The 115,343-nt window shown below is 39.7% G+C and carries 101 protein-coding genes, 1 tRNA gene, 1 pseudogene and 2 other annotated features (1 of these 105 running past the window's edge); of the genes and pseudogenes, 82 read left to right on the forward strand and 21 right to left on the reverse strand.

What is annotated here, in order from left to right:
* From BUB77_RS30655 to BUB77_RS03495, 8 genes are all read left to right on the forward strand, one after another.
* On the forward strand, positions 1-963 hold a 963-nt coding region (locus BUB77_RS30655; RefSeq protein WP_207650826.1), incomplete at its 5' end, for an RHS repeat domain-containing protein.
* Positions 964-979: 16 nt separating this feature from the next.
* Positions 980-1,288 carry a hypothetical protein gene (locus BUB77_RS03460; protein ID WP_073273014.1) on the forward strand — a complete coding sequence of 103 codons (309 nt, stop codon included), beginning with the start codon at positions 980-982 and terminating at the stop codon, positions 1,286-1,288.
* 527 nt (positions 1,289-1,815) lie between these two features.
* Positions 1,816-2,412 (forward strand): hypothetical protein, encoded by a 597-nt coding sequence (locus tag BUB77_RS03470; RefSeq protein WP_073273017.1) that lies wholly within the window; start codon positions 1,816-1,818, stop codon positions 2,410-2,412.
* A gap of 127 nt (positions 2,413-2,539) precedes the next feature.
* The gene (locus BUB77_RS03475; RefSeq protein ID WP_073273019.1) at positions 2,540-4,918 is read left to right on the forward strand and encodes an RHS repeat-associated core domain-containing protein; all 2,379 of its coding nucleotides are present in this window, start codon (positions 2,540-2,542) and stop codon (positions 4,916-4,918) included.
* A gap of 1 nt (position 4,919) precedes the next feature.
* Positions 4,920-5,402 carry an Imm26 family immunity protein gene (locus BUB77_RS03480; RefSeq protein WP_073273021.1) on the forward strand — a complete coding sequence of 161 codons (483 nt, stop codon included), beginning with the start codon at positions 4,920-4,922 and terminating at the stop codon, positions 5,400-5,402.
* A 569-nt stretch (positions 5,403-5,971) separates the two neighbouring features.
* Positions 5,972-6,319 (forward strand): hypothetical protein, encoded by a 348-nt coding sequence (locus BUB77_RS03485; protein WP_073273029.1) that lies wholly within the window; start codon positions 5,972-5,974, stop codon positions 6,317-6,319.
* 506 nt (positions 6,320-6,825) lie between these two features.
* Complete coding sequence (locus BUB77_RS03490) at positions 6,826-7,173, forward strand: hypothetical protein (protein ID WP_073273031.1); 348 nt, start codon at positions 6,826-6,828, stop codon at positions 7,171-7,173.
* A 616-nt stretch (positions 7,174-7,789) separates the two neighbouring features.
* Positions 7,790-10,024 (forward strand): HelD family protein, encoded by a 2,235-nt coding sequence (locus BUB77_RS03495; RefSeq protein ID WP_073273033.1) that lies wholly within the window; start codon positions 7,790-7,792, stop codon positions 10,022-10,024.
* 179 nt (positions 10,025-10,203) lie between these two features.
* Here BUB77_RS03495 and BUB77_RS03500 read toward each other — a convergent pair whose 3' ends face one another.
* Both BUB77_RS03500 and BUB77_RS03505 read right to left on the reverse strand, forming a co-directional pair.
* On the reverse strand, positions 10,204-11,472 hold the full coding sequence (locus BUB77_RS03500; RefSeq protein ID WP_073273035.1) for a peptidoglycan-binding domain-containing protein: 1,269 nt from the start codon (positions 11,470-11,472) through the stop codon (positions 10,204-10,206).
* A gap of 81 nt (positions 11,473-11,553) precedes the next feature.
* Positions 11,554-11,808, reverse strand: coding sequence for a YkgJ family cysteine cluster protein (locus BUB77_RS03505; RefSeq protein WP_073273037.1), 255 nt, complete (start codon positions 11,806-11,808; stop codon positions 11,554-11,556).
* A 275-nt stretch (positions 11,809-12,083) separates the two neighbouring features.
* Here BUB77_RS03505 and BUB77_RS03510 point away from each other — a divergent pair, with 275 nt between their 5' ends.
* The 12 genes from BUB77_RS03510 (at position 12,084) to BUB77_RS03570 (ending at position 25,395) form a co-directional block, all read left to right on the forward strand.
* Positions 12,084-13,499 carry a phospholipase D family protein gene (locus BUB77_RS03510; RefSeq protein ID WP_073273039.1) on the forward strand — a complete coding sequence of 472 codons (1,416 nt, stop codon included), beginning with the start codon at positions 12,084-12,086 and terminating at the stop codon, positions 13,497-13,499.
* A gap of 524 nt (positions 13,500-14,023) precedes the next feature.
* Positions 14,024-14,866 carry a DUF5685 family protein gene (locus tag BUB77_RS03520; RefSeq protein ID WP_073273043.1) on the forward strand — a complete coding sequence of 281 codons (843 nt, stop codon included), beginning with the start codon at positions 14,024-14,026 and terminating at the stop codon, positions 14,864-14,866.
* Entirely contained in the window at positions 14,847-15,575 is a 729-nt protein-coding gene (locus tag BUB77_RS03525; RefSeq protein WP_073273045.1) for a J domain-containing protein, read from the forward strand. The genes BUB77_RS03520 and BUB77_RS03525 overlap by 20 nt, the downstream gene beginning before the upstream one ends.
* A gap of 152 nt (positions 15,576-15,727) precedes the next feature.
* A complete protein-coding gene (locus BUB77_RS03530) occupies positions 15,728-16,198 on the forward strand; it encodes a MarR family winged helix-turn-helix transcriptional regulator (protein WP_073273046.1) in 471 nt (156 codons plus the stop codon).
* Positions 16,198-17,925 (forward strand): ABC transporter ATP-binding protein, encoded by a 1,728-nt coding sequence (locus BUB77_RS03535; RefSeq protein WP_073273047.1) that lies wholly within the window; start codon positions 16,198-16,200, stop codon positions 17,923-17,925. Before BUB77_RS03530 ends, BUB77_RS03535 begins: the two co-directional genes overlap by 1 nt.
* Positions 17,926-17,927: 2 nt before the next feature.
* Positions 17,928-19,817, forward strand: a complete 1,890-nt coding sequence (locus tag BUB77_RS03540; RefSeq protein WP_073273049.1) for an ABC transporter ATP-binding protein — start codon at positions 17,928-17,930, stop codon at positions 19,815-19,817.
* Between the two features lie 57 nt (positions 19,818-19,874).
* Positions 19,875-19,926 (forward strand) — a sequence feature (sodium ion sensor (DUF1646 type); this cis-regulatory element may regulate processes involved in with the transportation of sodium ions).
* 60 nt (positions 19,927-19,986) lie between these two features.
* Positions 19,987-20,130: an OadG family protein gene (locus tag BUB77_RS30955; RefSeq protein ID WP_084123898.1), complete on the forward strand. Its 144-nt coding sequence runs from the start codon at positions 19,987-19,989 to the stop codon at positions 20,128-20,130.
* 113 nt (positions 20,131-20,243) lie between these two features.
* Entirely contained in the window at positions 20,244-21,383 is a 1,140-nt protein-coding gene (locus BUB77_RS03550) for a sodium ion-translocating decarboxylase subunit beta (RefSeq protein WP_084123899.1), read from the forward strand.
* Positions 21,384-21,906: 523 nt separating this feature from the next.
* On the forward strand, positions 21,907-23,304 hold the full coding sequence (locus BUB77_RS03555; protein WP_073273050.1) for a GNAT family N-acetyltransferase: 1,398 nt from the start codon (positions 21,907-21,909) through the stop codon (positions 23,302-23,304).
* Between the two features lie 82 nt (positions 23,305-23,386).
* The gene (locus BUB77_RS03560; RefSeq protein WP_073273051.1) at positions 23,387-23,770 is read left to right on the forward strand and encodes a helix-turn-helix domain-containing protein; all 384 of its coding nucleotides are present in this window, start codon (positions 23,387-23,389) and stop codon (positions 23,768-23,770) included.
* Positions 23,771-23,920: 150 nt separating this feature from the next.
* Positions 23,921-24,796, forward strand: a complete 876-nt coding sequence (locus BUB77_RS03565) for a methionyl aminopeptidase (protein WP_073273053.1) — start codon at positions 23,921-23,923, stop codon at positions 24,794-24,796.
* Positions 24,797-24,834: 38 nt separating this feature from the next.
* Positions 24,835-25,395 carry an NUDIX hydrolase gene (locus tag BUB77_RS03570; protein WP_073273054.1) on the forward strand — a complete coding sequence of 187 codons (561 nt, stop codon included), beginning with the start codon at positions 24,835-24,837 and terminating at the stop codon, positions 25,393-25,395.
* 197 nt (positions 25,396-25,592) lie between these two features.
* On the opposite strand, the gene BUB77_RS03575 is transcribed toward BUB77_RS03570, so the two are convergent.
* The 5 genes from BUB77_RS03575 to BUB77_RS03595 form a co-directional block, all read right to left on the reverse strand.
* Positions 25,593-26,831, reverse strand: coding sequence for an NAD(P)-dependent oxidoreductase (locus tag BUB77_RS03575; protein ID WP_073273055.1), 1,239 nt, complete (start codon positions 26,829-26,831; stop codon positions 25,593-25,595).
* Positions 26,832-27,233: 402 nt separating this feature from the next.
* Positions 27,234-27,482, reverse strand: coding sequence for a zinc ribbon domain-containing protein (locus BUB77_RS03580; protein ID WP_073273056.1), 249 nt, complete (start codon positions 27,480-27,482; stop codon positions 27,234-27,236).
* Positions 27,483-27,497: 15 nt separating this feature from the next.
* Complete coding sequence (locus tag BUB77_RS03585) at positions 27,498-27,812, reverse strand: carboxymuconolactone decarboxylase family protein (RefSeq protein ID WP_073273058.1); 315 nt, start codon at positions 27,810-27,812, stop codon at positions 27,498-27,500.
* A 2-nt stretch (positions 27,813-27,814) separates the two neighbouring features.
* Complete coding sequence (locus tag BUB77_RS03590) at positions 27,815-28,018, reverse strand: hypothetical protein (RefSeq protein WP_073273059.1); 204 nt, start codon at positions 28,016-28,018, stop codon at positions 27,815-27,817.
* A 33-nt stretch (positions 28,019-28,051) separates the two neighbouring features.
* Complete coding sequence (locus tag BUB77_RS03595) at positions 28,052-28,654, reverse strand: TetR/AcrR family transcriptional regulator (RefSeq protein ID WP_073273060.1); 603 nt, start codon at positions 28,652-28,654, stop codon at positions 28,052-28,054.
* Between the two features lie 284 nt (positions 28,655-28,938).
* Between BUB77_RS03595 and BUB77_RS03600 the strand changes: the two genes are divergently transcribed.
* Positions 28,939-29,715 (forward strand): polysaccharide deacetylase family protein, encoded by a 777-nt coding sequence (locus BUB77_RS03600; protein ID WP_073273062.1) that lies wholly within the window; start codon positions 28,939-28,941, stop codon positions 29,713-29,715.
* 224 nt (positions 29,716-29,939) lie between these two features.
* Here BUB77_RS03600 and BUB77_RS03605 read toward each other — a convergent pair whose 3' ends face one another.
* Positions 29,940-31,733, reverse strand: coding sequence for an alanine--tRNA ligase (locus BUB77_RS03605; RefSeq protein ID WP_073273064.1), 1,794 nt, complete (start codon positions 31,731-31,733; stop codon positions 29,940-29,942).
* Positions 31,734-31,835: 102 nt separating this feature from the next.
* Positions 31,836-32,079 (reverse strand) — a binding site (T-box leader).
* A gap of 448 nt (positions 32,080-32,527) precedes the next feature.
* Between BUB77_RS03605 and BUB77_RS03610 the strand changes: the two genes are divergently transcribed.
* Entirely contained in the window at positions 32,528-33,631 is a 1,104-nt protein-coding gene (locus BUB77_RS03610) for an SGNH/GDSL hydrolase family protein (RefSeq protein WP_073273066.1), read from the forward strand.
* 45 nt (positions 33,632-33,676) lie between these two features.
* Entirely contained in the window at positions 33,677-34,150 is a 474-nt protein-coding gene (locus BUB77_RS03615) for an NUDIX hydrolase (protein WP_073273068.1), read from the forward strand.
* A gap of 106 nt (positions 34,151-34,256) precedes the next feature.
* Here the strand turns inward: BUB77_RS03615 and BUB77_RS03620 are convergent, their stop codons facing one another.
* Positions 34,257-34,436: a hypothetical protein gene (locus BUB77_RS03620; RefSeq protein WP_073273070.1), complete on the reverse strand. Its 180-nt coding sequence runs from the start codon at positions 34,434-34,436 to the stop codon at positions 34,257-34,259.
* 160 nt (positions 34,437-34,596) lie between these two features.
* On the opposite strand from BUB77_RS03620, the gene BUB77_RS03625 reads away from it, so the two are divergent.
* The 5 genes from BUB77_RS03625 to BUB77_RS03645 all read left to right on the forward strand — a co-directional run bounded on the left by BUB77_RS03625 (position 34,597) and on the right by BUB77_RS03645 (position 39,523).
* The gene (locus tag BUB77_RS03625) at positions 34,597-35,793 is read left to right on the forward strand and encodes a PucR family transcriptional regulator (protein ID WP_073273072.1); all 1,197 of its coding nucleotides are present in this window, start codon (positions 34,597-34,599) and stop codon (positions 35,791-35,793) included.
* A gap of 43 nt (positions 35,794-35,836) precedes the next feature.
* The gene (locus tag BUB77_RS03630) at positions 35,837-36,514 is read left to right on the forward strand and encodes a cysteine hydrolase family protein (RefSeq protein ID WP_073273075.1); all 678 of its coding nucleotides are present in this window, start codon (positions 35,837-35,839) and stop codon (positions 36,512-36,514) included.
* Between the two features lie 156 nt (positions 36,515-36,670).
* A complete protein-coding gene (locus BUB77_RS03635) occupies positions 36,671-37,204 on the forward strand; it encodes a GNAT family N-acetyltransferase (protein ID WP_084123900.1) in 534 nt (177 codons plus the stop codon).
* A gap of 190 nt (positions 37,205-37,394) precedes the next feature.
* The gene (locus BUB77_RS03640; protein WP_073273077.1) at positions 37,395-38,225 is read left to right on the forward strand and encodes a zinc dependent phospholipase C family protein; all 831 of its coding nucleotides are present in this window, start codon (positions 37,395-37,397) and stop codon (positions 38,223-38,225) included.
* On the forward strand, positions 38,222-39,523 hold the full coding sequence (locus BUB77_RS03645) for an MFS transporter (protein WP_073273079.1): 1,302 nt from the start codon (positions 38,222-38,224) through the stop codon (positions 39,521-39,523). Before BUB77_RS03640 ends, BUB77_RS03645 begins: the two co-directional genes overlap by 4 nt.
* 413 nt (positions 39,524-39,936) lie before the next feature.
* On the opposite strand, the gene BUB77_RS03650 is transcribed toward BUB77_RS03645, so the two are convergent.
* The gene (locus tag BUB77_RS03650) at positions 39,937-40,803 is read right to left on the reverse strand and encodes an anti-sigma-V factor RsiV (protein WP_207650827.1); all 867 of its coding nucleotides are present in this window, start codon (positions 40,801-40,803) and stop codon (positions 39,937-39,939) included.
* Positions 40,804-41,000: 197 nt separating this feature from the next.
* Complete coding sequence (locus BUB77_RS03655) at positions 41,001-41,540, reverse strand: RNA polymerase sigma factor (protein WP_330392486.1); 540 nt, start codon at positions 41,538-41,540, stop codon at positions 41,001-41,003.
* 415 nt (positions 41,541-41,955) lie between these two features.
* On the opposite strand from BUB77_RS03655, the gene BUB77_RS03660 reads away from it, so the two are divergent.
* From BUB77_RS03660 to BUB77_RS03670, 3 genes are all read left to right on the forward strand, one after another.
* Positions 41,956-45,768, forward strand: a complete 3,813-nt coding sequence (locus BUB77_RS03660; protein ID WP_073273083.1) for a phosphoribosylformylglycinamidine synthase — start codon at positions 41,956-41,958, stop codon at positions 45,766-45,768.
* Between the two features lie 530 nt (positions 45,769-46,298).
* Positions 46,299-48,686: a diguanylate cyclase gene (locus BUB77_RS03665; protein WP_073273085.1), complete on the forward strand. Its 2,388-nt coding sequence runs from the start codon at positions 46,299-46,301 to the stop codon at positions 48,684-48,686.
* Complete coding sequence (locus BUB77_RS03670) at positions 48,676-49,623, forward strand: L-lactate dehydrogenase (RefSeq protein WP_073273087.1); 948 nt, start codon at positions 48,676-48,678, stop codon at positions 49,621-49,623. Before BUB77_RS03665 ends, BUB77_RS03670 begins: the two co-directional genes overlap by 11 nt.
* Before the next feature lie 144 nt (positions 49,624-49,767).
* On the opposite strand, the gene rsgA is transcribed toward BUB77_RS03670, so the two are convergent.
* A complete protein-coding gene (gene rsgA, locus BUB77_RS03675) occupies positions 49,768-50,832 on the reverse strand; it encodes a ribosome small subunit-dependent GTPase A (RefSeq protein ID WP_073273089.1) in 1,065 nt (354 codons plus the stop codon).
* 434 nt (positions 50,833-51,266) lie between these two features.
* On the opposite strand from rsgA, the gene BUB77_RS03680 reads away from it, so the two are divergent.
* The 3 genes from BUB77_RS03680 (at position 51,267) to BUB77_RS03690 (ending at position 53,275) form a co-directional block, all read left to right on the forward strand.
* Positions 51,267-51,578 carry a DUF2089 family protein gene (locus BUB77_RS03680; protein ID WP_073273091.1) on the forward strand — a complete coding sequence of 104 codons (312 nt, stop codon included), beginning with the start codon at positions 51,267-51,269 and terminating at the stop codon, positions 51,576-51,578.
* A complete protein-coding gene (locus BUB77_RS03685) occupies positions 51,569-51,964 on the forward strand; it encodes a hypothetical protein (RefSeq protein WP_073273093.1) in 396 nt (131 codons plus the stop codon). Before BUB77_RS03680 ends, BUB77_RS03685 begins: the two co-directional genes overlap by 10 nt.
* 135 nt (positions 51,965-52,099) lie before the next feature.
* Positions 52,100-53,275 (forward strand): hypothetical protein, encoded by a 1,176-nt coding sequence (locus BUB77_RS03690; protein ID WP_073273095.1) that lies wholly within the window; start codon positions 52,100-52,102, stop codon positions 53,273-53,275.
* Positions 53,276-53,418: 143 nt separating this feature from the next.
* On the opposite strand, the gene BUB77_RS03695 is transcribed toward BUB77_RS03690, so the two are convergent.
* The gene (locus BUB77_RS03695) at positions 53,419-55,245 is read right to left on the reverse strand and encodes an ABC transporter ATP-binding protein (RefSeq protein WP_073273097.1); all 1,827 of its coding nucleotides are present in this window, start codon (positions 55,243-55,245) and stop codon (positions 53,419-53,421) included.
* Entirely contained in the window at positions 55,245-57,002 is a 1,758-nt protein-coding gene (locus BUB77_RS03700; RefSeq protein ID WP_073273099.1) for an ABC transporter ATP-binding protein, read from the reverse strand. Before BUB77_RS03700 ends, BUB77_RS03695 begins: the two co-directional genes overlap by 1 nt.
* A gap of 355 nt (positions 57,003-57,357) precedes the next feature.
* Between BUB77_RS03700 and BUB77_RS03705 the strand changes: the two genes are divergently transcribed.
* The 3 genes from BUB77_RS03705 to BUB77_RS03715 all read left to right on the forward strand — a co-directional run bounded on the left by BUB77_RS03705 (position 57,358) and on the right by BUB77_RS03715 (position 59,241).
* Positions 57,358-58,248 carry an AraC family transcriptional regulator gene (locus BUB77_RS03705; protein WP_073273101.1) on the forward strand — a complete coding sequence of 297 codons (891 nt, stop codon included), beginning with the start codon at positions 57,358-57,360 and terminating at the stop codon, positions 58,246-58,248.
* Positions 58,249-58,269: 21 nt separating this feature from the next.
* On the forward strand, positions 58,270-59,037 hold the full coding sequence (locus tag BUB77_RS03710; RefSeq protein ID WP_073273103.1) for a nitroreductase family protein: 768 nt from the start codon (positions 58,270-58,272) through the stop codon (positions 59,035-59,037).
* A 132-nt stretch (positions 59,038-59,169) separates the two neighbouring features.
* Positions 59,170-59,241, forward strand: a tRNA-Gly gene (locus BUB77_RS03715).
* A gap of 50 nt (positions 59,242-59,291) precedes the next feature.
* On the opposite strand, the pseudogene BUB77_RS03720 reads toward BUB77_RS03715, so the two are convergent.
* Positions 59,292-59,708 (reverse strand): annotated as a pseudogene (locus tag BUB77_RS03720) (tyrosine-type recombinase/integrase); the annotation flags it as partial.
* 191 nt (positions 59,709-59,899) lie between these two features.
* A complete protein-coding gene (locus tag BUB77_RS03725; protein ID WP_073273107.1) occupies positions 59,900-60,211 on the reverse strand; it encodes a plasmid recombination protein in 312 nt (103 codons plus the stop codon).
* Positions 60,212-60,417: 206 nt separating this feature from the next.
* On the opposite strand from BUB77_RS03725, the gene BUB77_RS03730 reads away from it, so the two are divergent.
* The 3 genes from BUB77_RS03730 (at position 60,418) to BUB77_RS03740 (ending at position 63,886) form a co-directional block, all read left to right on the forward strand.
* A complete protein-coding gene (locus BUB77_RS03730) occupies positions 60,418-61,062 on the forward strand; it encodes a TetR/AcrR family transcriptional regulator (RefSeq protein ID WP_073273109.1) in 645 nt (214 codons plus the stop codon).
* An 87-nt stretch (positions 61,063-61,149) separates the two neighbouring features.
* Positions 61,150-61,917: a type II CAAX endopeptidase family protein gene (locus tag BUB77_RS03735; RefSeq protein ID WP_073273110.1), complete on the forward strand. Its 768-nt coding sequence runs from the start codon at positions 61,150-61,152 to the stop codon at positions 61,915-61,917.
* Between the two features lie 607 nt (positions 61,918-62,524).
* Entirely contained in the window at positions 62,525-63,886 is a 1,362-nt protein-coding gene (locus BUB77_RS03740) for an aspartate kinase (protein ID WP_073273112.1), read from the forward strand.
* A gap of 279 nt (positions 63,887-64,165) precedes the next feature.
* Here the strand turns inward: BUB77_RS03740 and BUB77_RS30660 are convergent, their stop codons facing one another.
* From BUB77_RS30660 to BUB77_RS03755, 3 genes are all read right to left on the reverse strand, one after another.
* Positions 64,166-66,943, reverse strand: a complete 2,778-nt coding sequence (locus BUB77_RS30660; RefSeq protein ID WP_073273114.1) for a flagellin N-terminal helical domain-containing protein — start codon at positions 66,941-66,943, stop codon at positions 64,166-64,168.
* Positions 66,944-67,112: 169 nt separating this feature from the next.
* Positions 67,113-67,379 (reverse strand): carbon storage regulator, encoded by a 267-nt coding sequence (locus BUB77_RS03750; RefSeq protein ID WP_073273116.1) that lies wholly within the window; start codon positions 67,377-67,379, stop codon positions 67,113-67,115.
* 106 nt (positions 67,380-67,485) lie between these two features.
* Complete coding sequence (locus BUB77_RS03755; protein ID WP_073273118.1) at positions 67,486-68,070, reverse strand: tyrosine-type recombinase/integrase; 585 nt, start codon at positions 68,068-68,070, stop codon at positions 67,486-67,488.
* A 781-nt stretch (positions 68,071-68,851) separates the two neighbouring features.
* On the opposite strand from BUB77_RS03755, the gene BUB77_RS03760 reads away from it, so the two are divergent.
* The 34 genes from BUB77_RS03760 (at position 68,852) to BUB77_RS03925 (ending at position 101,817) form a co-directional block, all read left to right on the forward strand.
* The gene (locus tag BUB77_RS03760; RefSeq protein WP_073273120.1) at positions 68,852-69,835 is read left to right on the forward strand and encodes a MerR family transcriptional regulator; all 984 of its coding nucleotides are present in this window, start codon (positions 68,852-68,854) and stop codon (positions 69,833-69,835) included.
* Positions 69,836-69,852: 17 nt separating this feature from the next.
* Entirely contained in the window at positions 69,853-70,455 is a 603-nt protein-coding gene (locus BUB77_RS03765; RefSeq protein ID WP_073273122.1) for a DUF6273 domain-containing protein, read from the forward strand.
* 93 nt (positions 70,456-70,548) lie between these two features.
* Complete coding sequence (locus BUB77_RS03770) at positions 70,549-70,992, forward strand: hypothetical protein (protein ID WP_139241100.1); 444 nt, start codon at positions 70,549-70,551, stop codon at positions 70,990-70,992.
* Positions 70,993-71,463: 471 nt separating this feature from the next.
* Entirely contained in the window at positions 71,464-72,306 is an 843-nt protein-coding gene (locus tag BUB77_RS03775; RefSeq protein ID WP_073273126.1) for a 5'-3' exonuclease, read from the forward strand.
* A gap of 170 nt (positions 72,307-72,476) precedes the next feature.
* Complete coding sequence (locus tag BUB77_RS03780; protein ID WP_073273128.1) at positions 72,477-73,325, forward strand: GNAT family N-acetyltransferase; 849 nt, start codon at positions 72,477-72,479, stop codon at positions 73,323-73,325.
* A gap of 68 nt (positions 73,326-73,393) precedes the next feature.
* Positions 73,394-73,963 carry a GNAT family N-acetyltransferase gene (locus BUB77_RS03785; protein ID WP_073273129.1) on the forward strand — a complete coding sequence of 190 codons (570 nt, stop codon included), beginning with the start codon at positions 73,394-73,396 and terminating at the stop codon, positions 73,961-73,963.
* A 121-nt stretch (positions 73,964-74,084) separates the two neighbouring features.
* The gene (locus tag BUB77_RS03790) at positions 74,085-74,507 is read left to right on the forward strand and encodes a hypothetical protein (protein WP_139241101.1); all 423 of its coding nucleotides are present in this window, start codon (positions 74,085-74,087) and stop codon (positions 74,505-74,507) included.
* A 200-nt stretch (positions 74,508-74,707) separates the two neighbouring features.
* On the forward strand, positions 74,708-75,166 hold the full coding sequence (locus tag BUB77_RS03795) for a GNAT family N-acetyltransferase (RefSeq protein WP_073273133.1): 459 nt from the start codon (positions 74,708-74,710) through the stop codon (positions 75,164-75,166).
* Positions 75,167-75,527: 361 nt separating this feature from the next.
* Positions 75,528-76,229, forward strand: coding sequence for a lantibiotic protection ABC transporter ATP-binding protein (locus tag BUB77_RS03800; protein WP_073273884.1), 702 nt, complete (start codon positions 75,528-75,530; stop codon positions 76,227-76,229).
* Entirely contained in the window at positions 76,229-76,990 is a 762-nt protein-coding gene (locus BUB77_RS03805) for a lantibiotic immunity ABC transporter MutE/EpiE family permease subunit (RefSeq protein ID WP_073273135.1), read from the forward strand. The genes BUB77_RS03800 and BUB77_RS03805 overlap by 1 nt, the downstream gene beginning before the upstream one ends.
* Positions 76,987-77,718: a lantibiotic immunity ABC transporter MutG family permease subunit gene (locus BUB77_RS03810; protein ID WP_073273137.1), complete on the forward strand. Its 732-nt coding sequence runs from the start codon at positions 76,987-76,989 to the stop codon at positions 77,716-77,718. Before BUB77_RS03805 ends, BUB77_RS03810 begins: the two co-directional genes overlap by 4 nt.
* Before the next feature lie 73 nt (positions 77,719-77,791).
* Positions 77,792-78,466 carry a response regulator transcription factor gene (locus tag BUB77_RS03815; protein ID WP_073273139.1) on the forward strand — a complete coding sequence of 225 codons (675 nt, stop codon included), beginning with the start codon at positions 77,792-77,794 and terminating at the stop codon, positions 78,464-78,466.
* Positions 78,442-79,773 (forward strand): sensor histidine kinase, encoded by a 1,332-nt coding sequence (locus BUB77_RS03820; RefSeq protein WP_073273141.1) that lies wholly within the window; start codon positions 78,442-78,444, stop codon positions 79,771-79,773. The genes BUB77_RS03815 and BUB77_RS03820 overlap by 25 nt, the downstream gene beginning before the upstream one ends.
* Before the next feature lie 129 nt (positions 79,774-79,902).
* Positions 79,903-80,454, forward strand: a complete 552-nt coding sequence (locus BUB77_RS03825; RefSeq protein WP_073273142.1) for a helix-turn-helix transcriptional regulator — start codon at positions 79,903-79,905, stop codon at positions 80,452-80,454.
* Positions 80,427-80,765 (forward strand): effector binding domain-containing protein, encoded by a 339-nt coding sequence (locus tag BUB77_RS03830; protein WP_073273143.1) that lies wholly within the window; start codon positions 80,427-80,429, stop codon positions 80,763-80,765. Before BUB77_RS03825 ends, BUB77_RS03830 begins: the two co-directional genes overlap by 28 nt.
* A gap of 209 nt (positions 80,766-80,974) precedes the next feature.
* A complete protein-coding gene (locus BUB77_RS30250; RefSeq protein ID WP_139241102.1) occupies positions 80,975-81,604 on the forward strand; it encodes a CPBP family intramembrane glutamic endopeptidase in 630 nt (209 codons plus the stop codon).
* A gap of 434 nt (positions 81,605-82,038) precedes the next feature.
* The gene (locus tag BUB77_RS03840) at positions 82,039-87,468 is read left to right on the forward strand and encodes an FMN-binding protein (protein WP_073273145.1); all 5,430 of its coding nucleotides are present in this window, start codon (positions 82,039-82,041) and stop codon (positions 87,466-87,468) included.
* A gap of 249 nt (positions 87,469-87,717) precedes the next feature.
* Positions 87,718-88,239, forward strand: coding sequence for an adenylate kinase (locus BUB77_RS03845; RefSeq protein ID WP_073273147.1), 522 nt, complete (start codon positions 87,718-87,720; stop codon positions 88,237-88,239).
* A gap of 126 nt (positions 88,240-88,365) precedes the next feature.
* Complete coding sequence (locus tag BUB77_RS03850; protein WP_073273149.1) at positions 88,366-88,662, forward strand: LysE family transporter; 297 nt, start codon at positions 88,366-88,368, stop codon at positions 88,660-88,662.
* 108 nt (positions 88,663-88,770) lie between these two features.
* Complete coding sequence (locus BUB77_RS03855; RefSeq protein WP_073273151.1) at positions 88,771-89,763, forward strand: GNAT family N-acetyltransferase; 993 nt, start codon at positions 88,771-88,773, stop codon at positions 89,761-89,763.
* Between the two features lie 569 nt (positions 89,764-90,332).
* On the forward strand, positions 90,333-90,884 hold the full coding sequence (locus tag BUB77_RS03865; RefSeq protein WP_073273155.1) for a DUF3267 domain-containing protein: 552 nt from the start codon (positions 90,333-90,335) through the stop codon (positions 90,882-90,884).
* A 56-nt stretch (positions 90,885-90,940) separates the two neighbouring features.
* Positions 90,941-91,084 (forward strand): hypothetical protein, encoded by a 144-nt coding sequence (locus tag BUB77_RS29755; protein WP_170866572.1) that lies wholly within the window; start codon positions 90,941-90,943, stop codon positions 91,082-91,084.
* A 170-nt stretch (positions 91,085-91,254) separates the two neighbouring features.
* Entirely contained in the window at positions 91,255-91,896 is a 642-nt protein-coding gene (locus BUB77_RS03870) for a hypothetical protein (protein WP_073273156.1), read from the forward strand.
* A 38-nt stretch (positions 91,897-91,934) separates the two neighbouring features.
* Positions 91,935-92,240: a hypothetical protein gene (locus tag BUB77_RS03875; RefSeq protein WP_073273158.1), complete on the forward strand. Its 306-nt coding sequence runs from the start codon at positions 91,935-91,937 to the stop codon at positions 92,238-92,240.
* Between the two features lie 455 nt (positions 92,241-92,695).
* Positions 92,696-93,688: a quinone oxidoreductase family protein gene (locus BUB77_RS03880; RefSeq protein ID WP_073273161.1), complete on the forward strand. Its 993-nt coding sequence runs from the start codon at positions 92,696-92,698 to the stop codon at positions 93,686-93,688.
* Positions 93,685-94,254, forward strand: a complete 570-nt coding sequence (locus tag BUB77_RS03885) for a TetR/AcrR family transcriptional regulator (protein ID WP_073273163.1) — start codon at positions 93,685-93,687, stop codon at positions 94,252-94,254. Before BUB77_RS03880 ends, BUB77_RS03885 begins: the two co-directional genes overlap by 4 nt.
* 58 nt (positions 94,255-94,312) lie before the next feature.
* Entirely contained in the window at positions 94,313-94,906 is a 594-nt protein-coding gene (locus tag BUB77_RS03890; protein ID WP_073273165.1) for an NAD-dependent epimerase/dehydratase family protein, read from the forward strand.
* A 145-nt stretch (positions 94,907-95,051) separates the two neighbouring features.
* The gene (locus BUB77_RS03895) at positions 95,052-95,864 is read left to right on the forward strand and encodes an N-acyl homoserine lactonase family protein (protein WP_073273167.1); all 813 of its coding nucleotides are present in this window, start codon (positions 95,052-95,054) and stop codon (positions 95,862-95,864) included.
* A gap of 73 nt (positions 95,865-95,937) precedes the next feature.
* Positions 95,938-96,834 carry an SDR family NAD(P)-dependent oxidoreductase gene (locus BUB77_RS03900; RefSeq protein WP_084123903.1) on the forward strand — a complete coding sequence of 299 codons (897 nt, stop codon included), beginning with the start codon at positions 95,938-95,940 and terminating at the stop codon, positions 96,832-96,834.
* Between the two features lie 445 nt (positions 96,835-97,279).
* On the forward strand, positions 97,280-98,317 hold the full coding sequence (locus tag BUB77_RS03905) for a PocR ligand-binding domain-containing protein (RefSeq protein WP_073273169.1): 1,038 nt from the start codon (positions 97,280-97,282) through the stop codon (positions 98,315-98,317).
* Positions 98,318-98,684: 367 nt separating this feature from the next.
* Positions 98,685-99,020 (forward strand): GNAT family N-acetyltransferase, encoded by a 336-nt coding sequence (locus BUB77_RS03910; protein WP_084123905.1) that lies wholly within the window; start codon positions 98,685-98,687, stop codon positions 99,018-99,020.
* Between the two features lie 166 nt (positions 99,021-99,186).
* On the forward strand, positions 99,187-99,996 hold the full coding sequence (locus BUB77_RS03915; protein WP_073273172.1) for a GNAT family N-acetyltransferase: 810 nt from the start codon (positions 99,187-99,189) through the stop codon (positions 99,994-99,996).
* A gap of 218 nt (positions 99,997-100,214) precedes the next feature.
* The gene (locus BUB77_RS03920) at positions 100,215-100,892 is read left to right on the forward strand and encodes a response regulator transcription factor (RefSeq protein WP_139241103.1); all 678 of its coding nucleotides are present in this window, start codon (positions 100,215-100,217) and stop codon (positions 100,890-100,892) included.
* A 1-nt stretch (position 100,893) separates the two neighbouring features.
* Positions 100,894-101,817 (forward strand): sensor histidine kinase, encoded by a 924-nt coding sequence (locus BUB77_RS03925; RefSeq protein ID WP_073273174.1) that lies wholly within the window; start codon positions 100,894-100,896, stop codon positions 101,815-101,817.
* A 21-nt stretch (positions 101,818-101,838) separates the two neighbouring features.
* On the opposite strand, the gene BUB77_RS03930 is transcribed toward BUB77_RS03925, so the two are convergent.
* A complete protein-coding gene (locus BUB77_RS03930) occupies positions 101,839-103,725 on the reverse strand; it encodes a carboxylesterase/lipase family protein (RefSeq protein ID WP_073273176.1) in 1,887 nt (628 codons plus the stop codon).
* A 195-nt stretch (positions 103,726-103,920) separates the two neighbouring features.
* Between BUB77_RS03930 and BUB77_RS03935 the strand changes: the two genes are divergently transcribed.
* From BUB77_RS03935 to BUB77_RS03950, 4 genes are all read left to right on the forward strand, one after another.
* Positions 103,921-104,520, forward strand: a complete 600-nt coding sequence (locus BUB77_RS03935) for a TetR/AcrR family transcriptional regulator (protein ID WP_073273178.1) — start codon at positions 103,921-103,923, stop codon at positions 104,518-104,520.
* A gap of 129 nt (positions 104,521-104,649) precedes the next feature.
* A complete protein-coding gene (locus BUB77_RS03940) occupies positions 104,650-106,011 on the forward strand; it encodes an AraC family transcriptional regulator (protein ID WP_073273179.1) in 1,362 nt (453 codons plus the stop codon).
* Positions 106,012-106,436: 425 nt separating this feature from the next.
* Positions 106,437-107,381, forward strand: coding sequence for a helix-turn-helix transcriptional regulator (locus BUB77_RS03945; RefSeq protein WP_073273180.1), 945 nt, complete (start codon positions 106,437-106,439; stop codon positions 107,379-107,381).
* Positions 107,382-107,508: 127 nt separating this feature from the next.
* Complete coding sequence (locus tag BUB77_RS03950; RefSeq protein WP_073273182.1) at positions 107,509-108,210, forward strand: hypothetical protein; 702 nt, start codon at positions 107,509-107,511, stop codon at positions 108,208-108,210.
* A 280-nt stretch (positions 108,211-108,490) separates the two neighbouring features.
* Here the strand turns inward: BUB77_RS03950 and BUB77_RS03955 are convergent, their stop codons facing one another.
* Positions 108,491-109,615, reverse strand: coding sequence for a helix-turn-helix domain-containing protein (locus tag BUB77_RS03955; protein WP_073273184.1), 1,125 nt, complete (start codon positions 109,613-109,615; stop codon positions 108,491-108,493).
* 413 nt (positions 109,616-110,028) lie between these two features.
* Between BUB77_RS03955 and BUB77_RS03960 the strand changes: the two genes are divergently transcribed.
* The 4 genes from BUB77_RS03960 to BUB77_RS03975 form a co-directional block, all read left to right on the forward strand.
* On the forward strand, positions 110,029-110,610 hold the full coding sequence (locus BUB77_RS03960) for a GrpB family protein (RefSeq protein WP_073273186.1): 582 nt from the start codon (positions 110,029-110,031) through the stop codon (positions 110,608-110,610).
* 56 nt (positions 110,611-110,666) lie between these two features.
* The gene (gene rfbC / locus BUB77_RS03965) at positions 110,667-111,266 is read left to right on the forward strand and encodes a dTDP-4-dehydrorhamnose 3,5-epimerase (protein WP_073273890.1); all 600 of its coding nucleotides are present in this window, start codon (positions 110,667-110,669) and stop codon (positions 111,264-111,266) included.
* 255 nt (positions 111,267-111,521) lie between these two features.
* Positions 111,522-112,820 (forward strand): alkaline ceramidase, encoded by a 1,299-nt coding sequence (locus BUB77_RS03970; RefSeq protein WP_073273188.1) that lies wholly within the window; start codon positions 111,522-111,524, stop codon positions 112,818-112,820.
* Between the two features lie 1,086 nt (positions 112,821-113,906).
* On the forward strand, positions 113,907-115,343 hold the 5' portion of the coding sequence (locus tag BUB77_RS03975) for a X2-like carbohydrate binding domain-containing protein (protein WP_170866573.1). It continues 468 nt past the right edge of the window; only the first 1,437 of its 1,905 coding nucleotides appear in the window; its start codon is at positions 113,907-113,909; its stop codon lies beyond the right edge, outside the window.

Consider the following 115,343-nt stretch of genomic DNA (forward strand, 5'->3'; position numbering starts at 1 on the left):
TTCTTATGGTCAGGCAATACCCTTCTGCATGAATGGGAGGTTGGAGAAGAAGGGAAGAGAAAACTCCGGGAGAGAGCAGGAGAGAAAGCGGATTACCTTCTAAAGATAGAGGAAAAGGCAGATCAAAAGGCCAGAGCGGATGCAGTAAAAGGAAGCGTACCTCCAAATGGTCTTATTACCTGGGTATTCCAGGATGATTTCATCCCAAGGGCAAAACTCACAGAAGAGGATGCTTACAGTATCATCAGTGATTATCTTGGAACCCCAGTGGAAGCCTATGATGAAGAAGGAAAAAAAGTCTGGGAAAGAGGGCTGGATATCTATGGAAGAGTAAAAACCAGTCTGAAAGATAAGTTTGGAAGGACAACAGATCTGGTGGGCGAAGATGGCTTTATTCCATTCCGTTATCAGGGGCAGTATGAAGATGTGGAGACGGGTTTGTATTATAACCGGTTCCGATATTATGATCCGGAGATTGGGCAATATACGCAGCAAGATCCGATAGGATTGGCAGGTGGAAATCCAACGATTTATGGGTATGTGAGGGATCCAAACATTTGGATTGATCCATGGGGATTGATAGAGGTTTTTAGGAATTTACGTCCAGATGAGATAATATCGGAAGGATTGTCTGCTAGAGTACCTGGAAGAGGAATGAGTGTTGCTGGACATATTATGAACGGAACTAAACATAATGGATCACAATTTATTTCCACAACAACTGATATTAATGTTGCTATGAAATGGAACAATTCTGGACAAACTATGGTGAGGTTTGATACTGAAGATGTTATTCCTGATATTTTAGGTAATAAAAGCATTGTAGATGTATCAAATCCAACAAATGCAAGAAATGTGGGATTAGGGGGGCGTTCATATTCCAATGCGGTTTCTTCCAAAGAAGTGTTAATCGAAGGAAAAGTACCGGCAGATAAGATTGAAAAAGTATCATGTATTAGATAGAAGGGAGTGATAATTTGTGCGTATTGAACAAGCAATAGATATAATTTATAATGGATTAGTTAGTGAAAATTCAGTGCCGGTAAAATTGAGAGCATACAGGGAATTGGATTTGGAGCAGTTAGATCGAGTAAAAAAGGCATTGGCTTTTGCATTGGAGTATTATAGAGATAAAAAGTTTGTTCCAAAAAAAATAGCGATAGCGATGGTTGATATTTATGGGGCATTTTCATTTAAGAAAGGGGACTTTGAAGATAAAACATTGCAGGAATTAGAGGATATTGGGATAGAATTGCAAGAAAAGGCTCTGGAACTCTTCTCTGAATAGTTTCGGTTCCCAAATGCCCAACTGGTTCCCAAAATGCCTGTGAACTCTGGGCGGCACAATTTCTTATGACATGTTTTGTAATACATGGCCAGATGGTTATACACAAGAAAGCTACAGAATCTTTATTGCCGAGAGAGTTAGACGATTGGAAAAGCTACAAAAGGATTTTATTGCGTCACTTTAGAGCAACATATATAACCCGTAGGGAAAATACAACCTTGCGGGTTATATATGTTGCCTTTGTCATACCATTGACCGAGCGGAGAAAACAAAATTCCTATATGGATAAGGTGGATAACCAGTCACTTTATGCGGAGGAATCCCGTGAACAGAAAAACTGTCAATACACAAATGTTACCCGGTATTTCCAAGATTGGTGGCAAAGATATTAGGTCTTTTTAATTTAAGTACGAATAACGCTATGCCGGGAGAAACTTTAGAAAAAATAAAGGAATTGCAGGCGAAAAGAAAAATTCCAAAAGGAGAGTTTTCTTGTTAGTTGTAGATCATAGAAAGGATGCTTTAAGATGGATAAAATTTTAGATGTTACAGATTATGGTATTTGTTTGTTTTCACTACCTGTTATTGATGAATTTTTAAAAAAAGAAAAAGTCAGGTCAAAAAAACTTTTGGCTAATTTTCAAAAAAATCATAATAGATACTTAAGAATGTTAGAATCAGGAATATGGCTTCCATTTTTGCCAATAGATAGTATAGATTACTTAATAAAAATGGAGGGACAAGAACCGATTTTTGGTGATGAGTGGAAACAGAAAATGGAACATGGCCAATTTAATCTTACTGTTAAAGATAGTGTATGGATTACAAGTATATCTTATTTTAATATATTTGATAGAAGTGACTATGTTGGAGATAAGGTTTCCTACAGGACATTAGATGGTATTCTTTGCCATGCAGGATTCCGTTATGATGTTCCGTCCGGTAAATACCTTGTATCTATTAAAGGCTATGCACGTAAGCAAAAATTAGATTATCCTAATCCAAACTATGGATTCTTATTCTCTCTTGTTAAAGTTAATGAATTTAACGGTTTTAATGACCCACGAGAGGATGAAATCTATAATTTTAATGTGCCCAGTATCGATAGAAAAGGCTTAAAGTAAGCATAAGCGTAACTTAGAACATGGGAAAGCCTCCTAGAGTTAATACGATAATAATATCGTAAGATAAATATCATATTAACACAGGAGGCTTTTTTCAGATTACAAATCGTCTGAATAAAGAAATCGTATGGAAGTAAGCTTTACCTATACCATTTTAGGCAGTATCACCTCCCGTACCCAAGGGGAGAGGACCATCCGATATGATTATAATAGGGAAGAACAGCTTGTTTCCGTCACCAATGAAAAAGGGGAGATCTGGCAGTTTGACCGGGATGAGAAGGGAAATATTACGAAGGAAATTCAATATGGCGGTCAAACATATGTCTATGAGCGGGATTATTCCGGCCTAATTACAAAAATCTGCCGCCCAGGAGGACGGTATACCAGGTATCAGTATGACAAGATTGGTCAGGTGGTTCGTACAGATTACCATGACCAAAGCTTTGATGCTTTTACTTATAATAAAAACGGTGATCTGGCAGAAGCAGAAAACCAGCATGTGAAACTGAGACTGGAGAGGGACAAGACCGGGCAGATTATCAGGGAATGGCAGGATTATGACTGGGCAGCCAAGGAATACGATGAGTCAGGAAGCTGTACCCGAATAACCAGCCGCTTTGGTGCCGATATCCGTATGGAACGAAATGTGATGGGACGGGTCATTGAGCTTGCCGCTTTCCGGAATAAAAAGAGGCAGTGGACGGCACAAATGGACTACAACTTATTGGGACAGGAAACAAGACGTCTGGTATCCGGAAATGTATGCAGCCAATTTGAATATGACCAGATTGGCAGGCCCATTTATCACACAGTGGGACTGCAGGAACATCCTGCAGGAGGTGAGAGGGGATTTCGCAGACGCCGATATGAATGGGGAATCAATGGGCAGCTAAAGCGGGTCACCAATGAACTGACCGGAGGCAGCGTGCTCTATTCCTATGATTTATTCGGTCATTTAGCGGGATCAAAAACAAATCAGTTTGAGGAGCTGTTCCGGACTACGGATGAGGTAGGAAACCTGTATGAAAGAAAGGACCGAAGCGACCGTATCTATGGAGCCGGAAGCCGCTTAGAGCAGTCCGGAATCAGCCATATGGGTCAAAGAAATCACAATCAGCCTGGCAGGCAGGAAGAGAAAAAGGCTCCGGCCGGCACGAGGTTCTTCTATGATGAAGAAGGGAATCTGACGAAAAAGACAGAAGCAAATGGAGAGCAATGGTTCTATGCTTATTATGGAAATGGAATGCTGAAAAAGGTTGTGAAACCAGACCGAAGTGGAGTATACTTCCAATATGACCCCTTTGGCAGACGAATTGAAAAAGCAGTCAGCATAGAGGGAAGTGAGCAATCCTTTTCAAAAGCAGAAGCCGGAGTGCCTCCCGAAGAGGACTCATGGGAAAAGGCTGGTGATGGCTGGCTCAAAAGGGCGGGCAGGGATAAACAGGATTCCTATACGGACAAGATGGAGAACCAGTCACTGTATGCGGAGGAATCCCGTGAACAGAAAAACTGTCAATACACAAATGTTATCCGGTTCTTATGGTCAGGCAATACCCTTCTGCATGAATGGGAGGTTGGTGAAGAAGGGAAAAGAAAACTCCGGGAGAGAGCAGGAGAGAAAGCGGATTATCTTCTAAAGATAGAGGAAAAGGCAGACCAAAAAGCCAGAGCGGAAGCGGTGAAAGGAAGCGAACCGCCAAATGGCCTGATTACCTGGGTATTCCAGGATGATTTCATACCAAGGGCCAAACTCACAAAAAATGATGCTTACAGTATCATCAGTGATTATCTGGGAACTCCTGTGGAAGCCTATGATGAAGAAGGAAAGAAGGTCTGGGAAAGAGAACTGGATATCTATGGAAGAGTAAAAGTCAGGCTGGAAGACAGGTATGGGAGAACGACAGATCTGGTGGGCGAAGATGGCTTTATTCCATTCCGTTATCAGGGGCAGTATGAAGATATGGAGACAGGATTATATTATAACAGGTTCCGGTATTATTCGCCGTCTGACGGGTGTTATACTCAACTTGATCCGATTGGGCTTGAGGGGAATAATCCAACTTTGTATGGGTATGTAAGTAATCCAAATATTTATATTGATCCATTTGGATTAGATCAATTTGGTCCTAATCAAGATGTTTATGCTTTATTCAATAAAAGTGATGTTATAAATGGTTTGCCTAAACCGGGAGCAAGGCCTTTTTATGTAGGAATAAGTCAAAATTCAAATGTACGTTTAGGACAGCATACGAATTCAGGTAGGTATAACCCTGCAACTGATGTAAAGGTTGATTTGCATAAAAATGTTGATTATGCTATGGGAAGAGCGTATGAACAGACTTATATTGAAAAATATAAAACAATTAAAACTACAAACCCTAAAGCCAATCAACAAAATTCCTTTAGGCATAATAGAACTGATACGAGAGGTAAAGCGTTTGAGGCTGAATATCAAAAAATTAATAATAAACAATCAAATAGCAGTAATATGAAAGGAAGTTGTTAATATGAAAATAGAAGAGGGCAGCATTTTTGGTATCCCATTATTTATGGAAAAAGATGATTGGAAACTCAAATCAAAGTTGTCTGAAAAAGATTTAGATAAAGATTTTGCATTTGGCAGAGTTATAGAGACAAGTTCATCTGTACTAGTTGAAATATTTAAAAAAATAGGTTCTGCTCATACAGACATAAATGAAATTGTGAATTCTGGTATTATGTTTTCCCCTGTTCAAATATTTTGGGATGCTATTTCCAAAAAAAGATGGCGAATAGTTGGTCGGACTGAAAATTATGATAAGTTTAAAGACTCCAATTACAATAATATTGAAATGGCTTTTGGATTAGATGATGATTTTAGACTGAGACATTTAAGTACAGGAAAAGAGAGGCCTATTTCACGAGATGAGCTAAAAAAGTATGAATTTTCAGTGGTGTGGTATCCAATTGATTTGGAAAAGAGGATATTAAATGAACAATTATCCATTTAATAATCATATTCAATGGATAATTTCTGCCATAAAGGATATGCGTACTATTGTATTGAAATCATCAAACTAATAATAGGCACAATTTCTCATAACATGTTTTGTAATACATGGCCAGATGGTTATACACAAGAAAGCTACAGAATCTTAATTGCCGGGAGAATTAGACGATTGGAAAAGCTACAAAAGGATTTTATTGCGTCACTTTAGAGCGACATATATAACCCGTAAGGAAAATACAACCTTGCGGGTTATATATGTTACCTTTGTCATACCATTAACTAAGCGGAGAAAACAAAATTCTTATACGGACAAGGTGAAGAACCAGTAACTTTATGCGGAGGAATCCCGTGAGCAGAGAACACATCAATACAAAAACGTTATTCGTTTTTTATGGTCAGGCAATACACTTCTGCATGAATGGGAGGTTGGAGAAGAAGGGAAGAGAAAACTCTGGGAGCACCTCTAGAAAGTGATATCCATAGAGCAAACAAGATGGCAAAAGGGGCGAAAGAAGTACTGGTAGAGGGTGAAATACTTAATAAAAAAACAAATTTGGGAGGGTGTTAAATATGATGAAAGCTAGCTTAAAAAAATTTTATGAATATCTAGGATCCGATGAAGAATTAATGTATTTCGTTCGTATAAATGTGGATTGGAATGAGGAGTCATTTATAAAAATGGAGCAATTAATCAGAGAAGTGATAAGGGATTATGCGAATGACGATTCCTACCCCAAAAGATTCATTATCTATATCATGAGAGATATACCATCGATAATAGGGATGCTCTCTCATTTTAAGGTATGTACAGAAGATTATATACAAAAGGGATATACACAAGAAAGTTATAGAAACTTAATTGCGGAAAGAGTTGAACGACTACAAAAAGTTATAGAAGATTTTATTATGTCGTTATAGCAAATCAAGCTGATTCGATTGGGCTTGAGGGTGGAATGAATGCATATTCTTACGTCAACGACTCAAATTCACGAGTAGATATGTTCGGATGGGAAGATATTTGTATATCGAGCTTTGAGTCAGATGGATATTAAAAATATAAAGGCGGGATTAGGTCTTATTCCCAAGAATCCTTTTGCAAATGCTTTGCCGATAGAACATGTACTGCATGAATAGACTCCTGGATACGGAGAACAATTTATTTCCTTTACAAGGGATAAGGGATTTGCGGAACGATGGGCTGCTAATTCTGGTACAAGTGTTGTTAGTGTTGATTTAGATGCGATTCATAATGCGAAAATTGATTTGTCAACCCCGGAAGGCAGGATAGCTCATTTGGGTGATGCAGGTAGCGCAGCTCCATGAAGTGATATCCATAGAGCAAACAAGATGGCAAAAGGGGCGAAAGAAGTACTGGTAGAGGGTGAAATACCTAATAAAAAAACAAATTTGGGAGGGTGTTAAATATGATGAAAGCTAGCTTAAAAAAATTTTATGAATATCTAGGATCCGATGAAGAATTAATGTATTTCGTTCGTATGAATGCGGATTGGAATGAGGAGTCATTTATAAAAATGGAGCAATTAATCAGAGAAGTGATAAGGGATTATGCGAATGACGATTCCTACCCCAAAAGATTCATTATCTATTTCATGATAGAAATACCATCAATAATAGGGATGCTCTCTCATTTTAAGGTATGTCCAGAAGGTTATATACAAGAGGGATATACACAAGAAAGTTATAGAAACTTAATTGCGGAAAGAGTTGAACGACTACAAAAAATTAGAAAAGATTTTATTATGTCGTTATAGCAAAATTTGTTTCAGAGTATTAAGTGATATATTAGAACCGCTTAAAGACTATGAACCGCCTAAATGTACAATAGATATAGGTATGGAAATAGGCGTATCGTTCTTTGGAAAGGAACATCAGTAGAACAAGGGATATGGATGTTAGGACAAGGAGGAAGATTAATAGAAGGACATCTAGGAGATAATAAAGTAATTATTCTTAAAATTGCTTTAACGGATAGGAAAAATATCCGGAGGTTATAAAGGGAGTAATACCGAAGTGCTGTTGGATGAAAAAGCAGGCAGCATCTGGGATATCAAGGTGCTGACGCAAGATATCCTGAAATAGATATAAAAAATTTCATAAATATGAAAAAGGTTCTACCATAAATGTGCGGGAGTGTGAAAAACACATTCCTGCCATTTATGGAGGACCTTTTTTATGGAATAGGCATAAAAAAAGCTGTCAGAATTGTCTGACAACTCGATTTCGTATTTTTAGGTAAACTACATTATGAATGATACCATAAGTGAAAAGAAAAGTCTAGTATTTTTTTGAAATTTCCATTAATATTTACAAGTAGCCTGTTAACCGGACTTAAACCATTAGTTCGCAGTAGACCTATAGGAGGGTATCATGGAGAATGGAAAAATGGAAGAAGACCATTTGATGGAAAGACATGAAGAGCTAAGAAGTGAGTGGGAAAGGGAAGAAAATTATTTAAAAGAATGTGTGGAAATCATCCGATATAATGTGGAAACACAGACTGCAGAGCTTGTCCAGGTACGTGCGGAGACAAAGGAAATGTATGATAATTACCGGTCAGACAATCCGGAGCTTCATAATGACCTTGTTATCGGACTTAGCAGACAGACGGATTTAGAGCGGTCCCTGAGCAAGAACCTGGCAGCTTTGAAGAAGCCTTTCTTTGGGCGTATTGATTACAGAGAGTTGGGAATGGAAGTAAGAGAAGGGGAGGAGGAAGAGGAAAAAAAGCAGTTCTCCTTATACATTGGAAAGAATGGGGTCAGCAAAAGCAGTACGGAGATTATCATTGTGGATTGGAGAGCTCCGGTTTCCAGTGTATATTATGACAGTGATGTAGGGGAAAGCTCCTATTTGTCACCCTATGGGGACAGGATTTTTATTTCACTGAATTTGAAGAGGACCTTTGAAATTCAGGATAGCAATCTGGTGGATTACTATGATACGGATGTGATTGCAAATGATGAATTTCTGACAAAGTATCTGGGAAAAAATAAAGAGGTGGTATTAGGGGAAATCATTGCAACCATTCAGAAGGAGCAGAATGACATTATAAGGGATACGCCCTGGCATAGTGTTATTGTACAGGGAGTGGCAGGAAGCGGTAAAACCACTGTTGCCATGCACCGTATTTCCTATATCCTGTATAACTATAAGGAAAGATGCCGCTCAGACGAGTTCTATATCATCGGCAGCAATAAGATGCTTCTTAATTATATTACGGGTGTGCTTCCGAATCTGGACGTCTATAATATCAACCAGATGACCTTGGAGGAATTTTTAATCGTTCTTTTGGATAAGGATTTTGATTTCAAAAAGAAAAAATATACCCTGGTTAGCCCCTTTGCAAAAAGCCGTATGAAGCATAAGGAAAATGACAGCACAAGAACTTTATTAAAGCGGTATAAAGGCTCCCTGGATTTTATAAAAGCCCTGGAATGTTATCTTGACTGGTATGAAACTACCGTCTTACGCCCGGAAGATATTATCTATCATGGGAAAAATATTTATTCGGAAAATGAAATACGGGAATTTCTCAGCATTTTTAAGGAGAAGCCTCTCTCGGAGAAGCAGGAACTCTTAAATAAGCGCCTGGTCAGTAAAATCAGGCTGGTAAATGAAAGAGAGCAGCAGGAGAAAGAAATCATAAGCATTGAAGCAAAGAAATACAAGGAGTATTTCGGGAAAAAGGCTTTAAAGTACAATCTGGAAGATATCTACCTGAATTTTCTAAAGAGCCTTTTGGATAACGGACGCTATGCCGGGTTTCCTTTTCATTTGCCGGAGAAGGAGGCGGTAAATCTTCTTATCAGCGATTTTACCGGCAAAAAAATTGACATTTATGACCTTGCCATGCTTACCTATCTGAAAAGAAGGTTAAAGCTGACCAGAGATTTTGAATATGTCAGCCATATTATAGTCGATGAGGCCCAGGATTTTGGCGTTTCGGTATTCTACTGCATGAAGCAGCTGTTTGCAAATTGCACCTATACAATCATGGGAGATATTACGCAGAACATTCACTATGATACCGGAATGAATGACTGGGAGGCCTTACGGAGAGAAGTGTTCTCTGAGGAGAAGGATAAGTTCTATGTTTTAGCAAAAAGCTACCGGAATACCGTTGAGATATCAAATTATGCCAGCAGGGTATTAAAGCACTGTACCTTTAAGACCTATGATATTGAACCCATTATCAGGCACGGCAGTGAGGTCGAGGTTTATAAGGCAGAACGGGAAGAGGAAATGCTGCAAAGAACTGCAGAAATCATAAATTGCAGCAAGGAAGCGGGATACACCACACAAGCCGTTATCTGCAGGACGGAGGAGGAAACCAAAGAGGTACACAAAAAGCTGAAAGAACTCATGGACCTGGAGCCTTTAAAGGATGACCTGGAAGAAATGAACTTTACAAACGGAATTATGGTGCTTCCCATTCATATGACAAAGGGGCTGGAATTCGACAGTGTACTTTTATGGAATCCGGACAGGGACAATTATGAAAAGAGTGATGCGGATGCCAAGCTTTTGTATGTGGCAATTACCAGGGCTCTGCATGAACTTCATATTGTATATATGGGAGAACTGGCGGAGCTGTTGGAGTAAAGTTTTGGAATGGAATAACTGAATGACGGGGATGTGATTTTGTAATAATAATTTTAAAAGGGCGGTCTTTCACAATGGGACGGCAATTTGCACAAAGCAGAAAGACTCATGTACTGGTTCCAAGGCGCATGAGTCTTTCTGCTTTGTGCAAATTGCCTGTGAATATATTGAAACTGGGCTTATCTGCAATGCTGTTCTGCTTGCAGAAGACTATTGTACAGGCTTCGAATGGAATACCAGGTTGCTGCGTCTACAATACCGGTTTCCGGAAGATGGTAGATTTCCTGAAAGGCTAATACAGCCTTTTCTGTTTTTGGGCCAAAGATTCCGTCTTCTTCTAATAGAGGGATGGCAGGATAAGCCCGTGCTATCAGGGACAGTATTTTTTGGAGGGCGTTGACATTTCCGCCCTTGCTTCCCGGCTTTAATTCTTCTCCCTGCCAGGGGAAGACCAAACCGGTTATTTCATTGGTATAACTGATAAACAAATCAGCACCGTAATAAAAATGAAGGATATACATGGTATCATAGCCTGTATCTCCCAGGGCCTTGGCACCCCACAGGGACATCATCTTGGGACAGTCCACTATGGTACCCCGGCACCTTTGGGTCAGTATGGGCTGCAATATGTCCGGCCTGGCTAAAAATAAATTGAACATATAGTCTACGGCTATGCTGATGTTGTCATAAATATTACGGCCGTAAATCCACAGCTGGTCATAGGCAGTGGATGTGGTTATGTGAAAGGAGTAGCCCTGTCTCTGGTACCAGTTTGTAAAATAACGGTTGAGAGAAAAGGATAAGGTGGAAAGGATGACAGCATAAATTGTGGCAGTGGTCCAATTGGCATAGATAATACTGGAGACTACATTTTTAATATAATCCCTGTATTCAACATTATAGTCGGTGGCAGCATTATCACTTGGTATACCATTATGTACGATGAGATATTCGGGAATGGCAATAATGGTAGGGGCATCCGATTCCGGCATTTCCTTTACTTCGGGTTCATATACATTTACCGGGTAATTTCCATAGAGGTAGTGGGGTTCAATTACAATTACCTTTGAGTTTTCATCGGAACTGTTAAGGCGGGGCATGGAGATTGTCTGCAGGGAAGAAGTCTCCGGTAATATCTGTGCTCCATCAATGATAACGGTTTGAAGGCCGGGGGCACTTGCTACAAGAAGGTACTCGGAGTAAGGCATAGGACCGGGGGGCTGCATACTGTATTCCAGAGCCGGAGCTTTCAGATCGATTGTCTTCGTTGTACCGGATATATTTGTAACAAGGCTGTCAATTAAAACATCAGGATCATTCCTGTCATAGATATTTATGGTTGCAGTGTCGACCGGCCTGTGGCCGGCCTCGCATATTACATGTACCTGAAGTTTACCGTAATATTGATCTCTGACGATGGGCTGCAGTGTTTTAGTGGTATTGTCCATAATATTTCCCCGCTCATTGATGGATTTTATTAAACTGGAATTACTGTTATATATGCATAAGCAAAGGAAAAAATGCCACTATTAGTTTGTTGTTAATGATTCCAGGGTCTTCCAGTAATCAAAAGCATAGCTTTCATCAGTACCGCACATTTCCAGGGAGGGAGTAAGGCTTTTACATACCCTTGGACGCCTGTCGTCACCAAATAATTTACACTTATTGTCCTCTGTAAGCTGAAGGCAGCGTACCCCCGCAGGCTTACCCTGGGGCATTCCGGGAATGGGAGAGGAAATGGAAGGAGCGATACAGCATGCGCCGCAGCCGATTCTACAATTCATTGTACGTCTCTTTTCTGTAATTTTTTTAATTCAATCCAGAGAATGTCACTTCGCTGCATTTTTTACACCCCATATATTCATAAATGAAGACTGGGATTAACTTATGATATCCAAATCAAGTATAACATAAGCAAATTCATGAAAAAAGTCTGATATATATAAAAAGTAAATTAAGAATGTCCCAGGTCCATTGACAAACACACAGTTCCTGAGTTATGGTGGTTACTGGACTTACTAATAAAATCTTAAGATAGAGCAGAAGAGAGCAGGTTCCTATGAAAAAAACAAAAGTCATATCAATTACTGCATTTGTACTTTTATTATATATCATAATCGGTTCCTCCCTCCCCTTTATCCGTCAGCCCAAATATAAGGTATCGAAAGCGGATGCTGTCACGGCCGGTAAAATTTACGGGCAGTCAGATGGGCTGAGGGCTGGTATTGTAGAAACCAATGAAGAAGCTCTTACTATCCGCCTTCGAATGATAAAAGATGCAAAAAAAAGAATCGTATTATCTACCTTTGATATACGGCCCGGAAAAAGCTCCGACGATATCTTTGGAGCGCTCCTTGCGGCGGCAGACAGAGGAGTAAAGGTTCAGATATTGGTGGACGGCTTATATGGGACACTGCATATGGCTAAGGAATCGGATTATTATGCAGCAGGCAGCCATTCTAATATTGAAATACGTTTTTACAATGTGCCAAATCTTCTAAAGCCATGGACCATTCATGGCAGACTGCATGACAAATATCTTCTGGTAGATGATGACCTCCTTTTATCGGGGGGAAGAAATACCTTTGATTATTTTCTTGGCAGTTACAGTGACAGTGCCAGTTTTGACCGGGAGGTCCTTATTTATAAGAATACAAAGGATAACAAGAAGGAGGTTATAAAGGATACCTATGATTATTTTGAAGGTGTCTGGAATTTAAAGGTATGTAAGCCTGTTTTTGAAAAAACTCCTTTTTATATAAAGGATGTCAGGCGGGCAAGGGAAAAACTCCTTTCTCATTATCTGGAATTAAAGGAGCAGAAAAAGGATATATTTGATACAACAAGTGATTATGAAAAGCTGACCGTGCCTATTGACAATGCTGTCTTACTTGCAAATCCTACCCATATTTATGCCAAGGAACCGGTGGTATTTTCCGAACTGGTCGCCCTTATGAAGGGTTCCAGGGAGAGAGTATTCATACAAACACCTTATGCGGTGTTCAGCAAGGATATGTATAAAGAAATTACAGAAGCGGTAAAAGCCCAGCCTAATATCAAAATGCTGCTGAATTCCACGGCGGTAGGGGATAACTTTATGGCTTCTTCCGATTACACCTTGAACAGAAAGAAAATAACAGCAACAGGAATCAACCTGTACGAATTTTACGGGAGCCATTCTATTCATGCAAAATCCATAGTGATTGATGATGATATTTCAGCAGTGATGTCCTATAATCTGGATATGCGAAGCACCTACATCGATACGGAGGTTGCTTTGGTAATCAGGGGAAAGGAATTCAACCGTTTATTGGAAGCTAACATGGAAATGGTGGAAAAGGAATCGTTGAAAGTAAAGGAAGATGAAAGCTATGCCAGTAATGCTTCCGTTCAGATAAAGGAGCTTACTCCGGCAAAGAAAACACTTTTTTCAATTACCTCCGTTGTTTTTCAATTGTTTCGTTTCCTGTTATAAATTTAAGCGGGCAGAGAGCCCCTTTAGCGTATTGAATGAAAGGAAAATATAAAAGAAAGGATGCCACAGTATTCTTCCTTCCAGGTTTCGTGGCTAATCGGTAAAGAATAATGAAAGAGAAATTCAGGCAGTTTATGATAGGCAGATATGGGATGGATCAGTTAGGACAGTTCCTGATCTGGGTCGGTATTATTACAATGCTTTTATCCAGCTTTATAAGAATCGGTATATTATCTATTATTTCATTCTTTCTTTTAATAATCTGCTATGTAAGGATGTTTTCAAGAAATGTAAATAAAAGGTATACGGAAAATCAAAAGTTTTTAGCGAGCAAGGAGCGATTTCTTGGTTTTTTCAAAAATTTTAAAGGGCAGAGAGAGCAGAATAAAAAATATCATATATACAGATGCCCTACCTGCAAGCAAAAGATAAGGATTCCAAAAGGGAAAGGAAAAATCTGCATTACCTGTCCCAAATGCCATGCGGAATTTATAAGAAAAAGCTGATAAAGGTGAAAAAAAACTATGTTTGGTTATATAACCATCAATAAACCGGAATTGAAAATAAAAGATTATGAAAAATACCACTCCTATTATTGCGGCTTGTGTAAAGTTCTGAAACGGAAATACGGAGCGGTGGGCCAGGCAACGCTGACCTTTGACATGACCTTTCTTATTGTTCTTCTCAGCGGACTTTATGAATCCCAGGAGAAAACAGAAGCACACCGCTGCATTGCCCATCCTGCCAAAAAGCACTTGATGCGGAGCAATGAGATAACAGAATACGCCGCTGATATGAATATTATATTAGCGTATCATAATCTGATGGATGACTGGAAGGACGACAAAAACCTGGGGAAGCTCTCACTGGCTAAAATGCTGGAAAGAAATTACCACAGACTTCAGAAGAAATACAAAAGGCAGGCGGATGCCGTAGCTCACTATATGGAAGCATTGGATGAATGCGAAAGGAACAAAGAATCCAGTCTGGATAAGGCAGCCGGGCTTACCGGTGAAATGCTGGGAGAAATCTTTAACTATAAGGATGATGAATGGGCGGACACCTTGAGAAACCTGGGATTTTACCTTGGTAAGTTCATCTACTTATGTGATGCCAGTGAAGACAGGGAGAAAGATAAAAAGAGCGGAAGCTATAACCCCTTTTTACTTCAGGAAAAAGAGGTTAATAACAGAGAAATCCTGAACCTTATGATGGCTGATTGTGCAAGGGAATTTGAAAGACTTCCCATATTAATGAATGCAGATATTCTGCGTAATATTCTGTATGCAGGAGTCTGGTATAAGTTTGAAAAAATACAGTCAGACATAAAAAATGAGGAGATTAAGTATGGTAATGGATCCTTATAAAGTGCTGGGAGTAACACCGGAGGCCTCTGGCGATGATATCAAGAAAGCTTATCGCTCTTTAAGCCGCAGATATCATCCCGATGCCAATATTAACAATCCGAATAAAGCCCAGGCGGAAGAGAAATTCAAGGAAATACAGGTAGCCTATGACAGGATCATGAAGGATAGGGAAAACGGTAATTTTTCAGGCTATTCACAGGGCTCCTACGGTCAGAGTACCTATGGTCAGGGTACCTATGGACAAGGAAATTATAATCAGGGTGCCTATGGAAACAGCACAGGACAAAATGCCTATGGTCCTTTCGGATATGGATATTATGGGACAGGGGATGGTACATTCCAGGGGCAGGAGGAATCTCCGAGATTAAGAGCGGCAGCTGTTTACATTAATTCCAGGAACTTCACGGAAGCCATGACAGTTCTGGAATCCATCCAGGATAGAAACGCTGTATGGTATTATTACAGTGCACTTGCTAATCAGGGACTTGGCAATAATGTCACGGCCTTGGAAGCAGCCAGACAGGCAGCAGCCCTGGAACCCGGTAATATGCAATATCAGATTCTTTTAAAAAGGATGGAAGGCGGCGGAATCTGGTATGAAAATATGGGAGAAGGCTATGGAAGAGCCGGAGAAGGACTGGGAAGGGTATGCACTACTCTTTGCTGGCTTACCATGCTGTGTAATTGCTGCTTTATGAGACCTTATTAACAATGCAGTCGAAAATGTGTTGACAAGGCTGCTGATATTTTATATACTAATTGTTAGACGTCTAACTATCGGAAAGAACGAATACCGGTTTCAGCAAATATTTCTATATGGGCAGTACCGCAAAAAAAACTTGCGGTATGCATGGGAGGGGCATGGATAACAGCGGTAGAGAACATCCGGATGATTATGGATATTATATCCAGAAGCTTGCGAAAAGCGTTAAATATCTGGCGGATGAGAATCTGACAGCACATAAGATAACCTTTGAACAGATAAAGGTTCTAAAGTTTTTGCAGCCATATACGCAGGAAAATCCAGCGAATCAGAAGGACATCGAGGTGATGTTTGAACTGAGGCGCTCCAGTGTGACCAGCATCCTTCAGAACATGGAAAGAAGCGGACTGGTGTCAAGAAGCGGTGACGCAGCCGACGGAAGGATTAAGCGGGTATGGCTTACAGAAAAGGGAAGGGAGCTTAACCTGTCCTTAAGAGGCTATCTGGAAAAGCTGGAAAAGGTTATCGTTTCCGGTATGACAGAAGAAGAAAAAGCATCTTTTAAGCAGCTGTTGAAAAGAAGTATACAGAATGTGGAGATGTTTATGGGAAGAAAGGGAGGTTGTTAATGTATAAAAGAATTCTTTCCTGTGTAGGAGAATATAAGAAATATGCCATTCTTACACCCCTGGTAATGGTCGGGGAAGTAATGATGGAGATTTTAATTCCCTTTGTAATGGCCAATATGATCGATAAGGGAATATTGGGAGAGGGAGGCGTCAGCTATATTGTAAAGATGGGAGCCCTAATGGTTGCCATGGCCCTTATCTCCTTGAATTTTGGCCGGATGGGAGCAAAATACGGAGCAAAGGCCGGCATGGGATTTGCTAAGAACTTAAGAAAGACAATGTTTGATAAGGTTCAGGATTTTTCCTTCTCCAATGTGGATAAATTCTCAACCTCATCTTTAGTTACAAGACTTACAACGGATGTTACCAATACCCAGAATGCTTTTATGATGGTTATCCGTATGGCTGCCAGAGCACCAGTTATGTTAATAGGAGCTACTGTTATGGCTGTTCTTATTAACAGGAGCCTGTCCGTCGTATTTCTCATTGCCATTCCGGTATTGGGAGTCGCTCTTGGCCTTATTATGAGCAAGGCTCATCCTAGATTTGTCAAGATGCTTAATTTATATGACAGAATGAACAATGATGTCCAGGAGAACCTGACAGGAATCCGTGTTGTGAAAGCCTTTGTAAGGGAGCCTCAGGAAACGAAAAAGTTTGAAGCCTCCGCTGATGCCGTAAGAAAAGCACAGATATTTGCTGAAAAATTAATTATTTTAAATGGTCCTGTCATGCAGTTCAGTATGTATGGCTGTATGATTGCTATCCTCTGGTTTGGCGGGAAAATGGTAATTGCGGGAAATTTTGAACTAGGACAATTATCCAGCTTTATCAATTACATTGGACAGATTTTAATGTCTCTTATGATGATTTCCATGATTTTTATTATGGTTATTATCTCCAGAGCTTCCATGACCCGTATTTACGAGATACTGGAAGAAAAGATTGACTTAAGTGACGAAGGCGCGGATTCAAAGCAGAAGGTGGAAGATGGCTCCATTGAATTCAGAAAGGTAGCCTTCAGCTATGCGAAAGACAAGGAAAATCTTACATTAAGTGATATAAACTTCACCATTAAGCCCGGAGAAACCATTGGAATCATCGGCGGAACAGGGTCTTCTAAAACTACGCTGGTACAGCTCATTCCAAGACTGTATGATGTGTTGGAGGGTGAAATTATCGTAGGCGGCCACGATGTCAGGGAATATACCTTAGAGCATCTTCGCAGTGAGGTGGCTATGGTACTCCAGAAAAATGTCCTGTTTTCCGGCTCTATCATAGATAATTTAAGATGGGGAAAGAAAGAGGCCACCAGGGAAGAGGTGGAGGAAGCCTGTAAGGCGGCTCAGGCCCATGATTTCATCATGTCCTTTCCCGATGGCTATGAGACTGAGCTGGGACAGGGCGGCGTTAACGTATCAGGCGGTCAAAAGCAGAGGCTCTGTATTGCCAGGGCTTTGTTAAAGAAGCCTAGAATCATTATTCTTGATGACTCTACCAGCGCTGTTGATACCGCAACGGATAAGAAAATAAGAGAAGCCCTGAAAGAAAAATTAAGCGGCACCACAACTATCATAATTGCCCAGAGAATATCCTCCGTCAGCGATGCGGACAGGGTACTGGTTTTAGAGGACGGCGGTGTGGATGCCTTCGATACTCCGGCAGCACTTATGGAAAATAATGAGATTTATAAAGAGGTTTATGAGTCCCAGCAGAAAGGAGCTTAACATTGAAAAAAGAAAAAGCAGTCAAACCGGGCAGCAGACCCCAAAATGCCGGAAAGACTTTAAAGAGAATTTTTCAGTATATGTCCCAATACAAGTTCCGTCTGGTTCTTATACTTGCAGGTATTGCAATAAGCTCTCTGGCACAGATAGCGGGAACTGCCTATCTGAAAAAAGTAGTGGACGGATATCTTGCACCCTTGTTAAAACAGTATGACAGCGCCTTGTTCCAGGGCTTTCTGAAAACACTTCTGAAAATGGCGGGAATCTATTTAACAGGTGTTATTTCGACCTATGTATACAGCAGGATCATGCTAAGCGTAGCTACCGGCACACTTTACCGGATTCGTACGGATCTGTTCCGTAAAATGGAATCCCTGCCGGTTAAATATTTTGACACCCATGCACATGGTGACATTATGAGCCGTTATACCAATGATACGGATACCTTAAGAGAGCTTTTCAGTAACACTGTTGCGAACTTTATCGCTTCGGCTATCAGTGTGACGGGTGTATTTATCATGATGCTGTACTTAAGCTGGCAGCTTACCATTCTGGTGGTTCTAATGGTACTGTTTATGATATGGATCATAAAGACCATTGGAAAAAAGAGCGGCGCGCGCTTTAAGGAGCAGCAGAAGTATCTGGGCGAAGTAAACGGCTATATTGAAGAAATGTTTGAAGGCCAGAGAGTAGTAAAAGTATTCTGCTATGAAAAAGAGTCCAAAGAAAATTTTGATAAAATAAACAATCAGCTTTGTGAAGCATCTACCAAGGCCAATGGCTCTGCCAGTGTACTGATGCCCATTATGGGAAATTTATCCCATGTATTGTATGCTATTACTGCAATATTTGGAGGTATCCTCTCCCTCTCAGGACATCTGACCATTGGTGCGGTAGTTGCCTTCCTTCAGTATACAAGAAACTTTTCCATGCCGATTACCCAGATGTCACAGCAGTTTAATTCCATACTGGCAGCCCTGGCAGGCGCAGAAAGAATCTTTAGTATGATTGATGAAGAGCCGGAGGTGGATGACGGCTATGTCACTCTGGTAAACGCCAGAGAAGAGCAGGGCGGAAAGCTTACGGAAACCAGTGATAAAACCGGTATCTGGGCCTGGAAGCATCCTCACAAGGATGGAACTACCAGCCTTACCAGGGTAAAGGGAGAAGTGGATTTTGACAATGTAACCTTTGGCTACAATGAAGAAAAGACTGTATTAAACGGTGTTTCCCTCTATGCAAAGGTAGGGCAGAAGATAGCTTTTGTAGGTTCAACCGGTGCAGGTAAGACCACAATTACAAATCTTATTAACCGCTTCTATGATGTGCCAGACGGCAAGATACGTTATGACGGAATTAATATTAATAAAATCAAGAAGGATGACTTAAGGCGTTCCCTTGCCATGGTCTTACAGGATTCCCATCTCTTTACCGGTACTGTTATGGAGAATATCCGTTACGGAAGGCCGGATGCTTCCAATGAAGAGATCATTGCGGCAGCCAAGCTTGCCAATGCCCATTCCTTTATCAAGCATCTTCCAAAAGGATATGATACCCTGTTAACAGCCGATGGAGCAAACCTTTCCCAGGGGCAGAGACAGCTTCTTACCATAGCAAGAGCAGCCGTTGCAGACCCGCCGGTATTAATCCTGGACGAAGCGACCTCCTCCATTGATACGAGAACGGAAGCCCTTATTGAAAAGGGAATGGATAGGCTTATGGACGGCAGAACCGTATTTGTAATTGCCCACAGACTGTCTACCGTGCGAAATTCCCACGCCATTATGGTATTGGAAAACGGCAGGATTATTGAAAGAGGAAATCATGATAACCTGATAGACCAAAGAGGAAAATACTATCAGTTATATACCGGGATGTTTGAATTATCCTGATAAGTACTTGACAGGGCAGAGCTATATTGTTACTATATGTAAAAATAATATTTATCCGGTTGGCAGCTGTATACAGCTGTTTCAAGATTTGGCTTTAGGGTGGAGAGCTTCTTATGGAAGCTCTCTTTTTTATTTCCATAAATGACCGGGAAAAGAAAGAGGTGGTAATGTGCCGGTAACGCAGGCTATTTTGTATGCACTATTTTGTATGCTGGTTGTTTTTCTTGTTCTGATTGCATTGTGGGCAATTATTAAGTTGTTTTCTTTTTGCTTAGGCATAATGGAAGGCAGAAGGCAGGGCAATAAAGAATAACCAGGGATAAAGCAGGAAGTAATAAAACGGCAGGAAGTAATAAAACAGCAGCAAGCAATAAAACGGCAGAAAGTAATAAAATTGCAGACGTGTAATAAAAGGAGGAGGATTTTATGTTAGCAGATGCTTTATTAAAATTATGGAGGGAATCGGGATACATGGCACTGGACTGGAAGGCTCTGGTCATGATAGTTCTTGCCTGTGTTTTGGTTTATTTGGCCATTGCGAAGAAATTTGAACCGCTGCTTCTTTTACCAATAGCCTTTGGTATGCTTTTGGCAAATCTTCCCCTTACGGGTATTATGAAGGAACCATTAAGTTCATCAGAAGCAGGAGGGCTGTTATACTATCTGTATCAGGGTGTCAAGCTTGGAATCTATCCATCCCTTATTTTTCTGGGAATTGGGGCAATGACGGATTTTGGTCCTTTGATTGCAAGACCAAGTAATCTCATTATTGGAGCAGGAGCTCAGTTTGGCATTGCGATAGCATTTGTAATAGCTATAGCATTGGGCTTTTTGCCGGGAGAAGCGGCTTCCATCGGCATTATCGGCGGAGCGGACGGACCAACGGCTATTTACCTGACCACTAAGCTTGCTCCGAATTTGCTTGCTCCCATATCGATTGCCGCCTATTCCTATATGGCTTTGATACCAATGATACAGCCGCCCCTTATGAAGCTGCTCACGACTAAAAAAGAGAGGGAAATTGTAATGGAGCAGTCCCGAAAGGTATCAAAGCTTGAAAAAATATGCTTCCCTCTCATTGTTTCCATTGTATGTATCTTACTTTTACCCTCTGTGGCACCCCTCATCGGCATGTTAATGCTCGGTAACCTTTTTCGTGAATCCGGAGTGACAGAGAGGCTTTCCGAAACGGTACAGAATGCCCTGATCAATATCGTTACCATATTTCTTGGAGTTACTGTTGGTGCTACGGCACAGGGAAGTGCTTTCCTTAAACCGGAAACAATCAAGATTATATTGTTAGGCCTTCTTGCCTTTATGTTCAGCACAGTAGGAGGATTGTTAATTGCAAAAATCATGAGTTTTTTATCCGGAGGAAAAATCAATCCCTTAATTGGCTCTGCCGGAGTTTCGGCAGTTCCCATGGCGGCCCGTGTAACTCAGGTGGAAGGCCAAAAGGCAAATCCCCGCAATTACCTGTTAATGCATGCCATGGGGCCCAATGTAGCAGGGGTTATCGGCTCGGCTGTGGCTGCCGGAATACTCCTTTCCCTCTTTGGAAAATAGCTGTCAGCTAATAGCATGGCAAACGCATGAAGGAAGTTTATGGAAGCGGACGATGACCAAGGAGGTTGTTTTGGAGTTTTGTTACGCGAGAACCCTTATTCCACTAAAACGGCAGAAAACGTAACTGGCAGGTAAATCAGTGCCAAACTCGCTGTAACAAATTTGGCTGTGTTAGTTATCAAGCTCAAACAGTGGCACTATTTTACCTAGTCACGTTTCCTGCCGCTTAAGTGTCATAAGGAACCTCTTAAGACAAAACTCCATAACAACCTCCTTGGTCATCTGTGTATATCCATTATTTGGCCTCATGTATTTGTCGCGAGCTAATAGCAGTAAACCTTGCTGGATATGTGTTTTATCTGGTATACTGGGAGTAAGAATAAGATTGTAATTTCCAGAGAATAGGATATACTTAAAGTAGAATGGCTTTCAATTATATAAAGCTATTATAAGTTGAATTTCCATATCAGTAAACTTAATTTAATTGATATCATACAGGATAAATACATGGCAGGGAGTATTTATGAAAATTGAGCGAGCGGTATTTGAAGATTTGGATGAAATTGTAAATATATTGGATGAAGTGACCTTAAAGCTTTTGGATGAAGGAATCCAGCAGTGGAAATATCCCTGGTATAAGGAAAATGTAAAGAAAGAACTGGATTATCAGTATGTAGTGCGAAAAGAGAATAATATTATTGCAGTATTCTCCATCAGGCCCCTTGGAAAGAATAACTTTATGGAAGAGGCAGGGGACAGGGATTATTACCTCTATCGAATTGCTATTATGCCCGAGTTTCAGGGAAAAAAAATCGGGGAAGCTATATTGCAATATGTCAGGAAGCTGTGCAGGAAGGATAAGCTGAACATATATCTGGACTGCTATGCCGGAAATGATAAGCTGAGAAAATTTTATAAAAAAGAGGGCTTTTATGAAGTAGGAAATTTCTCAGAGAAGGATTATAATATAACAGTATTCCGGTTTTTATGGAAGGATACGGCTGCAAAAAACCGGTTAAGAAATATTACAAAGAAAAGAAAAAGAGAGCTTCGGATTATCAGAAGAGCAGCAGTGGCCGTATTGCTGGTGGTTTTGATGATTAATAGTAAGAGTATAATCGGGTTCTTTGATCACAGAATCCAGATGACACCTGCTATTGTAGTTGGTGAGTTCACATATTGGAGGTATGGAGAAGAAAGCAGCAGAAAGCTTCCAAGCTATGCCGCCGAAATAGGAAAAATAGAGAAAGTAGTGTCAAAGGGCCAATGGCCGGTTCATTCTATGGAGGCGGTGGGGATTTCCGCAAATATGATAGGAAAGCAAGTCTATCAATCCAGTGATAAGAACGATGTCTACATTTATGATCATAATCAGTCCGCATATATAACCTTTAAAAAAGATTATCTGATTGATAATAATAATTACAGTAACGGTCTTTATGAAAAGCTTCTTAAGGCCTGTACTTCAAAAAAAGTAACCCCTTTGGATAAAATACCGTCGGATTATACCCTGGAGCAGGCCAGAAAAGACAAGCTTGCAATTTTAAATTACAAGGATTTAAAAGCAGTATCTGAAGGAAAAGAGAGTTGGGAGGCTTTTTTGGAAGCCGTTGATAAAGAAGGAAAAGCTTATATAAGAATTGCACGAATGGGAGAAGTCGGACAGGACTTTTATATTGACCTGTTCTATTATAAGAAGAATTATTATTACTTCCTATCGGGAAATCCGGACCGTTATAACGACAGATATTCCTATTTGTTAACAGAGGATTTACCACAGAGTGAGAATGATATTTACACTTTATATCTTTTAAGCCAGAATAACACAAAGGCAGTAACGGATTATTTAATGAATCAGGCAACGGATAGTAATGTGGCACTGATATTCTTTCAGAAAAAGGAAGAGGAAGCTTTACAGTAATTTTCCCAAACAATGAAAATCTGCAACTTATATCAAGAAAAATTTGATATGGTCTAGTATAATAAAGCAAAGGAGTGAGCGTATGTCATCAAAAGTAATAAAAAATATGGTAAACTGGATTGATGAAAATATAACAAATGAACCCACTCTGGAGAAGATGGCTGACTATATCGGTTATTCCCATTATTATTGCTCTGCCCAGTTTCATGAAGTGGTCGGAATAACCTTTAAGCAATATGTCTCTGAAAGACGATTAGTTCATGCCTTTCAGGAGGTTAAGGAATCCAATGAAAAGCTTCTTAATATTGCTTTAAAATACGGCTATTCCTCTCAGGCTGCGTTTACAAGAGCTTTCGTCAGCAATTTTGGCTGCACCCCCAATCAATGCCGGAAGGATATGGATAATTTATGCCTTGTGAAAGGGAAAGAGGATTGGTTGGAATATCATATTGCAGCTGTTGACTAACATATGCACAGTCGAAGATTGAAACTATACGAATACCCGATTGAAGATTGGATGTTGGGAAAGAAGATAGTTTGAAAAATGCGCTGCATTTTTCAAATTTCTATTTAAGCAGTATCGCAAGCAGGTTATGAGAAAGGCAAGGTTATAAATATGGAGAAAAAAATAGGTAAAAATGACCCATGCTGGTGTGGCAGCGGAAATAAATATAAATTCTGCCACCTAAGCTTTGATGAGAAAATAGAAGGCTTCAGAAGAAACGGTCATAAGGTTCCACCCAGAAAGATTATTAAGACACCGGAACAGATTGCAGGAATTAAGGAAAGCTGCAAGCTAAACATAGCAATTTTAGATTGTGTTGGAGAGCGCATAAAGGAAGGCATGTCAACGGAGGAAATTAACCGGATAGTTCATGAAAAGACCCTGCAATTAGGAGGAATTCCGGCTCCCCTTAATTTTAACGGATTTCCCAAGAGCGTTTGTACTTCTGTTAACAGCCAGGTCTGCCATGGCATTCCCTCAGAGGAAGATATTTTAAAAAACGGGGATATTATTAATGTGGATGTCTCCACTATTTATAACGGCTATTTTTCGGATTCCTCCAGAATGTACTTAATCGGTGAGGTAAGTGAGGAAAAGAAGAAGCTGGTTGAGGTTACAAAGGAATGTGTGGAAATAGGGCTGCAGCAGGTAAAACCCTGGGGCTTCTTAGGAGATATGGGGCAGGCAGTTAATGACCATGCCACAAAGAACGGCTACAGTGTAGTACGTGAAATCGGCGGACACGGCGTAGGACTTGAATTCCATGAAGAGCCATGGGTAAGCTATGTAAGCAGAAAAGGCAGAGAAATGTTAATGGTACCCGGCATGATATTTACCATTGAACCCATGGTAAATATGGGAACCAATGAGATATTTATTGATGAGGACGATGACTGGACGGTTTATACTGCCGATGGAAAACCTTCCGCACAGTGGGAGATTATGGTTTTAGTAACAGAGGAAGGCTACGAGCTTCTCTGTTATTAGAAAGAGCTCCTTCTTACTTTGAGAACCGGGGAGAGTACATGAAGCAGATTTTACTGAATATTATAAAGGGCTATAAGCCGGAGAATGAACAGGAAGAAGCGGATAAGGAGATTATGCTTGAATTTATCAAGGCATATGACAATTGTTTGCTTCGGGAAAATAAGATTGCGCATTTTACAGCATCTTCCTGGATTGTAAATGAAGACAGAACCAAGGTACTAATGATATACCATAACATTTATAAGAACTGGGCCTGGACAGGAGGGCATGCCGACGGGGAAGAGGATTTGCAAAAGGTGGCATTAAGAGAAGCCGGAGAGGAAACCGGTGTAAGCAATATACGTGCCTTGAGTCATGAACCCATATCCCTTGAGAACCTTTGTGTGGACTGTCATTATAAAAATGGAATATTTGTACCATCCCATCTGCATTTTAATGTGACTTACCTGCTTCAGGCAGATGAGAAGGAACAGGTAAGGATAAAGGCGGATGAAAACAGCGGTGTAAGGTGGGTGGATTGGCAGCAGGCACCCGCTATGACCAGAGAAGAATGCATGAAAGAAGTGTATAGTAAGCTGAATAGCAGGGCTCACTTTTAGTAATTTAGCAAATATATAAGAAGTCTGGATGAAATAGTAATGCTTATTCAAGTGCTACCCTTTTTTTAACTTGAACCTTCAAGTACATAAATTTGATGAGTACTTACCAGTTAAGTGAAATACTATGCAAAATTAATAATTTTAAAAATAAATCCCGAAATGAAGTGTTTCAATTCAGCTTCATTCCGGGGTTTTTATCAGGAGTGCTCCAAATATTCCTCTATAGCTTTTGCCACTACCTTTGACACCCGCACAGCTTCCACTACGGTTTTTGCACCGGTGACAACATCACCGGAGGCAAATACACCCTCTTTGGTGGTTCTGCCGAATTCATCCGTAACAAGAAGGCCGCGGTTGTTAATGTCAATGCCCTTAGAATTATTGACGATGTTTCTCCTGGGCTTCTGGCCAACAGCAAGTATAACGGAATCGCACTCAAAGAGACCTTCTGCCCCTTCCAGGATGTCCACTATTTCCCTGCCGTTCTCATCTGTCCCGGCAGCATAAGTCTGCTGGTATCTTACACCCTCGTCTATAATCTCCAAAGGCGATTGGTAAAAATTGAATTTAACACCGTCAAGCTTGGCATACTCTACCTCGACAGGTTCTGCGTCAATACTTCCGGCACCCTTCCGGTACATAATTGTAACATCTCTGGAACCATTTCTCAGGGCAGTTCTGGCAACATCCATTGCAACATTGCCGGCACCGATAATACATACCTTTTTACCCAGGGTGTAAACTTCAGGGCTTTTCAGATAATCAATAGCATAATGGACATGCCCCAGGGTTTCGCCCTTAAGCTTTAAAGTATTTGGATTCCATACACCTGTTCCAATAAATACAGCCTTGTAACCGTCCCGGAACAGGTCATCTACGGTAATAATCGGTCCAATCAAAGTATTGGGACGTATTTTAATACCCATCTCAATTAATTTATCCTTTAACTTATCAAGCAGGGCCTTAGGAAGCCGGAATTCAGGAATTCCGAAACGCAGAACACCGCCGATTTTATCGTGGGCTTCAAAAATAGTAATATTATAACCTTTTGCGGCAAGCAGAATAGCAATGGTAATGCCTGCCGGTCCGGAACCTACAATGGCAACTCTTTTACCTGTCCCTTTCCGGGGATAGGTATCAACATAGTTAAGGTAATAATCTGAAATATAGTTTTCCACCATCCCTACCTTAATCGGGTCACCTTTTTTTCCTAAGACACAGTGGCCTTCACATTGTTTTTCATGAGGGCACACAAGGGAACATATAACGGACAGCGGATTATTGTCAAAAAGCATTTCGCCGGCTTCCACGATACTGCCTTCCAGCAGGAGAGGTATAACCTCGTTGAAAGGGGTATTTACAGGACAGCCTGACTTGCATAATGGTTTTTTACATTGCAAACATCTTTTCGCTTCAGATATTACAATATCGGACATGGAAAGTCCTCCCTTCTAAATTAGCTTAAAATAAACCACTGATATTATAAAGGAAATCTGAAAGCTTGTATGTAATTTAGTCACAAAGCCAGAGGGAAGAAAGGTATTGATAACGTTAATAGAGAGTTGGGTATTAGTAGATTAATCAATTTTTGTAATTAATACAAACAGCTGCACTATATAAATAAAGGTTATAGATTATATAAAAGGGATTCATTATAGATATGTTATTTCACTGTAGATGATAAGAAGAAACTTTTTATTAATGAAAATTAAGAATTATTCTAGATATAAATATACATCATGGGATAGTTTGAAATTAAATATATGCTCCAACCATCCCATGAAATATCACCTAATTTAATGTTATAAAACTTGAATATTGCTATAACTAAACTGCCCTTATAAACTCACTGCATTTTCCCAGGCCGGCATCTTTTTCATCGTACGGATTGCCAGTTCATGAGCGGCATTTTCGTCCATTCCCTGAGTGCGTATAAGAAACTCGGTGGTGCCTTTTAACCTCTCTTCATAGGACTGCAGGGTTCCATCCTGTCTGGCACAATAGATACAATAATCCTTGCTTTCATCCTCTAAGGGATAATCGCTTTTCTTTGACATGGGCATTCCACATGAAATACAAACTTTCATAAGATATCCTCCTTTTTAAGATAGACTTTCGATACATTCCAGAGCCGGTACAAGACAGCTGGCAACGCCCTGGGTTCCTGATATGGCAAGGGTCATTATTATGGTATCCAGTATTTCTTCCCTGGATGCACCTGCCTGCTTTGCCATGGGGATATGGCTTGTTACAGCAGAAACATCACCCTGGGAAGACTTGATGCCAATAAATATGAGCTGCCTTGTTTTGTCATCCAGAGAGCCTTTGGCCGCAATGGCGGATAACAATCCGTTAAAAGCGTCAGAAACCTCCGGAGCTTCTTGCTTTAATACCATAAATGGGTTTACAGAAGCCATGATTATTTACTCCTTTCAAATGGGTCCACCCCAAGTCTGATAAGTTCTTCCAGACCAAGCTGTGTAATAAAATATTCTCTTGGATGTTCTTTATCCTGTTCAAACCAGCCAAGTTCAATCAGACGGTTAAAGAATCGGCCGCCCAGAGTACCTCCCAGGTGCTCATAACAGCTTTTGGCCTTAAGCGGTGCGGTTTGCTTGCCCATAGTATAACTCCTCCATTTCTGCGGTATTTGCAGTTACCAGTCATGCAGCGGTTTCTTTTCCTTTTCCAGCAGTGAAAGAAAAGCATCTGTCAAAGTATCCTTGTAGCGGCGGATAACATTTCCTTCCGGTGCAAATAAATCACCATTGGACAGATAATAATGCACCAGCCCCATCCACATGTTGAAAAGAATTCCGGCAGGAATAGAAGAGATGCCTTCCTTTTCAAGAGCCTTGCTGAAATGAAAGGATATGGCGGACTGTACCGTTATAAAGGCATCCCTTGCCTCTGGGGGAAGCATTCGGTTTTCAATGACCAGCCTTGTATAAAAGGGCTCGTATTCCGCAATTCCGTCTAAATGGGCCGAAAGCATTTCCTTTAAGGTGCTGCAGGAATCAGAAAGCTCATGAGTACGCATGGCTATCTGATTGCAATAGTACTGAACAACCTCTGCAATGAAAGCTTCCTGGGTATTAAAATGCAGAAAGACTGTTCCGTGGGATACATTGGCTGCAGCTGCAATATCGGACATCCTTGTACTTTGTATTCCTTTTTCGGAAAATATTTCATATGCAGTTTTGATAAGAGCAGCTTTCGTATTCTCTTTTTTTTGCTGTCTGGTTGTTTTGGTATTCATAAATGACTCCTTAATCACTGACTGTAAGGTCAGTATAAAACTTAAATAATTTTTTGTCAATACAAAAATGATTATATAGACAAAACTGGGATTGATTTATGGCACTCAAGTCAAACATCCTTGCTGAAAAATTCACAAAGAGAAAGTGAAAATGAGAGGAAGGTATGCCTGCGGTTTTTTCATTTCGACAGGGATTTAGTGAATAACGGAATTCCATAGGTTTTCAGTTATAGTTATGTGTAAATCCCAATATATTAGTACAAAGAGTTAATAGCGGTGAAAGAATGAATAATGAAGAAAAAGAAAAATTGAAGTTCTTTTGCAAGACAGGGATTATTGTCCTCTCCGTTATGGTGGTGTTTTTTGCCGGAATCCATTTTATTCCGAAAGTAGTTTCCGTAAGCGGAGGCAATATCAAAAAGATTCCAATCTACTGTGTGGACCAAAAGGAAAAGAAGGTTTCCTTAAGCTTTGACGCTGCCTGGGGTAATGAGCAGACAGCCACTATCCTTGAAATCCTGGCAAAGCATAATGTAAAAGTGACCTTTTTTATGACCGGGGGCTGGGTGGAAAAATACCCGGAGGATGTGAAGGCAATTGCTGCCGCTGGACATGACTTGGGAAATCACAGCGAAAACCACAAGCACATGTCCCAGTTAGCAAAGCAGCAGAGCATGGAAGAAATAAAAAGCCCCCATGATAAGGTAAAAGAGCTGACAGGGATTGATATGAATCTGTTCCGGGCTCCTTATGGAGATTATAACAATACTCTGATAGAGGCTGTTAAAGATTCCGGTTATTACTGCATTCAATGGGATGTAGACAGCTTGGATTGGAAGGATTACGGCGTGGATTGCATTGTAAAGAATATATTGGATAATAAACATCTGGGAGATGGTTCAATTATCCTTATGCACAACGGGGCAAAATATACTCCTGCTGCGCTGGAGGCAGTCATTACAGGATTACAGGATAAGGGATATGAAATCGTTCCGATTTCACAGTTGATATATACAGGGGAATACACCATTGACCATGAGGGAAGGCAATTTGCTAAGTAGGATACGGAGATTAACCTTGGAAAGGGATATAAGCTCCTAAAACATATGCCGGTTTTGTATGCTAAATCAAACAGAATTGATTTTAGATAGAATACAAAACCGGAACATTTTATTCGCTAATGTGCAGCAAGGCTTTCTCTGTTATTGGGTTTAAGCTACAGCAGGAAGACCTTCCTTAATATTAGTTTGAGGCTATGGCAGAAATGCTTTCTCTAATATGGATTTTAAAGCTGCGTCAGATTAGGCCCCTCCGTTAGTACTGCCTTAATTCTTCTGACTCCGGCAGACGAAGCCTCTTCCTTTACAATTTCAAAATGTCCCAGCTCTCCTGTATTTGCAGCATGTGGACCGCCGCAGATTTCCTTGGAGCAGCCTGGAATGGAATATACCTTTACCCTTTCACCGTATTTGTTATCAAATATACCGATTGCACCTTCCTTTTTAGCTCTTTCCGGCGTCATTTCTTCACACAGAACGGGAATACTCTCAGCAATTGCCTGATTTACGATGGAAGTAATTTCTTGTAATTCTTCCGGGGTCAGTTTCCGCTCGAAAGAGAAATCAAAGCGCAGGCGGTCGTTTGTGATATTGCTGCCTCTTTGGTAAACACTATCCCCAAGAACCTTTCTTAAGGCACCATGCAGCAGATGGGTAGCGGTGTGAAGCCGGGCAGTCTGCAGGCTGTTATCGGCAAGGCCTCCTTTAAATTTTCCCTCGGCTCCTTTTCTGGATTTATTCTGATGTTCTTTCAGCTTTTCTTCAAAGCCCTGTATATCAACGCAGATACCCTTTTCCGTTGCCAGTTCCATGGTGAATTCAACGGGAAAGCCAAAGGTATCATAGAGCTTAAAGGCAAGCTCTCCGCTTAAGATATCATCTTTTTGCAAGAGGGACAGATAGTGGTCAGCTTTTTTCAGGCCACTGTCCAGGGTCTTTTGAAAAAGCTCATATTCCTTTTCAAGCTGCTCTAAGACAAAGCTGCTGTTTTCCTTAAGCTCAGGGTATACCTCCTGATATTGAGCCAGGATTACCGAGGCCAGCTCACAAAGGACATTCTGCTTTAAGCCGAGCTTTTGCAGCAGTCTTATGGCTCTTCGAATCAATCTTCTGAGGATATAGCCCTGCTCCGTATTGGAGGGTGTAATCCTTTTAGGGTCTCCAAGGAGAAAGGTCATGGCCCTGGTATGCTCACAGATAATGCGGAAGGTGCGCTTTGTGGCTTCGGAATAGGCAACCCTGGAAAGGGCTTTCAATTCATCCATAACAGGAATAAAAAGGTCGGTCTCATAGACATTGTCCTTTCCATTTAAGATGGTAAGAGCCCTTTCCAGACCCATTCCGGTATCAACATTCTTTCTTGGCAGGGGCTTGTAGGAGCCGTCAGCCTCTTTACTGTACTGCATAAAGACATTATTCCATATCTCCACGTATTTACCGCAGGAGCAGGAAGGGGAGCAATCCCTTCCACAGGGCTCCTTGCCGGTATCATAAAAGATTTCCGTATCCGGGCCGCAGGGACCGGTCTGTCCGGCAGGACCCCACCAATTTTCATCCCTGCCGTAATAAAAAATCTGCTCCTCCTTTAACCCCATTTCCTTCCAGACCCTTGCAGCTTCCTCATCCCTGGGAATTTCTTCTTCCCCTTTAAATACCGTTACGGCAATACGGGAAACCGGTATCTGCAGTTTCGTGGTTAAGAACGCATAGCTTAGGGAAATGGCTTCCTCTTTAAAGTAATCACCAAGGGACCAGTTGCCAAGCATTTCAAAAAAGGTCAGATGGGTATCATCCCCTACCTCGTCAATGTCGCAGGTCCGAAGGCACTTTTGTACATCTGCTAACCGGCTGCCAAGAGGGTGCTTTTCGCCCAACAGATAGGGAACTAAAGGATGCATGCCGGCTGTGGTAAATAAAACAGTAGGATCATTATCCGGCAGCAGGGAGGCTGACGCGATTTCCTTATGTCCCCTTTCTTTGAAAAATTCCACATACATTCTTCTTAATTCCTGTGCTGTCATAGCTATTCTCCTTTCAAAATGTTCAGGCAGGAAAGAGTACGGTTCCTGTCATTGAAGTTAATCCTGAAAAAATAAAAAAAAGCCCCAAGCCGGATGCTTCCAGCTTAGGGCGAACTCTTAAGTCCGTGTTACCACCTAAATTCAAATTTACTTTGCTCTCAGTCAGTACGGGGCAGTTACCCGATACCGATTTCCTTTTAACGGCGGAAACTCCGTTGGAGCCTACTTAAAGTTTGTTCGGTCCACAGCTCTGAGACTGCTTCTGCATTACCCTTGTGAAGATTTGCACCGCCATCTTCTCTCTGAGACAGGTATAATACATACTATTTCTCTTCATTGCCTTTTTGTGATGAAATTACAGGTAGGATAACACAAAGCCTAAGGAGTTGTCAACTGGGAATAGAAAAGTTTTAAAATAAGGCAATATCTCCACAGGCTTTTACGGGCAATGTTCCGAACAGACCCGAAGCAAGCCGCACCGAAATGCATCGCTGGGCAGGGAAGCCCAGCGATGCGCTTAACGAAGAAGGGGCAGCAATAGAACGAAGAAAGTATAGTAATAAGGGAAAAAGCTTGTTATAATAGGATTAAATAAAATCAATTATAAAAGGCGGCAAATCAAAGAGCTGCCATACGGACTGAGGATAGCTGGAAAATGCAAAACCTGCTTTTTCTCTTTCTCAATTGTCTGTATACCAAAACCCAGATAGGAGTAATTGTGAAAGAAAAGAACTTTCACACTCCATTTTTATGGGGTACCCCGGATTGGCCGGTGGTATGCAATAGGAGGAAGAATGAAAGAATATAAACCGGAAGAAATAAAATATCTGAAAATACATGGCAGAACTGCGGGAGGCACAGCTCCTTTGCCGCTTTTCTGGACCGGCAGCGGCATAGAGCTAAATGTAAAGGGCTCGGAACTCTGGATAGAAGTGGAGGTTGATTACGGGCTCTATGAACCCTGGCTTGGAGTTCTGATAAATTCTGCCAAGGTAAGCAGACAGATGCTGAATAAGGGAAGATACTGGCTGTGCCTGTTTCGGGGCATGAATGAAAATACCGTAAAAAATGTCAGGGTCATCAGAGAAGTACAGGCGATGAACGGCGATCCGGAATGTTCACTGGTTATTCATTCTGTCAGAGCTGACGGGGAATTCCTGCCAGTAAAGGAAAGGCCTGTAAAAATAGAATTTATTGGTGACAGCATCACCTCAGGGGAAGGAGCAGTGGGAGCCAGAGAAGAAGAGGACTGGATATCCATGTGGTTCAGCGCAGCGGATAATTACACGGCACTCACAGCAAGAGAGCTTAATGCCGATTACCGGGTGATTTCACAAAGCGGCTGGGGTGTCCTAACAAGCTGGGATAATAATCCTGACTGCAATTTACCCAAGTATTATGAGAAGGTATGCGGTCTTCTTACCGGTGAGAAGAATGAGAAATTAGGTGCATTGAAAGAAAATGATTTTAGTGCCTGGCAGCCGGATATTGTTGTAGTCAATCTTGGTACCAATGACAGTTCAGCTTTTAATACACCGGAATGGAAGGATGAGGCAACGGGACGGCATCATAAGCAGCGCAGCAACAGTGACGGCACCTTTAACGAAGAGGATTTAAAGGCTTTTGAAGAGGCTGTTTCAAATTTCTTTTCCAAAATCCGGAAGTATAACCCAAAGGCACATATTGTATGGGCATACGGCATGCTGGGGAATAGTATGATGCCAGCCTTATTCCGGGCTGCGGATGCGTATCAGAGAAAGAGCGGGGACAGGAAGGTTTCCGTATTCCAGTTACCAAATACAACGGATAAAACGATTGGCTCAAGAAGCCATCCGGGAATACTCTCCCATGAGAAGGCAGCGGAAGAATTAAGCGTATATTTAAGAAGCTTACTATAACAATATAGAAGGAAGAAGCCGCAGACAGCTGAAGGAGAGGCAAAAATGAATTACGTAGAAGATTTAAGGAAAATTGTAGGGCATCGCCCCCTTATTTTGGTAGGAGCCGTCGCCATTATTATAGATGACAGAAATAAAATTCTGCTTCAAAAACGTAAAACCACTTCCTATGGCATGTGGGGGCTGCCGGGCGGGCTCATGGAGCTTGGCGAATCCACGGAAGATACTGCACGAAGAGAAGTATATGAAGAAGCAGGATTGACAATTGGAAAGCTGCACCTGATAGATATCTTTTCAGGGCCGGATAATTTTTTAAAGGTTTCAAATGGTGATGAATTCTATTCTGTTACGGCAGCGTATTATACTTTTGAAAAAGAAGGGGAAATGAGAGTGGATGAAAGTGAATCCCTGGAACTTAAATATACGGATATGTATCATCTGCCGGATAATATGGTAAAAAGCCATAAGCGGATGATAGATAAATTCCTGGAGGTATATTCTAATCCTGATAAGATTTAATAACCCTCAGTTAGAGCCAAATTAAAAAAAGAGGGTATCCATAGGCTGGACCCTCTTTTTGGTGTGATGACGAAATTCTATATTTTTTAAATTAATTCTGCAAAGCTTAATCGATTCTCATGGAATCATTCTTTTTATGAAATAATCTGTGTTTCGTTTGCTTTACCACCAGATGCTGATAAAAGTTTTCACAGTTATCATACTTCTCGGAGGTAATCCAACTGGCGGGAGCTTTGGTATCATATTCTGGTAAATTTAAATATAAATTTGTGCTGCCAATATACATATTCGAATCCTCCTTCTTATTTGTCAGGAATGTTGGTTGTTTCCTTACTCTGTTTATATTATATAGTTAAATTGACATTTTGTATATAATCTGCTAGTCTGAATCTAAGTAAGAAAATTGGTATCCGCAGCACAAAACAATAGTTTTCAGGAGGATTGTCATGGCAGTACGTTTTTGGGAAATGTATGAAGAAACAAAAGAGCAGTTCAAGCTTCGCATAGCGGCTGGCAAAGCAGGTATGGATACGGTTGTAAGCTGGGTGCATATGCTGGAGGATGAAACAATCGTGTCCAGATTCCACGGAGAAGAGCTTGCTATTACGACGGGCATGAAAGCCGGCAACCCTGACTGGCTGTTAAAGGTCGTACAGGGAATGGCAAAGGATGATTGCGCAGGAATTATCATAAATACCGGAATGTATCTGAAGGAAATACCTGGGGATGTAATCCTCTGGTGTGATGAGCATAACTTCCCTCTTCTAGAAATGCCTTGGGAAATCTCAATTACGGAACTGATTCAGGATTATTGCATGAGAATAATTGACCAGAAGCAATTTGAAAAGAAAATCAGTAAGGCCTTTCGGGAGGCAATACAGGGATATTGGAAGGAAGCCGATGTCAGGCAGGTATTAGGGGAACGTTTTGACATGGAAGGAATCTTTCAGGCTTATTGCATCTATGTGAAAAAGACCATGGAGGATGAATTTAATTATAATCAGGCAGTAATCAGGCTGGAAAATCAATTTGGTCTTTGGAAGGGGAATGATAAAATCAATGCCTCCTATGGAATAATCCGAATGGAGGATTTTCTGGTACTTATTCTGAATAACAGCAAGGAGAAGGTATTTGCAGAACTGCCGAACCTGATACTGCAAAGCTTTTCCTACTTTACGAAGGAGCATCGGTTTTTTCTGGGAATAGGACCCAGGGCATCCCATATCGAAAATTTATCAGCAAGCTACAAAAAGGCCAGGACAGCGATGAAAATGTCCATAGGAACCGGAAAGGAGATTATCCGGTTTGATGAGATGGGATTCTTTAAGATTCTGTTCTCTGTCGAGGACATGGATATTCTTGAAAGCTATGCCAATGAAGTTCTGGGGGCCTTGGAGGCATATGATAAGGCGCATAAATCCGACTATGTAGAAACTCTCAGAAGCTATATTAAAAATGACCGAAGCCTTATCAGGGTGGCGGAGGATACTTATACCCATAGAAATACGGTAAATTACCGTATACAGAATATTAAGAAGATCACAGGCTGTGACCTTAAAAACCCGGAGGAATTATTTCCCTATCAAGTTGCTTTTTACATCAGGGACATGGCAAAGAAAACAATATACATAAATGAAAGCTGAGATAATTATGTTTTTCATAAATTAATAAAAGGAGGATTGGAATATGATAAAAGCGAATAAAGATAATTTCTTAAAAGAAAGCGGAAAAGCTTTGGAGGAAATCTATGAGATGCTTCAATCTTTAAAAAGCATTTCTTTGGAGGAACTGCAGAAGGAAAGAACCGTGCTTATCATGGTGGACCTTATTAACGGCTTTACAAGAGAAGGTGCTTTAAAAAGCCCAAGAGTAGAACGAATACTTCCTTCTGCGGCAAAGCTGCAGAGTGCATGCCTTTTAAAGGGTTTTCCCATCCTTGCTTTTGCAGACAGCCACAGTATGACCTCACCTGAATTTGCATCCTATCCACCCCATTGCCTGACAGGTACCAGCGAAGAGGAAATTGCAGAAGAATTGCAGCAGGTGGGCGGATATCAGCTGATTCGCAAAAATTCCACCAATGGATTTTTGGAGGAAGCTTTCAGCCGGTGGCTAAAGGAGAACGATAGAATTGATACTTTTCTTATTGTGGGCGACTGTACGGATATCTGCATCCAGCAGTTTGCAGAAACCTTAAAGACCTGGTTCAATAAAGAAAACAAAGAATCCAGAATAATCGTTCCTATGGATTTGGTTGAAACCTATGAGCTGGGAATGCATAACGGAAATCTGGTACATGTAATGGCACTGTACAATATGACAATAAATGGTGTTGAGGTGGTACAGTCCGTTGAAGTACAGTAACCTTGGTACATTTTAAATATAATAAAAGTATTCCTGCCCGTAAGAAGAAGCGTGTGGTAAATTATATATAAGAATATTGCATTAAAGCATTGAGAGGTATTTATTATGCCAGGGAATTCAGAATCAATGCTGTCGCAGGTACTTTGACAGGAGGGTATGAAATTGCTTTTACAAAACAGGGAATTAGTTATAAGAAATGCTGCTGCCGGGGATGCCTCCAGGCTTTGTAATTGGTGGAATGACGGCAGTGTCATGGCGCATGCCGGATTTCCCGAAGGACTGGGGACAACGGTGGAAGAGGTAAAACAAGGGCTGTTAAAAGATTCCGATGAAGCAGGCAGGCGTCTTATTATGGAAGCAGATGCTGAGCCTCTCGGAGAGATGAATTACCGGAACGTAGGTAATAAAATCGCAGAAATCGGAATAAAAATCTGTGAGCCTTCAAAGCAGGAAAAAGGTTATGGCACCAGGCTTCTAGCGATGCTGGTACATGCACTTTTTATGGATTTGGGCTATGGTAAAATTATCTTAGATACCAATGTTAACAACAGTAGGGCACAGCATGTATATGAAAAATTAGGTTTTCATAAGATACGGGTAAATAAGGATGCTTGGAAAGACCAGCTTGGTGAATGGCAGTCTTCTGTTGATTATGAGCTGGAAATGAAGGATTTTGTAGATTATCGGTAGTAACTATAACTGGCAGTTTGCGCGGAGTTTCAGTATTTTACTGGAACTTCGCATTTTTCATTTAATGCTAATTTATGTAAACTTTACTTCTCCTTTTCACAAAGGTGATGGCAGATTTAACATATCTTCTTTAGAGTTAGTCTTAGATGAAAATTACATAGTAAGTGTAAATCTTAGGAGGTGCAATCATATGCCGTCAACCTATGCACATTACAGACTGGGCCAGGAAGTAGTCAGGTCGTTACCGGATGAGATAAAGGAGATAATCGAGAATAACAGGGAGCTCTATAATATCGGACTTCACGGACCGGATATTCTGTTCTATTACAAACCCTTCTTTTCTAATAAAGTAAATCAGACGGGTTTTGGAATGCATGATGAACCGGCGGAAGGATTTTTTGAGTCGGCGGGAAAGCTTATTTTGAATAAATATGGGAGAGGGGCCTGCCTGGCTTATATCTATGGCTTTATCTGCCATTTTGTTCTGGACAGTGAATGCCATGGCTATATTGATGAGAAAATTGAAAGAAGCGGTGTGAGCCATACGGAAATTGAAGTGGAATTTGACAGGGATTTATTAGTAAGAGATGGCTTTAATCCTATCACCAAATCTCTCACGGACCATATTATACCGTCTGAAAAAAATGCGGAGATCATCGCAGAATTCTTTACAGGGATTACAAAGGAAGAAGTGAAGGAAGCCCTTGAATCCATGAAAAAGTTCAATCATATTCTGGTGGCACCCAGCAGAGGAAAGAGGCTGCTTATATACGGACTTCTCGCCATAACAGGGAATTATAAGGAATTGCACGGACTTGTGGTAAATTATAAGGCAAATCCTGATTGCATGGACAGTACGGAAAAATTAAGAAGGCTTTATGTAACTGCTGTCCGGGAATCCATCAGATTGATTACAGCATATGAATACACCCTATGGCAGGAGGTTAAGCTGGATGCCAGATACCGTCTTACCTTTGGTTCGAAAGATACGGAGAGGGTAAAAGAGGAGGTATTCGTATGAAATTCAGGCTCACAAAATTAGAAAAACATTGGGTATTATATGATGTGGGCAATTCTGCCTTTACTTTGCTGGTATCGACTATCATACCCATTTATTTTGATTATCTTGCCGGACAGCAAAAGCTTTCCTCAGTCAATTATCTGGCGTACTGGGGATATGCGGTCTCTATTGCAACGCTGCTGGTAGCCTTGATGGGCCCGGCTTTAGGTACCATATCGGACGGAAAGGGAATGAAAAAGCCAATCTTTTTCTTTTCCATTATATTGGGAGCGGTATGCTGTACCGCTTTGGGGCTTACAAGCGCATGGCTGATCTTTCTGATTATTTTCGTACTTGCCAAGGTAGCCTATTCCGCCAGTCTTATTTTTTACGATTCCATGCTTCCGGATGTGACTTCAGAGGACCGGATGGATATGGTATCGGCTCAGGGTTTTGCCTGGGGGTATATCGGAAGCTGTATTCCTTTTATAGCCTGTTTGGGTTTGGTGATGGGAGGAAAGACTTTGGGACTTTCCTTGAAGCAGTCCATGATGATAGCTTTTCTTCTGGTCGCTTTATGGTGGGTAGGTTCCTCCCTTCCTTTCTTAAGGAATTACACACAGATAAATTATGCATCAAAGAGAAACCATGCGGTTACAGACGGCTTTAAAAGCCTGTTCCGGACAGTTAAGAATATCCGCAGGGAAGAAAATATCTTCTGGTTTTTACTAGCCTTCTTCTTTTACATTGACGGAGTATATACCATTATAGATATGGCAACGGCCTATGGAAAAGCCCTGGGACTTAACAGCACAGGACTGCTGCTTGCTCTTTTATTAACACAATTTGTAGCGTTTCCCTGCTGTATTATTTTCGGCAGGCTTGCAAGAAGAGTCTCGCCCGATAAGCTGATTGGAGCCTGTATTCTGGCTTACCTTGGTATTACGATATTTGCCGTATTTATGAACAGTCAGCTTCATTTCTGGATACTGGCAGTGCTGGTGGGTATGTTCCAGGGAGGTATTCAGTCCTTATCCAGGTCCTATTATGCAAAAATCATACCAAGCGAGAAATCCGGTGAATATTTTGGCATCATGGACATCTGCGGAAAAGGAGCATCCTTTATGGGAACAGCTCTCGTCAGTGTGGTCTCACAGTTGACCGGAAGCATTAATAAAGGAGTTGGGGCAATCGCGTTTTTATTCGTAATCGGCATTATCCTGTTTTTAAAAGCTGTTTCGGTCAGAACTGTTAAACCTGGGGATGCATCCAGTGAAAATACGGAAGAAGAGACTTATCTGACAGAAGCAAAGGCGTAGCAAAGGCTGCGTGCTGTAAATATTAAAAGCTATTCACTTTCAACAATACAATATGGAATAAAATCAAGCCTGCCTAAATGTTTGGCAGGCTGATTTTGTTTAAGTAGAGCTGATTTTGTTTAAGTAGAGCTGATTTTGTTTAAGTAGAGCTGATTTTGTTTAAGTAGAGCTGATTTTGTTTAAGTAGAGCTGATTTTGTTTAAGTAGAGCTGAGTTTGTTTAAGTAGAGCTGAGTTTGTTTAAGTAGAGCTGATTTTGTTTAAGTAGAGCTGATTTTGTTTAAGTAGAGCTGATATTGCTTGAGCAGAGCTGGTTTTGTTTGAGTAGAGCTGGTTTTGTTTGAGCAACACTGGTTTTGTTTAAATAGAACTGATTCTGTTTAAATAGTTTTAATTCTATTTACATAGCTCCGATTATTTTACATAGTAATCACTCACTAATATATCCTTTATAGCTTCCGTAGGTATTACAAATTCCACGATACCCATAACACCAGGTGCCACATCGTATTCATTAAAGGAGATTACTAACTTGCCATCCTTATTGAGGTAGAAATTCTGGTCAGCTGATATGGTTTTAAATCCATCTTCGGTTCCGTCTGCTATAAAGTATGTCTTTCCCTCATCCTTTGCCATTTGTTCTTTCATTTGGGAGAGGATGTTCTTAGTGATTACATCAATATAGCTGTCATCCTTAAAGAGGCTTGAAAGAGTAATTACCAGCTGATTCTTCTTATCAATCGTATCATAATGTACGCTTTGAGCACCGGAAGCGGCAATTTCGAGCTTTTCGTTGGCCATTACCAGCAGGGAATCCGTATCCAGGATTACTTTATAATCGGTAAAAAGGGCAAGGTTTGCTTTATTCAGGTCATCGGTGCCGATTTCTTTGATAAAGTCCTTATACAGTTTCGTATTTTCCTCCAGGTATTTTTCATTCAGATGCTTTTCCAGTTCCTTATTATCAAGCCCTGTTACTTTAGGCACCTTTACATCTGCTTCATAGTGACCATCCTTGTAGGTGTATTCTCTGAAGGTTACTACCTTCACAAGATTTCCAAGGGCCGGAACCTCTGCCATAGCATTTGCGGCAGCGGGGCTTACATTTACAGTGATTACGAACAGTACGGCGGCAGAAGCCACACCGGTCATGATATTTTTAGTCCATTTATGGCGCTTCACCTTATCATTCTCCTTTTTTAAGGTTCTGCGGACAAGAAAGTCCAGCTCTTCCGGAATAGGTGTGTTTTCATATTCTTTTTTCATATCGGAAATATTCATATTTAATACCCATTGCATGCCGCTGGATTGCCTGTGGTGTAACTACAGCATCATGCGAAACTGGTTTCGCAGGCTGAAAGAATCACAGTGCGGCGTCCTTTCCTTTATATTTTCTTTCAACTTAGCAGCCATGCCTTCCCAGCATGCCGCAAGATTGGGCCTAGGATTTCGCAGGCACTTTTGTGAAAATTGCCTGCTTATACATCCTCCGTTAACTCCAGCTTTAATTTTTTTAAGGTGGAATAGAGGTTGGTTTTAACGGTATTTTCATTCTCATCTAATATCCGAGCAATTTCACTGATCTTCATATCTTCAAAGAAACGCAGGATAATGATGGTACGGCTTTTGGGAGGAAGCTTATCCAGTGCTTTATGCAGGTCTATGTCCTTATAGGTGTCACCGGGCCCGGTGCTTAAATCCTCCCACTGTCCTTCATCCAGATAAGTATATTTTTTATTCTTTCTTAAAAAATCCAGGGCGGTATTGATTACAATACGGTAAAACCAGGATTTTATATAATTAGTGTCTTTTAGAGTTTTTCTTGAAGAAAAGGCTCTGACAATGGACTCCTGTACAACATCCAGGGCATCCTCCCTGCTTCTTACATAGCTGAAGGCCAGCCTGTAATAGCTTTCCTTGTTTTCAAGGATAAGTTCCGCTATTCTTTCATAAGTAGCTTGGTGTCCCATGATCATCCCCCTTAAGGTACCGGTATTTTGAAGTGTTTTTACATGCATGTTTCAGCTTCTGTATATAAGACGTATGAGGCTGTCAAAAAGTTTGGAATAATATAAAAGTTTATTCATTAAAAACAAAAGAAGTCAAAAACAAAAGATGTATGAGTGCTTTTTATAAGTATTGTATGCCGTATAGGGAAAAAGCAAGAGCAGAACAAAGAAATACAGGCTCTCTATCAGAGATATTGTAAGCATCAGGCAAAAGGATATACGTCTTGAAAAACAATTTGTTATTGCAGACAGTGGAGCAAAGAAATATACTCTTCACGTTTTCAAGAAAATAAGTGTCAGAAAAAGTATATCACATTAGCAATGCTTATCAAAACTTTAACATATATTAATTTCATTTATAAAACTATCTGTGTTATAATGCTAACAGAAACCAAGGAAAAGCATCGGCAGGGAAAGGAAGAATATGAGCAGCGTAAGAAGAATTTATGTGGAGAAGAAAATACCCTATGCTGTAAGAGCACAGGAATTACTGGAAGAAATCAAAGATTATCTTGCAATAGAAACTCTAAAGCAGGTCCGGGTTCTGATCCGCTATGATTTGGAAAATATCAGTGAGGAGACAATGGCAAAGGCATTTGGAACAGTATTTTCAGAGCCGCCTGTAGACTGCCTGTATCAGGAAGACTTTCCAAAGGAAGAGAAGGACTATGTGTTTTCCGTCGAGTATCTTCCGGGACAGTTCGATCAGAGGGCAGATTCTGCCGTTCAATGCGTAAAGCTTCTTTCACCAAAGGAAGAGCCTGTTATCAGCTGTGCCACTACCTATGTGCTGACCGGAAGCCTGACAGACGAAGAACTTGGAAAAATAAAAGCATATTGCATCAATCCCGTAGATTCCAGAGAAGCAAAGATGAGTAAGGCAGATACCCTGGAGACGACCTATGGGGAGCCAGAAGATGTTGCAATTCTTACAGGTTTTATTACAATGTCCGAAGAAGAATTAAAAGCCCTTTATGAATCATTGAACCTTGCCATGACCGCCAAGGATTTTCTTCATGTACAGAAATATTTTGCAGGAGAAGAAAAGAGGGAGCCTTCCCTTACGGAAATTCGGGTTCTTGATACTTACTGGTCGGATCACTGCCGTCATACCACCTTCCTTACGGAGCTGACAGACGTTCAGATAGAAGAAGGTTTTTTTCAAAAGCCCATAGAGGATTCTTTTAAGAGATACCAGGAAGATTATAAGGAATTGTATAAGAACCGTGATGATAAATATATGTCCTTAATGGATGTTGCCCTGATGGCTATGAAGAAATTAAAGAGCCAGGGAAAATTACAGGAGATGGAGGAAAGCGAGGAAATCAATGCCTGCTCCATTATCGTACCGGTAGAAATAGAAGGAAGGACCGAGGAATGGCTGGTATTCTTTAAAAACGAAACCCATAACCACCCTACGGAAATCGAACCCTTCGGCGGTGCGGCAACCTGCCTTGGCGGAGCAATCAGAGACCCCTTATCGGGAAGAGGTTATGTATATCAGGCGATGAGGGTAACCGGCGCGGCAGACCCAAGAGTTGCCATTGAGGATACCCTTAAGGGAAAGCTTCCCCAGAGAAAGATTGTAACCGGTGCGGCAAGCGGCTACAGCTCCTATGGAAATCAGATAGGGCTTGCTACAGGCCTGGTAGATGAAATCTATCATCCGGGCTATGTTGCCAAGAGAATGGAAATCGGCGCCGTTATGGGTGCTGCTCCCAGAAAGAATGTTGTTCGTGAATCCTCAGAGACCGGAGATAAGATAATCCTTCTAGGCGGCAGGACAGGAAGGGATGGCTGCGGCGGTGCTACGGGCTCCTCCAAGGCTCATACGGCTTCCTCCATTGAAACCTGCGGTGCGGAAGTGCAAAAGGGCAATGCTCCGACGGAAAGAAAGCTTCAGAGGCTTTTCCGCAGAGAAGAAGTCAGCAGATTGATTAAGAAGTGCAATGACTTTGGTGCTGGCGGTGTGTCCGTTGCTATTGGTGAATTGGCGGACGGACTGTTCATAGACCTGGATAAGGTTCCGAAGAAATATGCCGGTCTTGATGGAACGGAGCTTGCCATTTCCGAGTCCCAGGAAAGAATGGCAATTGTGGCAGATGCAAAGGACGTGGATGCGCTTTTGGCTTTTGCTGAGGAAGAAAATCTGGAAGCGACTCTGGTTGCGGAAGTAACCGAGGAGCCGAGACTGGTCATGGTATGGAGAGGAAAGGAAATTGTCAGTATTTCCAGAGCCTTTTTAAATACCAACGGAGCACATCAGGAAACAACGGTAGTAGTGACCCCTCCTGAAAAAGAGAAGAATTATTTTAAAGCAGGTATCAGCTGCTATACAAATAATACAGAAGAGAAGAAGGCTGAAAAAGAGCTTTCCTTAAAAGAGAAATGGCTCAAGGTCCTTAGTGACCTTAACAGCTGCTCGAAAAAAGGACTGGTTGAAAGGTTTGACAGTTCCATCGGAGCTGCAACTGTTACCATGCCCTATGGCGGAAAATATCAGACGACCCCTGCCCAGACCATGGCGGCGAAGCTTCCTTCCTTAAAGGGAGAATGTGATACGGTCACTCTGATGAGCTATGGCTTTGACCCTTATCTGTCCAGCTGGAGCCCTTACCACGGAGCAGTATACGCCATTATTTCCTCCGTTGCCAAAATAGTTGCCTCCGGCGGAGACTATAAATCCATATATTTTACCTTCCAGGAATATTTTAAAAGACTGGGAGAGGATAAGAAACGCTGGGGTGAACCTCTGGCAGCATTATTGGGAGCCTATGAGGCACAGCTTCAATTGGGGCTTGCTTCCATCGGCGGCAAGGATAGTATGTCCGGAACTTTTCAGGACATCAATGTACCTCCTACTCTTGTATCCTTTGCCGTGGCAATTTCAAAGGCTTCCCGGATAATAACCGGAGAGCTCAAAGAAGCAGGAAGCCTTCTGATTGAAGTACAGGCACAGCAGGATGGATATGACCTGCCGGATTATGAAAAGCTTAAAAAGAATTATGAAACAATACATGACATTATGGGAAAAGGCCTGGTATTATCCGCTTATGCTCCCGGTGCTTTCGGTATTGCAGAAGCAGCCAGCAAAATGGCTTTCGGTAACGGCTTCGGTGTTTCCTTTGAAGGTGATTTAACCGAAGAAGAGCTTTTTGCACCTGCCTATGGAGCATTGTTATTAGAAGTAAAGGGAGAGAAGCTTGACAGAATAAAACAGGAGGGCCTGTCCTATCGTATAATCGGAAGGGTAACCCCAGAGAAAGTATTGTCCTATAAGGATACGGCTATTGAGCTGAAAGAAGTACAAAACAGCTGGGAAGCCGCTCTGGAAAAGGTATATCCTACCTCTTCCGGTGTGAAGGAAGAGGTTATTCCCACCGGCATTTATGAAGCTTCCGTTGATAAGAATATTTATATAAGGAAGGAAGAGAAGGCAAAACCCAAGGTATTTATCCCTGTCTTTCCGGGAACCAACTGTGAATATGATTCTGCTTCTGCCTTTGAAGGAGCAGGAGCCAAGGCAGAAATAGTCGTATTTAACAATCTTACTCCGGCAAATATTGACGAATCTGTCAAGCGCTTTGTAAAAGGCATCAGGGAAGCTCAGATTCTCATGTTCCCCGGCGGTTTTTCCGCAGGAGATGAACCGGATGGCTCCGGAAAATTCATTGCAACAGCCTTTCGAAATGAAAGTATAAAACAAGCAGTAAATGAGCTTCTTCAGCAGCGTGACGGCCTTGCTCTTGGAATCTGCAATGGTTTTCAGGCATTGATAAAGCTCGGACTGGTGCCTTACGGTGAAATCACCTCCCAGAAGGAGGATTCTCCGACCCTGACCACCAACCACATCGGACGCCATGTATCCAAATATGTATATACCAAGGTTGTCTCCAATAAATCCCCCTGGTTACGCAAGGCGGAATTAGGCGGTATTTATGCAATCCCTACCTCCCACGGCGAGGGAAGATTCGTAGCAGATAAGGAGTGGATCGATAAACTCTTTGCAGCCGGACAGGTAGCAGCCCAGTATGTGGATTTAGACGGTAATCCTACTATGAAAGAAGAGTTTAATCCCAACGGCTCCTACTACGCCATTGAGGGAATCACAAGTCCTGACGGCAGAGTCCTTGGAAAAATGACCCATTCAGAGAGAAAAGGACCAGGGGTTGCCATTAACATAACCGGCAACCGTGACCAGTATATCTTTGAATCCGGTGTGGAATATTTTAAATAACCCCAAATAAGTACCTTTGAATAGAAAATATACGATTTAAGCGTCAAAAGCCTCAAAACTTCGTTCTAAGATGTAACAGGCAATTTGCACAAAGCAGAAAGAACGAATGCGACTATGGAAAGGTATTAGAAGTCCTTTTCTCTGAAGCTTTTGTGCTATATTATCAAACAGATTGTTTGAGCGAAGCGAGTTATCTGTTTGATAATATGTCCAGCACAAAATCTTCAGAGAATTAGGACTTCTTATACCTTGGAATCGAAGCATGAGTCTTTCTGCTTTGTACAAATTGCCGTCCCCTTGTGAAAGACTGACCTTTTGCCACTTAAACCATTATAGCATTAAATATAGAACTGCCTCTTATCGCTTTGAAAGAACAAAGCCGTTAGGAGGCAATTCTATTCCTGTTACATTTTTTCTTATTATTTTGTACGTAAGCTAATTGAATACTACCTATATTTCTGCTATAGTAAATTGAACAATGCAGGGAAAACCGTATTGTTAAAGTCTAGGTAAGCTGAGGGCAGGAATTTATGTCATATATATTATCATTTTTATCTATGATAGCGGGAGTGGTTTATCTTGTTGTAGGGGTTACAACTTATACACTGAATAAGAAATCAACGATTGGAAAAGCGTTTCTTTTGCTAACGGCTTCCATGGCGCTGTGGTCTTTTTCTTATTCCCATGCCTATGTTACTGAGAATATTTACATATTTGGTTTCTGGAATAAGCTATCTGCTTTCGGCTGGTGTTTATTTCCGGCGCTGACCCTGTATATGGTCTTTGCCTTAACGAAGGACAGGTTTTTAGACAGCACTTTAAAATGTGCCCTGTTATTTGCTCCGGCTGCATTATTCTGTTATATGGATCTCTTTGTATTTTTTCCGGGAAAGCCTTATTCCCATGGGGCATACCGGTTTTTTCAGATAGCAAATCCTGTTTATAGCTATGCCTATACCCTCATTGGCATAGTCAAGCTTGTGCTGTGGCAGCACAATACACCATACAAAATCGTTAAAAAGCAGGCCAGGATTATCTTAAGTACGGCAATATGCACCTATCTGTTATCCATGGCAGGGGAGTTCCTGGTGCCGCTTTTCATTCCTGGTTTTTTAAATTGCACACAGGTATTTGGAGTCATAATGATACTTGGCATATACTGTGCCATCCGGAAATATAACTTCCTTCTTACTCCCAATGAGCTGATTGTAAATGAACTCTTTGAGGAAACAATGGATTTTGAATTTCTGGTGAATCTTAAGGGAATGATAACAAGAGTCAACAGACAGGTTCTAAAGACCCTTGGATACAGCCTGGAGGATCTTGCCAGTGTAAGCTTTGAGGAGCTGTTAAGGGAAGAAAAGGGGAAACGGTTTTCGGAATGGCTCAATGAGGATAATATTAAGACGAAGCATTGCAAAAATGTAACCATAAGGACAAAAGCTGGAGAGAATATCACGGTTAATATGTCCATTGTACCTATCAGTAATTCCAGAAATGAGCTGGTTTTAGGGTACCTGATTATTGCACAGGATATCAGGGCCATGGAAGAGCTGAAAAGAGAAATGGAAAGCCATCAGGAAACAATGAGAAAATTAAGGAACAGCGAGGAGCTCTTCCGGACAGTGACCCAAACTATTCCATACGGCATAATCTGCTCGAAGAGGAGTGATAAGGCGGTATTTTACGTAAATAAATATGCGGAAGTATTATTTGAGCGGGACTTTAACAGTATTATCAATATAAATGCAGAATTACTATATCATAACAAAGCATTTCGGGATAGGCTTCTGGAGCTGGTCCGAAAGGAAGGACAGGCAGTAAACCAGGTAGGTATCATGAGAAGGCCGACCGGTGAATTCCTGGCAATGGTCTCCATGGCACCTGCCATCTATAAAGGAGAAGAGGTCGTCTTTGGCTGTATTTCAGATATTACGGAGCAGAACCGGCTGAAAAAGGATGCTGTAAAATCAGAAGAGATGCTGAATAAGCTCATGGATTCTATTCCCGATCTGGTAATGGTAACCGATATAGAAGGAAATATCAATTACTGCAGCAAAAATATCGAAAGCTTTCTCGGTTACAGCACAGAGCAGGAAGGCTTTCCGAAAAACATCCTGGACATCCTGGACTTTCTGGAAGAAGGAAAGGAGAAGGCTTTTGGGAATAGGCTTCCTGAAATTTTACATAATGATATCAATATCATACAGACCACTTATAAAAGAAAAGACGGAAAAGTAAGAATTGCCGAGATAAAGGCCTCTGCCTTAAAGGATGAAGACAAAGAGGCATTTGGCTATGTCTTTGTGGCAAGGGATATTACGGAATACAAAAGGAAGGAAGAAAAGCTGGCAAGAAGGAAGGCGGAGGTTGAAGAAATCAATAAGCGCCTGCTAAAGAGCAATGAGGTATTTAAAGAAAAAGCAGTGAAAGACAGCCTGACCAATCTTTATAACCATGAGTACATCATCACCTTACTGAAGCGGGAAATTAAAAAACAGCGGCAGGAACCGAAAGGTTTAGCCGTTATGATGATGGATATCGACTATTTTAAGAAGGTCAACGATACCTATGGGCATCAGGCAGGTGATAAGGTACTGATAAAAATATCCGAAATCATACAGGAGAGCATAGGAGAAAATGATTATGCAGGGCGTTACGGCGGTGAGGAATTCCTGGTAATATTAAGGGAAGGGCAGACAGAAGACACGGCCCTTAAGGCTGCGGAAAGGATGAAGGAACGTATAAGCAATTGTATATTTGAAAATAATGAACTTCGTGTTACAATTAGCATAGGATTGGTGCTGCATGACGGAGAGAGCACCCATGAGCTTATCAAAAAAGCCGATAAGCTGCTGTATCAGGCAAAATACAATGGCCGGAGCAGAATTGAAAGGAGTATGGAACATGACAATTAACAGAAGTAAAGTTGTAATAGTAGGAGCTGGCCTGGTCGGCTCATCGACAGCTTTCAGCCTCATAACCCAGGGCATATGTGACGAGGTAATGATTATAGATATCAACAAAGACAAAGCAAGAGGAGAGGTTATGGACCTGTGCCATTGTGTGGAATACCTGAACCGCAATGTCAAGGTTACCCAGGGCAGCTATGAGGATTGTGCGGACGCGGATATTGTGGTCATTACAGCGGGAGCACCGCCGAAGATGGGGCAGTCAAGGCTGGATACACTGGAATTATCAGTAGGAATAGTAAAATCCATCGTAAATCCCATTATGGCATCCGGTTTTCGCGGGCATTTTCTCGTAGTAACCAATCCGGTGGATATTATCGCCCATTATGTATATAAGCTGTCAGGACTTCCGAAGAACCAGGTCATCGGAACCGGAACAGCCATGGACTCTGCCAGGTTGAAACACTTTATCGGCGAAATTTTTAACGTGGACCCCAGAAGTGTACAGGGCTATACCATGGGAGAGCACGGTGACAGCCAGATGTGTCCCTGGTCCCATGTTACGGTGGGCGGAAAGCGTATAACGGATATTCTCGCAGACAATAAGGAATATGAAAATGTGAACCTGGATGATATCGTCCATAAAGTAACCCGTGTAGGCTTTGAAATCCTGAACGTGAAGGGAACTACCTGTTATGGCATTGCCACCACAGCGGCAGGGCTGATAAAGGCAATCTTAAATGATGAGAATAAAATCATCCCCGTATCCACTCTTTTGGAAGGGGAGTTTGGCGAGCATGATGTATTCTGCGGCGTCCCTGTTATCTTAAACAGAAGCGGTGTCAAGGATGTTGTGGAGGTTCACCTGAACGAGGAGGAACTTGCAAAGTTCAAGCATTCGGTCAGTGTTATCAGGGAATATACAAACAAGGTACTAAAATAGATTATTGATGAATAGAGAAAGAAGCTCTGTGACTTTTGGATATGTGGTATTATATCCGGTTGATGAAAAGTCATAGAGCTTCTTTTTGACAATAGATTTAAAGGTATCACAAGTAAACTTGTGATATGCACGGAAATTAGTTTTTTACCGGTAATCTTTTTTCTTATTGGTCTTCTGGTTGTTTTGCAGCCGCATTTCATAGAGAGCCGCTTTCTTGGCTGTAAACCTGGCTTCCCTTTCAAGCTTAAGGTAAGACTGATAGCGGGCAGAGGAGAGGCTGCCATCTGCCAGGGCCGCTTTTATGGCACAACCAGGCTCTGTTTTATGCTTGCAGTCGTGAAAGCGGCAGGAGGCGGCCAAATCCTCAATGTCGGAGAATACTTCGCTTACTCCTTCGTCGGCAGACCAGATGCCAAGCTCCCTCATACCGGGGGTATCAATAATAAGAGCACCGCTTTCCAGCATAAATAGCTGCCGGTAGGTAGTGGTATGATGCCCCCTGCTGTCATCCTCCCGTATGATATTGACCTTCATGAGCTCCTTTCCGGCCAGGGAATTTACCAGAGAAGATTTACCGATACCGGAGGAGCCCATAAAGACCAGAGTCTTACCGGGCTTTAGATAGTGGGTTAAAGCCTCCAGGCCGAGGCCGGTATAACAGCTGATGGCATGGATATCAATTCCCGGGGCGATTTCTTCCGTGAGAGCGATTTTCTCCTCATAATCACTGCAAAGGTCTGCCTTTGTCAGAATAATAACGGGAGTGCCGCCGCTTTGCCAGGCAGCGGCCAGGTACCTCTCCAGGCGCCGGAGATTAAAATCATGGTTCAGGGAAGTCATAACAAAGACATAATCAAAGTTGGCAGCTACCATCTGAGCACTGGCACCGGAAATCTTCGTAGGCAGAGAGGGATTTGCCCTTGAAAAGCTGGAATGCCTCTCCAATACCCGGTAAATAATATCCTCGCCCTGGTCGTTGGCCTTAATTAATACAAAATCACCTACTGCCGGATAGGTCTTAAGCTCATTGTCCTGATAAAACACGGAGCCTTTCAGCTTGCCATTGTTTTCTCCGCAAGCAGATACCAGTCGGTAAGTCTCTTTTTGAATGGAAATAATTCTTGCCGGGATTAAGCCCAGCTCTTTTTCTTTGACGGTTATCTGATTACCAAAAAAGTCAGTATACCCATAATTTTCTAATGAAATCATTTAAAATCCTCCTGTATAATACAATTTAAATAGTTTGCGGAAAAGGTTTCCGGGGGACTTAAATGGTGTGAATACTGTTTTTAGGCATAAAAAAAGCACGCCGTTTGCGTGCCGGTTTATACAAGCTTCTCACAAAAGGATGAAAGGGCAGAGAAGTTCCCAAAAGCCATTGCTCTGCCGGTATACAGTTTTTTCTTCAAACACCATATAAGTCAGTTTCATGATAGAACGTCTCCTTTCCTTCAGATAAAATGAGAATGTGATATGTTAAAATTCATTTACCGGTATTAGTTTACCCTAATTCAATTCCATTGGCAAGGGAGAAAATGATTATATTGATTTTTACCTAATTTTACTTATTTTAAATATTGTGTTTATTATTGACTTTAACAAAATTAAAGATTATAATTAATTTTGTTAAAGGGGGTGTGATAATGGCACTTGAAATAGTTCCGGAATGGATGGTTAATCTGGAGGACGAAGACGTTGCATTTATAAAAAATTTTATTTTAGCCTCGGGATCATTAAAAGAGGTCGCACATCAATATGGCGTTACTTATCCCACAGTCCGGCTGCGTCTGGACAGACTTATCCAAAAAATACAGATAAGCGAAGAGACTGCCAAGGAGCCGTATATCGGCTTAATTAAAAGACTTGCCATAAATGAAAAGATTGATTTTGAAACTGCGAAAGTTCTGATAACCGAATATAAAAAATCGAAAGGAGGAGAGCAGGAATGTCAATAATGTCAATAATACTATTAATTCCATTCATAATTTTATTTTTTGCAGGCATTGTTATTTTACAGATCGTTCTCTCTAAAAACAAGAATAAATGGCTTGGACTTATTTTGCCCATGGTTTTTCTTCTGATATCATTAATGGGAGTTTTGGGAATTTCTTTTTATCCCACTCAGACTACCCAGATGCATACTGTGACAGAAAATGGAGTTGTGATTGATAAAGTAATTGAAAGCTCACCAGGGGATGCAGGTTCCTTGCTCATAACGGCAGTAGTTACCTTTTTTGTATATAATATTCCGACTGTCATTTTGCTTTTAATATATGCTGCCTGCAGAAAGAATATAAAAAAGAATCAAAGACTGGATAAAATGAAGGTTCAGGATTTATAACAGACTGCCTGAACGTATGGTTTTCTATAAGCGGCTGCAGCAGGCCTTCCTGACTATTGCCATTCCATAGGTAACAATGGCAAAATAGAAGACGGGAGCTATATTATCCATAACATTACGAAAGAGAGGAAATCCATGTCTGTTACAAAAGGAAAGAAGAGCCTGCTTTGTCTTTTCTGCCTGTCATTGCTGCTTTCTCTGTCCGGATGTGAAGATGCCCGCTTCACTCCCCTGGAAGATTATGAGGAGGAGTATGAGGCCTTTGGCAGCTTCGACGTCCGGGAACTGGGGGAGCAGGTAGAGGGCTACTGGACCTACTATGAGGAAAATAAAAGGCAGAAGGAACATATCGCCCAGGAGCTGGCGAAATGGAAGACAGAATACCTTAAACCAGGGGAATATACAGTCGGCAGGGATATTCCGGCAGGTCTTTACATCTGTAAAACTGCAGGGGATGCTTCAGAGGATAATGCTGTCGTAAGATATAATAAGGATATGAAGCTGGAGGAGGAATTAAGCACCCAGTATTACCGGTTTGATTCTGAATCCTATATTCTTTTAAGGGAGGGAGGCGTTCTTACCATAGGCAAAGGCACCAAGATGGCGTTTGCAGATGACAAGGCTCCTTCCCTGGCAGCGGAGAAGGACGGCATTTATTATTCAGGCTCTTATAGAGTAGGAGAAGAAATTCCAAAAGGTGAATATTTTATGCTTTCCTTTAATTTAGATTACGGCGCCTCAATGGTCTATATGAACGGAGAGAGGATAGCCGGCGGTGTCACCCGTTTTGGGTATGTCGTTATTGATGATGCCCGGATTATCAATATGGAGGAAGGGGTTCTGATTCCCTTGGACAAAAAGCCCTCTGTTCGTCCCATTCAGTATCAGGGAGAGGGCGAAGGTGCAGGCAGGCAGGTTTATTCAGAGGGAATTTATAAGATAGGGGCAGACCTTCCGCCTGGAACATATAAAATGAAAAATGAGCTGTACCGCAGTATCACCGATTTGTCCTATGAAGGCTATCATGGAAATGAAGCCTATTACCCCCGCAGGGCAAACCGGGCCGGAATCCGTGCGGAAGAGGATGAAGACGCAAGTCATTTTGGCTGGAGCTGGCTGGAACTGGACTGCAATATCAGTAATAAGACAAGATATCTGAAAACACATAAACTGTATGGGGACGAGGAGGATACTTTTCAGAAATTTAAAGGCCTCCCCACCGTTACCTTTACAGTGGAGGATATGGGATGGCAGATACGGCTGGTCAACTGTGTGCTGATTCCGGAAGAGGATGGCAGTAAGAGAAGATAAAAGATTATAAAAGAAGAGGGTGTTACAAAAGTCAGTTTACCCGGTCAGGAGTTACCGGATATTGAAATCAATAAGTCTAGGATTTCAATATCCGGTAGATGCTCTTAAGCTGGGGAAGGCTTTTGTAACACCCTCTTTGAGGCTTAGTATGCCCCTTGCTGGCATAATTCCTGATTCTCTGGTGCTTTATTTAAGAAATCATACTGGGAAATGAAAAGCTTATTATAATAGCCTTCCTTTTCCATTAATTCCTCATGATTACCCATTTCAAGAATCGTACCCTTATCCACATAAAGGATGCAGCTGGAATTCTTGATGGTCGATAAGCGGTGGGCAATGATAAAGGAGGTTCTTCCCTGAAGGAGCCTGGACAGGCCTTCCTGGAGGAGTATTTCTGTTTCGGTGTCGATACTGGAAGTGGCTTCATCCAATATCAGAATTTTAGGATCTGCAAGAAGTGCCCTGGCAAAGGAGATCAGCTGGCGCTGTCCGGCAGATAAGCGGCTTCCTCTTTCATTTACTTCCGTATCATATCCTTTTTCCAGACCCATGATAAAGTCGTGGGCACATACAGTTTTGGCGGCTTCAATAACCTGCTCGTTGGTGGCTTCCATGTTACCGTAGCGGATATTATCCATAATGGTTCCGGAGAAGATGAAGCTGTCCTGGAGCATGACGCCCATCTGCTTTCTCAAGGATTTGATAGTCACTTCATTGATATCAATTCCATCAATTAGTATCTGTCCCGAATCCAGGTTATAGAAACGGCTGATAAGGTTGATAATGGTGGTCTTTCCTGCTCCGGTAGGTCCTACAATGGCAAAGGATTCTCCCTGACGGGCTGTAAAGTTGATTCCGTTAAGAATGGGAATTCCCTCTTCATAGCTGAATACAACATCCTTAAATTCCACAGTTCCCTTAATAGGAGGCATTTCGAAAGCACCTTCTTTATCCTTTACAAGTACAGGTTCATCAATGGTCTCAAAGATTCTCTCCAGATAAGAAATAGCAGTAAGGAGGGAATTATAAAAGCTTGCCAGGGTATTGACAGGCGCCCAGAATCTTCCTATATATCCGGTAAAGGCAATTAAAACACCAACGGTGATTCCCTTGACGTCTCCCGTAATCCAGCTTACACCCAGTATATAAACAGCAGCGGTAGTAAGGGTGGAGATATTATCAATAGCAGGCCATAAAAGGAAATTATATTTTACGGCTTTCATCCAGGCGTCACTGTATTTGCCGCTTAAACTGTTGAATATCTTAATATTTTCCTCTTCCCGGACAAAGCTCTGGGTAACCCGGATACCGTTGATGCTTTCTGCAATATAGGCATTTAGGTTGGAGGACTTGTTACTGGATATCTGCCAGGCAATACGCTGCTTTGTCTTAATAAAGAAGATAACAGCCATTAATATCGGAAGACCCAATAAGCAAAGGAGGGTCAGACGGATGTTTATGGACAGCATGAATATGACAATAAAAATCAAGCTGAATAAATCCGTAATGGTATTAATGATACCATTTGAGAGCAGGTCACTGAGGCTGTTTACATAGTTTACGACTCTTACCTGAATCTTTCCGTGGGGACGGTCATCATAGTAGGAGAAGGGAAGCTCCTGCAAATGGTTGAAGATATCGCTTCGAATCTGGTGTATGATGCTCTGGCCAAGGTTTGTAGTAATGTGGATTTTTAAGCGCAGGATTACTACAATGATCAAGTTTAAAAGCATCAGGATTAAGCTGATGGTAACAACGCCCCGGATATTCTTATCCGGTATGTAATCATCCATGATTTTCATCAGGATTCTGGGGGTAAACATACCGAGGGCACTGGAAATAATCATCAATAATACGGTAAAGTACATTTCCTTCCGGTGAGGCTTAATATAGGAGTACAAGCGCTTTAGCTGTTCAAAATTAAATTCGCTCTGGAGGGTTTCGTCAATATCATATTTATTACGGGCCATTAGCAAACCACCTCCTTTAGGTTTCCGTTAACATAACGGTCAAATTCACCGTATTGATGGTTGAATACGGTATAATAATACCCTTTCTTATCTATCAGGGATTCATGGTTACCGGATTCGATTATCCTGCCGTTATCCAGTACCAGTATCAAATCGGCATCCTTTATGGAAGAGATGCGGTGGGCTATGATAAATACCGTTTTATCAGAGAGGGAGCTGAGCTGTTCCTGTATCTGGGTCTCTGTTTCCATATCCACTGCGGAGGTGGTGTCATCCAGAACAACAATGGAAGGATTCTTAAGGAGGGCTCTGGCCAGGGAAATACGCTGCTTTTGACCGCCTGAGAGTCCCATGCCCCGTTCCCCTACAATGGTGTCATAGCCTTCCGGCATGGCAGTGATGAAGTCGTGGGCATTGGCTACCTTTGCAGCCTCCATTACGGCCTCCAGACTGCAGTTTGGATTTCCGTAAGCGATGTTACCCTCGATGGTATCGGAGAACAGGAAGACATCCTGCATTGCCATACCGATATTGCTTCTGAGCCGATATAAATCCATATCCTTTAGATTTACGCCATCAATTGTAATTTCCCCTTCCGTCACATCGTAAAAACGGCATAACAGATTCATAAGGGTCGACTTGCCGGAGCCGGTAGCACCGATAATGCCCACTGTCTGACCGGGCTTTACCTTAAAGTTAATATCCTTTAAGATAACATCGTCATCTGCCCGGTAATTAACATGCTTAAATTCCAGATTGCCTTGGAAGCGCTGAGTTTTCACACCGTTGTCAGGTGTCTTGATGCCGGGCTCCTCCTTGATGGTCGCATATATCTTTTCCGCGGAGGTTACAAAACGCTGATAGTCATTTGCCAGCCATCCGGCCATTCTTAAAGGGTTATTCAGCATCCAGAGGTAGCCGCTTACCGTAACCATCTTTCCAAGGGTAATATAGCTCTTGATAACCATGATGCCGCCTGCCAGGTACAGGATGACCGTCAGGAAATTGGCAAGAAATTCAAAGATGGGTACGTACTTTTTCCATATGGCAGCAGCAGATAGCTCCGCATCCCGGTAAGCATCATTTTCACGGTTAAATTTCTGTATTTCATAATCCTCTTTGGCAAAGGCTTTAACCACACGGTTTCCGCTGACGTTCTCCTGTACGAAAGTATTTAAGCTGGAGAAGCGCTGCCTGATATTATGAAAGGCAGATTTCACGGAGGTTAACTGCTTGCGGGTCAGCAGCACGGTAATAGGAACAACAGCAATCATACAAAGGGCAAGGCGGAAATCCACCGTAAAAATCATGACCAGAGCTATAATGAACAATAAAGAGTTCTCATAGACGGAATAGATTACATAGGCCACAAAATGCCTGATAGCATCCATGTCACCTGTCTGCCTTGACATCAGATCACCGGTCCGGTTCTTGTTATAAAAGTTAAAATCCTCTTGCAGAAAACGACGGTATACATAGTCACGCATACTATAGAGCATATTCTGGGAGGTGGACTCGAATATTACAAGAAAGCGGTACTTAATAAGGGACCTGACGATGGTAGTACCTATTAAGAGAAGTATAAGCTTTGGTAGAATGCCGGTTTGCCCGCCTTTTATGACATCATCAACTAAAATGCCGGATATGTAAGGATTGACGATGGTTAAAAGACAGGAGATAGTTACTAAAAATAAAGCTGTTATTAGCCGAAAACGGTATTTTTTCAGAAATGAAAAAACCCATTGCAATGCTGTCATAGTATTTAGCCTCCACTCTTATGCCGGCTTACATTTATTCTTTCTGTTAAAAACTGTAAGTACGGCATTTGTATTTTAAGATTCTGTTCCATTATAGTATTCACATTTGAAATTGAAATGTCATTTGTTATTAAAATCATGTCACATATTATATAAGCGTTTAAATACGACAAAATATGCAGTATTTTTGACAGGGGAAATTCTGTGAATAAAAAACATGAAAAAATGTTTTTCAATTTAAGAAAAGATGTTATAATGAAGAGGATGCGATAGCATTATAATTTTACGAAACGTAAAGGTCAGTATTATCATAGAGGCTTTAGGAACAGGAAATATACAGAGAAGGAGGGGTTCTATGTGCCAGCACCAGTTTGATATAACCTATTGTGATCTAAATCCGACAATATTGTTTGTCAGCAAACAGAAGATGGTAAAAGAAAGCAGCTATCATGAGCACGATTTTACCGAATTGACATATATATTATCCGGTAAGGCGAAATATCTGGTGGAAGGGATCGTATATGATGTGGAAGCAGGAGACGTCTTAGTGTGCAATCCCGGTGTAAAGCACCAGAACATCGTAGTGAATCCCAAAGAACCCACTGTGGAATTCTTTGCCGGATTTACCGGGTTTCAATTTAAGAACATGCCTCCCAATTCTTTGGTATTTAAGGATGGAGGCCATATCCTTCACACAAAAACGGAAACCAAACAGGATATATCAAAGCATTGCTATGAGATGGTATCTGAAAATGAAAGCTGCAAGGCAGGAAAATATTTTATGCTGAAGGCCCATCTGATTCAGATATTACTCTTTATTATAAGGGATATTACAGATATGTCTATCAGCCAGAAGGGCTGTAACTTCGAATCCTATAATAAAAGCTATGCTGTAAAGAAAATAATTAATTATCTGAATGAAAATTACGATAATAAGATATCCTTGGATCAGATTGCACATAATATGTACCTAAGTCCCGTATATATCTCCAAGATATTTAAGGAAGAGACAGGAGAGTCACCAATCAACTATCTCATTAAGATAAGGCTTGATAAGGCCAGGGATATTCTGCTGTCCTCAGAGGGTGAGAGCATAAAGAGTATAGCCAACAGAGTGGGTTACGAGGATGTGTACCATTTCAGTAAACTGTTTAAGAAATACTATGGAATATCTCCTTTGTACTATAAACGGTATGCCTTGGAAAAGACAAAGGGTGAAGCGGAGGAGTTGAGTTACCCAAATTAAGGGTGTAAAAGGGAGTCTGCCATGAATCTTTATGAAGCAATATTCGTTAGAAAATCTATAAGAAAATACAGTATGGATAAAATAGACCAAAAGGTAATAGATCATATCATGAATTTCGCGGACAGCATACCAATGCTCTTTGATGATATCAAGGTGAAGCTTGAGCTGGTGCAGCTAGCGGACCTGAAGCATTTTCAACCGGGAATTCTGACCGTAAAGGCACCTTATTATCTAGTTCTGTATTCCACAAAGGAATCCGGTTACCTGTTAAATGCCGGTCACTTAATGGAACAGATAGCACTTTACATTACGGCAAGAGGCCTTGGAACCTGTTATATCGGAAACCTGAACCTCAAGAATAAGGTATTGGAGGAAGAAGAGTATGAACAGGTAATCGCTCTTGCTTTCGGAGAAGGAGAGTGCGAAGTATACAGGCAGAGTGACAAGGCGAAGAGGCTGCCTCTTAAGAGTATAGCCGTATTTAAGGAGGAAGCGGATAAGAATGTGCGTTCCATTGTATCCGCTGCCAGGCTTGCTCCCTCCGGCATGAACAGCCAGCCCTGGAGGATGGTCGTATACAATAACCGCATTCATCTGTTCTGCAAGAAGAATATATTTATAAGAAACGTCATGAAGGAAACCGGATTGCTTGATATGGGCATCTGCCTGGCACATATTCTGATAGGGGCAGAAGAGATGTGGCTGGAGGCAAAGCCTTTATATATGAATAATATCAGCAGCCAGAGCTTTAAAAAGAATGATTATATTATTAGTGTAAAGATGTCTTAATTCAATATAATAAATATATTGAACAAAAAATTTATTGAATTGGTATTGACAATTGGCTTGTTCTATAGTATACTACTGTATGTGTTCAGGGCGATAAAATAAAGCAAAAGAACACATACAATAGTATCAAATGCGCGAGTGGCTCAGTGGTGGAGTATCGCCTTGCCAAGGCGAGGGTCGCGGGTTCGAATCCCGTCTCGCGCTTACGAAATCCCTTGATTTTCAAGGGATTTTTTGTTGCGCTGATATGTGCACTAGTTTTTCTTGTTCTTTTTATTGCTACTATTCAGTGCCTTATTCATAATGTCCAACTTCTCTTGTTCCGTATTGAGATTGCAAATGTAACTAAGAGTAGTCCTTTCATCGACCTGTACTAGAATATCCCTTATCTTATCCAAGGGCATTCCTTCCGTACTCAAGCAGCTTGCAGTTGTCCTTCTTGTGCAATGAGGACTTTTGTATGTAATTCCTGCATCTCTGCAATACTTGCTAAGCCAATAGGTTACTGCTCTTGCAGTTAGTCGCTCACCATTTCTTTCAAAGATAAACTTATCATTGGGATTAAGCTCTCTGGCTTTTCTTATGATATCCTTAGCTACGTTTGTAAGAGAGATAAAGTGATACTCCGAATCATTTTCCTTTTTTAAATGCTCCAATACCTGGACACCGGCACTCTTAAAATTCTCGTCATCAAAGACAAGAACTTTTCTTCCATCCTTTGAATTGCTATCTTACCATACTCGATATCAGAGATTTAAGCGCTACACCTTCTCCGATACGGACACCAAGCTGGAACATTAGCTGAATGCATAATGCTTCAATTGTGATTTCTTCTTCAAGATGGATATCTAAAGCATCGAATTTATACTTTTAATTTAATTTCGGCTTCAAGCTTATTCAAAGATTTCTCAGCTTCCTTTAACTTAAAGGCTTCGGCTTCCAAATGCTTCTCGGCTTCACCAAAATCATGCATCTCTCCACGGTTAAACCCATATTCTTTGCCAACCGCATTATACTTATAATTCTGGAATTTACGATAACTGAATTGTCCTTTCCATAGTTCTGTTATAGAGATTCTCTTATAATCCTTCTTTTTATCATGGACTATTGGTATTGCAATCACATGCAAGTTTACTACCGTACTTCGTATCATATTTAATAGCGCAGAAAGCATACACCATTTTCTAAAGAGTAGATAATATTCTATAAAATAGCAGTGTATACAACTTGGCTTGTGATTTATTGATTATTCAAATTTAATTAGTTATAATAAAATAAAAATGTATCTAAAAGTGCTATAATGAACTACACATTATTTTTGATAAAGCCGATAAACTGTATTTATTAGAGAGTTAGAAAAAATATCGAGAGGTAATGAACATGCCTAAAGTAACAGAAAATTACAAAAAAGAAAAAGCAGAAAAAATTGTAAAAGCCACAATTAAGGTACTTAAAATAAAACCTTTATATAATATTACTATGCTAGACATAATTAAAACTGCTGGATTAAGTAAAGGTGGAATATATCTGTATTTTAATGATATTGATGATTTACTTGTTGAAGCTATTAATATGATTGGAAAAGAACAAGATGATATCGAATTTTCATCGGTATTAGATGATGAAAGTATTGAAAGCAGTTTGGTCTCAATCTTTGAAATATTAGGTGACTATATTGATTCTTGCCCCGCCATAATCGGAAAAATCCGCTTTGAGCTAATAATTTATATATCTAATAATCCAGAAAAAGCAGATACAATCATGTCTAAGTTGAAACTGAAGAATATAGGAAGACAGTTTATGGAAAATGTAGCTATACTTATTCAAAAAGGTATTGAGAAAAATGTATTTCGTAAGGAATTAACAATAGATATTGTAATGAATAATATATCAGCGTATATAGATGGAATAACAGATTTGGTTGTAAATTCTAGGGCGTATGGTGGAGCACCTCTAAAACATCCTACAAGGGATTATTTTCAACAGTTTGTAGAAAGTCAAATATTACTTTTGAAAAATAAATGAGAGTATGGTCATTATATTATTGACTTTAGTCGTTCTCTAGTATACTATAAATGAGATGTGTCTCATTTATAGTAAAAGGAGAAATATATGTCCAGTAAATTAACTAAATATTTAGTAAGTACCTTTTTATGTTCTTGGATTATGTGGGGTCTAGTAGCACTTGGAGGAAGATTAGGAATAACATGTTTGTCATTTGGTAACCCAATAGGAATGATACTCTATATATTTGGTGGTATATCCCCTGCAATCTGTGAAATTGTAATACAAAAGAGAGGGTGTAACAAGCAAGAATTTAAAAATTTTCTAAAGAGTATAGTAAATCCGAAATATTCGATATGGCTGTATCTTTATGCAATTGGAGGCGCAATTTTAATCCAAGGTATTCCAGTGTTAACTGGATACTCAATAATTAAGCAACCTTTTTATATGGGATTTATTTTGATTGTACCAATGGTTATTGGTGGAGGTTTAGAGGAAATTGGATGGAGAGGGCTGTTACAGCCCGAACTCGAGAAAAAATTGTCACATTTTGCAGCAACATTAGTTGTTGGTATAATATGGTCATTATGGCATATACCATTATGGTTTATTAATGGTACTAATCAGCAAAATCTAAATTACTTATGGTTTTGTATAAATGCTCTCACATTATCTTTTTTTATCGGTTCTGTTCGTTATATATCAGGAAGTATTCTATTATCGATACTCTCTCATGCTACTATCAATGCATTTTGGGAAGTTATGCCTGCTACAAATAAAATTTTGCCATCACTTGTTATATTAGGTTTTATAGCCGTGTTGAGTCTTGTCATTGATTATGCTGTAATTAATCGGACAACTATACTTAGTGAATAGAAAAGTTTTGAGCATAATCTGAGATTCATTATTCATTAGCTACATAAAAATATGTGCACTATTATGTGCACATAAATCAGAAGTGGATGGAACCCCTTTCTTTTCAGTATTTTTAAGATAGGATTATGGTTCGAATCCCGTTTCGCTCTTAATTGAAAATGGTCGCTAATCCTTATAAAACAAAGGTTAGCGATTTTTTTGTTGCTTGAAAAACATGTGTGCAACATCCTTTTACCTATTCGAACCGCTATAATGCTTTGTCCATATAGGCTCGATTCTTTTCGATTTCATTATAATTGTAGATATAGCGTTTCGTTGTATCTGTATCTTCATGACCCATATACACACTGATTTCCTCTAAAGGTATGCCCTCTGCATACAACTTATAGCCTTTGCGGATATATACTCCGTTTTATTATTTGGGTATTTGGGGGGTTGTTCGAATTCAGGAATTACCATAATATTGAAAATGATATCTTGATATTGAGTAAAATGTATGATATTATATCCGTTGAGAAAATACATTTGTATTCTATACAAAGACATATATGAAGCTGATTTATCATTGTGTTATTAAAATTTACTTGTGAAAGGATTAGATTAAAGAATGAAAGTATGCAAATTCGGCGGGACATCCCTAGCGGATGCGAATCAAATTAGAAAAGTATGCAATATTATAGTCTCTGATAGTGAGCGACGTCTTGTAGTTGTTTCAGCTCCGGGGAAACGTTTTGACAGTGATATAAAAGTAACCGATATGTTGATTAAATGTGCTAAACTGGCTATCGCCGAAAATAATTATAATTCGAATCTTGATGAAGTTATTAGCCGTTATGCTCAAATTGCTGATGATTTAGGCGTACCAGACATTATGAACGAAATTTCAGCCGACTTTACAAAACGCCTTATTAAGGATACCGATAATGTTAAGTTTATGGACCGAGTTATATCCGCTGGTGAAGATAATTGTGCTAAGCTGGTTACAGCTTACCTTAAAAGCATAGGCTATGATTCCAATTATATTCATCCAGGGCAAGCAGGTATGCTGCTTTCGGCTGATTTTAGCAACACGGTTGTTCTCGACCAAAGTTATGAAAAGCTTGCCAAACTAAAAAACATCAAGGGTATCGGAGTTTTCCCAGGCTTCTTTGGATATTCTCTAAAAGGTGATATAGTTACATTCCCAAGAGGAGGTTCTGATATTACAGGCGCGATTTTGGCAGCTTCTGTTAAGGCTGAGGTTTATGAGAATTTTACCGATGTTGATTATGTATATTCAGTTAATCCGAAAATAATAAAAAATCCTAAGCCTATTACCGAAATTACTTATCGAGAAATGCGTGAGTTAAGCTATGCTGGATTTAACGTTTATCAAGAAGATGCCCTCTTACCGGTTTATAAAGCTGGTGTTCCAGTAAATATTAAGAATGTAAACAATCCGACCTGTCCAGGTACTATGATTGTTAAAAATAGAGTTCATACCAATTCTCCGGTTATTGGTGTAGCGAGCGACGATAAATTCTGTTGCATTGCAATAAATAAATACTTAATGAACCGAGAAGTGGGCTTTGGTAGGCGTGTTCTTGGTATTATAGAGGATGAGGGCTTGAACTTTGAACATATGCCTACGGGAATTGACGATATTTCAGTAATTCTTCGGGAAAGTCAGTTGAGTGATGATGCCAAAGACCGTTTGATAGAACATATTACGACCGAGCTTAGAGCTGACAGCATCAATGTTGAAAAGAACCTCTGTCTTATTATGGTTGTTGGTGAGGGCATGTCACATAATGTAGGAATTGCTGCCAGAGCGACAAAAGCTCTGGCATCGGTTAAGGTTAATATTCAGATGTTTACACAGGGTTCAAGTGAGGTCAGTATGGTTTTCGCAACATCTAAGGCGGATTGCGAAAAGGCATTAAAGGCTTTGTATGAGGAATTTTTTGAAGTAAGATTAGGAAATGACTAAAGTTTATACGAAGGTAATAATAAGTATTAACAAAGCTAAATTTGCTGCATAAAAATATATGCACATCATGTGGCATAAATTAAAAGTTGATGGAACCCCTTTCTTTTTCAGTGTTTTCAAGATGGGATTATGGTTCGAATCCCGTCTCGCATTAAACATATTTTCATGCATAAATTCATCATTAATTATAGAAAACCCTCGGTTCACCAGGGACCAAGGGTTTTCAAAGTTGTATGTAGTAAGACCTATCATAAGCCATCGTTCAGATAGCATTAGAGATTACTTAAGGAGTGATAAGACTCCCTGATTAGATTGATTAGCCTGTGCCAGCATAGATTGTGCAGCCTGGGATAAGATATTATTCTTTGAGTAAGATACCATTTCTTTTGCCATATCTGTATCACGAATAGCAGATTCTGCAGATGATAAATTCTCACTTGTATTATCCAAATTGGATATTGTGTGCTCTAAACGGTTCTGTGCTGCTCCTAAAACAGCTCTCTGTTTAGAAATATTGTTCAATGCATCACCAATCACGGATGTAGCTGCACTCGCTTTATCAGAAGATGAGATATCCAATGCGAATTCTATATTATCTTTATCGGAGCCATTATTTACATTTGCAACTGTAGTATAGCTTGCAACATTTCCATCACCTGCTTTTACTGTAGTACTAGAACCGTCTCCCGATATACCAAGAGCTAACGCGCGGTTGTCCCCAATCTCGATTGTCATGGACTGACCAGCATTTGCGCCAATTTGCAGTTTTAATTCAAAATTCCCTTTTGTGCTTGAAGTTGTGCTTACTTCCGGTCCCTTTGCAGATGCATTTTTCTGTGTTAGTACGAGCTTACCATCATCACCTACTGATGCTGTATATTTCTCACTTAGTGCTTTATTTGTATTAATAGCATCTGTCAGTTTTTTTATCTGTTCTGCAACTGTTTTTGCTTCTTTGATTGCAGTACCATTATCATAACCAACATGCTCATTCTTTGATGAAACCTTAATCTGTTCACCATCAATTGTGATGCTTGCTCCGTCTGTTAGCAGATTAGCAACATCTACAGAGTAGGATCCCATTGTATCGTTGGCAGATACACTAACACCCTTTGCAGCCAGATTTTTACCAGATGCAGTCTGCTCGGTAAGAGTGACTTTAGAGCCATCAATTGCCATATCGTATTTCTTTAATACGGCATTGCTGTTAAATGCATTCTGGATATTGTTTAACTGAGAAGCAATATCGGTTCCAACATTAAATTCCCCTTTACTGGCATCTGCATTACTTTCAACAGCAGTAAAGGTTTCGCCACCAATCGTTAATGTTTCACCAGCACTCATCTTAGTGGTTAAATTGAATTCATAAACACCCTGCTGTGCTTTTACACCCCCGGTCATCGTTGACCAGGATGTATTAATTGAAGCACCTGTTGTACCTTCTATCCATCCAGCATTACCTGTTACGCTGATTTTACTTACATCGACTCCATCTGTTGCCAGTCCTGAATCTGTCATACTTCTAAGTGCAGTTTGAATTGCATCTGCTGAATTGTTAGAAGCAGTAGTTTTAGCTAATGCAATGGTAATTGTGCCTGTAGTATCTGTTCCGGTAGCTGCTGTGTATGATACAGCAAGATTATCGTCACCTGCCTGTACTAACTTTACTTGCAGATTTTGTCCAAATTCATCCTTGATTGTCAGGGTTTCATCATTTCCATTACCCTTTGTTGTTACGGTTGAATCCAGTTTCAGTTTTCCTTCGCTGCCTGCAGCTTCCTTAATTGTAATTGTACCATCTGCCGCAGATGTTACTGTGGCACCTGTCCCTAGTTTATTTTGTAATTCTGCTGCAATATCTTTAGCCTGAGTCGAAAGATTAATTTTTGCTACATCAGTACCTAAACGGAATGTATTATCATTGTCTGCTGAGGCTGAAGCAGCGCCTGCTTCTGCAGTAAATGTATATCCTGCAATTGTAATGCTGTCGCCTGTCTCAGAGAACGCATCCTCCAGTTTAAAGCTATATACACCTGCTTTACCAGCAGTACCACCGGAAAAGTTTGCCTTTTCACTGCTGGAAGTACCTGATACCAGAGCCTTTAAATCTGAGGTTATGTCAGTGGAGCTGTCTTGGCCTTCCGGCACTTTAACTGTGATAGCAGTAATAGCCCCAGCGGTTCCATTATTGGATGCCTTAGCAGCACTTGCAAGAAGTTCTCCTACCTTGGAGTTTAGATCACTAACTGTGGTAATCGAGTTAAGCGTTTCTTCTGATAAATTAATTGTTAATTTCCCATTTGTAAAATCTGCTGTGTCTTTAGCGCTGGCGCTGCCCTCACCCAATGAACTCAATTCAATACTATAAGCATTACCAGCTGTCCCAGTACCAGCTGCTTCAAACTCTAATCCCAGTAGTTTTGTAGATGCTTTTGCACTGGCTTCCGCTTCTGTCTTAGTTGTGATTGCGGTAGCAGATCCTGTTGTCCCAGCGGAACCAGCAGTCAATATAGCAGTAGATGTTTTTGCCTTTTTACTTTCCGTTTTCTCAAGCAGTTTACTTACATTTCCTTTAGTATCAGTTTTTACGCCTTTCTGCAGAGTTGTGATATCGCTGGATGAAGTTGTTGCTTTAGTAGTGTTGCCTTGTAGCAGCTTCTTCGTATTGAATTCCGTCGTGTTTCCGATACGATTCAACTCATCTGTCAGCTGATTAATTTCAAGCTGAATATTTTCTCGATCTTCATCTTTGTTTGTTTCATTGGCTGCCTGAACGGAAAGCTCACGCATTCTCTGTAAGATATTCTGTGATTCGCTTAATGCACCTTCAGCAGTCTGAACCAGAGAAATACCATCTTGTGCATTTGCAGAAGCCCTATCTAATCCAAGGACCTGTGCTCTCATTTTTTCAGAGATCGCTAATCCTGCTGCATCATCTGCTGCTCGATTGATTCGATATCCACTGGAAAGTTTTTCTGTTGATTTTGATAAGCTTGATGTAACCTTTCCCAACATTCTGTTGGTATTCATTGCCTGCAAATTGTGTTGAATAACCATTTTTTACCTCCGTGTAATATTATTTTACATTTGCATGTTTTTAGTTACTTGTCTTATGCTTTTCTTATATTGACCAGTTCATATAAAACATAAGATCGATGACTGATTGAAATCCTTTCTTGCAGCCATCACACCAAATGGTGTTATATAATAAGCGGTGCTCCTAGGTTCACTGCTGTATTACCTGCTTTTTGTTTTTAGATGCCTTTTCTCTCATAAGTATTCCAATAATTTCTTTTTTCGCTTCTTCTGAAATTCCATTTTCTTTGTTATAAGGACTACCCTTTTTACCACCTGCATTGCTTCTCAAAATATTCAAATTTTTTGGTGCATCAACCAAAAGATGAACATTATTACCTGATCCGCCTGAAAAAATAACACGAATCGCTGGTCCGATATCAATGTATTCCCCAGGACTTAAAGTGAGTTTTAACATAGTAAGAACCTCCCTGTTTTTAACGATTTCTATAAAATTATATAAATAGATACATTTTTTTACCCAGATGAGACACAATAAACAGTGTGTTTCATCTGGGTAGTCATTAAATACAAATATTTCGAAATACGTCATCCCGTTCATCCTGTCCAATTCCGAGATATCTTTTCGTTATTTCAAATGACGAATGATTATAGATACTCATTAAAAGTATTGGTGTAACACCTTTTTTCCATGCCTGATAGCCAAAAGTTTTTCTTAATGAATGTGGACTTATGATTCCTTCTATCTGACAAGCATTAGCTGCTTTTTTTATAATTCTCCACGCTTGGGTTCGTGAAAGAGCCTGATGATTATTTCCCTCCAAAATATAGTTATCTGGTTTTACTGGTGTGCGCTGATCTATTTGTCCCATATACTTTCTTAGAGCATGTAAGATACTATCATTTATGAACACCACAGATTTTTTTTGTGTTTTTTGTTCTGTAATTATTATGTGTTCTCGAAATGCCTGCTTTTCAAAGTCAAATACGTCTCCCCATTGCAAAGACAGAATATCTGAAATTCGCAATGCCGTATTCAGTCCAACAGTCAACAGGGTCTGATTCCTTTGATTCCTTTCCTTACGTGTGTAATAATTCTTAAAACTTTCAAGTTCTTCCTGATTTTTAATTGGTTCTGTTGTATTCATAATCTACCTCCCAAAAAAAATTAATTTAAGTGTTAAGTTTTATCGGTACCCTACCGATATACAAAATGTAAAGAGATGAAACACAATGTTTATTGTGTTTCATCTCTTTTTTTGAATCTGGTGAAATTTTTCTATCAATTTACATTTTAGGTATTATTCATTTAGAATTTATATGACCGCCTAATAGTAGTTTTTTACAACTGTACCAGTATATACCAATAGTTATGAGAATTAAATTATCTATGAACTTTGCCAACAGGTTCACTGAATTGCCGTAGTTGAATTATTGAGCAGATTGGTATTATTGATATAAGGGTAGGTAGGTTTTATATAATGAGAGTTACGTATATCTGTGTTCATTGATTGAAAGATAGTAGAATATTTGAGTACCCACTTGAGTACGTAAAAATCGGATGTGCTGGAAAAACCTTTCTATCAGTATTTTTATGAGGGTATAGACTGAGGTCTATTTGTCGAGCAAAGCACTGATTATCTAGACTCTACACACCAAAAGTGTTATTCTTTATGAAAAGAACAAAGATTGAATCACCATAGTAACTGTCCATCCGGACGCTTACTTTGTTCAATTAGGACAAATCGAAAATGATGTAAACGAAAGAGCAGTTACTGGTATGTCAAAGCTGTTTTTCGTTTACACCATCATCGATTCTAAAGAATTTATATATTCTCTACAGAAACGCACCATTCCCCCTTGACTCTTCCTTTGGGGAAGCCTTTATACTAGACTCATCACAAAAAACCAGAAAAGAGGTCGAAACAAGTGGACAACCTAATCAAAATCAAAGATGTATCAAGCAAGTATAGCATAACAGCTCGTACACTGCGCTATTACGAGGACATGGGGCTGATAAACAGCACCCGAAGTGATGACTACGCATACAGAATGTACGATGAAAACGCGGTCAGGCGGCTTGAGCAAATACTCATTTTACGCAAGCTGAACATTAGCATTAAAGACATTCAGCGTATTTTCAGCACGTCCAGCTCCGAAATAGTTTTGGAAGTGTTGGAAAAGAAAGTGCAAAACATAGACGATGAAGTTGCTCTTCTCCATGAGTTGAAAGATATTGTTCTGGACTTCATACGTGAAATAGAACGAGTAGATTTTGCTGACAATTCCGACATAAAACTGCTGTATGGCAAAGCGAAAGAACTAGAAACACAGTTGATAAGTGTTGACTATATTGGCAAGCCCTCCAATATAAACCGCTTGATTGAAATAACAGAAAAATTAGATAAAAAAATTCCTGATGTAATGGTCGTCAGGATACCGAGCTTCAAAGCGGTAACGTGCGGCGACCAACCGTGGGGGGAAATGTTCAAAGAAGGCGGGTATATGTACCAATTGTGGCAGTATTGCCATTTGTATAAGAGTGTGATTTTCGATTGTTTTGATTTTTTACTGACTAAAAATGACAAAGCTGAATGGATATGTGCCGTTAAAGATGATGTAACCAATGCGGATGTAAGCCCTTTTAAATTAATCGATTTTCCGGGAGGCTTATACGCTATGGCAGTCAGTATTGACGAAGATAACGAGAGCATACAGAAAGTGGAAGATAAAGTTAGCCGATGGATTGAAGGTACAAATTTTGAGCTTGACAATAGCAGCAATGTTATGTTCAATATGCCTTATTTATATGAAGATGGGAGAGATACTGCCTATAGAGACATAGAAAAGGGACTTGGCTATAAACAAATGCAAAGATATTTTCCAATCAAGTTAAAAGATGATTTTAGGTAATATACGCGGAGGCACTTATGCAAGTAGGAGATAAAATAGTATTTGACAAATATGAATGGCGAGTGCTTGACATACAAAATAATGCAGCTTTGGTTATAACTGAAGAAATAATAGAACAACGTTCTTACCATGACGCTTATAAAGATATAACATGGGCTGACTGCTCGTTAAGAACATATCTTAACGGTGAATTCTATGATAAATTCACCGCAGCTGATAAATCAAGAATAAATCCGGTAATAAATAAAAATCTTGACAATCAGTGGTATGGTTCAAAAGGCGGAGCAGATACGAGGGACTATATATTTTTATTAAGCCTTGAGGAAGTGTGCACATATTTTGGTGACAGTCTTTCAAAACTGCAAAATCGAGGAAAAAATCAAAGATACTGGTTTGAAAGAAAAGATGAAAACAACAGTAAGCGGATAGCAAGACTTCATGGTAAAGAATGGGATTGGTGGTGGTGGCTTCGGTCGCCGGGCCGCGTTAATGTTAAAGCCGTTTACATCTTCGGGACTGACGGTAATATAGGGATTCAAGGCAACAATATATTGAAAGGCAACCTTAGCGATGGCAGATGTACAGGAGGTATCCGTCCTGCCTTGTGGCTGAAGCTGTAATAGAATCGGATAATAAGCACAACACCGCCCACGATCAATTAGGAAATTGTTAAAGGTAAAATTTTCTTTATATTAAGAATAAAAAGTTTATAATTGGGAGGTAATTATGAGAAGAATAATAGTTGTTTTCCTTTTAATTATATTATGTTTTTGTTTTACATCGTGTCAGAAAACTTATCAGACCCCTGCGGGGGTAAAAACCTATCAAAAACCAATGGATGTTATATATATATATACCATGAAGCTTTTGGACAACGATATCCAGAATACAAAATAGATTTAAAAAATAAAAAGTTTTGGGAGTTTACATCCGATGGTTATGAGAATTATATTGCTCGTGATTCCTCAGTAGAAAATGAGGGTTTTACTTTCGTTTGCAGCTTAGACGATGATAAAATCGAAACATTTATTCTTGATTCTTCAAGATATGGATTTACCAAATGGAAAAAATCTTATAGGAATAATAAAATTTTAGATGGACATCAGTGGGGAATAACAATAGTTTTCAGATTCCACAAAAAAAGAAATAACAGGTAGCAATAATACCCTAAAACATGGAATGATATGTATGATACTTTCGAAAACTTAACAAGTAAAAAAGTTCTTTTATATAAAGATGAATAATCCTACAGTAATATTTATCCCATGATAAATAACAGAAGCCGCAAACCTCCTATTTATTAGTATTTACGTGTGCGGAGATTTATTCATATCTCGGACTTAATGAAAAATGGTCGCTAATCCTTTAAAATCAAGGATTAGCGATTTTTTGCTGCTTGAAAATGATATTTGCAGGATGCGTACAACATTTTTTTACGTACTCAAATTGCTATAGTGCCTGTTCATATAGGCACGATTCTGCTCGTCATTCTTTCAACGTTTGGCTGCATAAACAATGATATATTTTTCTACCTCTGTTTGACTTCCTATATTAGGAAAAGTATAATGATATAATGGAAATTTGTACCATAGAGTATTTATGTAATCTATGCAAAGGGAGGTAACAGTATGGAAAAACTCTTAATTGTTGATGGACATAACCTGCTTTTTCAGATGTTTTACGGTATGCCGTCGCGAATAGTAAACTTAGATGGTAAAACTATACAAGGCACACTGGGTTTTGTTGGAGCATTAATAAAAATAATCAAAATGACAAACCCAACTCACCTTGTTGTTTTGTTTGATGGTGAACATGAAAATGACAGAGTAGAACTTTTTTCCCAATATAAGGCTAACCGCATAGATTATTCGCAGGTAAAAGAAGAAGATAATCCATTTTCACAACTACAAGATGTGTATGATGCGCTCTCATTCATGAACATAAAATATACAGAGATTGACGAATTGGAAACAGACGATGTAATTGCAAGCTATGTTTATACCTACGAAAAGTCAATTGAAATTGTTATATCTTCATTTGATAGTGACTTTTTTCAGCTCATCAACGAGAAAGTGTATATATTGCGTTATCGCGGGCAAAATACAGTGATTTGCGATTCTCAATTCATAAAGGATAAATATAGTATTATGCCATCCCAATATGCGGATTTCAAATCTTTAACAGGCGATAAATCTGACAATATAAATGGTGCTGAAAAAGTTGGAATTAAAACCGCTTCCGCACTTATAAACCAGTTTGGCAGCTTGAAGAGAATTATTGACAATGCTGAAATAATCGAAAAACAATCAATTCGTGAAAGCATAATCAGAAACAAAGGGAGATTGCAAGCTAACTATAAACTTATAAAACTTGATAATCGAGCTAAGATACCTTTTACGATAAATGAACTTTTATACAATTATAACCTTATTACCACAAATGAAGTATTGAAAGGAATTGGATTGAAATAATATGTATAATTAGCTAATACGAAGCGGACAACTTTCAATTGTGCGTCCAGCCTCTGATTGACTTCCTATATTAGGAAAAGTATAATGATATAAATTGTAATTTATAGTTTGATTTAATTATATATAATTGAAAAAAATGTTATAAAGATCTTTATTGAAAAGAGAAGAAAATGATTAGAGAATTTAAAGCTGAAGATAAAAAACAAATAGTAGATATACTTAAACAAGGAACTATGATTGACATTGATGATATCAATTTTATTACTGATAATAGTAATAAAATAATAGTTTTTGATGATAACGAAGCCGGAATTCTAGGGTTTAGTACCTTTCGAATATGGGGTACGGATAATAATAAAGCAGATATATATGCTTATGTAGTTCCGAGTTCAAGGAAAAAAGGAATTGGAGCTCTGTTATATCATGAAATAATGAAGAACATAGAAGATATTAATCTCGAATTTATAAGCACAAGAATTAAGCTGGACAAAGATGATGCAACATCTTTTTATACAAAATTAGGTTATGAAAAGTGGTATGTAGAGCTTGTTCTACATTATCACGGTTCAGAACAGCCTAAATCCAGTCTAAATTTTGTACAATATGAAGATAAATACTTTGAACAATATGCGGAAGGATTACGAACCAGCTTTTATGAACTTAGAAAGTCAAATGATTTTCAACCTTATTTATGTTGTGAGTTAAACGAAGAAAAAAGAAAAGAATTCCTAGGCAATAAAGAAAATCTTTTCTTACTACTAAATAATGAAAAGCTAATAGCATCAGTAATTATTTATAATAATGGCTCTATAGGTGATATATTTGTACTTCCATCCTATCAAGGTAAGGGGTATGGGAAGAAATCAATGCAATTTGCCATTAATAAGGCTATAGGATATGGGAGTAACTGTATTTCCTTAAGTGCAATAGATTGGAATACCAGGGCATTAAACTTATACCAAAGCCTTGGATTTGATATTGTACAAACCACTCATTACTATAGACTGTTTAGTGCTTAAATTAGCTTATTAGTCATGTTAATTCACAATCTTTCGCAAATGCAAATCAATTTAAAAAGAGGTTAAAAATGAAATATGACGATTATTTTGCGGCAATACCGCACCTTGAAACCGATAGATTGATTTTACGTGCCTTCTATCGTGAGGATATAAACACCTATTTAGAAATTATCCATGACCCACAGGTACAGCAATTTTTAGGCGGTGGAGTGAACCTTTTCAATGAAGAACCACATATATCAAATTGGTTAAACAACATAAATGGTAGACTTCTTAAATCAAAAACAGTGTTTACATGGTGCGTAGAATATAGGAGTGAGAAAAAGGTCATAGGACGAATTGATTTGGGCGGTTTTGTAAAAAAAACAATGGCAGAGATATCCTACTATTTTTCTCCTGAATATGGGGGAATGGGATTAGCTACAGAGGCAGTGAAAGAAGTTACACAGTTTGGATTTGATGATTTAAAATTACATAGAATACAGGCTGCGGTTATGCCGGATAATGTCCCCTCGTTAAAGGTATTGAAAAAGGCAGGCTTTGTTGAAGAAGGAATATTGAAGAAATATCTGTTTGGCAAGGAATTTCATGACACGGTTATGTTAGCAGCCATTCGTGAAGAAAACTTAAATAAATGAAGCATTATATGTTATAAATTTAACTTCAGATTAATAAATAAAATAAAAGAAAGAGGTTTGATGTATTTTAGAAAACAGAGCAAAAAACCAAATAATTACTAAAAAGTCTAAAGGTATAGTAATGTTATTGATTATATCGCTGTTACTAATGCTAACAGCATGTTCAGTAAATAATAAGAAATCCATCGCTACATCAGATATACCAACGATAACTACAACTGAGATGCCAAAATCTACAGTCTCACTAACAGTGTCTCCCACCGAGATGCCAATTACGACAGGAGAACCAACGCTGACCCCAGATAATGCTACAAATCTGGAAAACATCAAATACGGTTTTGAAAATGACATTGATGCTCCATATAAGCAATATATAAAAAGCCTTAAATATTTAGACAAAAATGACTTGAAATCAGAGGAATATTACATGGATTACAGTGTCAAAATGGTTGAAATAACAAGTAAATCTTTAAATAATTGGGATAAAGAATTAAACAAAATACTTAATACAGATAATATTCAGTCGCAGGTGGCAAATAATTAGTTATAATACTACTTCACTTTTCTGGAGCTTTGAGAACCCATGAGTAAATTCTTAGGTACAAGGCTCCAATTTATACGTATTGTATCGCTCAGGCGCTATCAAAAAATAACAAGGAAAGGAGTAATAAAATGATTAAAATGAAAGCAGTGAATGGAGGATACACTTTAAAATAGCCTCTGTAAATTGAAGGAGGAAAATTAATGGTTGTTTATATTGAAGACAAGAAGCAAAAGGAATCAATTTCAAGTATAATATTAGCAGATTTGCCTGATTGGTTTGGATTACCGGATAGTACAGCCGAGTATATAAAATGTAGTCAAGAACTGCCTTTTTGGGCAGAAATAGAAAATAATACGGCAAAAGGTTTTATTAATTTAAAAGAAACCAGTTCAGATACTGCTGAAATTTATGTTATGGGTGTTTTAAAAACAATGCATAATAATGGTATTGGTAAGAAATTATTTGAAGCTTTTTATTCATATGCTAAAGAGCACAATTATTCATTTATACAGGTAAAAACAGTACAAGAAGGTCATTATGAGGAATATGACAGAACAATTCAATTTTATAAAAAACTAGGTTTTAAAGAACTTGAATGTTTCCCTGCATTATGGGATGAATGGAATCCCTGTCAAATTTTTATTATGGCAATTAAATAAATCGTAGTGGCATATATGTGACATTACATGGATGCCACATTGCCCAAGCGTGACAAGTCTCAGGAACTTAATTTGCGCTAAAAGACAGCCCGGAGGGGGATGAGAAAATTCATCCTGTATTCGGGCTTTTTTCTTTATTTAGGTATTCCACTCCCTGTTTATCATCCTATTCTATCGTGCAATGGTTGGTGTGGCGCTAACTGAACTGCTGGCCGGGATAAATTTTTGAGTAAGTACCCGCTTCTTTATAAAATCCTTAAAAATGGCTGTTATCATAGAAGTACAAGTCAAAAGGAAGTACAACCCTATGGAACGGACACTGTACAAACCGGCTGCTAAATGTGAAATGGAGGAAGTTATGATGTGTGAGTACATAATAGAAACCAATAATGTTTCTAAAAAATTTAAAAAGACATATGCAATAAAAGATTTATCTATGGCTGTAAAAAAAAATTCTGTCTACGGTTTATTAGGACCTAATGGTGCTGGCAAATCAACATTATTAAAGATGATTACTGGAATTATCCGACCGACTTCAGGTGAAATATTATTCAACAATCACCCTTGGACTCGAAAAGATTTATTGGACATTGGTTCATTAATCGAATCACCTCCACTATATGAGAATCTAACGGCATTTGAAAATTTAAAAGTGCGAGGGACTCTTATGGGGATTTCAACAAATAAATGTTATGAAGCTTTACAAATGATGGACTTAATTGATGCTAAAAATAAAAAGACATCCGATTTTTCGTTGGGAATGAAACAGAGATTGGGTATAGCCTTAGCGCTGCTAAATAACCCTGATTTATTAGTCTTAGATGAACCTACAAACGGGTTAGATCCTTTTGGTATTGATGAATTAAGGAAAATGATTCGGAGATTTGCGGAGTCTGGAATTTCTGTCATTATATCAAGCCATATTTTAAGCGAAGTACAACAAGTTGCCGATGACATAGGGATCATATACAATGGATCGCTCCTGTATCAAGATAAAATTGATGCAAATGAAAACCTGGAACAATTGTTTATGGATATCATCAGAAAGGAGCGTGCATCCTGATGCTACGAACATATTTAAAAGCAGAAAACTTGAAATTTAAGCGCTCCCTATTTAGAAAACTCATTCTATTTATTCCAGCGGCCTTAATTTTAATATCTATGGTATTTATATTTATTGGTATTGGTTTAGGCGGTTTTTCAAGCTCTATCGTATGCAATTGGTGTATGCCTATTGCGTCTTTGTCCATTGCGATTTTATGTCATTTAGTAAATAATAAGGATCAAAAACACAAATACCGAACTCTTTATAGCTTGCCCATCGACTTGAAGAAGACATTTATTTCTAAAACAATTTTGATAGCGCTTAATCTTTTGATAATATCATTATTGCTATCGTTTATCACTGTTATCTCTGAAGGCATATCGTCAGGTGTTTCAATCGCAACTAGTCATACCGGGTATTATATTTTAGGATACTGCTTATTGTGGTTCTCATTATTATGGCAGATTCCTTTCTGTTTATTTTTGGATCAAAAAGTCGGATTTGTTGGTTCTGTCATAATAAATTTGTTTGCCAGTGCGTTCGGCGGGTTATTTTTTTCCTTGACGCCTTTGTTTTGGTTCTTCCCATATAGCTGGCCTGCGAGGTTTATGGTTACATTATTTGGAGTTTTGCCAAACGGATTATTGGTTGAAGCAGATTCAAGACACATTTTGAATTTAGGAGAAAGTTCGTTGCTGGTATTGGTATCCTTGCTTGCTATGTTAGTTCTTTTAGTCTTGTTTTCCCGCTGGTATGGAAGGCAGGTGTATCGCAAATGACTATTATGAGGGAGTTTTTTTCTAACTTTACCAAAATCAAACGAACTCCAATTATTTTATTGCATTTGTTACTGCCTATAGTGGTTACAACCTTATTTTTAGTTTATTACGCTTTTGCCGGATACCATATTATTCCTGATGTGAGGTTGTTTTTCGTTATATTGCAAATATGTTATCCGATTTTTGTTAGTATAGTTGTGCCAATTTTAATTAATTTAGATAGGAACATAAACAATATTCAAAATGCTCTGGGTTTAGTGGAGTCTCGAAGAAGCGTATATCTGGGGAAATTGCTCTTTCTGCTGTTTCTTTCAGCCACAAGTATGATAATATATGAACTATGTTTCTATGTTGGAGTCAATTTGTTTCTAGATATCAGCATAACACACTTTGGCTTCTATCTTGTCATATTTTATATATTTTTATTTGGCAGCTTATTTTTATATTTATTACAAGTTACAATTGCTTTTCGGTTTGGTTCAAGTATTTCTGTTTTGTTAGGGATAGCTGGTACAATTTTAGCTGGTTATTTTGAAAATGCGATTGGTGATAAAATCTGGCCGATTATTCCTTGGGAATGGGGTGTTCGGTTTTTGGAAAATTATTTTGGCTTTACAAGTACACCTGCTTTTCCTGGAATTATTTCTCTAATTATTATTACTTCGATTGTTCTGGTTTTGTCACTACTATGGTTTAACAGATGGGAGGGTAAAGTCATACAGGAGTAAAACAAGGAGGAAAATCCGCTGCTCCTGCATAGGCAGTCGCATTTTTCCTTCGGAAAAACAAGGAGGATAGACTATGTCGAAACTGTTAGTGGTCGATGATGACCTTGATATGCTGGACTTGGTGCGCGCCGCTCTGAAAAAGGACGGTCACCAGGTAGATATCGAAGCGGATGCTGCTGCTGTGCAGCCAGCCCGGTGTCAGCTGTACGATCTTCTGCTGCTCGATGTGATGATGCCTGGCGAGGATGGCTTTTCCCTTTGCGGCCGTATCCGTGCCGAGGTGGATTGCCCCATCCTGTTCTTAACCGCCAAGGCGGAAGATGCGGCCCTTGTACAGGGCTTTGGCCTGGGTGCCGATGATTACATTAAAAAGCCATTCAGTATTGCGGAGCTGCGCGCACGGGTAAACGCCCATCTGCGGCGGGAGGTGCGCCAGCCGGCCTCCACCCTGAGCCGAGGCGGTGTGCGCTTTGATATGCAGGCAAAAGTGGCCATGGCGGACGAACACACACTGCCCTTTACCAAGGGTGAATACGCCATCTGTGAGCACCTTGCCCTGCACGCCGGACGGGTTTTTACCAAAGAACAATTATACGAAGCAGTTTTCGGCTTTGACGCCGAGGGCGATTCGTCGGCCGTTGCGGAGCACATCAAAAATATCCGCGCCAAGCTGAAAGCCGACGGTCTCAGCCCCATAGAAACCGTTTGGGGGGTGGGCTACAAATGGCCAAAAGACAACGTTCTGTAAGCCTTTCCTTTGTGCTTTTGCGCTTTGCCATCGTTATGCTTGGCTGTATGCTGTTATGCTGCCTGACATGGTATGTCGTCATGGTGCGGCTTCAAAAGACCGGCGTTACTTACCAGGGAGCTGTCTCCAACCAACAGGTGGAGAAAATGCTGGACGGAGGGCCAAAAACCTTTGTTTCTCCTGGTGACGATTTTCTGGCCGAGTACGCTTTGTTTGGCCGTAACGGCGAAGTGCTGGAAAGCAATGTAGAGGGAAAGAAGCTGGAAGGCCTGGCTGGTTTTTTACAGGGGGACGTCTCCAGCATACATGTTTCGCGATACACCTACATGGATGGAAGCACCGTAATCTTTCGCTGGTATTACAGGGCTGAGTTTGTCAACCCTGTGCTGCGCGACATACTGCCCCCCGCTGAATACCTGGGGCTGGCCGCACTTGGTGTGGCGCTGGTGCTTTGTCTGCTGCTTAACACCCTGTGGCTCCGTCGGCACCTCGCCGCCAAGCTGAAGCTGTTCAGCGAGGTGAGCGAGAAGGTAGGCGCACAGGAGCTGGATTTCCCAATTCCCTACGCGGGCATACGGGAGTACGACCAGGCACTCGGTGCTATGGAGCATATGCGGGAGGCATTGTACAGCTCCCTGTCCTCCCAATGGGCGGCACAGCAGGAACGCGAGGCGGAAATAGCAGCACTTGCCCATGATTTAAAAACCCCGCTCACTCTGGTGGGAGGCAATGCCGAACTTCTGCTGGATGAAGAACTGCCTGAAAGCAGCCGCAAAATGCTGGAAACAATTGCGGCAAGCAACGACCGGGCCAAGCAGTATGTTGCCAGCCTGCTGGAAACCTCCGCCGGTGGGGATGAGGTATTTGAAAACACCAGCCTGCCCGCCATGTTTGACGGGCTTTGCCAGAGCACAATGGCCATTGCAGAAGCCAAGGGGGTTTGCCTGCAAACCCAAAACAGTCTGGAAGGTGCTGCGAGCATTCAGAAAGACCACTTACTTCGTGCCCTCGGTAATGTGGTGCAGAATGCCATCGAGCATACACCGGCGGGTGGAAACGTGTATTTGGTAGGCAGCATGGCAGAGGGAGGCTGGCAGGTTGTTGTGCGCGATGAAGGCTCCGGCTTTAGCAAGGCGGCGTTACACCATGCAACAGAGCGCCTATGGCGTGGTGATGCAGCGCGTGGCGCCAATGGACACAATGGTCTTGGCCTTTGGTTTGCAGCGGAAGTAGCAAAAACCCACGCAGGACAACTAGAACTGCGCAACTGCGATTCGGGTGGGGTGGTTACAATCAAGTTCTGCTAAGCCGTCAGGGATTAATAAGCGATTTTTGTTGTTTGTAAATCCTGTGTGAAGGATGTGTTTCAAAGGCTTACCTGCTGCGAATAATCGACTGGTAAATGTCCTTCGTATTATAAAAAGGAGGATAACAACATGAAAATTGATTATGTAAAAAAAATTGAACAATGTATTTCATATATTGAAGATAATTTGACCCATAAAGTTCATATTGATGATGTTCTTGAAAATACACATTATTCTTATCCTCATTTCCATCGAATATTTATGGATATCGTAGGTGAACCCATGACAACTTACATTCGAAAACGTAAGTTGTCATGTGCTGCTGTAGAACTAATAAATACTAAAAAAACAATTGTTGATATAGCGCTAGATTATAATTTCAGCTCCCAACAGACATTTAATCGAGCATTTACAGGATACTTTGGTATTTCACCACTGAAATACCGGAAAATCGGAATGTTGGATGATTTATATAAGCCTTTTGCTTTTACAGATTGCTTTTTTGAAGATTTGATACCAATTTCAGTATCAATCGAGAGATTACAGCCAATGAAGGTAGCTTCTTACCATTCCTACAATGGCAATATAATAGTAAAGAATAGCAGACAAGAACAAGATACACTGGTTTCAAAGGCGTGGGGAAATCTGGTCAGATGGCAAATGTCTTATCTTTTCCAATGAATGACGATGAATTTGGATATGAAACATGGGCAATGCTTACTAATATTTCTGAAGGTGTAATAACAGAAACGCAAAATAGAAACATAACTATTAAAGATTATGATGGTGGTTTATATGTAACCACGGAGGCTACGTATGGCCCAGATTCAAATCTTGATAAAGTATGGAACTCTCTGCATTACTGGTTAATGCAAAATCAGCAGTATAATTATGGCGAACATCAATGGCTTGAAGAGCATATTACCAAATCCGGAGAGGGAGGATTTCATAGTTTTAAACTATTTCTGCCCATTCAACCAATAAGTAACTAATGCTCACAACGATTTAATTATGTTGTATAGCCTTTTTGTATAACCTTTATTTGAATTAGTTGTAAAGAATCACCAAGAATGATATAATAGGTAACGTTATTGAAATACAAGAATCAATCAGTATTGAGATAAACCAATGATATGATATCAATCTTTTGCTATTGTGTTAACAACGAAAGAAATCAGCCGAAATTTAACGAGGGTTTTATATGTTAAAATATTTGAAACATAATATTGTTCCATTATGCTTGGAAGGTATATTAGTAATTTGTATTATGGCATTTCCTGAGTATCTTTTGCTTGTGAATTTTTTCTTTTATTTAGGATTAGTCACGTATTTTATAATTTGTAAAGACTTTTCAATACAAGAAATGAAAGAAAATATTTGTGCCGGGAAAAAGTTTTGGATAATTGTATTTTTTACAGCAGCAGCTTTGGTTATATCATTTGCTATTACAAGCGTAATCGAAATGTTACTACCAGACATAAATAATGGAATGGGTTTATTAAAAGTACATAATAGGTTTGAATTATTAATTTTTGCAATGTCTACTATTATACTTTCCCCTCTAGCAGAAGAATTATTTTATAGAAAATCATTGATATGTTTTGAATTTAAAAAGCAAATACCTATTTTAATTATTGTTAGCGGGTGCTTATTCGCATTGGAACATTCACTCGCTCCATTGGGTATATTAATTGCACTGATATGGTCTATCCCACTCATGGTATCCTATATAAAGACTAAAAATGTTTATGTGGTTATTATTGCACATTTTATTTGCAATTTTGTTGTGAATGGATTAGATGTTATTTCTCTTTTTAATAAGCTAAACTAATCTTTTTTTATTGTCTCGTATTTACTAAAGCCCTTGATTTTAAGGGCTTTTTTGCTACACTGCTATGTGCTTTTACTTCTTCTTTTTATCTGCCGGTACAAGAATACCCCTATCTTATCCTTGGAAATCCCGCATTATATACTCAGGTTTTAATAATCCTTCTAATGTAGTCAGGCATTTAATTATCAGGACTACCTCTATTTATAATATGCATTTCTGCTACTCGCGATTTGATTTCAACAAAAATAATATAAAGTAAAGATATCCGGGAAGTAATTCAGGTCACATTGATAAATATTTATCAACTGGATCGGAAGTGCTTGACAGCATGGATAAAACTGGTACTATTAATAATTGAAGTTAGCTTAAACTAACCGTTTATGTAATTATTTATTCCGTTTTGAAAACAATCAAAGAACAACAAGGAGTGGATTATGCTAAAAATGTTTACGGGAAAAAGAAAAGGGAAGATAGCTCTGGCTATGGCGTGGATATTGGTTTTTACTTCTTTTGTAATTCCTGCATCAGCGGCCGGCTATTCTTATACGGACGGGAATTATACCGGCAGCGGTACCGGACGCGGCGGAAAACTGTCGGTTACAGTAACGGTTTCCGGCAGTGCAATTTCAGCAATTGAGGTAGGGGACAATCAGGAAACACCCTCTTATCTGGAGAAAGCAAAGGGAGTCATTGATAAAATTATTCTGGCGCAAAGCACGGATGTGGACATGGTTTCAGGAGCCACCATGAGCAGCAGAGCAATTGCAGAAGCAACAGAAGATGCACTGAACCAGTCCTATACCGGGATTTTTAATTCCGGACGCGGCACGGCGGCATCCCCTTACATCATCGCAACAGCGGAGCAATTGAAGGCTTTCCGGGATTCGGTCAATAATGGTGAAACTTACAAGAACCAATACATTGCATTAGGTGGTGACATAAGCCTGAAAGAAAACAGGTGGGTACCAATCAACGGGTTTGCCGGTAATTTTAGCGGAGCAGGCTGGGCCATCAGCGGACTGACCATTGGTTCACCGGAGGCGCCGGAAGAAATCGCGGAAGCCGGGTTGTTTGCAACACTTGCGGATACGGCTGTGATAAAGAATTTAGGACTTACGGAGGTTTCTATCTATGCTTCCAATGCCGCCAATATGGTTTACGCAGGGGGATTGGCGGCTAAGACAAGTTCCGGTACATCCGGGCAGGGAACGGTTATTGACCGCTGTTATGTTACGGGTACTGTAATCTCTTCCGTAACAACAGCGGGCAAATTAAGCTATGCCGGAGGTCTGACAGGCTATCTTGGCAGTTATAGCAGTTTGACCAACTGCTTTACCAATATATCAGTTAATTCACAAGCCGGCAGTACTTTATCCGCTTATGCCGGTGGATTAAGCGCCATGGCAGCGGGCAATACGGCTGTCGTAAACTGTTATACGCTAGGTGAAGTAGCAGGTACAAGTGCTAATACCAATATGGGTGCCGTTGCCGGCGGACTGCTTGGCATGTCGGGGGGGAAATCCTATAATTGCTATTCTTTTAGCGGGGTGACCGTTAACAATGTAAAAGACAGTTCCTACCAGACTACGGCATATGCGCCGGTGGGCGTGCTGGCGGGGCAGGTATCGGGCAGCGGACTGATGGACACCATGTACTATGCGGCAGATACGAAGGTAACAATAAACGGAGTATTACAGGCACCGGTTCCGGCGGTAGGCAAAGGCTCCAGTAACGCAGAGCCGGTTAACCTAACCGGAGTTTCTGCAAAGGCAGCTGACTTTAAAAGCCTTGCCGAGGCACTGAATAATGGACTGAAATCGGTGAATGTAACGGTTCCTGGCATTTCCTTTTGTGAATGGGAGGGCTCCGTCTCCGGGGCAGCTTTAAGCAGCAGGATTTATGTTAATCCTGACATCGGAAAAAATATATTTGCAGGGGGAGAGGGTACTGCGGAAAAGCCCTATCTGATTGCGACAGAGGAACAATTGCGTGCTTTTGCCGTATCCCTGAATGAAAGGATTGATTATAAAGGATTATACATACAGCTGGCGAACGATATCGATGTCAGCAGTAAGGACTGGATTCCGGTCGGTGAGGGAGAATATTCCTTTTGCGGGACCTTTGATGGAGCAGGTCATCAAATCAGCGGCTTAAAATACGGCAGTAAGGAAGAACCCAAAAATGCTGACGGCTATGTTTACATCGGACTTTTTGGTGTTATTAGTGAGAAGGGTCTTGTTAAAAATCTTGGGCTAACAGGGGTAGGCCTATATACGACAGGGGAAAGTTCTGTTAATACCGCTTCGATTGCAGGCTATCTGGACCTCGGCGGAATCGACAACTGCTACGCAGTCGGTACTGTCTCCGGAAAGACAACGGTTGCCGGTAACAACTTTGCAGGGGGCCTGGTCGGGAACCAGTACAAAGGTTATATTATAAACAGCTGGTCGGATGTGGAAGTGTGTTCGGAAGCTTCGGGAAAATATGTATCGGAAGCGGGAGGTCTGGTTTCACTTAATAATCGTGGCTTAATCGCCAATTGCTATACGCTGGGCAATGCCTCGGGAGATGCCGTCAGAGCCTCGGAAGGAATGGCCTATGTCAGCAATCTGGTGGCCTGCCAGGCCGGTACCGTGGTTAACTGTTACGTAGCGGGAGGCGTGATTGCGGATTCCTATTCCTACTATTTGGGTGCAATTTCCGGCATGACCACCGGAATAGGAAAGGGCTACCTGTCTTATTATAATAAAGAGGCTGTGCAGAAGATTGACAGTCAGGTGCCGAATCCGTTTGTAGCGGTCGGTACCACAATCAGTACAAACGAGGACGGTATTATTACCAGCGGGTTCAATTACAGGCTGGAAGGGTTCCGTCTGGCAGATATGAAATCCAAAGAGTTTGCGGAAACCCTGAACAATAATTTCAAGACCTTTCCCGTTGACCTTTCCCAGTGGCTGCCGGGGGACAGGACTTTGAAAACCTGGATTTTTGATGAATCAAAAAACCTTGTAGTACCTGCCGGCGGGGACGCATCCATAACTTATGTTCCAGTTACGGTCGAAGACAGTAAACCTGCTTCCTACAAAGCGGGGACATATTATGGCCGGGCTGCTGGCGATCATGATATGCTGGTAAGCGTCACCGTTACAAAGGATAAGATTAATGAAATAAAAATGTTAAACAAGAAAACTAACAGTGGGGTCAATTCTGCCATAATTGATGCGGTTTTAAAGGCTCAGAGCACCGGGATCGATTATGATAAAGGAAATGTTTCCGTAACCAGACTGCTCGAGGCAATTAATACGGCTCTAAAGAAAGCTGCAGCAGGGGATACCGCGGCGTATGGCATGGTGGATCCGGCCATTTTTGCAGGAGGTAACGGTACGGCAGAAAATCCCTATAAAATAGCCAATGCCCGGCAGCTGGCAGCCTTTGCGGCATCCATTAATGAAGATGAAAACTATGAAGGAAAGTATGTTATACTTACGGCCGATATATCCCTTGCAGGTGTTAACTGGATTCCTACAGGAGGAGGCAACGGCTCCTATGCTTTTCGCGGTACTTTTGACGGTGGCGGGCATACCGTCAGTAAAATGACCATTGGAAGCGATATCCAGCCTGCGGATTTTGCATTTGCCGGTCTTTTTGGATATGTGAACCGGGCTGTTATAAAAAATGTAAAACTGACCCAGGTAAGTATCAATAATCATTATATCGGAGAAGGCCGTTCTTATGGAGGAACCCTTGCGGCTGCCATCGAAACCGGCACCTGTATCGATAACTGCTCTGCCCAGGGAAGTATAAGCAATCAGGGCAAAAACATGAGCTATGTGGGCGGCTTCATAGGCTACACCTCCGGTATCGCATCGGCTGCCTCTTATATCACCAATTGCAGTACCGACGTAGATGTCACAGGCATTTCCGATACCTCATGGGTATATTCCGGCGGTATATCGGGTCTTAATAACCGTACTTATATTGTAAACTGTTACACATTAGGGGATACCACAGGCAACAGCACTAATAACATGAACAAGGCGGCAGTAGGAGGAATAGCTGGTATGCAGGCAGGATATGTAAGAAACTGCTATGCCCTTGGTAATACCGCTACACTGCCTGCTTCTACCGATATAGGCGGCTATGCCGGCAGACACACCGGCATCGCGGAGACTTACTCGGCCTATTATAATGCGGAGGCTTCCCAGTATTCCGGTAATACGCCGCTATCCCCGGCACAGGGAGTTGGTGCCTATACGCCTTCATCCACCACGGGGCTTGTTGTAGCTGAGAAAGTGGAAAGTAAAAGTACAAACAGTATGAAAAGTACGGAATTTGCCTTACTGCTTAACGGGTATCTGACAGACAGCAAGGTTACGGCTGGATTGCCCCAAAACATTTCACTGAAGACCTGGACTTATGATACCGTTTCAGGATATGTGATTTTTTCAGGAGCAGCGGAAAACAATTCCGGCGGTGGAACCACACCGGGTGGGTCCGCTTCGGGAGGTTCCGGGTCAGGTTCCGCCGATAATACAACATCAGGGACGATAACTCTTAGCGGTTTCAGTGGAAATGCTGAGTTAGTAATAGCAAAGGACGGCTCCCAGGGCAGAATAGATGCAGCCATAAACCTTCCTGCAGCGCAGATACTCAGCCAGATTAAGGCAGGCGGTGAAGGAGAGCCCAGGGAACTTACGATTCCTATCAGGTCCGAAGAATTGATAGACTTATTGAAGGAAAAAGAGTATCGGGAACTTGCTATTACAGTGACCTTACCCGACAGTCTGGGGAATAATAAGGCAATAAATATAAATCTGCAATTGGCTAAGGAGCTGCTTAAAACGGCAGGTCTGGAAGGAAAAACAGTAAGAGCCTCCGTTGCAGATGAACACGGACGTGAGTTATACTCCTGGAATTTTAGCAGTGAAAATCTTTCGAAAACAAATAAAATATTTAAGGATGTCAATCTGTCTCTGGAACGGAGAGCAATCGTAAAGAAAAGCAGTACGGTTGAGATTTCGGATGAGGCTCCAAAGGATATTTCAGACGGGTTGGCTGTTCACTTTTTCCATGATGGAATTTTACCTGCTCAGGCAGAGGTGAAAATCTATGTCGGTGATTTAGTGGATACAGGAAATCAGTTAAAAACCGGAAGCCGGATCTATCTCTATCACAGAAATAAGGAAACGGGTAAATTGGATACGCTGCCATACGGTTATGGATATACCGTAGATAAGGACGGCTGCATAACCATAAATCTGGTGCATTGCTCCGATTATGTGATACTGGCGCAGAAAGCCGGCAATAGTCTTATCACATCTTTATTAAATCAGGTGACGGTAACTCCGGGCAAGTTATTATTATATGCGGGAACCACGGATGGGACAACGGATATCAGTGTTAAATTACCGGATACTTTGGAGCTTGTAAAAGACGGGAAAGACCGGACCTTAAGCAGTGCCATCGGTGGAATCACGGTTGCCTTCCGCTCAAGCAATACGGCGGTAGCCTCGGTTAACAGTACAGGAAAGATTATTGCAAAAAAAGCGGGTACTGCAAAAATCACAACGATTGTCACACTTTACAGTGGTAAGAGCAAAACGGTAACTACGGACATTACGGTAAAAAAACCGTACATGGTATTTACGAACAGTCCCAAGTCACTAATGACTGGAGACAATGCTGTATATAAAGTAAAAGGCTATGGTGTGGATACCGGAAAGCTGGAATGGAGTACCGCCAAAAAAGGTATTATCGTAATAGATAAGATGACCGGTAAAGCAGTCGCAAAAACGAAAGGTACAGTTTATGTTATTGCCAGAGCCGGAAAGACTTCAATTAAGGTAAAGGTAGTAGTAAGATAATAACTAGAAAGTTATATGAGGCTCAAGTACAGGCAGACTGTACTTGAGCCTTTTCGTGGAATTTAATAATGAAAGCTCGCATTTGTTGATGTGTGACCATTATTGGGTTTTGTTGTCATACACATAAATAAATGTTATACTAAATAGAAAGAGAAGTCTGAGGCAGGTAGGAAGTTTTTGGAGTATGTCAGAATATTGCCCAAAGATATAATGGGAATATATTAATTATTATTTATGGAGGAAATTAAAATGATTATTTTAATAGCTGGCAGCTCACATACTGGAAAGACCGTACTTGCTCAAAAGATATTAAATAAATACGGATTTTCATATTTATCACAAGACCATTTAAAAATGGGATTAATTCGAAGTGGTGTCAGTACAATAACACCAGAAGATGATATAAAGGATATAATTCACGCAATTTGGCCTATAACAAGAGAAATTATTAAAACCTGTATCGAGAACAAACAAAATTTAACGATAGAAGGCTGCTATATTCCCTTTGATTTTTATAAAGATTTTGATGATGAATATTTAAAATACATAAAATATACCTGCCTGATATTCAGTGAGAAATATATACACAAGCATTATGATGATATTATAAAACATGCAAGAGCTATCGAATTCAGAGATAGTGATGATGCAGAATATTGTACACGAGAAATGCTTCTGCGAGAGAATTTATTTAATTTAGAAAAATGCAAAGAGGCAATTTGTGATTATATATTAATTGATGATAAATATGAGGTTGATATAACAATATAAATTTATTTAAGCTTTATTTAAGCTATGAAAACATAATTGTCTGAGTACCCAATTGCGAATTGAAGTTTATTTTTGTGCTAGATTTGATATGAAATATTAATTGATTTTTATTTTAGAAGGGTATTCATGATATTTAAAGGGCTTAAGCTCGGTATGCTTTTACAATTGGCAATTGGTCCTATGTGCTTGATGGTATTTAACACTTCTGCAACTTATGGGCTTTTTATTGGATTAACTCTTGTTCTGGCTATTGCAATTGTTGATTTGATTTACATAGCTTTATCAGGCTTTGGGGTTGCTGCAATTATTAATAAAAATAAAGTTAAGTTCGCAATAAAATTATTTGGCAGTATAGTGTTGGCAATCTTCGGCGCAAACACTAGTTGTATTAATAATCTTGTTTATATCGCCTTGGCGTTATAATAAATAAATAGGAAAGGGTGTTATCATATGAAAATAACTAAAATTAATCCCAATAAATATAGGAGGGCGACTAAACTATAACCCTCCTAAACATAATGGAGGATAATTTTGAATAGACAAATTATATGTAAACCACTTGATCCAAACTATATTGAAGCCGCTGTTGAAATGGCACAGGAAAATTATGATTTGGAGACGCAATCCGTAACAGCTTTAGGGAGATTTGACAATAGAGCATTTTATCAATCTAAAATTAAGAAATTGTTTGAAAATGGAATCGGTCGAATTGCTTTTCAGAATAATGAACCTGTTGGTTTTCTGGCATTTAATCAAATTTTTAATACTGGTAATGGAATAATAGGAGCTACTTCACCTCTTTACGGATATGGAATCAGAAACGAAAACCGTGGTAAAGTTATTGGCCATTTGTTTCAAGCCGCCGCTGCTGAAATCTGTGAAAAATATGCCCGGAGCCTGCGAATAAATGTATATGCTCATGACACGGAGGTACTTAATATGTATATTATGGGTGCTTTTTCTATGGATACTACAGAGGTTGTCAGAAATACAGCAGTCAAAATTCCATCAGCTGATAAGAATGATTTTATTTTTGCTGAATTAGATAAAACGCAAGTATTGGAGTACAGAAAAGATGTAATTGAATTGTATCGTAATTTAATAAACCATCTGCGTGTAAGTCCCATTTTCTATCACTGTAATGGGTTTTTGCCTATAGAAGACAGATATGAAGATTTTTTAAGCGAAGATATGCGTATTTTTGCAGTTTTTCATAACAATCAATTAGTTGGAATGATTGATTCCGAGCCTACGGACATTGAATTTGCCAAAACGGATTCCAAAGCTATCGGAATGGGAGATGTCTTTATCAAATCAAACTATAGAGGATGTGGGTTAGGTGCGGCTTTACTTGCTTTCGCTAATAATGGAATCAGGGAAAGCGGAATAGACAGAGTATTTGTAACCCACGGAACAATTAATCCGACAGCGAGAGGGTTTTGGGATAAATACTTTGTAAATTATGCATATACAATGACAAGACAAATAGACCCTGAAATGCTTGGAATTATCAAAGCAATTTAATGGTATTAATAAAGCTGCATTTATGTCCAATTATTTAGGTCATTTTTATAGATTAAATATCTTTAGTAATATAACAGATAATTACATAAATTTTTTCCTGAATTATAAGGAAAAAGGTATTGCGTATAATATAACGTTTATATTAATTGTATCTGTAAGTTTTATTGCTATAAGGTATGGAAATTTTCTTTATTACAGGTTACTTCATATGAGGAAAAACAAATTAGAATTAGATACATAGAAATGAATTCCATATTTTCTAATTCAAAAATACTATAACAAATCATTGCTAAAGTAATATCAAGGGTTTAACCTGTAGGAGGGTTAAACCCTTTCCTTTTTTCGTGCCTTTCCTTGAAAATGACATCCTTCAGCTTACCAACAGCCTGGCTCTGCATAGCTCTGATGCATTTATGGGAGCTTACCACATTATAGATAGAGCAGACAGAGGGGAGAATATATAAACATTAGAATGAATCAATCTGTAAGTATAGTATGCTTGCTAGGGTTATATGGTATATGATATTATTTATATTGTTATTAATTTACTTATTTACGTAGGAGGATTTATGGATCAATTACCTGAAGGTTACCGCGAGATAAAAAAAGTTAATTTACAGAAAGACAAAAAAGCAGCATTGATAATAAATATTATTGTTTTAATCATAATGATTCCTTTATTAATACTCGGCATACTTATTAAACCTATTATTGCAGAATTAGATGAGCTTTTCCTATCATTATTAAGTATACTTGCCCTGCTGGTAGTTTACGTGATACTTCATGAAGCTGTACATGGTATTGTAATATTCAAATACACTAACAAAAAACCTAAATTTGGCTATAAAGGGTTGTATGCCTTTACAGGTAGTGATTCCTATTTTAATAAGAAGCAATATATAATTATTGCATTAGCTCCGGTAATATTTTGGGGAATAGTACTGCTAATATTAAACCTTATCCTGCCATTTTATACATTTTGGATTGTATATTTCATACAAGTCAGTAACCTATCAGGAGCGGCAGGAGATATATACATAACACAGGTAATTAAGAAAATGCCTTCAGATGTTTTGATTAAGGATACGGGTGTTGAAATGACAATTTACTCTAAACAATAGCCAATTTTGCCGGTTGATTTGTTAAAACAGTATTGGTTAGCAGGAGCGGAACCTCTTTGCCGGGAGATTATGATTCAAAAGAAACGAATTACATTGATATCATTATAGAAGAACAGGATATAGCAATGAATGAAAATTTAAAAGCTTTTTTGCATGAATTTGAATTATTCTTAGGTTTTAGATTAAAAAATGCGTTGTAATTTTAATCTTTCTATTGAAGCAGTATTACAAGTAAGCTTGTGATATGCACGGGTTTTAGAATGAAAGAGGAAATATAAAGCATGTGGGTATTATCAACTCCTTTGCCGCTAAAATGGAGTCGTAATGCCAGCAATGCAGCTGAAAGCCTAATTTGTCGAGGTGATTGCTTATGAACAGAGTAGAAATTAAGAAATGCTCCACACCATATAATTATGATGAAAGCTATATAGCTATCGATGGAAAATCGATTGTTATGTATCTGGAAGAGTGGATAAGAGCTGGAAAGTGCAAGCAGTTAGAAAGTTTTAATACTATGCTGGGCATGTATCCTGCATGGGGAAGAGAACTTGAGTGGGAGGCAGAGAGGACTTTTATTTCTGAATTACTTGATTCCAGTACTGCACTTAATGTACCTATTCTTGTATGCGAGGATGATATGGATTTGAGCTGTATCGTAATACTGGCGGATATACGTAAAGAAAATAACTGTGTGTATTGGGATAGAATAGGGTTACTTAATCATGAAAAGGAAGATTTCACTGCAGAAAAGAAATCAGGAATATTATTAACTGATTCCTATACCCTGGAAGATTGGAATAAATACGGCAGCAGTATTGCAATGGCAGAAGTAGATAGTGAAGAATGGAGCAGGTGGATATCTGAAAATTGGCATGAGGAATTGCTGCGGCGCAGAAGAAATTATACCATGCCATATATGCAAAATAAGGATAATATTATTTGGATTGAAAATGTTACCTGGTGCTTTAATGAAAAGGAGTATCAAAAATGCGTGGATTGGTATAGAAAATAATTCTTTATTGATTATTCAATTGAAAGAGGGGATGGGAAATGGAGAAAATGATAAACTTTGATTTTAAAGATATTGACTTTAAAGGAGGAATAATCAGATATGATAGCTATTATTTGTCTTTAGAAGAGGACATGTTAGCGGTGGATTATCCCCATGGATTTTTTATAGATGCAGGTTGGTATCAAGATTTATTTAAGATTTATGTAATCCGTGATTGTGCCTGGGATGTACCAGAAAATGTATATGAAGCACATAATGATAAAGAATTTTATGAAAAACTTTTAGAAGCAATTAAATTCACCTGTGAAGAATATCCTAAATATAAATCGAATATGTGTATCTAAATCTTGCAGAATAATGCCATATTATTGGTTTGCTCTATATCTTCTTTGGATAAGCTAAATCAAGATATCTGTAGTTAGCACCTAATTAGTTACGCTGACCGCACGTATCTTACTTTCTTTATGCAACTGCTCCATCACCCTCCAAATCTCTTCATATTTTAAATTATTTAATGGGAAAGAAAGACGAGACGAATAATTTTAGAACCTTTTATATTGCTACGGAGTGCGATATATAAAGCATTTCATGCCCTTTATTTATTTAGCATCTTGTAATATGCAATGGTACAAGAATATTTTTTGTATTGACAAACTTATACTAATAAAACTATTATAGTATAAGTAGAAACAATTTTTATATCGTAAAGTATTAAAAGTAACTATTTAGTTTTCATAGTGCTGTCTGGGCTATTAACAATGGCAAAAATGATAGTGGATAGAAAAAGGAGGCTTTTATTATGAAAGCAATCATCGCAGCAAATACAGGGGCTGTTCTTATAGAAGTACCAACTCCTGCTCCAAAAGCGAAAGAGGTATTAATTCAGGTAAAAGCAAATTCGCTCAATCGTGCGGATTTGATGATGCTTCAAGGTGCAGATCATGGCGGCTGGGGTGGTGGAGAAGGAAAAATACTGGGATTGGAATGGGCAGGAGATGTTGTTGAAGTGGGAGCAGATGTCAAAGAATATCATGTGGGTGACAGGGTAATGTCCGTCGGACCACAGGCATTTGCCGAATATACCATTGGTAATCCTATCGCAATGAATCTCATTCCGGATGGTATGTCATATGAAGAAGCAGCCTGCCTGCCGGTTGCCTTGCAGACGATGCATGATGCCATCAGTACGTTAGGGGGGCTGACTATAGGGCAGACAATCCTTTTCCAGGGAGCCTCTTCCGCTATGGGGCTCATTGGTATGCAGGCAGCCAAATACCTGGGTGCAGGGAAAGTCATTGGTACATCAAGATCGGCAGAGCGGTGTGCAAAGTTAATGGAGTATGGATGTGATGCCGCAGTGGATACCAGCAATTCAGCCTGGGAGGAGGAAGTACTAAAGGAAACGGATGGGGCAGGAGTCGATTTATTAATTGACTTTTTATCCGGCCCTATTATGAATAAAAATCTGCAGGTAACACGGATTGGCGGCCGTATCGTCAATGTAGGCCGTTCGGCCGGAGAGACAGGAGAGTTCAATTTCGATCTTCATAATATGCGGCGTATAACCTATATCGGTGCATCCTTCCGTACCCGTACTCTGGCAGAGACAGCGGAAGTAATCTTAAGAACAAAGAATGCTTTCGGCCAGGCGTTAAAGGAAGGGAATTTCAAGATGCCCATTGATAAGACCTATCCTATGGAAGAGGCTGCTGAGGCATTTAAACGAATGATTGAAAATAAACATTTTGGAAAGATAGTTTTGAATGTATATAAAAGAGGTGCTGATTTATGAAGTTCAACGATAAGCAAAGTGAAATACGAGTTTTAGAAAAAACAGCAGAACTGCTTTCACGCCGCGGCATCCGGGGCTGGAATATGGACGAACTGGCGGCAGAAGCAGGACTTGCTAAGAATACTTTGTACCGTATCATTGGCTCCAAGGAAAAGCTGATTGAACGTGTCGTTTTGGAATATTGCCATAGAGGGCTTTCACGTATGATAGAGATTATTGACCATGGAGAGGATTATATGCAGACCATGGAAACCATTGCCGCTGAATTTCCGGAGCATATGAATAGGTTATATGCCGATTTTTTGTATGAAGTTTTAATGGAATACCCAAACCTGGAAAAAGCAGTGCGCAGCCATCGGGATGAGTTGACGATGGAGATTACGGAATTTATCAGGCGCGGCATAGAAGAAGGATATCTAAAGAAGGATATTCAGCCGGAATCAGTGTTTGAATACCTGCAGGCGATTATACTGTTTTTTGTAAAATCGGGGCTTAAAGGGAAGGAATTGTCGGAAAAAATCCATGGAGGGTTCAACTGCCTTATTTATGGAATTGTGAGGCATTGAGAAAGAAACTATAGAGAAGACCCCCAAATTTACATCACCGGAAAGGACATGGTTTAATATGAATAAAGTTATTTTAATTGGAGGAAGCGGTTATATTGGGACTCACTTGATGGAAAAATGGATGCAGGCAGATTCTAAAGTGGAGTTTATTAGTATCTCCCGCAATGGAAGACCGGCAAAGCTGCCTGAAAGCCTGAAGGCCAATAAGAAAATACAATGGGTTTCAGCAGATATTTTTAATGTGGATTCCTACATTTCCAGGCTGCCGGAAAATGCCGATGCTGTCGTAGATTTGGTCGGCACCGCTACCGCAAAGGATATGGAAGGATTTGAAAAGCTGAACGTAGAGCCGGTTAAGGTCATGGTTGAGCTCATGGAACGCCTCGCTGTTTCAAAGGGCTGCTATATATCCGGTATGATGGGAATGCCTGGAACTAACAAATTGTTTGTCGATTCCAAACGAAAAGGAGAAAAAACAGCTAAAGAAAGCGGAAAAGAGATTGGTATTGTTAGACCAAGTTTAGTTTATGGCGACCGCCCTGGTGTGGGGGCTATGGTTTTCATGGTGAAAATGATGGGTCTTTTTAAGAAAGAACTCAAGCCCATAAAAGTGGAGCAGCTGGCTGACCAAATCATTCGGCTATGCCAGTAGAAGCGTTTTGTTTAAATTATATAAAGTCAGATAAAGTGCCGTTTACCCACAGTGCCGTCTCTCATAATCAGCCGCTTAACAGGAGGGTGGATTTTAATTTAACAATTTGATTTAACAGTTTTAGAAAAAGGAGGGAGAACGCTCATTGGAACATAATAAGGTTAGAATTAACGTATTTCATACAGGGCAGGTTTATGTAGATCCTTCTGTTCCCAGAGGAGAAAAAAATCCATTCGCCTTTACGGGATTGTTTCGTGATAAATCAAAACGGTTATGGCTGCCGGTGTCTGCTTATCTCATAGAGCATCCCCAAGGACTGGTGTTAGTTGATACAGGGTGGAATACGCTGGTGCGCACAGAAGAGAAGAAACATCTTGGATATGCTTCTATTTCTGACCGGGCGAGATTGCCGGAAGGGGAAGCCGTCACAGAGCAAATGAAAAGGCTGGGATATCATCCGTCAGATTTAGAGTATGTGCTGCTTAGCCATATGGATTTGGATCATACCAGTGGGCTTTCTATGGTAAAAGAAGCAAAGCATATTATGTGCAGTGAAGAAGAATGGAAAGATACCAAAAAGTTTCCGATTCGTTATAAAAATTACTGGAAGGAGACAGAAATAGAAAGATTTATTTATGAGCCTTCACATTACGGTCCGGTAAATCGTTCTTATGATCTGTTTGGTGATGAAAGCATACTCTTAATCAGCACACCCGGACATTCTCATGGGATTTTTACAGTGCAGGTAAGAAATAGCGGAAAATTCGTGCTTCTGATTGGAGATGTTGGGTATATGCGTGCTTCATGGGAAAAACAGATACTTCCCGGAATAGTTGCTGACAAAAAGGCAGAGGTAAAATCCTTGGAATGGGTGAAAAAAATGTCAGAACAGGAAGACTGTGTGGAAATACTGGCTAATCATGACCAGGAAGTAGTTCCTCATGTCATCGAACTTTAGGGAAAGAATATGACCAACCATTGACAAATAAATAGTGGTTATCCGTGTTTAATAAAATTAACAGGAGGAAATTATGAGTATCGCAGGGAATTCAAAAAAAATAGTGATTGCAGGTGCTGTGTTAGCAGCAGCCGGTGTGGGAATGCATGCAATCAGGCAGAAAAAGAAAATAGAATATGATGGAAATGGAAAGACTGTGCTAATTACAGGTGCATCAGGAGGAATTGGAAAAGAATTTGCCAGGATTTTTGCAGAGCATGGTTATAATTTAGTAATTGTTGCCCGCTCACTCGATAAGCTGGAAGAATTGAAGGAGGAATTGGAAGATAACTGCGATGTAAGAGTTGAAGTTATCTCTGCCGATTTGTCTGTGGCTGACGGAGCACAGCTTGTGTACGACAAGGTTCAGGAGATGGGAATAACAATTGATCAGTTAGTCAATAATGCCGGGGCAGGGAAACAAGCCAAGGTCATTGAAGCGGATCCGGATACGTTAAAAGAATTGATCAATCTAAATGTGATGAGCGTTACACTATTGAGCCGCCTCATAGGAGCAGATATGGCTCAAAGAGGAGAAGGGCGGATTTTAAATGTTGCTTCTTTAGGAGCTTTTATACCGGATCCTTATTTTAACGTATATGGACCGACAAAGGCATTTGAATTATTCTTAACAGAAGCCATGTTTGGAGAGATGAAAGATACGGGGGTATCGGTATCTGTCTTATGCCCCGGACCGGTTAAGACCAACTGGGCAGCAAATGCAGGAAAATCCGACAGTAAAATGGCAAAATCCCCTGAAACAATTGCAAAAGCAGGGTTTAGAGGAATGCAGGCGGGAAAGGTAGTTATTGTACCGACAATTCTTTATAAAGCTGAAAGGCTGCTTATGAAAAACCTTCCAATACCATTACAAATAAAGATAATACAAAAGTGGCAGAATAGTCTGATAAGAAAAGAAAGAAGAAAATAGTGACAGGTGGCAGCAAGGAATGAAGGTGCACAGGCACTTATCCAAGTGCGAAGTTTGAGTTATTAAAATGTATACACTTATGATATGCTCCCCTTATGGTAGGACAGTTAAATAATAAAACTGTTTACATAAGGAGGAGCATATTTTTATATCTGAGAATAGAAGTGTATTAGTCAAGATTTTCTGCAAAATCCATATCTGAATTCTAAACCCGGTGAGTGAAATCACCCAAATTCAAACATGTAGATTATTCCAATTATTTTAGATTAATAAAAGAATTGTCCGACAATTTACGCCTGAGGGCTTGTAATTGTTACCAAAATATTGTATAATATTAATATATAGTAATCCACATTCTGTAAAATATTTGTGCATAATTTACAATTGTGCGCCAAGTTTTGTGTTATGTGAGCATTATAAATTTATGGGCGGAGGAGAAAATCATATGGTTTCTATAACAAACGAAAAGATTGACTTAAAGAAGCTGGAAATCGAAGACATTATTGATATTCCCACCTTGCAAAAATTCCTGGATAATTTTGCAGTAGGTATGAATTGTGCAGCAGTATCCGTCAACAGAACAGGTCAGGAAATAACGAAACCCAGCCATTATCGGCCTTTTTGCAGTGATTATATTCATTCCAATGCAATAGGCGACAGCCGATGCGCCGACTGCCACAGTTATTTTGGCGCTGAATCTGTTAAACTGGGGAAACCTTATATCGGAAAGTGCCATGCAGGACTGATTGATTTTTCTGCTCCTATTATTATCCAGGGAGAACTTCTTGGTACGGTACTGGGAGGACAGGTCTTAGACAGAACACCTGATGAATCAGCAATCCGGCAGGTAGCCAGGGAAATTGAACTCTCAGAAGATGAGCTATACAATGCAGCGAAAAGAATCGACATTGTGGATTCCAAAAGCATAGAAGCGGCAGCGGAGGTTTTGTTTATTGTTGTCAATGCTCTTGCCCAGGAGGGATATAGCAGAATAGAAACCGAACTATTGTCAACAAATCTGGCAAATAACTTTGTTGAAATTTCCAAAACCGTGGAGATACTCGCAGAATCCGCTCAGACAATAACCAGTAACCAACAGGATTTGTATAGTGAGATATCCGAGATTCGAACTGTAACGAAAGAAATCGAACAAGTTCTGAATTCGATAAGCAAGGTAGCTGATACGACAAAGCTTATCGGCCTGAATGCCTCAATAGAAGCCGCAAGGCTGGGAAACGACGGACGTGTATTTTCGGTTGTTGCAAGCAAGATTCAAAAATTGTCTGAAAACACCAAAGTTACTACAATGCACATAAATACACTAAATTCAAAGATTAATGAAAAAATCAACAGCACCGAACTCAATTCCCGAAAAACCCTGGAAATTACGGAAGACCAGTCTGCCGCAATGGAAGAACTCTCAGCTACAGCCCAGAATTCGGCGGAGCTTGCCGAGCGCTTAAGGACATTCATTGAATCATAATAAATGATGTGCTAGTGTAACAAGAAATTTTAAAGCTAAACTCCCTTTAGTTTTGTGCTTAATAGTGAAAAATTAGTTACATCAGTAATCCACTTTATCTAAGGAGAAAACAGGAATTAGCTAATAGAAACAGTTTTATATATCAGTATATTCAAAACTGAAAAACAGTTATTGAACTATCAAAAAAGCATTATTTATCTGAAAGTTTGATTTATCAAGTACATAAAAATATTAAATAATATTTGAATAGGGCATTTACAAAATTAAGTTAAAATACCGCGAATAAACTTGATTTTGTGGAAGCCCTATTGTGTTGTATATTATTAAAAATGATTATAATAAATTATGATGCGGATTTTGTGGTAGAATGGTTTTAGCGGCTGCAAGGAATGAAGCAGATAAAAGAATAGGGGGATCAGATATGTTTCAGATGAGGTACTTAGCTGAAAGCGATAAGGAATATTGGTATACACTTGACAAACATTTACCGGAAGCAGAATTTATAAAAAAGGTGACTGATAAAAGAGGATATATTATTCTGGATGATGAAAAACCTATAGGGATATTACGCTATAATATGTTTTGGGATAATACACCTTTCTTAACACTAATTTACATTGATTTCGCTTATCACAAGAAAGGATATGGCAGGAAAGCAATGGAGTTTTGGGAAAATGAAATGTTCATGGTAAAAGCTCTTTAGAATAAGCTGTTACTGGAGGGTTGCAACTATCTTACGGATAATATGGTTTCCTTTGAATTGCGAGCCGGGCACAGAAAATGCCGCTGTCTTTTGTGGTAAAGGCTAGTAAGTGTTAGAAAAGTTAAATTCGAGTTTATATTATAACTGGAATGGAAGGATTGATTTAATGTCACAAGAAGAAATATTAAAGCTAATAGAAAATATATCCCCTCATGCAAAGGATTATGTAATTAATGCATTTGAAAATGTTGAGGTATTATATTCAAATAATAAAGGTGTATTCTTAAAGGTAGATAACGAAACCTGCTGTATTTTTTATACTTCTTTTCTTAATGAAGAAAGTATAGAAGATGTTTTAGAATTAATTAAATTCAAGACCAATGAATACATTTCAAAAATGAATTCAAAAGAACTATGCTTTAATGTATTTGGAGATAATTTTAAAATAATTAATTTAGTAAGAGAATTAGGTTTCAAATCAGATATGGAGGGATACCATCTTGAATATAGGGGGAAAGAATTACAACAATTTGAGAATTGTAATTTAACTAACAAAGGCTTTGATAGCTATATGTTAAAGGACTTGGTTGATTTATTTGACAGTGCATATTATAAATTGAATATAGATAACGGGTGGGAAACAAAAAGTCATTCTCTAAAGGAAGAACAATTTCATCAGGAACTCAATACTTTGGATAAACTTAATCAAGTATATTCATTTTGGATAAATGATGAATTGGTGGGTGCATACATTTTTCAACAGAATTACATAACTGACATTGTTGTTAAACCAATATACCAAAATAAAGGCTATGGCAGTTATATATTAGCACACTGTATTAGAAATATGAGCGTAAATAAATCTATTAACAAAATAAGGCTTCGGGTTGCAAAATCAAATGTTGGAGCCAAAAAATTATATGAAAGAAATGGTTTCGTTGAAATTGCTTGTTTTGCAGAGCATACCTTTATATAATCCAGGTAAGTGTAGCCAGTACACGTCTCTGATTGGTATACACAGAGTACTGGTAAATTTAGTTTAATTATTTTATTCAATATGATATTATGGTATCAGAAATGATATACAGAAATTTCTTTATGATACTATGGATTTGCAGCTTTCCAGAAAACCGTAGTTCCTGTTAGGAGTAAGCTCATATTCTTCATAAATTGAATAAAAAAAGGATATCAGAAATGGCAAGGATTTTAATAATTGAAGATGATAAAAAATTAAATGATGGGATTCGATTGGCATTATTAAATGAAAAATATGAAATTATGCAGAGCCGTACATTGGAGCAGGCCAGAGCAGTAATGAAAGCAGTGACCTTGGACCTTATTGTTTTGGATTTAAATCTCCCGGATGGAAACGGTCTGGATTTTTTAACGAAGCTGCGCCAAGCTTCCTCCATGCCGGTTATAATTCTTACGGCAAATAATCTTGAGACCGATATTGTTACAGGCTTAGAGCTTGGTGCAGATGATTATATAACGAAGCCCTTCAGTCTGATGGTTCTGCGGGCAAGAGTCAGTGTACAGCTCCGAAAATCAGGTGCTGAGGCAGAAGAGCAGATGATAATCGACGAATTTCAATTTGACTTTCATAAAATGCAGTTTTTGGTAAGGGGAGAGGCAGTCGAACTGAGCAAGACAGAGCAGAGGCTGCTTAGAATTTTACTTAATAATAAAGGGGCTACCGTCAGCCGCAGTGCATTAATTGATAAGGTTTGGAACGGTGATACGGAGTATGTTGATGAACATGCTTTAACGGTATCGGTTAAAAGGCTTCGTGATAAATTAGGTGAAAATCCATCCAATCCGAGTTACATAAAGAATGTATATGGTATTGGTTATACATGGGCGGTGAAATAATATGTGGGCCGCGCTGACATTTGCCCTGATGCTGAGTGTGGTTATTGGGGTATTATATTTTGCAAGAAAAAGAGAAAGAGAATTAATCGGGAAGCTTCAGGCAATGATAGACCGTGCCGCTGACGGGACCTTTGATGTTTCAACAATTGATGAATCAACCTTATCTGCATTGGAGAACAGCATGAACCGCTTTCTTAAAGATAGTGACATGTCATTTAAAAATGTATCATTGCAAAAATATCAAATACAGACTCTGTTATCGGATATATCCCACCAGACAGTTACACCCATATCAAATATATTATTATATACCCAGCTCCTGGAAGAAAAGGACAGGGAGAAAATCTATGGGGAAGAGGTCTCAGCAATTGAAGAACAGACAGAAAAATTAAGCTTTCTGATAAATTCCCTTGTAAAGCTCTCCAGGTTAGAGAGTGGAATTATAAAAGTAGAACCTAAGAATAATAAGGTTCAGAAATTGATTGATAACGTAATGAAGCAGGTACAGATTAAGGCTGAAGAGAAAGACATTGTAATTCATACAGAACCTACAGAGGAAACTGCAGTTTTCGATTTGAAATGGATGGCAGAAGCATTATTTAATATTGTGGATAATGCAATTAAATATACCCACCAGTGTGGAAAAGTAAGTATTACGGTAATTCCATACAGTTTCTTTTTAAGAATTGATATCGCCGATAATGGAATTGGCATTGCGGAGAGTGAGTATAGTAAAATTTTTGGACGGTTTTACCGTTCACAGGCCGTCAGTGAACAGGAAGGTGTGGGCATCGGGCTGTATCTTGCAAGAGAAATCGTCTCGACCCAGGGAGGATATATCAAGGTAGCATCAAAAGCGGGCAGGGGTTCTGTATTTTCGGTATTTCTTCCGATGCAGGAAAGTATCAAAACTGTGACACGATAGAAACCGGAGCCCGCCATCAGGCTATCTTGATCCTATGCTGCTTTCATATTGATCAAAAAAGTGAAGCTTATCTTTAGCAGGTGAAGCTGTCATTTGGATATTGTCATTCAGCTCCAGGGTCCGGTCTTTTTCCGGGTCAAAGGCATCCCATTGGGGCAGTCCTTTGCCGTTGGGGTTGCCGGTGGCGGCAAAATTAATCCAATAGCCTGACATGATTTCAGATAGCTTATAATCCGCAGCCTGGTAGGCTATTCCGGTTTTTTCAAGGTTGTCATAGGCATATGGAATTTCCGAACCGTGGAAGGCTCCTAGCTTTTGCAGACTTGAACTGCCGGGCTGCACGCGGTCAAAATAGTATGTATATACGTTGGAATGTGCTGTCTGGCTTTGCAGCCTTGCCCAAGTATGGACATGCCATCCGAACCATTGTATTGTTCCGCTTTTCAGCTCCGATATTTTAGCCTGTGTGTTGTTGGAAGCGGGGAAAACCGTAAGAAAATCCTTTGCTGCACTGCCATAGGTCTGTCCCACTTCTGCTCTGAAGCTGGCTGCACTTGCTATGGAATAATCAGGCAATAAGGAAAAGGGAAAGGGTAAGGCGGTGAATAGGGTGCTTTCGTCAGCATTGTAGCCTATTAAAGCGGGCACATCATTTTCCTTACCTGTGGCATAGATATGATAGACAGTATCTGGCAATACATAACCGTCTACAATTGGCCGCATGGTGTAGTTTTTGGATGCTTTTAATAAGTCTGCTGCCGGCAGTTTTCGTAAATCGGAGATAGAAGCATGCTGGAAGGAAGCTTCATAATCAGCCCCGGTCTGTTCGGCCTTGCCAAGGGTATCCATTGCCTTCCCTTTTATTCCGCGGCTTCCGAAGTTGGCGCCGCTTTCTCCGATTACACGCTGAAACAATCCCTTTGCAAGGGGCGATGCCTGAAGTATATTTACGCTCATGGAACCGGCAGATTCTCCGGCAATCGTTACATTTTCCGGGTCACCTCCAAAGGCTCTGATGTTATTCTTTACCCATTTAAGGGCTGCAATCTGGTCCAGAATTCCATAGTTTCCCGAGGCCTTGTATCCGGATTCCGCAGTTAGTTCAGGGGAAGCCAGGAAGCCAAAAATCCCCATGCGATAATTTATCGTAACAAATACAACACCTCTTTTTGCCATGTTTTCTCCATTATAAATAGCAAGGGAGCCAGAGCCTGTTTTGTAAGAGCCGCCATGAATGTAAACAATGACCGGAAGTTTGGCAGAGGTTTCGGTAGAAGTTGTCCAGATATTTAAGTAGAGGCAGTCCTCGCTTGACTTTTCATTATCTGAAACAACCCCTGTTAATTCATCTGTCCCCAGCTGCAGGGCAAGAAGCTTTGTTATGGCAGCAGGGAAGTGGTTCTGAGGGGCACTATCGGAAAAATGATCTGCCTTATGGATGCCCTTCCATTTCTGCGGTTCCTGGGGTGCTTTCCAGCGTAAATCTCCAACAGGGGGAGCTGCATAGGGAATTCCGGCAAAGACTTTAACGGATTTATCAGAATTATAAACACCGGCTAAAAGGCCATATTGTGTTTCTATTGTATTTGTATTGAGCGGATGCCTGGTGGAAACGGCAGGTCTGTTTTTTAATGCTGGCTCTGTGATGAGGAATGCAGCAGATACCGTTATAAATAATAGGAGCCATAAGGGAATACGAATATACCATTTCTTCTTTAGAATGAATCCTTTATCAAAAAAAATCACGAAAGTAAGGAGAAGGACAATAACAGTGCGAAGTAAGGTAAATACATTGAAAAACAAAAGGGTTAAAGAGAATAATAGTAAGAGGATATATGGTATCCAGAAACGAAGGCCTGACTTGTGAAAGGTTTCGGATACAGTTATTTTTTCTTTCTCATTTGGCATGATGACACTCCTTTTGGTCAATTAATAAAAATAGGTGAGGATTAAAATTAGTACAGCTGTACTAATTTTAACACGGAGTCTGGTTTTGTCAAGACAACTTTTTTAATGCAAGCTGACAATCAGCGCAAAAAGAACAGTTAAATAACGTTATACTATAGCAATTTGTTATGCTATAATCGGTTTGAGGTGAAGGAATTGAGCGAAGGTATAAAATTTAGAATCTTACAAAAAGCAATTGAGCTTTTTAATGAACGTGGATTTGAAAGTGTATCAATGAGAGATATTGCGGAAGAATTGAATATAAGCCCGGGAAATTTGACTTATCATTTCAGGAAAAAAACGGATATCCTGAATGGTATTATCAGTCTACTGATGGAAGAGCACAATAAAATGAATTATAAGCCGGAGATTACACTAACGGAATTTGATTCCATACTTGTACAGGTGGAGGAGCATCAAAAGCGTTATAGCTTTTATTATAAGAATATAATTGAATTGAAAAATAAGTATCCGGAAATTGCCCAGCTTCAAAAGGATTATAAATTAGAATTTATAGCCATAATAACGAAAACCTTCTGTTATCTGGAACAAAACGGATGGGTGAAGCCGGAAAAAAGAGAAAGGCTGTATGAAGATTTATCAGTTGCTATTTTAGCTATTGCAGCATTTGGAAATCAGATTGATCTGAACAGGGACATGAGAGAGGTTATATGGTCGATGATTTACCCGGTATTAACAGAGGAAGGAATCAAGGAATATCAAACGCTAATCAGGAGGCTGGACACAAGCGATTAATTCGCTGGTGCCCGGCTTATTTTAAAATTTTTGAATAAACAGAAAGCAGAGTATGATAAAAAAAGTCGGGTATGTCTTCATCGTTACTGGTATAGTTAAATTGTCTTAAGACACAAGGGAGAGCTTTCCATGAACTATTACGAACTAATACAGAAATCCATAGATTATATTGAAGCCCATTTGGAGGAGCAGATTAGCATTGAGAAATGTGCAATTGAGGCATCCATGTCAATTGCACATTTCTATCGGATGTTCTTTGCCATTACGGGCTTTCAGATCAAAGAATATATCCGGCTGAGAAGAATCAATGAGGCTGCAAAAGAACTGCATAAGCTCAATATGGAAGAAAGTATGGATACTAAAAATCCATTCCGAATCATTGATTTTGCTGTAAAGTATGACTACGGCAGCGCAGATGCTTTTTCAAGGGCTTTCAAAAAGGTCACCGGATTTCTGCCAAGTAAATATGCGGATCAAAATAATCAGTATTTATTTGAAAGGATTGATATTATGGAAAATTTATTTAAGGAAGAAGATAAAAAGTTATTGGAAAAATACCCGGATATTAAGGTGTTAAAAGAGCTGGACAGTTTCTGGGCTGCATCTTACACAGCTCATAGCAGAACACCGGAAAATGATGCCTTTGAATTTTTAAAGAAATGGGCAAAAGAACAGGGCCTTCTCAGGGAGCATCCGGGTTACCGTGTTTTTGGGTTTGATGTGCCGGACTCGGTTCAGGAGGATGGCTCATATGGCTATGAAGTATGGATGACAATACCGGAGAGCTTTGAAATTCAGGATGAAAAGGTCATAAAAAAGCATTTTAAAGGCGGCCTTTATGCGGTCATGTCCACAACGATTGGTGAAATTGTTTCCGCATGGAAACGCTTTGACAGATGGGTAGGCTTAAGCAAATATGAAATAGCAGGACATCAGTGCTTAGAGGAGCATTTCTCTAATGACGGGTTTGAAAACAGGAATATGGATAAAGAGGATAGGATAAAGGTCGACATTTACATGCCCATAGCTATAAAAAAGAATTCTGACCATGTAATGAAGCTTGCTCCTATCAAAGTAGCATATTACCGCGAATATGGAGAAGATTCCGAAAAGGTGGCCAGGAATGTGTGGAAGGTGATGCTTTCATTTGCACAGGAGCAGAAGCTGAATCCTGAAACAAGCCGTATCTTTATGTATAATCATGGATTCGGCAAGGTCACAAAATACTGGCATGAGATTATGATTACAATGGAAGCTGACAGGACATTTGAAGATTTGCTTGTGAAAGCTAAGGTGTTTGAGGGTGGTACCTATATGACAGCGGAAACAGACCTCAGTAATCTTGCAAGTGCCTGGCAGGACCTGGGAAAGCGGATTGCCCTTAACAAAATAAAAGGAAGCAAGCATCAATGGATTGAAGAATGGATGCTGGATGATTTTTCTTTCCCGGAGCATGGGATTCGAATTTGTTATCCGATTTCTGATAAGTAGAAACAGTGGTAAAGGCTGTAGAGCTTAGTTTAGAATTGAATACCTCAAGATTAATAAGAAGTCAGATTTATTGGAAAGTACCTTTTTAGCAGTATTTCGGAAAAAATAAATCTGTATCCCGTCCTGCCTTTTAAAAAATCCCTTGCTTCAAGGGATTTTTTATTGCACTGAATTATGCTCAATACTAATATTGCTTAATTTTATTTGCTAAAATTAGATGGAAAAAATATTCAAATTAATATATTATAGGTGTAACAAGATACCTTAACAGCCAGGTTCTATGATGTAATTACTAGAAATAGCATTTCGAAAATCTTACTCAATAGCATTTTGAAAATTTGTACTCCCATCCTTGCTTTACTTGACTTTTTCTGCAAGGAAATAAAATTCGGTTTGTGCTATTCTTTTCACGGAGGTGATTTTTAATGGAATGGATAAATAAATTTAATGAGGCAATTGAATATATCGAAAAAAATATAGAAGGAAAAATTGACATGGAGGAAGTAGCCAGGGTTGCCTGTTGTTCGTTGACCCGTTTTCAGCGAATGTTTAATTTTACTACGGATATGACTGTGGGGGAATACATCAGAAACCGAAAAATGTCACTTGCAGCCGATGATTTAAAAAATAGTAATATAAAGATTGTTGACCTTGCCATAAAATATGGCTATGATTCACCGGAGGCTTTTACCAGGGCATTTCAAAATTTTCATGGCATGCCCCCGACTACAGTACGTAAATTGGGAATATCCACGGATTTTCAGCCTATTTCCTTTCAATTAAAAAGGAACGGTGGGAGCTTTAATGTGGGAGCAAAGCCTATATTACGCATAGAGGACTGCAGCAATGAACGGGTCGTTTCTTTTTTTGTGGATTGTCAGGGGCCGGAGGAAGCTGCCGGTAATTTATTGCGGGAATGGGCTGTTGAAAATTTAAGCGATTATACTGCCCGCCGTTATATGGGCTATGCTCCCAAAGGTCATCATCCGGAGGGAGAACAGCATCAGCCCAATGAGCCAATTGATTCCCATGAATATATCATGCAGATGTTTCTCTTGGGAGACGAGGGTAAAGACGATTATTTTTATGGAGCTAAGGTGTGTGATGCACCACAGGGATTATATTTAGTCGGTGATGTTGCACTGAACGAATTTGATGATAAGGGAGATATAGACATTGGCTCCTCTATGCAAACAGCCTTTGCGGTTATGTCGGAATGCTTAAGCAATATGACCGGATATGAGTTTGATTTTGCAGAAAGGCGGCACAGGGAAGAGCAGATACTCTGTAATGAATGGTGGACGAACCCCAATTTGGGAGATTCTGCACTGCAGGGCTTCAAATTATGGCTGCCTGTTAAAAAAATTTAAATCATGATAAGATACGCTGGAATTATGGAATAACCTATAGTATTAAACCCAAAAACAGTTCTGCTCAATTATTAGAGCAGAAGGTAATGTACAGTTATTAGAGCAGAAGGTAAGGTGAAATTGTAATATGCAAAGGAAATTATTAATTGCATCCGTATTTTTAAATATCATATTTTTATCATTGTTTATTATCCTTGGAGTTAATCATTATACCAATCAGTCCGCTGAAGCTCAAGTCAATAAGCTTGTGACAGAGGGGGCCCCAATATCTCCGTCTGAAGGAATCTCAGTTAAAGGAACTCCAGTTATCGTATCTGGTGCTGAAAAAACTGCTGTAACCAATAATTCAGCTAAATTGGATTCCACACCATATTACTATTCAGACCTTATGGAGAACCCCATAGATCAAGCCTATTTATCTTTGGTTACAGATCAGAGTTATTGCCAGATTGAATTCCGTAATTTTCAGGAAAGGTATTATGAAATATGGGAAGAAGAATATCATAAAGTACTAAATATTTTAAAAAATAAAGCAGAATACCCGAAGGATAAAGAAGATATAGAGAAGTTTGATAAAAACGTTGAAAAGTTTTATGAAAATAATAAGGACTTTTTTGAATCGGCAGTATTAAAAGACTACAGCACGGACCCTTCCCTGCCTGAAAAGAATAGCTGGGGAAATGGCACCAGGGATAAGCTAATAGAAATAAAAGGAAAGCTTTACCGGGATGCTTGTATTCAGATAATTACTCTTTTAGAGAAAGGGGATTATAATTTTCCTGAAAAAGTTGATTTTATAAAAGAATCATCTGGGGACATTGAATATTAAAACAGGCCTATGAGGTTTAAGAACTAGGTGCAGAATGGAGGAGGGAAAATGAAATACTTTGATAGAACCCGTAAGTTATCGACTGCTTTAATTTGTATAGGCATACTATTTTTGTTGATTATTATATATCTTATCATAAGCCCAGCTGGAAACCAGGTGATGGAATTCAGTAATGGGAACAGTGTAAGAGCAGCCGTTTATATAGCATGCTCCTTCACTATGTTCCTGTCAAATATGCTAATAGGAATAGCATTGAAATGTTTAGAAATTTCCGCAGTATTTATTTCTCAAGCAGCCTTACAGACTCCCGTTCCAGTTTTTTCATGCTCTGCTTATAAATATCAGTATTCCTGATGATATCATATTTCTTATCACTTGATATTGACTGGTACATAATTTGTAAAATATTCACTCCGGATGTATCAACCTTTTTTGTAACAGCCTCCGCATTCCTTCGCTCATTGATTTCCTTAAAAAATGCCGGAAAACCGGATCTTGCACCAGGAGAGGTGTTGCTGTCAATCAGCTTATCAATATAATTTTCAAATGCGGGGAGGGAATTTGGAATATCATTCTTTTGAAGATAAATCTCTAATGGCATATCAAGCCCATTGTTCAGCCAGTTTCCCAGACTACTTGATATTGAACATACCGTATTTGCAATTACAAGTGCCCTGTCATAATCCTGCTCTTTTAATACAATATTATAAATGGTACGCAAATCAATTATCATATTATCCCAGTCAGCCTGAAGGTTCTGCTCGGATGCTTCAAAGGCCTTCTCATATTCCTGCTTCATCATGTATACTGTCGGCAGAATTCGTTGGGAATTCCATTCTTCGGGAAGCTTCATCTGCTCGAAAATGATTTCAGCCTCATCCAGCCTTCCGCAGCTCATATAATGAGAGGCAGCACTTGTTTTGGCAGCATTACTGATATAGAAATCATCGGAATTCATTAAGTCTTCCCATATTTTCACTATCTTTTCCCTGCATATTTGGACTGTTTCCGGGCTGTCTGAATTTAATGCCGTTACCTGTGATACTGCTGATAATTTAATGGCAGCTTCCAGGCGGAGTTTTTCCGAGTTGGGATACTGCCGAAACATTTGCTCCGCATACGCCATCCCTTCTGAAAGGCCGCTTTCTTCGGCAATCTTCCTAAGCTCCTTCATAATCTGGTTAATTTCCTCCTCCGTAAGCTCACTATTAAATGATAAAAGCTCATCAATTGAAATTTCAAACAGTCTTGCAATTGGTGCTAATAGAGTAATGTCCGGCAGTGAGACATTGGTTTCCCACTTGCTGACTGCCGGAACGGAGACACCCAGCTTTTCCGCCAGCTGCTCCTGTGTCATATTCTTTTCCTTTCTATGGGTATAGATAACCTTACCAAGCTTCATCATTTTTTTCCTCCAGTTTTATTTAGGCCTATGGTAAAATTATAGATATTTTTCTTTGCAGTTACAATAGATGTATAATCAATAAATGGAGAGGAAATTTAACTGGTGGTTAAGAAGGTGCTTTATGCCAGTTTTTTATTAACAGAATATATGGTAATATATAGAGAAAGCGTAGAAGTTGAATTTATAAGGCTATTTTTCTTATTTCACTATTGACTATGACGTCGCGTCGTACTTTATAATCCTCAGTGAGAAGGGAGCAGATGTGAATGAAAAGTGCTATCACACTCCATTACTTATGACAGTACCGCAGACTTGCTTACGGTATGCAATGGGAGCTAGTATCGCAGACTGGTCTGATAGCCTGCCTGCGATATGCAATGGGTAATTGAAATCTTATTATGGAGGAATTACATATGGCGAAAGAATTGTCGGAAATGACCCTGGAAGAGTTGTGGGAGCTGTTTCCAATTATACTAAAAGAATACAATACGGAATATCCGAAATGGTATGAAATAGAAAAGGAAAAACTGGCGGAGAATTTTAACGATGGAACCATTGTAAGAATCAGCCATATTGGCAGCACGGCAATTCCGGGAATTCTTTCAAAGCCAACGATAGATATTCTGATGGAAATATCTTCTGACACTAATATAAGTCAGATAACAGATAGGCTAAAATCAATGCAATGGATATTGATGAATTTTACTGAAGAGCCTGTTTTCAAACAAACCTACAACAAGGGCTATACGAAATATGGCTTTGATGAAAAGGTATATCATCTCCATGTGCGTTATGCTGATGCCTGGAGTGAATTATATTTTAGGGATTATTTGATAGAATGTCCTAAAATTGCCAGGGAGTATGCTGATTTAAAGAAGCAGTTAAAAGAAAAACACGAGCATAACAGAGATGCCTATACAAATGAAAAAGAAGAATTTGTTAGAAAATATTCTGAAATAGCAAAGCAAAAATATGGGGATCGATATAAGATATAATGAAAATGAAATCAGAGGCTGCTATATAATAAAAGAAGATAATTATGAGGCTGGGTATGGGAAGATTTAAGTTTGAAAAATGCTTGGATATAGAAGGACTTTATGTAGTTGAACCGAAATTATTTCCTGATGAAAGAGGCTATTCTATGGAGACATACAATTATAAAGACTTTGCAGAAGCCGGTCTTGATTTGGTATTTCTCCAGGAAAACCAATCAATGTCAACGAAGGGTGTTCTCAGGGGACTGCACTTTCAAAGGACATATCAGCAGGGAAAGCTCGTACGTGTTCTAAGGGGTGAAGTTTTTGATGCGGTGGTTGACATTCGTGAAGGGTCAAATACATATGGCAAGTGGTTTGGTGTTATTTTATCAGCAGAAAAGAAGAATATGTTTTATATACCGGAAGGCTTTGCACATGGTTTCCTTGTTCTATCTGACAGGGCTGAATTCGCCTATAAGCTTACTGACTACTATCATCCGGAAGATGAAGACGGTATTTCCTGGAATGATAAATCAATAGGTATTGATTGGCCGATTTCAAATGATATGAAAGTTATAACGTCGGAAAGAGATAGCAATCACCCGGCCTTTCATGAAGGAATAGCCTTAATGCCTAAAAGGAAATTAGAGTTATCTGCGGATAGAAATTGGTAATATGTGTTAAATTCCTATGAGGAGTATAATTGCCATCACTTTAAAAGAATGATATAATAAACACAGCTAGTATTGGAATAAAAAACAGAAACCCGTTAAAGTATTAGCATTATCTTAGAGAAAAGAGTGGTGAAGGTGATATTAACAATTGTAATAGCTCCATGCAAAGTTAGGTAAGATAGAGCTTGCATGGAGTAAACATCTATCAGATTAACTTTGCACTTTCTAATATAAATAAAAAAGGAGCAAAGTAAAATGAACGAATACAATAAACAAAATACAGCCTTGTTAGGCTTTTCTGAAGTAGATATTACCCCTGCTTATCCGGTAAAGACCATAGGTTTCGGACGTGAGGATGAGTTATCCCGCGGAATTTTGCACCCATTGTCCGCACAAATCTCAGTGTGGGAATTCAATGGGGCCAGATGCTGTCTTATAGCGATAGACCATATTGGATTTTCCAGGGAAAATGCCAATTATTTGCGGAGCGGCATCGGTGAAATCCTGTCCATTCCAAAAGACAGAGTTATGCTATGCTTTTCACATACCCATGGGGCACCGAATGAAAGTATAGAAGCAAGGTATTTTGGATTTCTATGCAGGCAGGTAAATATCGGTGCAATTCAGGCTGAAAAAAGCATGATTCCGGTTATGGCTGCATGGGATAATGCTTACGGTGATATCGGAGTGAACCGCCGGGACGGAAGCCATGACCTGGATAACAGAATTGGCATATTAAAAGTAACCGAAGCAGGCACAGGGAAATTAATTCTGCTGCTGTTGCGCCTTACAGCCCATGCAAATGTGCTGAAAGCAGACAACTACTTTATCTCAGCTGATTATTTTGGCTCAGTAAGGGATTTGCTAAAACATAAATATGATTGTGAGGTCATGCTTACACAAGGTGCATCAGGCAATGTTGCACCGAAATATTTCAAATCCGGCTTTATTCCGGCAGATGCAAATGACTCGGTGCGATTCTGCAACTCTGAAACAGCGCTGGAGGACATGGCCGGGGAGATATACAAGCAGGTGGATTCTGTGATAAACCATATGGAACCCCATATGGTAAAGCACCTTGAGATGTATTCGGTGTATCAGAAACTGCAGGCTGATGTTCCTTCCTACCCCAGGGCCCTGGAGATTGCGGAAGAAGCAAAACGTGAGGCAGGTATTGACGGCACATCCTGGCTATCGGAGGTTAAACGATTATGTGATAATGGCGTGAAGTGCCAGTCAGAAACTGTAGAAATTCAATACTTTGCATTAGATGATGGCTGCCTGTGTGGTGTGGCCAATGAGATCATGTGTGAGTTTGCCCTACGTGCAAAGGAAGGTATTCATAACGATTTCTTTTATCTGGGCGGTTATACCAACGGGTGTACCGGCTATTTCCCTACGGAAGAAGAATACGACATGGGTGGTTATGAAGTTTATTGGTCTATGCTGATTTATTATATCTATCATGGAAGGGTATTTCCCTTAAACCGGGATTGTGCTTCTATGCTCATTGATGAAGCGGTAAAGAATGCTCCGCAACATCTTGGAAAATAATAAATGAGTAAAAATTTAATAATATTTATTTATTATTCCGTATAAATGAATGATAGTTAAATTCTAAAAAATCCTTTGATTTTGATATGCTACCCCTATATAGGACAGTGAAATATAAAAGTCCTATATGGGGGGATTTTTTGTGTCTGCCCAGCACGAAATGAAAAGTGAAAAAGAAAGTAAAACAATAAATAATAGCAATTATATGTTGGACTAGATAACATATAATTGCTATTGAATGTTGAACTAAATAACATATAATAGCAATAGAATGTTGGGCTAAATAGCATATAATAGCAATTGAATGTTGGACTAAATAACATAATAGCATTTGAATGTTGAATTAAATAACATATAATAGCAATTGAATGTCAAATAAAATAACAAATAAAAGAATATTTTAAATAATAAATAAAATAAAAAATGAAATAACGAAACATAATTATATATTTAAAGATATTTACAGCTATTGTATAATGTTAGAGCAAAAATATGCCGATATAATGCAATATAGTAAAAATATTACATAAATATAATGCAAAAATTTATAATGAGCCAAAAATAGGAGGGGAAAATTAGAAAAATACTAAAATATTTAATATTAAATAGAAAATCTCTATGAATAAAACGCACACATTGCACATATAATTAATATTACATATGCGTTCTGACAGCATATAACTGATAACATATATGCACATAAAATGCTTGCACTGACAAGCGGATAACTGATTACATATAAATCATAAACGTCCTCCATAGTTTGCATTTCCGTAATTTCATCAAGGCTGTAGGTTGATTTGAACCTCCATACCTATTGAGCCTGACTTTTAACAATCCAAAAAATCTCCCGGCATAATAAAAAATAATATGTATTACTACAGGCAATAGCAGCATTAACTATTAACGCCTTTATGGCATTAATATATAAATATATCGAAAGATATATTTAAAAATAAACAGGATAGGAGGTGCAGCATGAAGCTTTCTCGCTATAAGCGGCCTATTGCTAAAAATGAGTATGGCTAGTTTTTTATGCTGGATAAGAGGGGTCTGCAAATAACTTTAATAATTGGAGGAAAAGGTATGCGAAAAAATATTTTGCATTTTACAACTGCGGTATTGCTTCTTTGCATTATGTTTTCAATTAATGTAAGAGCAAGCCAGGACACACAGGCGGCATCTGCAGATGCATTTGTACGGGCTTCCGGAACAGAATTCGTCGTAGATGGACATGCTTTCTATTTCGCGGGAGCAAATTCGTATGATTTGTTTACTTATGGTGATGGTTCAAGTACCCAGACAACACAGGATATTGAAACAAAATACATGGATAAGAGCAAAATTGATTCAATTATGAGCCAAATGGCTCAGGATGGGGTTACAGTTTTAAGGACATGGGGCTTCTCCAATGAAAGCTGGCATGGCTTTGAAACATCCAAAGGGGTTTACAGCGAAGCTCAGTTCATGCTGTTTGATTACATCATGGATTCGGCAAGAAGAAACGGCATTAAGGTCATCATTACCCTGGAAAACTATTGGGAAGCCTACGGCGGCATTGATAAAAAGCTTCAATGGCAGGGATTGAGCAGCGGAAATCATACGGCAAGGGCACAATATTTTTCCAATGCAAATTGCAAGAACCAATATAAGGCCTATGCGGAGCATTTTATTAACAGGGTTAACCACTATACAGGAGTTGCCTATAAGGATGACCCTACCATATTTGCGTGGGATTTGATGAATGAGCCCAGATACCAGGATGCAGCAGTTAATGAGAATAAGACGGGTATTACATTAAGAGCCTGGGTAGATGAAATGGCCTCATATATTAAAAGTCTGGATAGAAACCATATGGTTTGTGTGGGAATCGAAGGACATGAAACAAAATATGGTTTTGGCGGTGATGAAGGAAATCCTTTTGTATACATACAGCAGTCACCTTATATTGATTTCTGTTCTGCTCACCCATATCCGGACGAACATTGGGCAAATCTATCGCCGGAAGGAACTAAAAATCTGATGAAGATGTGGATCAACGATGCACATAATGTAGTGAAAAAGCCCTTTGTGATCGGGGAATTCAATACCCATAACAATAAGGACCAATATTGGCCGGCAGTATTTGGAGTTCTGGAAGAAGAGGGAGCCGCAGGAGGCCTGCTGTGGGAATATAATTACAGGAGATTAAGCGATTTTACTGTTATACATGGGGACTCCATCCTTGCGTACTTTAAAGCCCATTCCATCCGGATGACAGCTAAAAATCTACAGGAGAATCAGATAACCCCTGCCAGCGCTGTCTTTGATAAAAAGGCGGACAAGCAGGAGAATATTACGGTTACAATGAAGCTGCTGGCAGGCAATTCCTTAACAGGAATCAAGAATGGTGCACAGGAACTTGGTAGCGGAAGGGACTATACCCTGTCTGGCAATACGGTAATAATCAATAAAAATTACCTTGCCTCCCTGCCCTGCGGAAATACGGTTTTGACCTTTGACATAAGCTCTGGAGCAGATCCG

The sequence above is a fragment of the Anaerocolumna jejuensis DSM 15929 genome (assembly GCF_900142215.1).
Taxonomy (GTDB): Bacteria; Bacillota; Clostridia; order Lachnospirales; family Lachnospiraceae; genus Anaerocolumna; species Anaerocolumna jejuensis.

Excerpts from the sequence above, each read along its gene's own strand:
- BUB77_RS03470 (WP_073273017.1), top strand. The coding sequence starts at position 1,816 with ATGGATAAAATTTTAGATGTTACAGATTATGGTATTTGTTTGTTTTCA.
- BUB77_RS03475 (WP_073273019.1), top strand. The coding sequence starts at position 2,540 with ATGGAAGTAAGCTTTACCTATACCATTTTAGGCAGTATCACCTCCCGT.
- BUB77_RS03480 (WP_073273021.1), top strand. The coding sequence starts at position 4,920 with ATGAAAATAGAAGAGGGCAGCATTTTTGGTATCCCATTATTTATGGAA.
- BUB77_RS03485 (WP_073273029.1), top strand. The coding sequence starts at position 5,972 with ATGATGAAAGCTAGCTTAAAAAAATTTTATGAATATCTAGGATCCGAT.
- BUB77_RS03490 (WP_073273031.1), top strand. The coding sequence starts at position 6,826 with ATGATGAAAGCTAGCTTAAAAAAATTTTATGAATATCTAGGATCCGAT.
- BUB77_RS03495 (WP_073273033.1), top strand. The coding sequence starts at position 7,790 with ATGGAGAATGGAAAAATGGAAGAAGACCATTTGATGGAAAGACATGAA.
- BUB77_RS03500 (WP_073273035.1), bottom strand. The coding sequence starts at position 11,472 with ATGGACAATACCACTAAAACACTGCAGCCCATCGTCAGAGATCAATAT.
- BUB77_RS03505 (WP_073273037.1), bottom strand. The coding sequence starts at position 11,808 with ATGAATTGTAGAATCGGCTGCGGCGCATGCTGTATCGCTCCTTCCATT.
- BUB77_RS03510 (WP_073273039.1), top strand. The coding sequence starts at position 12,084 with ATGAAAAAAACAAAAGTCATATCAATTACTGCATTTGTACTTTTATTA.
- BUB77_RS03520 (WP_073273043.1), top strand. The coding sequence starts at position 14,024 with ATGTTTGGTTATATAACCATCAATAAACCGGAATTGAAAATAAAAGAT.
- BUB77_RS03525 (WP_073273045.1), top strand. The coding sequence starts at position 14,847 with ATGGTAATGGATCCTTATAAAGTGCTGGGAGTAACACCGGAGGCCTCT.
- BUB77_RS03530 (WP_073273046.1), top strand. The coding sequence starts at position 15,728 with ATGGATAACAGCGGTAGAGAACATCCGGATGATTATGGATATTATATC.
- BUB77_RS03535 (WP_073273047.1), top strand. The coding sequence starts at position 16,198 with ATGTATAAAAGAATTCTTTCCTGTGTAGGAGAATATAAGAAATATGCC.
- BUB77_RS03550 (WP_084123899.1), top strand. The coding sequence starts at position 20,244 with ATGTTAGCAGATGCTTTATTAAAATTATGGAGGGAATCGGGATACATG.
- BUB77_RS03555 (WP_073273050.1), top strand. The coding sequence starts at position 21,907 with ATGAAAATTGAGCGAGCGGTATTTGAAGATTTGGATGAAATTGTAAAT.
- BUB77_RS03560 (WP_073273051.1), top strand. The coding sequence starts at position 23,387 with ATGTCATCAAAAGTAATAAAAAATATGGTAAACTGGATTGATGAAAAT.
- BUB77_RS03565 (WP_073273053.1), top strand. The coding sequence starts at position 23,921 with ATGGAGAAAAAAATAGGTAAAAATGACCCATGCTGGTGTGGCAGCGGA.
- BUB77_RS03570 (WP_073273054.1), top strand. The coding sequence starts at position 24,835 with ATGAAGCAGATTTTACTGAATATTATAAAGGGCTATAAGCCGGAGAAT.
- BUB77_RS03575 (WP_073273055.1), bottom strand. The coding sequence starts at position 26,831 with ATGTCCGATATTGTAATATCTGAAGCGAAAAGATGTTTGCAATGTAAA.
- BUB77_RS03580 (WP_073273056.1), bottom strand. The coding sequence starts at position 27,482 with ATGAAAGTTTGTATTTCATGTGGAATGCCCATGTCAAAGAAAAGCGAT.
- BUB77_RS03585 (WP_073273058.1), bottom strand. The coding sequence starts at position 27,812 with ATGGCTTCTGTAAACCCATTTATGGTATTAAAGCAAGAAGCTCCGGAG.
- BUB77_RS03590 (WP_073273059.1), bottom strand. The coding sequence starts at position 28,018 with ATGGGCAAGCAAACCGCACCGCTTAAGGCCAAAAGCTGTTATGAGCAC.
- BUB77_RS03595 (WP_073273060.1), bottom strand. The coding sequence starts at position 28,654 with ATGAATACCAAAACAACCAGACAGCAAAAAAAAGAGAATACGAAAGCT.
- BUB77_RS03600 (WP_073273062.1), top strand. The coding sequence starts at position 28,939 with ATGAATAATGAAGAAAAAGAAAAATTGAAGTTCTTTTGCAAGACAGGG.
- BUB77_RS03605 (WP_073273064.1), bottom strand. The coding sequence starts at position 31,733 with ATGACAGCACAGGAATTAAGAAGAATGTATGTGGAATTTTTCAAAGAA.
- BUB77_RS03610 (WP_073273066.1), top strand. The coding sequence starts at position 32,528 with ATGAAAGAATATAAACCGGAAGAAATAAAATATCTGAAAATACATGGC.
- BUB77_RS03615 (WP_073273068.1), top strand. The coding sequence starts at position 33,677 with ATGAATTACGTAGAAGATTTAAGGAAAATTGTAGGGCATCGCCCCCTT.
- BUB77_RS03620 (WP_073273070.1), bottom strand. The coding sequence starts at position 34,436 with ATGTATATTGGCAGCACAAATTTATATTTAAATTTACCAGAATATGAT.
- BUB77_RS03625 (WP_073273072.1), top strand. The coding sequence starts at position 34,597 with ATGGCAGTACGTTTTTGGGAAATGTATGAAGAAACAAAAGAGCAGTTC.
- BUB77_RS03630 (WP_073273075.1), top strand. The coding sequence starts at position 35,837 with ATGATAAAAGCGAATAAAGATAATTTCTTAAAAGAAAGCGGAAAAGCT.
- BUB77_RS03635 (WP_084123900.1), top strand. The coding sequence starts at position 36,671 with ATGAAATTGCTTTTACAAAACAGGGAATTAGTTATAAGAAATGCTGCT.
- BUB77_RS03640 (WP_073273077.1), top strand. The coding sequence starts at position 37,395 with ATGCCGTCAACCTATGCACATTACAGACTGGGCCAGGAAGTAGTCAGG.
- BUB77_RS03645 (WP_073273079.1), top strand. The coding sequence starts at position 38,222 with ATGAAATTCAGGCTCACAAAATTAGAAAAACATTGGGTATTATATGAT.
- BUB77_RS03650 (WP_207650827.1), bottom strand. The coding sequence starts at position 40,803 with ATGAATATTTCCGATATGAAAAAAGAATATGAAAACACACCTATTCCG.
- BUB77_RS03655 (WP_330392486.1), bottom strand. The coding sequence starts at position 41,540 with ATGCATGTAAAAACACTTCAAAATACCGGTACCTTAAGGGGGATGATC.
- BUB77_RS03660 (WP_073273083.1), top strand. The coding sequence starts at position 41,956 with ATGAGCAGCGTAAGAAGAATTTATGTGGAGAAGAAAATACCCTATGCT.
- BUB77_RS03665 (WP_073273085.1), top strand. The coding sequence starts at position 46,299 with ATGTCATATATATTATCATTTTTATCTATGATAGCGGGAGTGGTTTAT.
- BUB77_RS03670 (WP_073273087.1), top strand. The coding sequence starts at position 48,676 with ATGACAATTAACAGAAGTAAAGTTGTAATAGTAGGAGCTGGCCTGGTC.
- rsgA (WP_073273089.1), bottom strand. The coding sequence starts at position 50,832 with ATGATTTCATTAGAAAATTATGGGTATACTGACTTTTTTGGTAATCAG.
- BUB77_RS03680 (WP_073273091.1), top strand. The coding sequence starts at position 51,267 with ATGGCACTTGAAATAGTTCCGGAATGGATGGTTAATCTGGAGGACGAA.
- BUB77_RS03685 (WP_073273093.1), top strand. The coding sequence starts at position 51,569 with ATGTCAATAATGTCAATAATACTATTAATTCCATTCATAATTTTATTT.
- BUB77_RS03690 (WP_073273095.1), top strand. The coding sequence starts at position 52,100 with ATGTCTGTTACAAAAGGAAAGAAGAGCCTGCTTTGTCTTTTCTGCCTG.
- BUB77_RS03695 (WP_073273097.1), bottom strand. The coding sequence starts at position 55,245 with ATGGCCCGTAATAAATATGATATTGACGAAACCCTCCAGAGCGAATTT.
- BUB77_RS03700 (WP_073273099.1), bottom strand. The coding sequence starts at position 57,002 with ATGACAGCATTGCAATGGGTTTTTTCATTTCTGAAAAAATACCGTTTT.
- BUB77_RS03705 (WP_073273101.1), top strand. The coding sequence starts at position 57,358 with ATGTGCCAGCACCAGTTTGATATAACCTATTGTGATCTAAATCCGACA.
- BUB77_RS03710 (WP_073273103.1), top strand. The coding sequence starts at position 58,270 with ATGAATCTTTATGAAGCAATATTCGTTAGAAAATCTATAAGAAAATAC.
- BUB77_RS03725 (WP_073273107.1), bottom strand. The coding sequence starts at position 60,211 with ATGCTTTCTGCGCTATTAAATATGATACGAAGTACGGTAGTAAACTTG.
- BUB77_RS03730 (WP_073273109.1), top strand. The coding sequence starts at position 60,418 with ATGCCTAAAGTAACAGAAAATTACAAAAAAGAAAAAGCAGAAAAAATT.
- BUB77_RS03735 (WP_073273110.1), top strand. The coding sequence starts at position 61,150 with ATGTCCAGTAAATTAACTAAATATTTAGTAAGTACCTTTTTATGTTCT.
- BUB77_RS03740 (WP_073273112.1), top strand. The coding sequence starts at position 62,525 with ATGAAAGTATGCAAATTCGGCGGGACATCCCTAGCGGATGCGAATCAA.
- BUB77_RS30660 (WP_073273114.1), bottom strand. The coding sequence starts at position 66,943 with ATGGTTATTCAACACAATTTGCAGGCAATGAATACCAACAGAATGTTG.
- BUB77_RS03750 (WP_073273116.1), bottom strand. The coding sequence starts at position 67,379 with ATGTTAAAACTCACTTTAAGTCCTGGGGAATACATTGATATCGGACCA.
- BUB77_RS03755 (WP_073273118.1), bottom strand. The coding sequence starts at position 68,070 with ATGAATACAACAGAACCAATTAAAAATCAGGAAGAACTTGAAAGTTTT.
- BUB77_RS03765 (WP_073273122.1), top strand. The coding sequence starts at position 69,853 with ATGCAAGTAGGAGATAAAATAGTATTTGACAAATATGAATGGCGAGTG.
- BUB77_RS03775 (WP_073273126.1), top strand. The coding sequence starts at position 71,464 with ATGGAAAAACTCTTAATTGTTGATGGACATAACCTGCTTTTTCAGATG.
- BUB77_RS03780 (WP_073273128.1), top strand. The coding sequence starts at position 72,477 with ATGATTAGAGAATTTAAAGCTGAAGATAAAAAACAAATAGTAGATATA.
- BUB77_RS03785 (WP_073273129.1), top strand. The coding sequence starts at position 73,394 with ATGAAATATGACGATTATTTTGCGGCAATACCGCACCTTGAAACCGAT.
- BUB77_RS03790 (WP_139241101.1), top strand. The coding sequence starts at position 74,085 with ATGTTATTGATTATATCGCTGTTACTAATGCTAACAGCATGTTCAGTA.
- BUB77_RS03795 (WP_073273133.1), top strand. The coding sequence starts at position 74,708 with ATGGTTGTTTATATTGAAGACAAGAAGCAAAAGGAATCAATTTCAAGT.
- BUB77_RS03800 (WP_073273884.1), top strand. The coding sequence starts at position 75,528 with ATGTGTGAGTACATAATAGAAACCAATAATGTTTCTAAAAAATTTAAA.
- BUB77_RS03805 (WP_073273135.1), top strand. The coding sequence starts at position 76,229 with ATGCTACGAACATATTTAAAAGCAGAAAACTTGAAATTTAAGCGCTCC.
- BUB77_RS03810 (WP_073273137.1), top strand. The coding sequence starts at position 76,987 with ATGACTATTATGAGGGAGTTTTTTTCTAACTTTACCAAAATCAAACGA.
- BUB77_RS03815 (WP_073273139.1), top strand. The coding sequence starts at position 77,792 with ATGTCGAAACTGTTAGTGGTCGATGATGACCTTGATATGCTGGACTTG.
- BUB77_RS03820 (WP_073273141.1), top strand. The coding sequence starts at position 78,442 with ATGGCCAAAAGACAACGTTCTGTAAGCCTTTCCTTTGTGCTTTTGCGC.
- BUB77_RS03825 (WP_073273142.1), top strand. The coding sequence starts at position 79,903 with ATGAAAATTGATTATGTAAAAAAAATTGAACAATGTATTTCATATATT.
- BUB77_RS03830 (WP_073273143.1), top strand. The coding sequence starts at position 80,427 with ATGGCAAATGTCTTATCTTTTCCAATGAATGACGATGAATTTGGATAT.
- BUB77_RS30250 (WP_139241102.1), top strand. The coding sequence starts at position 80,975 with ATGTTAAAATATTTGAAACATAATATTGTTCCATTATGCTTGGAAGGT.
- BUB77_RS03840 (WP_073273145.1), top strand. The coding sequence starts at position 82,039 with ATGCTAAAAATGTTTACGGGAAAAAGAAAAGGGAAGATAGCTCTGGCT.
- BUB77_RS03845 (WP_073273147.1), top strand. The coding sequence starts at position 87,718 with ATGATTATTTTAATAGCTGGCAGCTCACATACTGGAAAGACCGTACTT.
- BUB77_RS03850 (WP_073273149.1), top strand. The coding sequence starts at position 88,366 with ATGATATTTAAAGGGCTTAAGCTCGGTATGCTTTTACAATTGGCAATT.
- BUB77_RS03865 (WP_073273155.1), top strand. The coding sequence starts at position 90,333 with ATGGATCAATTACCTGAAGGTTACCGCGAGATAAAAAAAGTTAATTTA.
- BUB77_RS03870 (WP_073273156.1), top strand. The coding sequence starts at position 91,255 with ATGAACAGAGTAGAAATTAAGAAATGCTCCACACCATATAATTATGAT.
- BUB77_RS03875 (WP_073273158.1), top strand. The coding sequence starts at position 91,935 with ATGGAGAAAATGATAAACTTTGATTTTAAAGATATTGACTTTAAAGGA.
- BUB77_RS03880 (WP_073273161.1), top strand. The coding sequence starts at position 92,696 with ATGAAAGCAATCATCGCAGCAAATACAGGGGCTGTTCTTATAGAAGTA.
- BUB77_RS03885 (WP_073273163.1), top strand. The coding sequence starts at position 93,685 with ATGAAGTTCAACGATAAGCAAAGTGAAATACGAGTTTTAGAAAAAACA.
- BUB77_RS03890 (WP_073273165.1), top strand. The coding sequence starts at position 94,313 with ATGAATAAAGTTATTTTAATTGGAGGAAGCGGTTATATTGGGACTCAC.
- BUB77_RS03900 (WP_084123903.1), top strand. The coding sequence starts at position 95,938 with ATGAGTATCGCAGGGAATTCAAAAAAAATAGTGATTGCAGGTGCTGTG.
- BUB77_RS03905 (WP_073273169.1), top strand. The coding sequence starts at position 97,280 with ATGGTTTCTATAACAAACGAAAAGATTGACTTAAAGAAGCTGGAAATC.
- BUB77_RS03910 (WP_084123905.1), top strand. The coding sequence starts at position 98,685 with ATGGTTTTAGCGGCTGCAAGGAATGAAGCAGATAAAAGAATAGGGGGA.
- BUB77_RS03915 (WP_073273172.1), top strand. The coding sequence starts at position 99,187 with ATGTCACAAGAAGAAATATTAAAGCTAATAGAAAATATATCCCCTCAT.
- BUB77_RS03920 (WP_139241103.1), top strand. The coding sequence starts at position 100,215 with ATGGCAAGGATTTTAATAATTGAAGATGATAAAAAATTAAATGATGGG.
- BUB77_RS03925 (WP_073273174.1), top strand. The coding sequence starts at position 100,894 with ATGTGGGCCGCGCTGACATTTGCCCTGATGCTGAGTGTGGTTATTGGG.
- BUB77_RS03930 (WP_073273176.1), bottom strand. The coding sequence starts at position 103,725 with ATGCCAAATGAGAAAGAAAAAATAACTGTATCCGAAACCTTTCACAAG.
- BUB77_RS03940 (WP_073273179.1), top strand. The coding sequence starts at position 104,650 with ATGAACTATTACGAACTAATACAGAAATCCATAGATTATATTGAAGCC.
- BUB77_RS03945 (WP_073273180.1), top strand. The coding sequence starts at position 106,437 with ATGGAATGGATAAATAAATTTAATGAGGCAATTGAATATATCGAAAAA.
- BUB77_RS03950 (WP_073273182.1), top strand. The coding sequence starts at position 107,509 with ATGCAAAGGAAATTATTAATTGCATCCGTATTTTTAAATATCATATTT.
- BUB77_RS03955 (WP_073273184.1), bottom strand. The coding sequence starts at position 109,615 with ATGATGAAGCTTGGTAAGGTTATCTATACCCATAGAAAGGAAAAGAAT.
- BUB77_RS03960 (WP_073273186.1), top strand. The coding sequence starts at position 110,029 with ATGGCGAAAGAATTGTCGGAAATGACCCTGGAAGAGTTGTGGGAGCTG.
- rfbC (WP_073273890.1), top strand. The coding sequence starts at position 110,667 with ATGGGAAGATTTAAGTTTGAAAAATGCTTGGATATAGAAGGACTTTAT.
- BUB77_RS03970 (WP_073273188.1), top strand. The coding sequence starts at position 111,522 with ATGAACGAATACAATAAACAAAATACAGCCTTGTTAGGCTTTTCTGAA.